This is a genomic window from Bacillus sp. M13(2017), assembly GCF_002218325.1.
Classification (GTDB): domain Bacteria; phylum Bacillota; class Bacilli; order Bacillales; family Bacillaceae_G; genus Bacillus_A; species Bacillus_A thuringiensis_K.
The window spans coordinates 57672-173014 of record NZ_KZ268510.1 but is presented as its reverse complement, the minus strand read 5'-3'; the positions used below and the strand labels follow the sequence as shown (position 1 = coordinate 173014).

Sequence of the window (115343 nt, the reverse complement as noted above, 5' to 3'; positions counted from 1 at the left end):
CTTTCGTAAAAGTATCAGCAACAATTAAGTAATTATCGTCTGCTGAAATAACATAGCCCGTGAAAGGTATTTGTATTCGTACCTGTTCCTCCTTAATTGGAGAAGTGTTATTGGCATTATCCGCAGAAGCAGGTGTTAAGCCAAAAGTAAATCCGCACCCTAATGTTAATGTTGTAACTACTGTTAATAATTTTTGTTTTTTTGAAAACATAATAGAAAGCCTCCTTAAATTTTATTACCACACCAACACCTTTCTATTCATTTAGATATAAAGCCTTTCTGCATTCAAATATTTAACAATTTTGTCATAAATAAAACAAAATTGTATGTGATATGTATTTTTTAGAGTGATTTATGATATAATTCATTAGGTAAAGTATTTTCGTGGTTCATCTCTATATAGTTTTTTACCCTACTTACTCTGTAAAATATTATTGGTGAAGAGAGAATGTTTTCTCTCTTCTTTTTTTATTTGACATTAATAATATCGTTAATAAAGGATGTTTAATATTTTTTAGGCTATTTTGTTGTTGGTAATGAGTTTTGGTACATATAATAAAATATGGTTTGATTAAGAGATTTAGTCTTGACGTACAGAATTTGCAAAATGTTGGTGTTCCGTCTTTATTTACATCAAATGTTAAATGTATTCTAATTTTAAATGAATTCAACATAATATTTTGTATCTATAATCCCAAAGGAAACTTTACATGGAAATGAAATTTTTCCTGCAGAAGCAGCCTGCATACAAGAAATTACCCAAGATTCCAATTCTAAAGGCAAGCGGTATACTTGAATATTACCATCACTGTTTTTTACAGTTACAATCGGTGTATTTACTCTGGTTGTAGCAAAATCGTCCGTTGTTATCATTCTTACTGCATTATTAGTGTGAAAACCAGTGTTTATAACTTCATAAATCTGTCCATCTTTCTTTTTAATAACCATAGATATATTTAAATAGGGATAGTTTTTAATATCATTATGAATAATTGCTCCTACTGCATTCTTTTATGTTCCTTTATAAAGATTTAAACATGTTTACGTAAATTTATTTTATTTTAATGGGAAGATGTTCAACGTTGTATTAAAAAAAAAACTGGAAAATTATGCCTCGATGGGCTAATTGGGCTTGAGAAGGTGCATGTGGTGATTGTCTTGGATGTCTAGCTGGTTACGCAATTGTTTGCGCTGCTAGTCAAATATAAAAAGAAGGGTGTGATTCCTCAAATGGAAATGTCTAAAGGAATACTGTTTTATAGACTAATATTGATTATTGCTTGTTTCGCATTAGTTGCCTTCACATATCCATCTGAATTCTCTAAATTCGCATTAATCGCAGGTATTGTTGGTATTTTTATTACACTAGATAAAATAATAGCAAAAGATAACAAAAAAAGAGTTTATCTCCTCGTATCATTACTCTTTATAATTGGATTTGCTATAACCTTCTACTACACATTCTTATAAAAATACTTCACAATAGGCGATACTTCAAAAAAAAGAATCCTGGTCTTTAAAGGATTCTTTTTTTTGCCCTCCTTCTCTTTTCCCCCCTTAACAAACCAGATTAGCTAGCCAAAACAGGATATGCGAAGGGTAGGGGGCAAAGCTGGGGCGTGGAAAGCCTTTTGAATATGTGTAATTATTTCACTGCCTCTTTTAATTCTTTTCCTGCTTTAAAAGCAGGTGCCTTTGAAGCCGCGATTTGCATTTCTTCACCTGTTTGTGGGTTACGTCCCGTACGTGCAGATCTTTCACGTACTTCAAATGTACCAAAGCCAAGAATCTGTACTTTATCTCCATTTGCTAACGCATTTGTGATTGTATCTAATAACGCTTGTGTTGCTGCAGCAGCATCTTTTTGTGTAAGTTCAGCTTTTTCTGCTACTACTTTTGTTAATTCAGTTTTATTCATTTTCTGCACCTCTTAATATGTAATTAGGTGACTATTATAACGTGTGTGTATTCATGACGCAATTATACTGTACTTAGAAAAGGCCATAGCAAGAGCAAGAGGACGATGTCTGTGTAAAAGGCATAAGGAGGATATTAATTATCGCTTTAAACTCTGTTCATATTTCTTTACATCTTCCATGGTTTTAAATATTAACACATCAAAAATTCCTTTTTCATTCCCACATACGACAACCAAACCATCTGTTGCTTCCAGAACTCTACCAACGCCACCATCTGTAAGTGTAATACTGGTGAGATGTTTTACGTTCAGTTTTTCTTCTTTTTGAATGTAAGTAGTTATGGGTGTTCCTACAGGAAATGCGTCTGTGATTTCTTTTGTTGTATATGTGCCATCATCTAATGATTGAGTTTTAGCGGTAATAGAATCAGTTTGAGTGGCACATCCTGTTGAACATATTAAAAGAATGCCAGTAATCATACTTACACAAGCTGTTTTTACCATTCACAAAATCCTCCTATAACTGTTCGTATTGTCAACTCATTTAGGGTAACAAATTATATATACGAAGTTTGTTGGATTATATGAGTCGTAATTTAACAAAGATACAGGTATTTTGGCAGAATGTGTTTCAAACAAAAGAAAAGACACCCTAAGGTGCCTTTCTGCGACTTGAACCAACGTAATATGGTATTGGATGCCAATCCAATTATTATTTTACCACATTAAGTAATTTTGGTTGTTGAGAAATATAATTCAAATCTATACGTTGTTTACTTTTACTTCATTAGCTTCTTTGTTTTGGATTCTTCAATCTGTTCAGATTTAATTTTAATTTCAGGAGTTATTGCTATCTTGCTACTCGGGTGCATGCAATAACAGTATTTGTTGCACCAGAACCCCAAAAGCAATTAAATGTAAAAAAATAAAAGCCGAAACGTATGTTATTATTATATTGAGAATTATAAATTAAAGGTAGCATCTGGAAGGGAATAGTTATAAATGAAAACAATAAAGGGGAAATTATCTTTTAGTATTGATATTATAGGTTGTATCCTTTGCGTTATAATGCTTATTATAAGTCTAGTTAATTTTAGAACATGGGTGTATCCTTTTTTATTTCTTGTCTGCGGACTAATTTTCTTCATTAATATAGTAAATACCCGTAAGGGCAAAGGGTATAATTCAAATTAAAATAAAATTGTATCCGTATAATCAAAAAAACGCTATTCTTTTTGTAGAAATATACAGAGAGGATGGCATTTTTTATGAATTTTTTTTCAAGATGAACTTCAATAATTTGCTGAAAGATTATATCAATATTTCCCTCCTTCACTTTTAGAACAGCTTGCTAGAGGGGGAGATTTTGCGATGTTACCTGATTATATAAAGAAAGCTCATGAGATAGCCAAAAAAGCCCATGCTGGACAAGTAGATAAAGCGGGTGTGGACTATATCAAACACCCTGAGGCAGTTGCTAGCTTTGTAAATACGGCCGAAGAGAAAGCTACTGCTTATTTGCATGATGTTCTGGAAGATACTGAGATAACTGCTGCTGATTTATTAAGTGCTGGTATACCCCATAACGTAGTTGAGGCAGTGCAGGTACTGACAAAAGAGAAATACACGCCTTATTTTGAGTATCTGAGCAGAGTAAAAGAAAATTCTCTTGCCCGCACAGTTAAACTTGCAGACTTAAAACATAATTCTGATCGCTCAAGACTAGCTAGGATAACAGATAAGGACCTAAAACGATTGGAGAAGTATCGCAAAGCGATTCAGTTTTTAGGGGAATAAAAGAAACAGCAACTTCTTTAGTAACAATTTCCTAGAATACCAGTTGTACAAAGAGACTACTTCTTGCAAATATTCAATGTTCATCATATGGTATTTTTAACGAAATGTAAAAAATAGTACACAATATGTTAAAGATTATATGCAAAATGTTAAAAATAGGATAAAATGTTTATAGGAGGTGGAGGTAGTTGTTAAACAACCGGATAGTTGTTTGTCGTGCCGAAAAAGGTTGGACACAGCAAGATTTAGGAGACAGAGTAGGTGCTAGTCGACAGACTATCGCATCTATGGAAAGGAATAAATATAATCCCTCTTTAATTCTTGCATTTAAAATAGCCCAAGCTTTTGGAAAACCATTAGAGGAAGTTTTCGGATATAAGGAGGAATAAATAAATGGAATTTATAAAGTATATTGTAATTATTATTATAGCTTTATCATGCCTAAGTGAATTATATATGTTTAAATTTCAAAAAAGCAAAGAGGCAAGAGATGAGAGGGGTTTAGAGATTCAGTATAAAACTACTAATTTTTTATATAACATTCTTTATCTGGGAATAGTTATATTGTTTCTCCTTAACATACTTCAATATATTACAGCAGAACAATTTGTGAATATCCTCTTATATTTCTTTATTTCTTTAGGGATAATAAAAGTTGCTTATTCATATTGGAGAAGGAGCTATTAAATATAAAAAGAAATACTTAAAATAAGGTTCATATTTTTAATATACTTGTTCCTGAATTAATAATAGATTAATTTCTGCGGAGGTATTAGTACTTAATATTAAGAGAAATTAGCCGCAGCTTACTAATAGAATTATAGATACGCCTATGTACTTAAAGAATAAATACAGAGTTTTTATAAGCATGGAAAAATTGCAGTTTCAATTGAAACTGCAATTTTTAATTCATCTTTGCCATTATAGGGGAGGGGATTTGAAGTGTGCTAAGATAAATTCATTTTAGTAAATTTGCTTCATTTTAAAATAAGTTTGAATGAAGGAGACAATTTGCTAAATACACTATGTTGTTCATTTCCTTCTTGATTCATACCTGCCTGATAAGATGAAAATCCTTTATACGTTTTTCTTTTCCATTTCCATAAGCCATTACTCTGATCGAAATCACCATAGTAATGATTGTAATCCAATTTGTTTCTTGTGTTTTTATTAAAATTATTGCTGATAAAAATACGGCTATTACTAGCATAAATTTGGTTATTGGTAATTACATTGTTTCGGGTATCGTAATTTAATTCGATTTGGCCACTCTCTTGATCTTTTGTATCATTTTTATAAATCTCATTGTTTGTGATCGTGTTATTTTCAGCATATCCTTGCTGACTATCATATCCACCAATTGCAATGCCACTCATAATATTATTGGATATCGTATTGTCTCTAACGGTAATTTGGCTTGCACTTTTTCCTGCATGTTCGCTAGCTACTTCAATACCGAGATCATTTTCATAGCTTTGATTTTGCTCAATGATAATTTCCTTTCCACCATCCACGTAAATACCATCGGCTGAATATTCATTATAACTAGTATTATTGATGGATGAATTGTGATGGACAATGTTATTACGAACAACTCCATTTCGTGCCTGATCTAAAGCAGCTACTGGAGATACGCCTTCATGTCCAATAAGAACAATTCCAATGTTGTTGTTATTATGCACTTTGTTATTGGTAACTTCAAAAGAATCTACATTTCCATTCACAGCAATTGCTTCACTCAGTCCTAACTTCAAATTTGCTACTTCGTTATTATCGATGACAATATGATTTAAATTATTTTGAGCACTAGATGAAGTACCGTATACAGCAATACCGTGTGCATTTCCATCCTTAACATTTGCTTCAATGTGGTGAATATAATTATTTCTAATATCAATGTAACTTCCTGTTCCAGTGATATAAATACCAATAGGGGTTTCGTTAACTTTCGTTGACTTTAAGTTACGAAATTCTAATCCTTTTACTTGAATATAGTTTTTGTCTTCTATTGTAAATAACCCATCATCTTCTAACTTGACTTTAGAACCATCAAGAATGACTTTTTCATCTTGGTAATTTTGAAAAGTAATGGGTGCTCCTGAGGTACCAGAATGAGCGACACGAACTTTTTGGTTATAAACTCCGCCTCTTATGTAGATTGTACTTCCTTCTTTTGCGACATTAGCAGCTTTTTGAATGGTAGCGAAAGGTTGATCTAATGTGCCGGGATTGAGGTCATTTCCTGTTGGAGATACATAGTAATTTGTAACAGAAATTCCATTGCTATTGAATTGTGCAAAGGTAGAGGTAGGGAGTGTGAAAATTAACATACTGAAAGAAAGTATAAAGATAAAAAGCGATTTTTTTAATGAGGGAAATATTGTTTGATATTTCATCATGATCCTCCTTCTTTAATAAGCATTCCTTCTCAACTATATAATTCAAACAGACGATTTATATCTTGTACTAATAAAAAAAGACCCAGTAATGTATTCTGGATTAAGAAACACCAACTCCTATGGTCTACGTATTCTATCTGAAACTAAATTTTTAATAATTCATGGTTTTTCGTATAAAATCAAATCATATATATGTGTACTTGAAGAAATACAGATATTAAAATCGGTAGACGAGGGAATGAGGGATACTGATACTAATTTTAAGAGAAGTTATTCAAAATATATTTTCTATTCAATTAAATCTTCCCTGTGTATCACGTTAACTGTTGTACTAATTGGATTGGTAAGATTAACAGATAATTATTTAAAATGGGGGTAGTTCAATAAATCTGAAATTAACATTGTTTAATATAAGTATCCGAAAAAGTTTATCAAGTTTTAATATTCGAAAAATAATTTATATAAACAAGTATGTTGTGGTAACATTTAACAAAAGGGGGTAGCGTATATGAATGTTGAAATTATTTCTAAAGAAGAAATCACAAAATTATTAAACGACTGGTATCAAGCTATAATTTCACAACGTGTATTACAGTCTAATAAAATAAAAGAAGAGATTGCAGATAAAATTAATAATATTAAGGAAGACCAAACAATATTAGTCTACTATGCTTTATTGAATGCACGGTATAATCTGCTAATTCGTGATATGGATAGTTCAAAAGATATTTTGGATAAAATTGAGCCATTACAAGAGCCTACAGAAACATTTTTAGAGTACTATCATCATTTATTTAAAGCAATTTATGCTACTAATACAGCAAACCATAGTGAAGCAAGAATGCAATTTGAAGAAGCTGAAAAGTATTTAGAGTACATGTATGATGAAATCGAAAAAGCTGAATTTAATTATTGGCTTGCAGTTCATTACTATCACATATTGAAACCAATCCTAGCAGTTCAATTTGCTACGAAGGCAAATGAAGTATTTTCAATTAGTCCAGGGTATGAATTAAAAACTGCTGCTTGTTTGAATACTTTAGGGATGGCACACACTCGCTTAAGTGATTTCGAAAGTGCAGAAGAATATTTACTTTCAGCATTGGGTACTTTTCAAAAATCTCATGACGAAAGTCTTACTAAACGTGTAAAGCACAATTTAGGACTTTTATATGCAAGTCAAAACATGTCAGAGTTAGCAATTAAGCATTTAGAGGAATCACTAGAAAACAACGCTAAAAAGATGTTTCTTTTAGCAAGAGAACATTTTAAGTTAGGTCATAATCATAATGCTAATGAATATATTGAGAATGGCTATAAGATGAGTGACTTATGTTATCGTCATCATTTTCAAATTTTAAAAACAGTACATAACTATGCACCACAAGAAGAATTAGAAAAGGTGGTCATGGAAGGTATTTCGTATTTTGAAAAAGAAGAATTATATGATTGGGTAAAAGAATATGCTTATCTTTTAGGTAATATATTCTATGGTTCAGAAAATCATGAAAAAGCCAGCAAGTATTTACACATCGCTTTAGATGCAGACAAAAAGAGTATAGAAAGAAGGGCGCTAAAATGAAAAAAGCAATCTTATTAATGATGATGTTATCCGCTGTTTTTACTTTTGGTCTTACTAATGTAAAAGACGTATCACAAAATGAAACTATTGAAGTGTTTATGGATCATGGAGAGCATATTTAATTATCTAAAAAAGAGGGAGCTGCGAGCACCCTCTTTTTAAATTATGACCATGATATACTCATATAAATCTTCTCGTTCAAAGTATTCAATTCTTGCAAGAACGGTAGCTTCTAATTTCTCAGCAGGGACATTATTATTAATGTCTTTTAAAATTTTAAACCGATGCTGATATTCTTCATTGTTTAGTTCTGTACAGAGTTGTAATCCTCTTTCAAATAAAGTGTTAGCAGTTTCTTGGTTTCCTAGTTTAGGGTGTTCTATGCCTTCGATGAAAATGGCTTTTTGAAAAGTAAACGCCCATTATAAATATAATAATGGGCGTTCCTTAGTTTATCAATGAAGAGTATATATTGACAGAACCTAATATTATTAATGGAAATGATTTATATAGGTATTCGATGACTATTCCCTTTAAAGGACGACATAATTCAAAAAAGGCTATAGTAATCATGAAAAATCCAAGTAAAGCTGGTAAATACGATGTTCAAGCACAAAGGAAGGTTTCCGATGAAACTATATATCGTGTTACTGATTATATATATAAACATGAACAAAATTACTCAAAAATAATTATTTTAAACCTCTTTGCTATTTATTCATCATTATTTGATAAGAATGTTAAAGAGGAATTAATATACGGTAATGATAATATGGAAATAAACAACAGGGTTATTTTATCAAATCTAGAAGAAATACAAGAAGGTGATAGAATAATTTTGGCTTGGGGAGGCTATCCAAAGCGAGCTGGGTTTAGAGAGCATTATCGTGAAAGAATTAAAGAAGTTATGACTTTATTAGAGGGTGTAACGTTATGGAGGGTAGGTGAGTTGGTGGAAATTAATAAAAGCTCTTTTCCACAACATGGGCTAAATTGGTTTGATTATGAGAAAATGAAGGAATTTATATAAAGAATGGTTACGTGTTTGATAGGACTGGGGAAAGACGGATAACGTTTTACATACTGGTTACTACCTCGATTTAAACGTTTCTTCATGTAAGGGTTCATACACAACTCGATATTTAAAATATTGCTCGGATAATATACATGATTTAATGATAAAATTATTGGTGGTAGTTTCCATTGTCAGAAGAAAACTTAATTGAGAGAAGGAAGCAACAACTAAACTTGTGAAAAACTTATTAATGTTTGTTTAAAAAAATGTCATTTGAACAACAGGTGATAAATTTTATTAAAAGAATTATATAGTCAATGAAAGAAAAGAAGGTTTGTGTATTTAAGTTATATATTACCCCGATAAATCAAGTTGGTCTGAGAGAATTATTTATGTTTAAGATACTATTATTCCTTCTATATGGATGATTGTTACCCAGAATTAATTAATATTAGTTATAATAGGAATTTTACTATTTTTAGATACTATAATAAAGAGCTAATAGATGTTTTAACTTTGGATATTACAAAGTTTCAAAATGGAGAAATTTATGGGTTAATTGATTATGAATAGTTCAGCATCAAACTAGGTATTTTAATATTGTGGATTTTTTCTATTTTGTTTACTCCATATATTTTTTGAATGAAATAGTCATTCTTGGGACAATGATAAGTGCAGTATACAATGATAATTAACCGACTTACTTACGATAATGGACCGTCTGAATTAACAAATAGGTCAAACTGAATATGTTTAATCAATTAATAAAAAGACAGGGAGCAATATAGAATTTTCTTGTCCCTTTTATTTGTAATTTAATTTATTCAATTAAAGGAAACCTCCTGCAGCTTCAAGAGAATAACTTTGTCGCAAATGCAATCAATGGAATAATGTAATTATAAGATTTTTTATTTATGCAAGAGGGTGCAAACAGATGTTCAACATAGTCTATTTAAAGGATTGGGTTTCTTGTTATTTGTTTTTAATTTATTTGAGAACATATATAGAGAATGCCTAATTTTTTTTATAGATAAAACTCAAATTTCTACTCCATAATACTTAAATTGCTCGCTATAATTAAATTATAATATATAGCACAGTTAAGGACTCCAAGGAGGTTCTTAACGATAAAAAGGATAGCTACTGCTATCCTTTTTTGGATACAATCGTAATAAAATGTTGTTTTTAAAAGGTATTTGTTCTATTAAAAACACATCTCTAGAAAAGTGACACATGATGTAATCACTTGTTCAGTAAATTAATAGACTAAGAGCATTAGAACACTTAACTTTCTTCTTTAATATTTTTGCAAGAGGCTTTCATGATTGCATCAAGACCTCATCAAGACCTCATCAAGACCTCATCAAGACCTCATCAAGACCATCTTCTGTTAACAATTATGCTTCTTGATTATCACCAAGGTTCGAGATAATGTTCTAAACCTTAGTGGTAATCAACTTTGTTTAACATCTTAAAATAAAGGGAGTTAGGTATATTAAAGGAGACAGAATTTGATAGAATATTAATGTAGGAAAAGTTCGCTTAACCACGAAGGGTAATTACAGAATGAACAAAAACATGGATAGGATGGTATGAATAGTGTATTTTAATATACGTTAGACTACCCATTCATATTAAATTTATTAACAATTAACGTAATTGGTGAAAGGAGTGTTGGTTTGAAATTATTAACTTGGAATATAAGACAAGGTGGTTCAGTGAAGCGCATCCCAAGGATTGTAGAGCAACTAAGTAAACATTCACCAGATGTACTCTTGTTAACAGAATACTGGGAAGGAGAAAAGGGGGAAGAGATTAAGCGGTTACTAAGAGAAAATGGGTATGAATATATGATTTCTAGTAATGGCGCTATTAAGCAAAATAGTCTACTATTTGCTTCTCGTTATCCTTTTGATGTTGTTCCATCCTTTTATAAGAAAGACAGGAATGGACAGCGCTGGTTAGAGATTAGAATACCCCAATATGAATTACATATTATTGGAGTCCATATTCCAACTAATAACAATGATGTACAAGAGAAGTTGGAATTTTGGCGAGAATTAAATGCTTTTGCAAAAGAACATTGTAATTCTAGGACTGTTATAATGGGGGACTATAATACAGGACTAGAAGAAGATACACAAGGCGCTCCTTTTGTCGGACCACAGTATATGCAAAAATTAGTTGATTTAGGTTGGATTGATACTTGGAGATATACACATGGCTCTTTTTCTGGTTACTCATGGTACAGCACGAAGGGAAATGGATTCCGAATTGATCATATTTTTGTTGCGAAAGCTTTAAAAGAAAACATACTTGAGTCATATTTTTCACATCAAGAGCGTTTAAATGGTTTGTCAGACCATTCTATTTTGTTAGTAGAACTACAAATATAACTATTTATTGCATATATGAATAGGGAGGTACATAAATAACAAGATGGTGGATGGTTCGAGCAGGTAACAGTAACAAATTATTTCCAAGTTGGAAACAAGAAAGGGTAGATTCAATTGGATGGACAGAGTTAGGAAATCCCAAAGACTAATTAACTAGAGAAACATTAATACAAAAATTATATGTGGTATATGAAGATGAAAAGCCGCCTACTCGTCTGAATTGGGCAAGCCAAGTTTAAGAAAAGCTCTTTTAGCTATTCAACAATAATGCATGTTATGTGGTGTCTCAGATGAATGGTTGTTAATAGCAAGTCATATAAAGTCATGGAGTCATTCTAGTCATAAAGAACGGTTAGATGTTACTTACAGATTTAGTAGAGTTACTAATTAGGAGGTGATGAAAATGTCTAGGCGGAAAGAGGATTTAGAGAATAAATATCGTTTTCTTATAGAGGTTGAATATTATAAAGAACATTACACTTTTGAAAGTTACATATGCTTTGTCTATATTGATAATAATTACTTTCCAAGCCACGAAGCGAGGATTAAACTTCCAGACTGTGACATCACTGAATATAAATATAAAGGTATTTATTTAAATAAAGAAATAGAATATGAATACAAAATGGATTATAGGAAAGTAAAGGAACATATCAATACTCCTAAGTGGTTTCAAGATTTATTAGAAAAAATTAAAAAACTATATTACAACGAAGTTAGATTTAGTAGATTATACAAGTGATTAGCAAATTTATTATAAAAGTTGCATATATTATTTTAATGAAATTTTAATATTATTGTTTATTTATAAGAAAAATGTGTTGTCGTTCTAATTAAAAGGGGGAAGAAGTGTGAGAAATGGATTTAATTTAATGGAATTTAAAGTATTGAATAGGAAAAAAACAATCTTTGACATAAAGTTTCTTGATGAAAAACAAAATGTTGATAATAAGCCATTTTCAACTGTAATTATTGGAGCAAATGGTGCGGGGAAAAGTTACTTACTTTCACTACTTACAGAAGTTATTAGGGCAATAGAAAGTAAAAAGTTTAACAAAGATTTTACTTTAAGATATGAGTACTATTCTATTAAGTATTGTTTAAATCATACAATGTATTCTGTTGAAATTTTCAAAAAGAAATTCAGAATCTTAAAAGAGGATAATCCAATAAGAATTGATGAGATTGATTTGCCATCAAAGGTATTAGCTGTATCTTTTATGATTAATGATAAATTTACTTTTCAATCAGATGATAAAAATCCAAATAGTAATTACAAGTATTTGGGCGTACGTAGGACATCTAATGCAACTTGGACTAATTCAATTGTTAGAAAAATAAGTGATGCTTTAATTGCACATGCTAATACAGAACATTTTTATGATAAAGTAAAGGAAATTTTGGAGTTTTTGGGTTATGAACCTATAATTAAGTTAGTATTTGAACCAGAAACTAAAACATTTTTTAAAAGAGAAACATCACATAAGCAATTAATAACGAAAATTAGTAAAATAATCAAGTCTGAAGAATATCGAGCCTTCTCTATTAATAAGTTTCAGGAAGAAGAAATTGAAAATTTAAGAAAATACATAAATGAGACTTCAAAGGAAAGAGAAAAAACTAACATAAATAATAAAACGGGAATTCAGTATACAATTGATTTTAGAGAAATAGAAAAGGATTTTGCATTACAGCAAGATTATAAAGTAATACAACATTTAGTGGACATGAGACTTTTAAAAGCACCTGTATTATTATTCTGTAAAGATGATGAATTTGAATTTGAGCATGCTAGTTCTGGCGAAAAACAGTTTTTATTTACCATGCTAAGTATTGCCTCGAAACTGGAACAGAACTCTTTGATTTTAATAGATGAACCAGAGTTAAGTTTTCACCCCAATTGGCAAATGTTGTATATTAATTACTTAAAAAAAATTTTTAGCGATTATTCAACTTGTCATTTTATTTTAGCAACACATTCTCATTATATTATTTCAGATTTAGAGGAAGGTTCTTCTTCTATTGTAATTATTAATAATGATGAAAAAGGGAAATCAAGAAAAGCAGAGTTAGTTAAATACAGTACATATGCGTGGTCAGCTGAAAATATACTTTATAATATTTTCCAAGTGAGAACAACTAGAAATTATTATTTTGAAATGGACTTAAGAAGATTAATAACATTGGTCAAGGAAAAATCAAACGACTTAGAAGAGATACAAAGATTAATAATAAAATTAAAAAATTATATTTATGATGATTTGGACCCTATGAATTTAATTTTGGGAGAAGCAGAGGTGTATTTAAAAAGTGTTAGAGCAAATTAAAGGAAGGGTAAGATTTGTTAAGAAGCAAAAAAAATATTTACGAAAATTAAGACCTTGGATAGGGAAAAATTGGGAACTTAAAGATAGCGAAATTGTACAAATGAAAAAGTATATTAGAATTCTTCTTGAGAGACTACAGGATAATAAATGTGCATACTGTGGTTTACCATTTAAAGAGACTAGTAATTCAGAAATAGAGCATATTGCACCAAAAGTGTCTAACCCCCAATTTACTTTTACACCATTAAATTTGGCTTTAGCCTGCCACCTTTGTAATGGTCCTATTAAAAAAGGGAGAAAACAAACTATAACCATTTTACATAGGAATTATCGACTATGTAGTTTTTTAATAGTCCATCCATATCTTGATAATCCTAATGCACATTTTAAATGGATTCCTAATGGACATAAGATATTGATTTCTAGTAGATCAGCAAAAGGTGAGGAATCGATTAAAATGTTTAAACTTGATAATTCTGCACATAGTGAGGCTCGTGCAAGATTAGTATATTATGAATATAATAAAATTGAAGATAAGCAAATGGAAATGATTTTGAAAAAAGCTCTTGAATATAAGGGAACTTCGCCCTGTTGAGTAATCCTTTTTCTATTTGGAAAATAAGAAGGGGATATTACTAACAAGAAGGTAAGTCACTATTGTAGCTTACCTTCTTGTTTTTGTCTGTAGTTTATTGAAAAGATTGTGTTTGATGAAATTGTTAGTTTAATAGGGAGCATATTGAGTTTATTATGATAGGTTTATGCAAGTAAGTATTCAAACGCAAAAATTATCTATTATAATTAATTTAACATATACAGCACAGTTAAGGACCCCAAGGAGGCTCTTAACAATGAAAGGAAGCGTCAAAAAAGATAAGAAAACAGGAAAGTATTTTTATACTGTAGACATTGGTATTGACCCGCTAACTAGTAAAAGAAAGTAAAAAAGAAAAGGGGATTCATTACTAAAAAAGAAGCAGAAAATGTTTTAACAAAGTTGCTCTCAGAAGTTCATATGGGAAAATACGTAGAACCTAGTAAACTCTATTATGGTGAATATCTTGAGAGCTGGTTCAATACCAAGAAGAACAGTGTTGATATCCAGACAGCGAAAGTACTGAAAGGGTATTTAAATAGTTGTATCATCCCTTCTCTAGGCACTAACACATTGCATATGCAGAACTACGTTAATTCACTGCGAGACGAAGGTTTAAAGCGAGGGACAATTGAGAAGATAATCAAAATCATTCGGAACTCTCTTGAACATGCAATAGATTTGGAGTTAATAAGTAAAAATGTTGCAGCTAAAACCAAGCTGCCTAAAGATGATAAGGAAGAGCTAACTGTATGGAACGAACAGGAAGTACAATTGTTCTTAAAAGCTGCGCAGGATAGCAGATATTCCATTGTCTTTCATATGGCTCTTGTAACTGGAATGCGACAAGGTGAATTGCTAGGGTTGTGGTGGAAAGATTTCGATTTGGAAAAGGGGCATTTAACCATTAGCCAAACGTTAAGTCATGACGGGAAGACATTCTTGGTTGGAGGAAAGACTAAATCAAGTTTAAGGAAGATACTATTACCTGCATCAACAGTAGCAAGGCTAAAGAAGCATAGAGCAAGTCGTATTGAAAGAAAAGCTGAGTCAAGGTGAGGAATATCAAGACAATGACTTGGTGATGTGTACTCCTTCTGGAACACCAATTAATCCTGCTAATGTTAGATGAAGTTTAAACGCTCTGATTCAGAAAGCAGCTGTTCCAAAGATTCGATTTCATGATTTACGTCATACGCATGCAACTTTACTACTAGCTAAAGGTGTGAATGTGAAAGTGATTTCTGAGAGGCTAGGGCATAGTAATATCAAAATCACATTAGATACTTACTCGCATGTATTGCCAACAATGCAAGAGGATGCAGTTAACAAAATAGAAGAGATTTTGTAGGTAATGTGACCAATTCTGTGACCATTGGTGTTTTTAAATATAAAAGCAAACAAATAAAAACCGCATCAAACGTTAATTTGACACGGTTTCTATCAGTATGACCCCGGAGAGGCTCGAACTCACGACCTCCACCCTGTCAAGGTGGAGGTCTTTTACCTAATTTAGTCTGCCTTTTGTATTAAAAACTCCCAAAACTTCTTTAATTCCTCCTGCTTTTGAGGAGAGGCACCTTTAATAGCCTTAAACCACTGTTCTAATTCTGTATCAGTTACCTCAATATTATCTCTTGTAATGAATCCTATTTCTTCTAATAAGGATTTTGTGCTTATATTCATGGCATTTGATATCTTTTCTATTACTAAAAGTGTGGGTTCTACAGGTTTTCCAGTTCTTGAATCTACACCTTTTTCAAGTTTGTCTATATAAGTATGACTAACATCACATTTTTGAGCAAACTCGCGTAAGGATAGTTTATTTGTTAAACGATAATTTTTTATAATTTCACCAAGAGTTTTCTTCATATATAATCCTCCTAGTACAATTGTAAACAATAATTTACAAAAAGAAACTAAAATAGAGAAAAAACATGTAAAACATTGTTGACGGTTAAGTAAACTATGGTTTACAATTGTTTTGTAATCATATGAATACATAAGTGGAGAGGAGTAGAGCAATGAATAAGATAGCTGAATTAAGGAAAGAAAAACTAATATCACAACAAAAGTTAGCGGCACAAGTTGGTTTATCGCGCACTTATATTTCTGAGATAGAGAATAATAAAAAACAACCTAACGTTAAGTTAGCTATAAAAATAGCAAAAGTTTTAGGAACAAGCGTGGAATCTATTTTTAGCCCTTCCCGTAAACTATAGTTTACGATGATAGAGGTAGAGAATTTGATTGCCAATATAGCTGTTCCATCATAATTTAGATAGTCCAATTAATAGTAAAAAATACAGAAGAGGAAGTGTTTAATATGAATATGAAAACATTTGAAATGCGTGAAAAGCGATTAGTAGAACTACTAGGTGCAAAAGTACTATGGGAGTTTATTAGTGCAGTAACAGATGAAATTGAAAAACAGGAATTAGAGTCTACACCAGGTTTGTTAGAAGATCTATTCGTACATGTGAAAGAAACCATTCAAATTCAAAATATGAATCAACGTATAACAAAAGCCCCTGTAAAAACAGAGGCTGATGGTATAAATAAAGATACATTATTTATGGAAGCATATGTAGAATTAATCAATCATAAGTTTCTTATTTCTGAATTAGCTGTAGAGCTTTCATCTGTTCTAAAAGAATTAAATTGTTTTGTTCAATCATCTTTGCCACAGCTTCAAAATAAGCTTGACTCTCAAGAACCTCAACATGCTTCTCTTTAAGGAATTTTATTTCTTTATGCTCAAATATGTTATTTCCGGATTGTCGGATTAATTTATTATCTATGCACAACGTATTGTAGAATATGTTTTATTTTAAATTATACATGTGTGATATAATATATAAATCATTTTTGGGGAGGAATTATTTATGAAGTGCAATAAATATAATTGGGTACATTTAAAGAGGGAAAGCGTATCAATGACCCTATAAACTACGTCTACCCTTATTATTGGAGGGTAAAGTGTGAATTCATCTCATTCACATTCAATATTACGCCATAATCAAATTTTATTATGGCTCTGTGTTCTTTCTTTTTTCAGTGTTTTAAACGAAATGGTTTTGAATGTTTCATTACCTGATATCGCTAGTGATTTTAATAAGGAGCCAGCAAGTATAAACTGGATAAACACAGCATTCATATTAACTTTTTCTATAGGAACAGCTGTATATGGAAAACTATCAGATCAGTTAGGCATCAAAAAGCTACTCTTATTTGGAATTATAGTGAATTGCTTTGGATCAGTTATCGGGTTTGTTGGACACTCATTCTTTTCTGTACTTATTTTAGCACGGTTTATTCAGGGAGCTGGCGCAGCTGCATTTCCAGCACTTGTAATGGTTGTTGTTGCGCGCTATATTCCAAAAGAAAATAGCGGTAAAGCATTTGGCCTTATTGGGTCCATTGTAGCAATGGGAGAAGGTGTCGGACCATCTGTTGGTGGAGTGATTGCCGAATATGCTCATTGGTCTTATATACTGCTTTTGCCAGTTGTAACGATTATCACCGTTCCCTTCCTTGCAAAATTATTGAAACAGGAAGATGTAATAAAAGGAAGTATTGATGTTAAAGGAATAATATTTATGTCCGTGGGTATTGTATTTTTTATAATGTTTACGACATCTTATAGAATTTCCTTTCTAGTTGTTAGCATTATATGTTTCTTAATATTTGTTAAACATATTAGGAAAGTGTCTAATCCTTTTGTTAATCCTTCGCTAGGAAAAAATATATCATTTATGATTGGAATCATTTGTGGAGGACTTATATTGGGAACCGTAGCAGGATTTATTTCTATGGTTCCTTATATGATGAGAGATGTCTACCAATTAAGTACTGCCACAATTGGAAGTGGGATTATTTTTCCTGGAGCAATGAGTGTTATTGTTTTCGGTTATATTGGGGGAGTGCTTGTTGATAAGAAAGGTTCTCTATTTGTATTAACAACTGGAGTTGCATTTCTTTCTATAAGCTTTTTAATAGCAGCCCTTTTTATAGAAACAACGCCTTGGGTCATAACAATTATAGTAATTTTTGTTTTTGGTGGGCTTTCTTTTACGAAAACAGTTATCTCTACTATTGTTTCAAGTAGTTTGGAACAAAAGGAAGCTGGTGCTGGGATGAGTTTGCTTAATTTCACAAGCTTTCTATCAGAAGGAACAGGTATTGCAATTGTAGGTGGATTATTATCGATACATTTGCTAAATCGAAAATTACTACCTATAAATGCTGATCCGTCCACTCATTTGTATGGTAATTTGCTATTAATTTTTGCAGGAATCACAATTACTAGCTGTTTAGTTACAATGAAAATGTATAAACGCTCAAGAAGAAATATATAAAAGAGCCAAAGAATTCATTTTTAAAAGAATTTATTGTTATATTTTTTGGTAGTGAATATCTTACATGAAAAATTAAACGATTTTAAGTATAACCTCGTCCTAATTATAGAACGGGGTTATACTTGTTTAAACTTTTAAACGTAAATAACTCCATTGTCGCTTTTTTACGTATATTTACATGGGGAATGAGCGGAAAGGATATTCCACACGGTTTGATTAGTATAATCGTTAATTTTATCGGAAAGTGTGCGCGGGTGTGATAGCTCCTGTGACTTTGTAAGGTATAAGTAAAAAGTTTATGGTTTCTACATGATATAGGTAGGTCATACATCATATAGCGTGTAGAGGTTAAACATCATAAAAAAATTTACGAAACAGCGAGAGATTTAAACTTTCGAAAGAGGTAGATAAACAGCTAAGTGTAGAAATCCAAACAGGATCAAAACGTGAAAAAACGGAACACGATCTAAAGGAAGAGTTTATTAAGCATATATTAAGAGAGCAAGCAATTGATGAGGTTATTCATTCTTTATTACACCAATCGAGTCCTATAAAAGGAAGGTTGCGAAGAAAGGTGGAAATAACGAAATTCCGGAGTGTAGACAGCTAGTAGCCGAATAATTAAAGCGGATGCTTTTAATGATTTACAATTTGTAGTGCGTTACGGTAGTAGGCATCCGCATAATTAAGAGGTGCTGTTAGCATAATTCGCAATAATAACAACAGCTGGCAGCACTTCCTCCATTTCTTCTACATCGGTAGTAACATTCCCAACGCGGATCGGTTTGTTGTCCGTAGGCATAGATCTGATATTGCTGTGAATTATAGGGTGTTACTATAGGTGCCGTATATGATGGGTGCATTGAGTAGGGATAAGTAGGTGCCATGAAAATAGGTTCACACCATGTACGGCAGTAATCGTAATCATGGCCATTATTTAAACAAGCTTGCATACAAGTTGGACGACGAAACATACGTATCACTCCTTGTTATTATATAAGTTTCCATACAGTTTATTGAATTCATTATAGATTAGATGATTGTCTATTCGTAAATAGGTAGTTGTCTAAATAGATGGGACTGATAGTTAAGGAAGATTTTATGCAAGTACTTTGTATCTTTCTAAGAAATGAAAGATGGTATGTAGTGTTTATTTTGCTATACATTTTAAGTTGAAAATTCGATGCCTAGGGCAATTGAATATGCCCAATTATTTTAATTGGAAAGGAAAGAGAAATGCTAAGCGTAAATGGTCAACACATGAATTATCTAATTAAAACAGGAGGAAATTACATATTATTAACATTTGTAATTATGGAATTTAATCAAAATACTTCGAAACAATTGTTATCTTTGTGTTATATCATGAAAGATAATGTATTACAGAATCTATCTACAATTTCATTATAGATAGAAAAGGTATATTACGAAATATTCATATGGGATCAATGATTCTTTACCGGTTTAAGTTTAATTAAGTAAAGGGATAGAGCGCTTTAAAAAATCATCATAGATAAAATAGGGTTACATCTTGTATATGTTTAATTCTCTGATATAGGAGATAGTTTTTTGTTAGGCAATCCCCCAATTTTGTATAGACAATCATCTAACACATAGACAGCAAAATATAATACCGAGAAAAATACATTTAAATTGAGGAGTGATTGTCTGTGTATTATCCGTATTACCCGTATTATCCACCTTATACTTATGACGATGGTATAGCGAATCGTACAACTGGTCCTAATCCAGATTTATACCAGGCTGGTTATCAAGACGGCTATCAAGCTGGTTATCAAGATGCGCAACAACCTGAGCAATATGTGGGGGAGGAAACTTCCATTAGACAAAGCTATCCACTAGTTGTCCGAGGAGGTGGTGCTCTTAGTTTTAGTGTACATCCGGGAAATCAGCAGGGAGATTTCAACATACTTGAGCTGTTTTTTAGGGGAGGACAAAAGCCAGCAACTTCAGGGTTAGCTCCTGGTGAAGGGTCTTGGGTTGATCGCGGACTGAGGGAAAACGAACCGACCATTATTCACCAGTGGGTTCCCGCGGGTGTTACATCTGCCCGTTGGTTCAATGATTTAAGGGACTCAAATAAGTACTGGACATTCTATGTATATAATACAGGTCAGGGAGTAATGAGAGTAACACACTCACATCCAGGGAAACCGTTTTAGTTTCAGATTTTGAGCGTACTACCACCATATTAGGCTTATTAGGAATGGAAAGCATAGTAATTGAAAACAAATACTTGGTTTTGATAAAAGATTAATCCCCTATTAAAAAGGATAGCGCATATGCCTGGATGAGAAGTAAAATCTGAAGTAGATTCAACCTTCTTTGGGACAGTGGTCCGTTTATTACAGAACAATAAATTTAATACATGGATGAGATATTGCACAGGCCTTCTCATGAGTAAACGGAATAGGAGCAGCTCATACCTCATACGAAACAAAGCTAGAAAAGCTAAAAGCTAAACGGCTTACTTCTTATTACAATAAAACAAGGCTATTAACCTGGTGCTACCTAGAGGGTATCAAAAATACTATGGGAATTTATCAGTGCTGTAACATAGAAAATTGAAAGCGAGAATTGGAGTCTACTTCAGGTTTATTAGAAAATCTATTGGTACATGTGAAAGAAACCATTCAAATTTAAAATATGAATCAACGCATAACAAAAGCCCCTGTAAAAACAGAGGCTGGTAGTATAGATAAAGAGACATTATATATGGAAGCATATGTAGAATTAATTAATCATAAGTTTCTTATTTCTGAATTAGCTGTAGAGCTTTCATCTGTTCTAAAAGAATTAAATTGTTTTGTTCAATCATCTTTGCCACAGCTTCAAAGTAAGCTTGATTCTCAAGAACTTCAATCTGCTTCTCTTTAGGGAGTGATTGAAGTATTTCTTCTATTTCTTTACACTCGTATATATTATTCCTTGAGCCTTCATTATATATAATATAAAACTAATAATTATTAAAGTATTAGTTATTAATAGTTATATAGTATGTATTACTATTAGTGGTTTAAGGGTTTTAGGGGGGCTGAGTCAAGAGATTTGGAGATGACTAGAATTGATGGATATGTTTCCAAGGAGAGAATACGACTATGGCTAGAGAATTACAAATCGTTGGCTGTAGGTGGATCGGTTCTCTGATACGCCGCCTAGCTTTATTGGACTGTTACCAAGATTGTTGGCTAGGTCTCGTCATATTTGAATTACGCGTTGCTAATACACCTAAAACGGTTCCTAATCCTAGTAAAGAAGCCCAAATCCATCCTCATTTATTGTGTTCATTCGCTAAAATCTACAAAGATGTCAGAGTGTTGGGAAACCCCTAAAGGGTTTTCCGACACTCTGAGAAAAGGACGCTTGTGAGAACGTCCTTTTTTATTCCTTTAGAAGGTAGGTTACCTTGTTTAAAATAGCTTCAATTTGCTGTGCATTTCTACTATACATTTCACTTGCCGTTTTTGATTTCGTTTCCAAAGAAAATAGCTCAAGATCAGCATGGCATTTTTTTAAAGATGCTAATAATAAAGGTTTGTTTTGAGGAGAAGGCATTTGGAGTTTATCATTATAAATGTCGATAGTAAGTTGTCCGTATGAATCAACTTGACCAAGAAAGACATTTTCAATGACAACACCGAGTTTTTCTAGTTCAGAATGTAACCAAGCGCGGTTATGCCCACTAGCTGAAAGAGGTTCATCTAGTACATTTCCATCCATAATAACAGTTTGTGGTTCCTTTTTATTTGGTATTTTCAAGCCAATATCTTTTGCTGTAAGTGGTTGCGACTCTTTCTTTAATAATACATTTAATTCTCCGCTTGGTTCTAAGACGGCAAATTCTACTTCGGATATACTAAAGGCCCCACTTCCTCTGAGAAGTTCAAGTAATTCATCACTTGTATACTTTTCTTTCTTTAAATTCTCCTCAAGTATTTTGCCATCCTTTATTAAAACTGTGGACTTGCCTTCAAAGAAATCTCTTGCGGCTTTGTTTTTCAAGGAAAGAATTCCTACAAAAAAAGGTATCGAAGCGAAAATAAGTATGGCAAAGACACCATGGAAAAACTTTTGGTCTAGCCCTGTAGATACTTGAGAGGCGATACCACCGATTGTCATTCCAGCTACGTACTCAAAAAAGGAAAGTTGAGAGATTTGCCTTTTTCCTAAACATTTTGTGATAGTAAATAAAATAATTAATATGAATAAAGAGCGTAGAATGACAAGCATCCATTCGGGTTGGTGAGACATAGTAATTTCCTCCAGTCTACTTAAAACCATTTATATTAAGGTTCTTCACGTTCTAATACGGAAACTCTATCCTTTAAATCAGCTGTGACGCTGTCCATTTCTAACATACATGACAAACTCGTTTTACTTCTTCATCTTTTGAATTCAATGAAAGGGAACTTAAACTTGCTTGAGCACCTCTTAAACTAGTGAGGCATGTTTTTGCATTTTTACTGGTGCCGTTGGAGGTATATTGTTATCACTAATTTAAATAAGTCATTTAAGTAGTAATTGCTACCATAATTTTGGTAGTTTTTTTGCTGCTTTATTAAAGAGGATTGTAACCACCAATCAAAAATGTTTTTTATCCTTATTAACCTAATTAGCTAGAAGAAAATAGAAAATAAGATTACTCAAACATACAAGCACCACTTACAATGGTGTTTGTATGTTTGAGTAATTATTTATTGAGGTAGCATGTAACCAATTAATGTTCTATTAAGTTGGATAAAGGAATTTCTTGTTCATTATTTGGTTCATTAAGAGGATAAATTCTAGCTGTTTCATTATTTTCATTCACATTTTGAATATAAATTGAAACTCCATTATACGTTACGTTAGCCATGACTGGTGAAGCGGCAATCTCTTGTGCTCTTTGTTTGTTCATTATAATGACCTCCTTTTGATTTGTAACAGTTATAATATTTACTTCAAACTACTTAAGTATTCTTATTACTCAATAATAAGTAAGCAGGGAACTAGTTTTAATTACCGTTACTTGACTATGGAAGACAATGGTTAGATTTTGATTTCCTAGTTGGTTGCGGGTTTAGTTTATATAGAAAGTAAACTTTTTGTTTTAAAATCAGGATGATTAGCATGAGTATTTTGAAAAGGCAAGTGGCCTGGTTACAGTGACAATTGTTAGGAAATAAGAAGTAACTGTATAAATTTCTGAAATGTATCCATAAACAGAAAACACCTCTTGTACCATATCTAATAAAATAAGGTATAAGAGGTATTTTTTCTTGTTTTATTCTATTGGATTACCTTATATTGTTCTACTTCAATTAGGTTCTCCTAAATGTAAAAATCCGCTCTAAGCCAATGATAATCTTTACATTAACCTGTTATTGATTATTCTTTTCTTGAATTTCTTCAGAAGGTTCTTCAGTTGGATCTGGCTCATTCTCATCAACGCCATTGCAACCGCACAAGAAACCTAAAGATAAAATAGTAGACATGATAGCAAGTAAATATTTTCTTTTCTTCAATTGATTATTGCTCCTTTCAGAGAAATATTTATGCTATTATTTTCTACTTAAAGAAAAAGAATATGCTAACATTTTATTGACATTTTTTCCTTTATATCGAATCAGAATCAAATTCAATTATTAAGGGATTTCCTAGATATTTGTGAGTTTACGGCAAAATGTATTTCAAAGAAGAGTAACTTTAGTAAAAAATATGCAAAATTATGTGCTGTGATTTATCAAAAATATCGTCAGGAATGTTTCAAATCCACAAAAATTAATTTTCTATATACATTTATAATCCAGGTAACAAAAGAATTAAATAAATATGTAGTATTGCCAATAGCTATACTGGTTAAGATTCCTATGAAGGCACTTCCTATGATATCAAATGGATAATGATGCCCTAGCCAGATACGTGAAAAACCTGTCAAAATTGCTAAGAACCACATGATTGAGCCAAATAAACGTTCACGAAGTAAGACGGAGGTCGCTAAGGCAAATGCTAAGACTGTATGTTTACTAGGAAATGAGGAATTATTCTTTGATGGGATAAGTAAACGCACACGATGTATAACAAATGGACGAGGTTTAAAATAAAAGAGCTGGATAAAGCGGTTTATAAATAATGCGAATCCTACTGATACCCCTGCAAATAAAATGATTTTTTTGTAGGAATTGTTTCTAAACCACATTAACGCTAATAAGAAAATGTACAGCAATCGAGTCTTTTGTGAAATAAATATCATAAATGTATCCAATGTTGAGTTACGACCAGCTAGACGATTGATAGCCCTAAACATCTTATAATTCATGCAGATGCTCTCCTTTATTTTTGAATTATTATATACATACCATTCCCTTACGAAAGAGAAATATGTAGTGTGCATGCCCTTTCTTATTATTCTACTCCATTTAAATAGGTAAATAATATATAGTTACCAATTGAACATGTTTAACTTGATAATGCTCCTTTTACTGGTTATGTACATTTTTAGTTTAGTCACAAAAATTTGTAGAAAGCGCACGCCCCTATATTCTCTTGACATTATTAACTTGACATTGATATAGAGCTACACCTTTTAGAGCATTTGACGAAGGCTGTGAATATGTCTATTTTCAATGTGAATATTTACTAGACAAAAACACTTTCCCCATTAAAAGAGCTGTTCTTAAGTGTAAAATAAGGAAAACAGTGCCAAGTACTTTGTATACGAAACTGTATTTTTTCAAATACTTTAAGCAGAAAGCCTTTCAATAGGAGTGAAAAAAGTGATAAGAGACAAAAGTAAAATGATTCATCTGTTTTTATTATTAATTGTTACTGCAGTTTTTATATGGTCTGTTATTAAGCCTGCAAGATACTCGTCATGGGCAGCGGAAGCCATTCCTGCCGTTCTCGGTCTAATCATTATAATTGCAATATACAATAAGTTTCGCTTTACTACTCTCTCTTATATCATTATTGCAATACTAGCCATCATAATGTTCATCGGCGGTCATTACACATACTCAAAGGTTCCTCTTTTTAATTGGATAAAAGATGTCTTTGATTTAAATCGAAATCACTATGATCGATTTGGACATTTGTTGAAAGGCTTGTTTACAATTGTGATAAGAGAAATATTATTAAGGAAAACGCAACTCACCGAAGGTCCTTGGTTAGTTACAATTTGTATAAGTATTTCGCTTGCTATTGCTGCACTATACGAAATCATCGAATGGTTAGCTTTTAAAATAGCAAAGGGAGGAACAACAGCAAAAGACTTTTTAGGTATGCAAGGCGATATATGGGATGCACAATGGGACATGTCACTTGCCTTAGTAGGTTCGATTATTGCGTTACTGACTCTTTCGACATTACATAACCGACAATTGAAAAAGAATTAATAAATTTCCAATCTAATAATACATAACTTTTCAGTTCCTTTTTGATTTTTTTATAAAACTATTTTTGGTATTTCAGTAAAAACCACTTGAGTAATATTAGGAAGTTCAGGTTTAAAAATCAAGAATTATTAGTATAAGTTGGCATCATAAATCTCTATAAAATATCGCATCATAAAATATGTGAAATTGAAACGAGTGTTTCTTTTTACGATTTTTTTCAGGGGGGACAAAAATGAATATCCTTAATTTTTTGATGTCATTATTCGATTCAAAAAAAATAACTCAACAAATGTTTGAGTTATTCGGAAATAAAAAGAAGAACAATAAAGGTTGGATTTGGGTTTCTTTACTAGGATTAGGAGCCGTTTTAGGTGTATTAGCAACACGTAATTCAAGCATGATGAAACCTATAAAACATACGTTTCAAGGTTTTCAAAATAAAACAAGATCATTTATTCCATCCAAAGTAAATTTAGCAAATATGGAATTTGCTGATGAAATTACGCCTAACAACCAAGAGAGACATGGTAACCAAACAAATAATCACCACCATTACAAGACAAAAATCCCATCAAAACAACATTAAATAGATAGCCGGTTCTTTATCTTACAGGGAACCGGTTAATTTATGTCTAAACGTACGCTCTTGTTTTTGAAAATGGTGATCCCAAATAAATCCTTAAAGTAATTACTGATTTATACAAAAAACTGCAAATTATCATTATATATTTTTATAAAGTTTTTTATGGCTATATATCACGCTATCTCGGCCATAAAATTGCTGGGTTAGTTATCCTAAACGTAGCATCTTTACGGCCTAATTCATCATTTGGATTTATGGAAGAGATATAAAGATGAAAATTTGCGTGACGAATGTACCAGTTAGAAAGATTGGGATTGGTACAACGAAATGATACAAATTCCCAACCATATGGATATGCAAGTCCTGGTTCTATAACAAACGTTGAGTCTGCTTGCATTAGTGGGTCTGCTGGATTCTCTGCATGAAGTTTAATACGGAAATCTTGATGTCGTAAGAAAGAATTCGGATAATTATAGGAACGGAATCTTACTAAATTTCTACTTTCATCTACCCATTCCAAATTAAACGTAGCATCCATTCTATCTAAATTGCTATTCTCCTGGATTGGAGTAAGTTCACCAAGAAAGTTTTGGTGACGAATAAATCTATCTTGAAAGTTAAAAGATTGAAAAGAACGCCAAGCCATAGTATCACTTCCTTATAGTTAAAAATAATCTCAATATCGTATGTAGATATATAACTTTAAGAAAATTGTCCATAAAGAATCAAAACATTAACCTTTCACACCTAGATTCTTAACAACGCAAACAAGGAAATGTTATACGTTATGATACTTAATTTTATATAAATTGGCTTAGCTAACCTGTTCAAGTGTTTAGTGTGCTGTTAGATCATTCTCACGTTCGGAAATCTCTGTACACTAGCGTAAAAAAGACAATCAGAAACTAAACTTCTCATATTATATTTTTTAAAAATTATAATGGAGGTGCTGAATGTAGGGAATGACTGTTATTTAGTTTTGAATGTGAAATATAAATGAGAGGAGCCCTATTGAATTTATTGAAGAGGTAATGGAAGAGCAAAATTTACCTAGCAGCAATTAGGAGCCAACAAAAATAACTTCGGCAAGGCAAGATGGAAAACGACGACATCAACTTTATATAGAAGGAATAAAGCACGTGTGACCTATACACGTGCTTTTATTGCGTATATTTACATGGAAAATGAGTGGAAAGGACATCTTGTACGGCTTAGTTAGTATAAACGATAATTTTATTGGAAAGTGTACGCAGGTATGATAGCTCATGCGACTTAGTAAGTATGAGTAAAAAATTCATGATTTCTGCGCAAGCTGAGTGAGTCTTGTTTCATATAGGGTGTAGAGGTTAAAGGTCATAAAAAAATTGTGAAAAAGCGAGAGATTGTCATTTTTGAGAGAGGTAGATAAACAAACCACAGGAAAAATCCAAGTCGAAACAAAATACGAAAAAATGATATGTCATCTAAAGGAAGTGATAGTTAAGTGTACAGTGGGGAGCAAGTAATTGAGGAATCTCTTTATTATTACACCGATCAAGTCCTATAAAAGAATGGTTACGAAGAAAGATGGAAATAACGAGAGATCGGAGTGCAAATCGCTAGTTTCCTTAAAATTATGACGGATGCTTTTCATGATTTGTAATCTGTTTGTGCACTACATTTGTGGGACTCCACATAATTAAGAGTTGTTGTTAGCACAGTTCGCAATAATAACAACAACTTGCAGCACTTCCGCCACTTCTTATACATTGACGGTAACATTCCCAACGCGTGTCGGTTTGTTGTCCAAAGGCATAAGTCTGATATTGCTGTGAACTATAAGGTGTTACTATAGGTGCTGTATACGATGGTTGTACTGAGTAGGAATAAGTAGGAACCATGTAAATAGGTTCACACCATATACGGCAATAACCGTAATCATGCCCACTATCTAAACAAGCTTGCATACAAGTTGGACGACGAAACATACGTTTCACTCCTTGTTTTGATATTCGTTTCCATACAGTTTATTGAATTTAACATAAATTAGATGATTGTCTATTCATAAATAGGTAGTTGTCTTAATCGGTGGTACTGATAGTTAAGAAAGGTTTAAAAACACGTGGTTACTAAAATGCTATCTTTCTGAAATTGTTCATCTTTAATGTATCTGATGCATCAGTCTCTTTATCTCATTTTTCCTACGATTCATCCCAGCTTCAGAAACTGTGTAACGGAAAACAAAGAAACATGAAGCTAATTTATATAGTAAAAGAACAATTTGAAAATATGTTGAGATTAAAAAATGGTGCCAAGAAAGGATTGCTCATTTTATGCTTCTACAGCTCATACAATAAATTGATGAATTTCTAAAAACGGAACCATATTCGGAAATTTAGGCTGATGGTGAGTTAAGTGAAGAAGCTTGGTGTTGTGAAAAATTAGGGAGTTTAAAAGGGGACTTTTTATGAAGAATGAACGAGTAGTAACTTGTAATAAAAAAGGAAGTATTGCAATCGTTACAATTCAAAATCCACCAGTCAACACTTTAAGTTTAGAAGTAGTTCAACAATTAGTAGATGTATTAGAGGAAATAGAAATTGATAATGATATTTCAGTCGTAATTATAACTGGAAGTGGAGAAAAGGCCTTTGTAGCGGGAGGGAATATAAAAGAATTTCCAGATTGGATGGGCAAAGGTGAAAAATATGCCGAGATGAAATCATTAGAATTGCAAAAGCCACTTAATCAACTAGAGAATCTGTCTAAACCGACTATAGCTGCTGTTAATGGGTTAGCACTAGGTGGCGGATGTGAATTAGCACTTGCTTGTGACTTAAGGGTAATAGAAGAACAAGTTTTAATTGGATTACCAGAAATTATGTTAGGTTTATTTCCTGGTGCTGGAGGAACCCAACGCTTACCTAGATTAATTGGAGAAGGGAAAGCAAAAGAGATGATGTTCACAGGGAAATCGATTACAGCAAAAGAAGCAAAAGAAATAGGTTTAGTTAACTACATTACACCTCGAGGAGAGGCGTTAAATAAAGCAAAAGAGGTTGCAAGGGATATAAGTAAATTTTCTCTTCCAGCTCTCGCCTATATGAAGTTGGCAATTCGAGAAGGTGCAACAGTACCTTTACAAGAAGGGCTTGAGATTGAAGCGCGTTACTTTGGAAAAGTATTTCAAACAGAAGATGTGAAGGAGGGGGTAAAGGCATTTATTGAAAAAAGAATGCCGTATTTTACAAATAAATAGAATGGGACGAAAAAAGGTATCAAGGTTTAGTCTACACTATGCCAATATAGATGCTATTTTTAAAGCTATTTATTTGGTTTTCGAAACACCTTTCAGATCTAGTTCGTCTTAATAAGTACATTTGTAGTAGCATGTATATTTCAAAAGTGAAAATAAATAAAAAAGCGGAGGAATAGAATGGAAAATGGTACAAATGAAAAGGAAATAAATCAAACGCCTTTAGTAAGTGTATTAATTCCTACGTATAATCGTCCACACTACTTTGAAAAAGCTTTATGTAGTGTATTAGAACAAACATATCCTAATATAGAAATTATAATAGGGGATGATAGTACAAACGACGAAACAGAGAAAGTGTTACAAAAGTACTTGTATGATCATTCAAATATTATTTATATAAAGAATAGGTCAACTCTTGGACAATTTGAGAACTCACTTATGTTATTTCATAAAGCGAAAGGTGAGTATATAAACTTCTTAATGGATGATGATTTATTTCATGTAAATAAAATTGAAAAAATGATGAAATACTTTTTAAATGACCTAGATAATGAAATTAAGCTTGTAACATCCCATCGCCAAGTAATGGATGCAGAAGGAAACCTATTGCCAGATGTTTATTCAACGATGCGTTTATTTTATACAGATACGATTATAGATGGGCCACAATTAGGAAATATGGTGATTATGAATCAAAAGAATTATATAGGAGAACCGACAACGGTTTTATTTCGTAAAAGTGATTTAACAGAACCGTATGGTGTGTTTGATAAAAGGCGGTATCTTTGCAACGTAGATGTAGCTTCATGGTTATCCTTACTGAGTAAAGGGAAAGCAGTATATATAGCGGAGACCCTCAGTTACTTTCGATTACATTCAAATCAGCAGTTAAATGAATCTAATAAAATGATGGATGGGTTAGAAGATTTTTCGCATAGTATTATTATAGCTGGAGAAAAATATGGTTTCTTATCTTCCGAAGAGGAGTTAGACAAAGCTATTACTAATTTTCTAGACTATGCAAGAAGAATTGTTCCATCATCCATATTATATTCATTGGACTATTATCAACAAATCAAGCTAAAGAAAATAAATATAGAAAAGAAAAAACAGCGTATGAATATCAACTCGCACCTCCCAAAAGTCAGTATACTAATTCCTGCCTACAATAGACCTCGTTACTTAGAATTAGCCCTCAAAAGTGCTTTGAATCAAACCTATGAAAATATTGAAATTATAATTTCTGACGATAGTACAAATGATGAAGTAAAAGCAATGATCCAACCATATTTAAAAGAATATGAGTGTATAACATATGTTAAAAATGAAAATCCATTGGTGGCTGAAAATTTTAATCAATGTATAGAGCTTGCTACTGGTGAATATATAAATTTTTTATTAGATGATGATTTATTTCATCATGAAAAGATTGAGAGAATGATGAAATACTTTTTTGAATTAGAAAACATTGCATTTGTGACGTCGTACCGTGAACTGATTGATGAGAATGGAGAGATATTACCACCCTCAACATTGAATGTGAAAATTGCTACAGAAACTACAATTTTTGAAGGGGAAACACTAGGGAATTATATGTTGAAAAACTTGAAAAACGTAGTTGGAGAACCGACAACGGTTTTGTTTAATCGCAATTTTTTTGGAGGGAAATTTGGTTATTTTAAGGGAAAAGCGTATTCTTCCATTAATGACATTGCAACTTGGTTAGATATGATGAGGAAAGGGAAAGTAGTTTATATACAGGAACCTCTTAGCTACTTTAGACAACATAGTGGACAGAATCAAAAACAAATGCACTTTATATTAATAACAATTGAAGAATGGATTGAATTAATTACAGATGCACATAATAGTGGTTTTTTAAATGCTGAACAAGATTATAAAGAGAGTTTATCTTATTGTTTGGAGAATGCAGGATTTATACTGAAGGATGCAGTAAGAAGTGGAGAACTAAATCAAATTTATAATGAAAAGATAAAAAGCGGGTTAAATAAACTAGTTACTCATATATTTGAGAAAGATATTTGTTATTGCCAATATTGCAATCAACAATTTGAAAAATTTTCCCCTTGGCCAGCACATTATGATTTTTTTAAATATCAATTTGAGATGTGGAATAAAGATACAGGTATCTGTCCAGTTTGCTATTCGATGGATCGTGACAGGTTGTATCGTGCGTACATTGAAACAGAAACGGATTTGTTAAGTAGGAATTATACAATGCTGCATATTGCACCTGAAGTGAAGGTAAGAGGATGGCTTAACCAGTTTAAAAACATTACTTATATATGTGGGGATTTGGAACCAAAGGATTCTTTAATGGAGGAAATTGATATTACGAGAATTGCATACGAAAATAATACCTTTGATGTTATTTTATGTAGTCATGTATTAGAACACGTGCCTGACGATGAAAAAGCAATGCGAGAATTATATAGGGTACTAAAGCCAAATGGATGGGGAATTATTCAGGTGCCAATCGTAATGAATGTAGATTTTATTATAGAGGATAAATCTATTGTAACGCCATTATTGAGAAAAATAGCCTTTGGTCAAGAAGATCATGTAAGGATTTATAATCGATCGGGATTTATTCAACGATTAACAGATGCGGGCTTTAAGGTGGAATTGTATAACATAGCTGAGAAACAAGGAATAGAAGTTGCTAGGAAATTCGGGTTATCAGAAACGGATATGCTCTATATTGTCCGAAAATGATAGAAAGGAATAGATGAATATGGAGAATATTCCTTTTTTACGTGCGTCAATTGTACCTGTAAACGAGTACTTAGATGAATTAGAGCGAATTGATATATCCCACATATATACAAATTATGGACCTATAAATCAACGTTTTGAAGAAACGATTATGTCAGAATTTTTTCAGAACAGGGGAGCTGTTACAACAGTAGCAAACGCAACGCTAGGGTTAATGGCGGCAATTCAACTTAAGAAAAGAAAAAAAGGAAAATATGCTCTTATGCCTAGTTTTACATTCCCTGCTACTCCGTTGGCAGCTATTTGGTGTGGCTTGGAGCCTTATTTTATTGATATTTCATTAAATGATTGGTGTATGGATAAAACGGTACTTTTGGATACGATTGATGAATTAAAAGAAGAGGTTGCAGTTGTTGTTCCATATGCAACATTCGGATCATGGATGGACTTGAAAGACTATGAAGAATTAGAGAAAAAGGGCGTTCCGGTTGTTGTAGATGCGGCACCAGGGTTTGGATTAATGCATGAGGGTATACATTACGGTCAGAATTTTAGTGGTATGATTGTATATAGCTTTCATGCAACAAAGCCTTTCGGAATTGGTGAAGGTGGTATGATATATAGCCATAATGAGGAAGAGATAAATCAAATTAAAAGAATGGGGAATTTTGGATTTGATCATAATCGTGAATGTACGATGATGGGGTTTAACTGTAAAATGACTGAATATGCAGCAGCTATTGGGATTGCAACGATAAATACATGGAATCAAAAAATGCAAGAACGAAATCGTATCTCTGAATGGTATAAACAGTTATTACAAAGTACGGGATTAATGAAAAAAGGTTGGCAAGTTCAAAAGACAGAAGCAGTTATTCATCAATTTATGCCTATTCTCTGTCCAGAAAAAATTAACAATATGCAAGTAATAGAAGTGTTGAAAAAGCAAAAGATAGAAGCTAGATCATATTTTTCACCATCTTGTCACCAACAAGATTTCTTTAAAAACTACAAGTCTACAGATTTAACAAATACAAATAAAATAGCAAAACGAATAATTAGTCTACCTTTATGGGAAGGAATGACGAAAGAAATCGTGGAGCAAATTATAATGTGTTTAATGCAGAAGGTGGTGTCCACAGATGAATAGTTTTTATAGTCAAGAAGAGTTGAGCGAAATTGGCTTTCTATCTGTCGGGGAAAATGTATTAATAAGTAAAAAAACCAGTATATATAATCCAGGTGCTATATCTGTTGGAAATAATGTAAGAATCGATGACTTTTGCATTTTAAGTGGCAAAATTACAATTGGAAGTTATTCGCATATAGCGGCATATACAGCGTTATATGGAGGAGAAATGGGGATTGAAATGCATAATTTTGCAAATATTTCATCAAAAACAATTGTATATGCAGCAATTGATGATTTTAGCGGAAATACATTAATGGGACCGACTGTTCCACATCAATATAAAAATGTGAAAGCTGGAAAAGTTATCTTAAAAAAGCATGCCATTGTTGGTGCGCATTCTATTATCTTTCCAAATGTAGTAATAGGAGAAGGAGCGGCAGTTGGCGCGATGAGTATGGTAAAAGAAAGTTTAGATGATTGGTATGTGTATGTCGGGGTGCCCGTAAGAAAAATAAAAGCTCGTAAAAGAAAGATAGTAGAATTAGAAAATGAATTTTTAAAAAACATTAATTCCTGAGTCTTTAAAAGATTTCGCTGCAAATTATCTCAAAAAAATAAACAAAGACATGTGTGTAAGAGGATATTATAAGATTACTAGTAGGTTGCAAAAAGTTAAAGAATTGTGCGGATAAAATTGTGATTTAAACCATAAATTTGCCGTTTCGGTAAGGTTATGGTTCTTTTTGTTTGTGGAAGAAAACTTATTATTGAGAGCACTACATGTCCATCGCCACTAAGATAGCCTTAAAGTAGACATAATTTCTTAAAAATGATACTACATAATAGTTAAAAAATACCTTTGTATCGCTCCTGCTTTATATAAAAATAGCAACATGCAATTGTTTATAATCTCCATTGCAAAGGAATAAGATAAACTATAGAATTTAAAAGTATTTAAATGCCGGATATTGTTTAAATCATTTTAACTAATACTTAAGAGGAGAATACAATGAATAAAATAAAAAAGTTACTTAAACGTAAAACGATTTGGATAATTTTTATTCTTTTCGTACTTGTTTATGTAAATAACAGTTCTTTTTTTGCGAAGAGGGACGAGGGAAATCCTCTTCTTCTTGCTCATCGAGGACTTTCGCAAACATTTAGCATGGAGGGAATTGAGGGGGATACGTGTACAGCAGAACATATACATGAACCTGAACATTCTTATTTAGAAAATACAATTCCATCTATGGAAGCGGCATTTAAAGCTGGAGCTGACCTACTAGAGTTTGATGTTCAACCAACTAAAGATAATAATTTTGTTATTTTTCATGATTGGACTCTTGATTGCCGTACTAATGGTAAAGGTGTTACTAGAGATTTTACAACAAAAGAATTACAAGCACTTGATATTGGTTATGGGTATACAGCTGACGGGGGAAAAACATTCCCGTTTCGTGGAAAAGGGATTAATCTTATGCCAACACTTGATGAAGTACTTAACCATTTTCCAGATCGTTCTTTTCTTATTCATATTAAAAGTGATGATGAAAATGAAGGAATCCAATTGGCTACTTACCTCAAGAAACTACCAGCGAAACGCCTTCATCAACTAACAGTATATGGTGGTGATAAGCCGATTGCTGTGATAAGAGAGCAAATCCCTAGTTTACGAACGATGTCAAAAGCAACCATGAAAAAGGATCTTCTTACTTATATGGCGTTAGGGTGGACTGGTTACATACCTTCAAGCATGCAGCATGGAGAGTTACATATACCAGATAAAGTAGCTCCTTTGCTTTGGGGATGGCCTAATCGTTTTCTTAATCGAATGGATAAAGCAGATACTCGAATTATCGTTGTAGGAGGAAATGGGCTTGGGTTTTCAAGTGGATTTGACTCATCTGAAGATATAAAACGCCTTCCAGATGATTATACAGGTGGAATTTGGACAAATCAAATTGATAAAATAGCACCTCTATTTAGAAAATAAGGATGACATTAAAAGCGGAGTTTTTTCATGTATTTGGCCATTTATATTTTAAACAAGACCTATTGAAAATATTGAAGTTTGATCTACCGAAAAAAACCTCTGATTTCATATATTATGGAAATCAGAGGTTTTTTTAATGAATGTGACTTATTTAATTTATATTCAAGCAAAAGTCCGACATGGATTAAAAAATAATCTGCTAGATGTACAAAATGAGCTTTATCTACATAAGTAACTAAATGTAGATAAAGTTTGGAGGTACTTTCAAAACATTCAGTCGATAGGCAGTGGCGGTGCTTCTATCTAATTTTAAAGATTTGAGATAGACTATTAGTATTTTTGTACTTGAGGCAAAGTTATGTTTCCTTTTCGTTTAAATAATCAACGAAATCTTCTTAATAACATGTGATTTCCAGCAAGGTTAGGCTTTAATTTCTGGCAAGTTTATATGTAGTCTTAGAGAGCTATAATGTATTTGCTATCCTCTTAAACATTTCCATTATTACAAAGTAAAAAACGTTATTTTTTCTATATAGGCTAAATAGAAAAGGAGGTTGCTTTTTTATAAATTTCTCGATTGTATCATCTTATAACATTTGAGTAACAAAAAATTGTTTGTTACTCGAATTTATTTTGATATGTAAAGAGTTGAAATTTACCTTTGTACAGACGTTCTTTCTAGCGAGATGAAATAAATTTCTGTAATATAAGCTTCTATTTTTTAGTTGCAGATAATATCTTATAACGGTGTCTCAAATAACAACAGCCATAAGAAGTGAATTCAATTTACACATATTTAAGTATCTGGAAAAAGTAAAACATAATTTACGTTAAAAGAAGGGTGGTAACTTAAAAAATGGAACATGAAACAAATTTACTGGAGTTAGAGTTGAAAAAACTTTTAATTGCAAATATAAATGATCCTGAGACATTATTAAAGATAGGTGAGATTTACTACTCCAGTGGGCGACTATATTTAGCAGCAAATTATTTATCCTATGTCATGAAAATGACTAACAATATTGATTTATCCAACAAAGCAAATCAATTATTGTTTTTAGCAGAACGTGCAATCCAGATTAACAATAATGATATTATGCAGTCTACTTCTGGTTTTTTAGATACACTTATAATGGAACTTCTTAATTGCTTAAAGAACCATTATTACTATAATATCGATATAGAGTTATTTGAACTTATGCATGTTCGTCCCACCATTGATTCAATTGTTGTAAATATCCAGAATGAAAAAGAAGAAATTTTGAAGCACTTACAAGGACTTGAAGAACTATACTTCAATTTGAGCGACCCCTTTTCCAAAGAGTTATTAATCAAACTCCTGGCATTTCGATTATTAGGAAATCATAAAGTCAAGTTGCCTTTAAATACTCTTGATTATTGGAATCAGAGAAAATCTATTCAAAACCTCATCCATTCTACAGAAACACTTCAAACTAATTATCATAACTGGACGCTACAATTGTTTGATTTAATGCCTTTAAAGTATAATTTGCAGTTATTTTATGTTTCGATGGGAATTAGTGCGACTTTTTTAGATAAGCAGTATGAATACAATAAAATTTCACCCGTAATAAAAGCAAAAGAAGGAGACATTGTTATAGACGCAGGGGGATGTTTTGGGGATACTGCGCTTTATTTCGCTCATGAAGTAGGAGAAACGGGCCATGTTTATACAATTGAATTTATACCAAGCAATTTAGAAATTATGTCGAAAAACATCAATTTAAATGAAACACTTCAAAAGCATATTACAATTGTTAAACACCCTCTTTGGAATGATTCAAATACTTCGCTATATTATAAAGATCAAGGGGCTGCAAGTTTTGTTTCATTTTCTGAAGAATCAGGTGTTACAGATAAAGTGAGTACTACCACCATAGATAATTTGGTAATAGAACAAAAAATTCATAAATTGGATTTTATTAAAATGGATATTGAAGGTGCTGAAATGAATGCGTTAAAAGGTGCTATCCATTCTATAACTACATTCCGCCCTACGCTTGCTATTGCGATTTATCATCAAATCAGTGATTTTGTTAATGTTATGAAATTTATTAATGAATTAAATTTGGGATATCAATTTTATTTAGGCCACTATACTATCAATGCTCAAGAAACAATTTTATTTGCGGTTGCAAGAGAGAAGATGGAAGTGAGTGGTTAAAAATGAAGAATAAATCTCAAAGACGTCTTGCGGTAATTGATACCAAATTCCCTTGGAAGTTAAGTGGATTTCGTTATTGGGAGAATTACCAAATCTATAAAGAACGACCCGATACTCTTTTCTTTGCTACTGAGGTATATACAGATGATTTCCCGACCAAAGTTTATGATTTTCAATTATTCAATAAGATAGCGAAAGAAGAAGGAATTACCGATATATATTGTGTTTTTTTAAACTTCGTGTTGAGTTTATTAGGTATTTGTTATCTTCCTGACGGAACACAAATGCCAGGAGCAAATCCTAAACTTGATATAGCTACTTTTTTAATGGAAAATCATATTGACCTTCACACTACAGTATATCCAGGAGGGGGATTAGACCCTTATACTTCTGTTGAATTTTTAAATATAGTATCTAAACATTGTAAAACAGTATTCTCTAATGCAAATGAAGTATTAAATACTATCCCAAATAGTATTTATGTTCCAGGATTGATTAATACAGATTTTTATCATTACAATCAAAAGGTTATTTCTAAGCCAATACAGATCATATTTGCGGCTCACAATGCAGAAAGAAAAGGCTTTCCTTTATTAGCGCAAGCGTTTAATAAGCTTGATGATCAATTTCATTTACATATTGTAGGAAACTGGGAAGATAGTTTACATCTATTAACAAACAAGAATTATACTTTTTGGGGCATATTAGATTTCGAAAAACTAAAACACTTATATGAACAATCTCATATATTTATCTGTTGTAGTACAAAAGATAAATTTGCTATTGATGGATTTCCAACTACTGCTGCAGCTGATGCAATGGCGACAGGGTGTATCTTAGTTTCAACGAATCACCGAAACGATGATCGTATACTTAAACATGGTGAAGACTATCTGCAGATAGAAGAAGATAGCAATTCCATATTAAACAACTTATTATGGATTAAGATGAATTTCGAAAAATCATTAGAGATTGGAAAAAGTGGTTCATTTAAAATGGATAAATATTTTAACTATAAAACAAATGTAAATTTCAAGTTATCTCATATATTTTATGTTTAATGACAATAAAGTTGTTGAATTGATAATAAAGTCATTTAAAAAATAATAAAGTTGTTTAAAAATGAAAAACATTACCTATGTCACTAACGAGGCAGGTATGGTTAAGAAGGAATTTTTATAAATTGAGAGAATAAATATTTAAAACCCTATATTCTAGGGTAAGGAAATTATAGCTGATTACATAGATAAAATATAGATAATTGAAAAATACTAATTTTGGTTTGTTCTACAATTATTAAATAATACTCTGGGGATGATAGCTTTATGGAAATAATTCAATTACTAAAGAAGGATGACTTATTTAATAAGGCTATAGATGTTTTTTGGAAAGAATGGGGTGAAGAAGGTGGGCGTGCTTTTTACGAAGATTGTATGAATAATGCTTTAAATAATCCAAATGACATACCAAGTTTTTACGTTGCAAAAGTAGATGATAAGATTATCGGAATTTATGCATTAATTCGTAATGATCTAAATAGTCGTCAGGATTTGAGCCCCTGGCTAGCATGTTTGTTTGTAGATGAAAAATTTAGGGGCAACTCTCTAGGAGAAAAAATGTTGAATCATGGACTTCTAGAAGCGGCAAAAAGAGGATACAAATTTCTTTATCTTACTTCAGATCTCAAAGAATATTATGAAAAATATGGATGGGAAAAGATTGGGGTTGCTTATGGACCTAGTGGAGGTTACATACCTTTGTTTCAAAAGTCAACGGCTCTATAATTAAAGCGCCCCTTGTTTAACAAACAGGTGCTTTAGTTGAATAAGATTAAACAACTATGTTATTGATTTTTGAGTTTAGATGTATTTAAATGAATAGAAATTAAAAAACTTTAAAGAGCCTTACTACAATAAAATGTAGCAAGGCTCTTATATTTTTTATATTAAAATTAAATAACTTTATTATCACTTTGCATTTTAATCTATTATTACTTTTTTTCCTCTTTTGTTTATTTATAGGAAATAGAGAAATAAATGAGATGGGAAAGCAAACTTTACAATGCTCCTTCGTATTTATAACTAAAAAGAGTCGAATACCTGCAAATAAAAGTAGTTTTTACCGATTATACTTTGAAAAAAATCAAATATTATGGAGAAGATAGTTATGCGAAGTGGTGTAAGGCGTTCTTTTCCAGTAGATATTACGCATTAAATGCTCATGTGTATTGATAATCACTAGTTAACACTTCCATGTCTAAAGGCAGACTAAAATCCAGTATCATGAAATCTATGATGTACGTTGAATGTATGAAATAGGAGGCTTCCATTTCATACAGTTTGGCGGCGTAACGCAAATATTTCGGCTAAATTAATGAATAAATTATCGGACAAAAATAAGCGCTCTAACTTTGGGTAGAACGCCATTTTACCGTAATATATGGCCCGGAAAGGGCTCGAACTCAAGACCTCCACACTGTAAAGGTGGGGGTTTATTGTATTACTTTTCTTCCTGCATTATAAATTTCCAAAAACGTTTTAATTCTTCACGCTTTTGGGATGGAGCAAGTTTTATATCATTTAACCATTGATCTAGTTCTGAATCATTTCTTTTCCCTTCAGCATCAAAATCTCTCCCTAGAAGAAAATCAGTAGATACTTTAAAGTAATCTGCTATACGTATCAAGGTATTGTAATCAGGTTGACGTTCATTACGTTCATACATACCAATTGTACTTTCACTTAGTTGAAGGGATTGAGCCAGTTCTTTTTGCGTAATTCCTTTTTGTTTTCTTAAATCACGAATTATATTTCCAAACGTTTTCATTCTATCACCTGATAATATATTAACACAATATGTGTTAATATATTAAAACTTTTACAAATTGATAATTGAAATCTATTGACGACACATTTCGTGCGGTTTATATTTTAATTAACAACACGAAATGTGGTTTTGGGGTGAGAATGTATGAATTATGAAAGAGTAGCTGAAAATCTAATTAATTTAAGAAATGGGAGATCTAGAGAAGAGGTGGCAAAAGCAGTCGGAATCAGTATTAGTACATTGCAGATGTATGAAAATGGACAGAGAATCCCACGAGATAATATAAAAATAAAATTAGCGAATTTTTATGGTGTTACAGTTCAAACAATTTTTTTTGATTCAGAACAACACGAAGTGTGTTGAATAATGTTAGATTTTTAAGATGATGTAGTGATTTTTTAGAAATGTAAGTTTAGAAAGTGTTTTAGGTAATTTTACATAAAAAGGTAATGTTTTTATCATTATATATAAATTATAGAGGTGTATTTGCATGAACATGAAAACATTTGAAGTGCGTGAAAAACGATTAGCAGAACTATTAGGTGCAAAGGTACTATGGGAATTTATCAGTGCTGTAACAGAGGAAATTGAAAAGCAGGAATTAGAGTCTACACCAGGTTTGTTAGAAGATCTATTCATACATGTAAAAGAAACCATTCAAATTCAAAATATGAATCAACGCATAACAAAAGCCCCTGTAAAAACAGAGGCTGATGGTATAGATAAAGATACATTATTTATGGAATCGTATGTAGAATTAATCAATCATAAGTTTCTTATTTCTGAGCTAGCTGTAGAGCTTTCATCTGTTCTAAAAGAATTAAATTGTTTTGTTCAATCATCTTTGCCACAGCTTCAAAGTGAGCTTGATTCTCAAGAACCTCAATCTGCTTCTCTTTAGGGAGTGATTGAAGTATTTCTTTTATTTCTTTACACTCGTATATGTTATTCTCCGAGTCTTCAATTAATTTATTGCGACGATTGGTGTATTCAAGTGCACCTAGAGTCGCTAATGCGCGAGGATCTAATCCTATAATTTCCATGTATTCCTCTCCTTTCCTCTACAATAATTCGATAGGAGAAAGGAGATTCCTTTAATGATTTGCTAGAGTTTTTATATAGTTATATAACATGTTATTTATTAGTGGGAATGTTATTTAGCTGGAATACAATAGAATTAGACTTAAAAGAGCTTCAAAAAAGGATGAGAAGAAAGGGGAATCCAGTAAGTCTGACTCCTTTCCCTTAAATAATCTACTTATGGAACGGTTGTTTACTTGTAAAATGAATTTTAAATTGGATTTCTTGAGGGAGATTTGATCGACGGAGGGAATGGATAGATAAACAAAATTAAAGAGAATTGTAATGGAAAGAACTATAGGAAATATTTAAGGAGTTATTAGATAATATGTTTTTTAGTATTTAAGAAGAGTCCCGTGTATAAATTATTACATATCAAAATAAACGATTAGTCATTAAATAGAGAGAAGGACACTAGTTATTTGTATAAATGGAATACCGGAGAGTAGGAAATTAATATAAGTAGAGGGTGCAATCCTCAGTATTTCTTGAATGTTAATAAGCATTAAACTTTATATTGCAACACTTATAGGTGATGCTCCAACTGTTACTACTGTATTTACGGTATAATCAACGGAGTTAAGAATAGTTACTGTATTTTGTTCTGGCTGAGTAATATAGATGAATTTCCCATCAGGTGTAAAAGCAGCACTTGCTGGACCATTGATGGAAATCGTTCCTGTGGATAGTTGTTGTGCTGTATCAATAATATTGATTTCATCTATAGTTTCTTCTCCTAGCAAAGCTACAGGCTGATTAGGTGAAAGAACAAGGAATGAGTAGTAATACGTCCCGGTAAGAATTCTGCTAATCTCTTGAAAAGTGGACAAGTCAATAACTGCAAGAAGGGTCCCAGTCGCTGGAAGTTCTTCTGTAACATAAGCTAAGCCATCAAACAAACTAATTTCTATGATGCTTGGATAATCCATTGAAGTAGGAAGATCTACTACAATTTCTCCTGTATTTAGATCAACTTTTACAATACTCCAAGTCGTATAATTTACGATGTAGGCGTATTGTCCATTCGGATCAATGGCTATACTTGAAAATCCAGATCCTCCTAGTGAGATAGTATTAGAGATGGTTTGAGTTAAGAGGTTAATAACAGTAATGCCCATTGAACCAGTTAAAAAATTTAGTATATACGCAAACTGATTATCCGGAGAAAACCCAATATCAATTGGGTCGTTTATCGAGAAAGTAGAGATAATGGTAAGTGTTTCATTATTAATTGTAGAAACACTATTATCATTTGAGTGCAAAACTAAAGTGTATGTTTTGTTTGGACTAACAGCAACTTTAATTGGCTGAAATGGAAGATTGATTACATGCTGGACAGTCTTTGTTGCTGTATTAATTACTGAAAGAGTATTATCATCTCTATTTGCTGTAAAAGCATAAATAGGAGGATTTGGTGGCACTGGTAAAACAGAGAGGATGCCATTTAAGATAAATATATTTTTATCTTGTGGCGTAACTGTTAAACTCTTAAGTTTAAAGCTACTAAAATCAAAGCAGCAATTCGAATCAATTGTATAATAAACAATCTGATTGATAGAGAATTTATGCCATTTAGAAAAAGCTGCATCTCCTTGTCCATATTGATTTTGAACAGGGGAAATACTAACAAGCATTGTAAGTACTCCATATATGCGAACACTGTGTACTGGATAGGAACCATCTGGTAGATCAGTTTGAAGAAGGCAAGGGTTCGGTGTTTGCATCGTACATGGTTCAAATGCACATTTTAATCGGTTTGTATTCCAAGTGACAGCACCGGTATAATTCGTATCATTAATTATATATCCTTCAGGAGCTGTAATTAAAACCTCAAAATCTACATGTTGATTGCACGTACCTTGGCAAGGGAACATGTACTTCACTTCCTTTATCAAAAATTATGTGTTATTTCATGTGGTATATAAAGTTGATTACATACCGTATTAAGAAAAATAATTTTAGAACTTATGCCTTTTTATGAAATAATCATGTTTGAAAGGCATTTACTTGTTGATATGACATGCCAATAGGTGGCAATGCTCTATATTATGCTTCCTATTTTCTAATGCTTGTACATATCGTGGTTATTTTAATCGGGATAATATTTGATCCAATAATAGTAAAACACGTTGAGGTAAATATAAAATTGATCTCGATAGGTTAATGCTGATAAAGCGCTATTGAATTCAAAGAAGTCAAAGCATGAAAGGTGACACAGCGCTATGGCAGAAACGGAAATTGCATATGTACCACTAATAAGGGGTGTGACGCTTAAGAGTGAGGGGGAGTAAGTCTAGAAAGTGATTAGAGTTTCCTGGTTTATTTTTTACATCAGAAGATTTTCTAGTTAGCAAGTCATATTGTGATTGAAGTTACTTATGGAATAGATTTTTACGGAAAATAATAAAAATTCATGGACAAACAAGATATCGCCTTTATCTTTTAGTGTATACAAAAAGAAAATCATAATTACCGGAACAGTTCGTTCTTTTTGTTTATATAATAATATAACTGAACTTTATTTATTGATAAGGAGTGGGATAATAGCTGCCTAAAATTATAGTTATTATGACTAGTTATTACAAGCCATTGTTTGTAGAGAAATCGATACAGAGCGTATTAAATTAGAATTGTCAATGTTTCGCAGTTTTAATTAACGAAGCATCTCAGCCAATTAAAGCTGTAAAAAGACTTGCACAAAAGATTACAAACAATGATCCATATATAATGGATCATTGTTCGACATGTATTGGGCTTCTATTTTGCCAATCGTTCAAAAAATAGGGTTCTTACTGGGATAAGAAACCGAATTTTATTGCATGAGGTATGCTATTTTTTTGAGATTGAATCATTTTTTGGGTTTTTATCCGATAGATAAGATTTTAGATAAAAAATATATTAATTTAAATTCAATATATTTTTAGTTATTCGCGGAAGAAAAAAATGAATTTATACAATTATTAAACCATAAAGAACATGTAAGGAATTAAGAGAAGACTTAAGAAGAAAAAGAGGGTGAGACCTTGAGTGAAGTCTATTTGAAAAATTATTGGTTATTAAATTTAGAGTATATAAAGGTGTTTTCTGAATTAGTACATCATAAAATTTCTTTACCTTTATTAAGTAATTTTTATCAATATTTAGAAGAAGATGTTAAAAGTAAGATGAAAAGTAAGGATTTTTATAAATATTTGTCTGTTGCACCAATAGAAGAAAAACAATTGCAGTCAGAATTTGAAAAATGGTTGCCTCTGCTTGAGCAAACGACAAAGAAAAGAGGACCAGATGGAGTCGTATTGCTTAATACTGATTATCTTCGTTTTTCAGCAGGTAATTTTTCGCATTTTAACCCTAAGTATACAAAAATATTAACAAGAGCAAAAAAAAGCGAGCTTTATGGTCTCCCTACGATTTGCACACTGGATTATACAAATAAAGTTCCTGATAGTTCTCATATTTTCATTGAAAAAGCTCAAAAAATTTTTTCAACATGTAAAGAACATCCGTTATTTTCTAATAAATTTTTTCAAACAAAACTACTCAATGATCTTCCTATTATGATTGAAAAAATTAATATGGCATATTTTATTTTTGAAGAACATGATATCTCGAGTGTGATTGTTGGTACAACAGAAGATATAACGAACCGAGTACTTACTCTTATCTCTAAAAGTAAGGGGATTCCAAGTTATTGTCTTCAGCATGGGGCCATAATGGGAGAAGAAGCGTTTTTTCCAATTTTCGCTACGAAACAGATTGTATATGGAGAGTATGAAAGAGAGTGGTATTTTCGAAGAGGTGGAGCGGATTCTCAAATCGAGATATTGGGACACCCAAGATATGATGATATCTTTGAAAAGAAGCATTTAGAAAAAAAAGTACTTTGTAAGAAACTAAATATAGATACCTCTAAGAAAATAATCTTTATAGCAACGCAACCATTTAAAACCCAAGTTTATGTTGAACTAACAAAACAATTGATGAAAGACAAAAATATTACAGTTATTATAAAGCCTCACCCTTGGGAAAAAGGTCGTAATTTAGTGAGCGAATATATTCATTTAAGTAAGGTATACCCTAATGTCAAGTATATTACAACTGAAGTAAGTATTTATGATGTCATTTCTAATTCAGATCTTGTAGTTATTTCTAATTCAACAGTAGGATTAGAGGCTATGTTATTGGATACACCGGTAGTTGTTTATAAATCTAAGTCAGAGGAGAGAGATTATAAATATTACGATGAATTAAGCTGGCTTGTGACTCATTCTATTGAAAACATGATACAGACAATCGAAAAAGTTTTATATGATTCTTCATATTCTGTAACTGCTAAGCAATTAAGGGATTACTTCATACAGAAAAATTACCCTCAAACAACAGTTACTCAAAAATTACAGGATTTATCTCGAAGCATGTAAAAGTGAAAAATCTTTATAAAACACCATGGATTATACAGCTAGACATCTAAAAATCGTATCGAACAAGGCCATAGACACGTAAAACGTCGTTGTGCTAGATCCTCAAGATTTTAAAACTATCTTCAAGCCTCAAGTACAATAAAAGGAATTGAAGCCATTCATTCCTTATATAAAAAAACGGAGTCTTCAACCAAACTCCGTTTTTTCGATATACAATGAATTATAGAAATTATTGCTGCCTGTATAAAATTTATTTTCTTCAACTGCAGATCTTTTACATTTTAGTTAATTTTGCAACAGAACTGATATTTCCAATCTAGAACTTCGTCTGGATTGAAATTTCACTACAATATGAAATTTCTTGTGGGCCAAGATGTTTGGGAGAAGTTTGTTATTATGAAATCAGTGCGTTTCCTAATTTTTTTCTGATGGGAATGGCAATACAGTTCGCTCTTCTTTTGGTCTTGAAGTTAAAAGTGCATTAATATGTGTTAAGTAAGTAGTTTTTTGACTTTGATACAATTAGATAATTATATCAAAATGGTTAAATGATTAAGTATTCTTATGAAAAAACAGCAATTTTTTATCGTTATTTTTCTTTTTAGATGGGTTTAACACCTGATCGAATGGTTCCAGTTGAATTTTATAAAAAACTTGATTTACCAATAGAAGAGATCACAATATAAAAAAACCTCGATCTCAGCATTTAGTACTTTGGGATAATAGTAAAATATCTACTTATTTAGAATATCCCATGAGAAATTCCACCATCAATTGGAATAAAAGTACCTGTAATAGCACTTGCAGCATCACTAGCTAAAAAAGCTACAATATTACCAAATTCTATTGGGTCATTATATCTCTTCATTGGTAAATTTTTTGTGATTTCTAATTCGATATCTTCAACATTTCGCTTTTGTGTTTTAGACATTTCATTTAATAATTCTAATGCGCGAGCAGTTTTGAAAGAACCAGGTCCAACAGTATTAACTGTAACTCCATAACTAGCGTATTGATGAGAAAGAGTTTTAGAAAGAGAAGCTAGTCCAGCCCTATATATATTTGATAAGGTAAGCATTTTTGAAGGCTCTTTTGCAGTAAGAGAAGAATTTATAATAATTCTTCCCCACTTACGAGAAGACATATCAGGAATTAATTGTTTAGTTAAATAAATGACGGGCAATAACAGATCATTGTGTGCTTTACAGAAATCTTCAATAGTTAAATCCTCTATCGTTCCAGCTTTAGGACCAGCCACATTTGTAAATAAAATATCAATATTCCCCAGTTGCTTTTTTCCTTGCATAATAAGTTTATTTAAATCCTCGATGCTAGTTACGTCGGATGGGATTGCTAGAACTTCTCCTTTACTACCAATATCACAAATTTCTTTTTTAGCTTTTTCTAATTTTTCACTTCTACTTGTAATAATTACATTATGTCCATCAAAGTATAATCTTTTAGCAACTGCTAAGCCAAGTCCATCAGAACTAGCTAACACTAATGCGGTACGTCTTTCAATTTTATTCATTAAATCTCCTCCAACATATCTTCATATAATTGATCATCTTTACTTACATCATATTTTAAAGTTCTACCTATAAAATTCTTAGCTTCTGAAGGTTGGGTACCTGTTCCAGGGCGCTTATATGTTAAATCACTCCATTGAATTTTTGTACCTTTAGTCATATCACTACAAGCTACCAAGGACCTACGAGTTAATATAAAATTTGCATCATCCGTATGCCGGCGCTTTATCGGCACACCCATTGCTTTTTTAATATTACGTATATCAGTTACAAATTGATTTAGTTCATGAGGATTAATAGAAACTTCATAGTCAGGTCTTTTTATTGTAGCGTCTAAACTGAAGTGCTTTTCTATAACGTGAGCACCTAACGTCACTGCTGCTAAGGAGATAGCTGTTCCTGCAGTGTGATCACAGAAGCCTACTGGATAATTAAATTTTTTTAGTGTCTCCATTACTCTAAGATCAACTTCATTAGGTGGAGTCGGATATTTAGTATTAGTTTGATATACAACGACATTTTTTCCACCTGATTTTTCAATCACTTCTAAAGCAGCTTCTATTTCAGATAACAATGCACTTCCAGTAGAAAGAAATATAGGTAAACCAGTTTTTGCACATTCAGCCAAAAAGGGATGGCATGTAATATCCCCGCTAACTATTTTAAGAAAGTCAGCACCTGACTTGACAATAAACTCAAGAGACTTAAAATCTACTACACAAGCCGTCGTAGATAATCCCAATCTATGTGCAGTATCAAACAATTCGATAATCTGTTCGTCTGATAATCTCCATTTATCCCAATCTAATTTGGTCTTAGAAGATTTTCTACAATCAATGTCATTATAGGCTATATGCTGAAAAGTAACTGCATCAGCCATACTTGAGTTGGCAACATCGACCATTTTTTTCGCCTCAATAAATGAACCTGCATGATTAATTCCGGCCTCGGCAATTACAAAAACTGATGAATCATCACCAATTAGCTTCCTATTAATATTAAATTTCTGCATCAGCAATCTGTCCTTTCTCAAGGTAACTACAAAATTGCAGCAGTTGTATAGAATGTAATTTCTTAAGTGTATTTGTAAGGAATTGTTAGCAAGATTTTTTATTTAGAAATGTTTAAACAGAAGTGAAGTGTAAATAATCACATGCTATAGCAGCTGCAGTGTTTATTTAGGAGAAGATATACCTACCTCTCTTAAACATCATCTGGAACATTTGGATCATATTTTAAATCTTTCGCTTTTTTATTTTTCAACAACTTTAATAACGTATGAACCAAGAAACGAATTTAGAACGTGAAATAATTATTTTTTAAAATTATTATTGGGAAAATGGGAAATATTTGTTTTGATTTCCATCAGAGAAATATCAAGTAGTAGTTTTCCATTAATGTATTAGAGTGTGCAATCGCATCACCGTAGCATTCTTTAAGTGAGCTTTTAATTATTCGAGATCCAAAATCATTTGTACCAAATAGCAGTCACTTTCATATACTGGGCAGGATACTATTTACCTGCTTTATCCCGCTATTTGCGGTCAGTAAGGTCTGCCGTGTTGTACGAAGGAGCCTATAGGAACGAATTTGATTTTCGATTTCATAAGGATATAAAAGATAAATCCATTTTTTCTTTGTCGTATCGTACGTATAGAAAATGCCACAGATTCTATATACATTCGGCCCAAAAATTTCAGGCTTTATTCTCTTTACATCAACATTTTTATACGCAATCTTGATAACTAAAAATAAATAAGAAATCTTTATCATGTGAAGGAGAAGAGCTCCTCCTTTAAACGGAGTGAAGGTAGGGGCAGTTCAATGTAAATATATATTGTCATTCTGTTTAAAATATCTAACTAGCCTAAGTGGTTATTATGGAGGTGCTCTATGAAATTAGCATTAGGTACTGTTCAGCTGGGTCTTCATTATGGAATAGGAAATATAATGGGTAAACCTGATAGGGAAGAGGCTTTAAATATCATCAAATATGCTATAAATAATGGTATAGATGTGTTAGATACAGCGTCTTCTTATGGAAATAGTGAAGTTATTATAGGTGAATATGTCTCAAGCAAAACAACAGAAAAAAATTTTCAGGTTGTAACTAAAATACCTATGATTGATTCTGAAAATATTGGTATTGAGCATTTAGATAGCTTAATTGATAAATATATTAAACAATCTATGATGAATTTGAAAACAAATATTATAGACTGTTGCCTGTTACATGATTCTAAAAATATGGTTTCACATAATGGATATATCATTCAAAAATTAAATACATTGAAATTAGGGGGAGTAATCAAAAAGATTGGTGTATCCGTTTATACACCTGATGAAGTTAAGCGGTTTTTGGAATTTGATTGTTTTGATATGATTCAAGTTCCTTTAAATATATTTGATCAACGTCTAATTTGTTCAGGCCTACTACAAAAGCTGAAAACAAAAGGAATAGAAATACATGCTAGAAGCCCATATCTTCAAGGGTTGCTATTAATGGATACGGAAAAATTTCCCGATTATTTACAAATCGCTAAAAAACCAATAAAAGAATTTGAGTTTTTAGCTCGGGAATTCAATTTAAGTAGAGCGCAATTGGCTTTATTATTTGTTCGAGAATTGAAAGAAGTTGATAAGATTATTATTGGATGTGAAACAGTAGATCAATTAAAAGAAAATATTCAAATCTGTAATTCACCTTTATTAGAAGAGAAAGTTCTTAATACTGCAAAGAAATTATTTAAGGATATACCTGAGATAATTATTAATCCGAACTTATGGAGGGTGAATAATGAATCAACATGAATTATTTAGTTTAAAAGGCCAGAATGCAATTGTTACTGGTGGATCTGGTTATCTTGGTTCTGCAATTTCTGAAGGGCTGGCTAAGTATGGTGCAAACGTTATGATAGTTAGTAGAAGCAAAGAAAAATGTATGAATTTAGCTGATCAGTTAAATCAAAAATATAATGTGAAATGTCAGGGATATGCTCTAGATGTTTCAGATAGTAAATCAATAAACCATACATTTGAGGAGATTTATAATTCAGATAATAAGATAGACATTCTTATTAATAATGCTTACTTTGGAGCAGGAAAGACTATTGAAGAAATGACAGAATCGGAGTGGGAAACAGGAATTGATGGTTCTATAAATAATGTGTTTCGGGTTACTAAAAAGGCATTACAATATATGCTACCGAAGAATAAAGGAAATATTATTAATATCTCTTCAATGTATGGTGTTGTTTCCCCAGACCCTTCTATTTATGGCGATTCAGGCTTTAATAATCCTCCGAATTATGGAGCAGGAAAAGCTGCTATCATACAGTTTACTCGGTATCTTGCGTGTCACTATGGTTTAAAAGGAATTAGAGCTAATTCTATCTCTCCAGGTCCATTTCCTAATACAGAAGTTCAGAAAAATAAAGAATTTATTCGAAATTTAAAGAAAAAAACAGCGCTAGGTCGTATTGGAAATCCCCAGGAATTACAAGGGTTGATTGTTTTTCTTGCATCTAATGCTTCAAGCTATGTAACGGGGCAAAATATTTGCATTGATGGTGGCTGGACATCGTGGTAAAACATCGCTAGAAAGTCAAGGATGTAACAAGAAACCTTTCCACTGAAAAAATCTTCTCATTTTATATAAGATGAGAAGATTTTTTAGTTATAGTGAGAATTTGACAATCTAGAAGTGAAAAGAGCCTTCGTTAATAATGTTATATTATATTGATAAATTTATCGTTACAAATACTTTGTTATTCTGTAAAATTCCCTAATTTTAAGGAAGTATTTGATATAGATAGAAGTCATTTCTCTTTATTGAGACTGACTTTTATTTTTGAGTTAGTGCAACTCATTGAAAACCTTTGTTAATATGATTTAGGTATTTTAAGAAGGTTATTTCCAAAATACTACCAAAATTTTAATGGAAAATGAAAAAATACAATTTGTATCATGTTTATTTTTTGAAGCAATATCTCTTATTGGTACTATCCTCTTATATCATTCTTCTTGGTATTCTTTAGCTAAGTGAGAGGGGTATGATGAAATAGGAGGACCAATCTTAAAGAAGGATAAACTAGTTTTTGAAATCGGTATACAGTTCTTTAATAAATATAGTTTTTGCAATATGCCTTTATCTATTGGATGAAGCATGTAATCTGTCATTATGAAATAATTGTGATGATAGATAAATACTTTTCCTTCGGGTAGAATCGTGTAATGAGATAAATTCGGATAAATAGGTGGTCCATCTGAAAATTTATCTAAACTACTTTGTGAAACTTTAATAATTTCTTGATTTGAAAATTTTAATTTGCGAAATGCTATGGTGTTAATGAATGGACGTTTTTGATTATTTTCTATATAAAATAATTCTTCTTTTTCGTTTTGCACAACCCGTAGATTTGGGATTGATTCAGTAAGGGTTATGGGAGGACCTTCAGTATATTTGTAGATAAAGGGATCAGGGATTGAGACAATTTCATTTTGATTATATTTGAAGTAGGAAAGCATTTCTTTCGATATAAGCCTACGTTTATAATTATCAATTAAAAATACTTCACCTTGTGAATTGCTAAACAAAATACCATTTAAATCTTTGGAAGGGAGGTTAGCATATAAATTTTGGAAGGAAAATGGTGTTTTAAAAGTAATATCGAGCACTTTGTTAATGGGATAAAAAGGCTGGAATGTATTTAGGCGTTTCCAAAACATCGCATCTCCAACAAACCAATATAAAGGATTTGTATCCCAATATTCACAGTATTTTTCATAAACCTTTAATAATATTCTTCTAGTATGCATAACTGAACAGTGATCCACAACATTTGCAGCTGTATATAAAATTTTTGAAGCTTCTCTTACATATTCATGAATAGGTTGTAGATTATAATCAACATATTTTACGTGTTGAGAAGAGTACACTATATCTATTTCAGGTTGTTTTTCTAAGAAAGATAACATTTCAGCTAATCTGTTTGGAACGTACATAGTATCGTCCGTTAAATAGCAAATATACTCCCCACGTGTTAATGGAAGTGCCTTATTGATGAGAGTTGCATATCTTGTGGTTTTATATCTCTCATTATCTTGTATAAAACTATTTTCATAATAAATTCGAGGGTCATCTAAATAATTTTTTATAATATTTATAGTTTCTGGACAAGAGTTATCATCCATAATAAAAAGTTCCCATTCTTTATAAGTTTGCATTAGGACACTTTCAATAACTTGATTAATTAATGATGGCTTATTATAGCTAGTAAGGATAATTGAAATTAGGGGTTGCAAAATCGTCACCTCTTCTGAGAATATTGAATGTTTTTTCTAGCGAAGTCTAATAGATAATAATAAACTTTTATTGATACATTCTTTTTTGTACTTGGATAGTTTATTACCTTTTCATAGATATGGTATGGACTATAGTGGAGTAAAAAGAGATATATAGATAAATATAAACGCTGCTATAGACTTTAATATATATATAAATTTTTTTAAAAATTATCGGAACGGATTGTCCTTTCTGTTTATATAATAACGTAACTGTTTTTATATTTGGTTATAAGGAGGAGAGGAATATTTGCCTAAAATTTCAGTTATAATGACAAGTTACAATAAGCCTACGTTTGTTGAAAAATCGATATTAAGTGTATTAAACCAAACTTTTCAAGATTTTGAGCTTTTTATCATGGATGATAATTCTAATGAAATGACCCAGAAGGTAATTCAACCATTTATAAATAAGGAAAATATACATTTTTATAAAAGTAATGTGGCCCATATTTCTGAACGGACAAAAAAAGTCAGGTATGCGGCTCTAATTAATGAGGCTCTTAAGCATGCGAAGGGGGAGTATATTACTTATATTACTGATGATAATCAATATGAAAAAGAACGACTCAAAAAGATGTCTAGTTATCTTGATGAGAATAAAGATGTTCAAATTATTTATTCTGCATCAAAAACGATTCATCTAGATGAATCAGATTTGCCTATTAAAACTGTTGAAAGAGCTGCCAAAAAAATTACTAATAATGCTCCATGTACAATTGATCATTGTTCTATTATGCATAGAGCCTCTGTTTTACCGATTCTTGAGAAAAGGTGGAATTCATACTGGGATGAAGATCCTCAATTTTATCGTATAGGAGATGCACGTTTTTTTTGGAGATTAAATCATTATTGGGATTTTCATCCTTTAGATGAAATTTTAGATATCAATTATATTACTTCACATTCAATACATTCGCAGTTATTTGCAGAAGAAAAAAATGAATTTGTACAATTATTACCGCCACAAAGAACATGTAAAGAATTAAGAGAAGACTTAAGAAGAAAAAGAGGGTGAAATGTTGAGTGATATCTATTTGGGAATTACTAGGCGCAAAATCTAGAATATATAAATGTTTTTTCTGAGCTAAACCATTATAATATCCGTTTGCCATTACTGAGTAATTTTTATCAATCTTTAGAAGATGATGTAAAAAATAATATGAAAGTAAATAATTTTTATAAACAACTGTCCATTGAGCCAATAGAAGAAACGCAGTTGTAGTTAGAGTTTGAAAAAAATGTCTTCATTTCAACCAAAGATAACTCCTTAAACAACCTCATATTTTCAGTTTTCAATGAGCAACCTGTACAAAAAATATAAAACAGCATCGTATGTTTTGCTATTCAAAAAGCTAATTTATCTCCCACCTATTTGTTGGTGCAATAGCACTACATACAAATTGAGAAAAGAGTTTTCTTGACTAAAAATTATTTCAATAAGAGGAGGTATGCATTTATATGTTTTTTAAAGATAAAAACATTTTAATTATTGGTGGAACAGGAACAATTGGAAAGAGCATTCTTTCTAATATTCTAGAAGAAAAGCCCAAAGTTGTAAGGATTTTTAGTAGAAGTGAATATAATCAATTTTTATTACAAGAAGAACTCAGGGGGAGAAATCAAAATATTCGCTATTTAATTGGGGATATTCGAAATTACGATCGATTATATAGTGCAATGGAAAATATTGATTATGTGTTCCATGTGGCAGCGATGAAGCATGTTTCGTTTTGTGAATATAATCCGTTTGAAGCAGTTTTGACCAATATTTTTGGAACACAAAATGTAATAAAAGCGGCAATTGCTCAGAAAGTAAAAAAGGTAGTTTTTACAAGTTCTGATAAAGCGATTTCACCAACAAATAATTACGGTGCAACAAAATTGACTGCTGAAAGATTGATTACGTCAGCGGAATATTCAAAAGGTTCAAGTGAAACGATATTTGCAAGTGTTCGCTTCGGAAATGTTATGGGGTCAAGAGGCTCTGTCATTCCTTTATTTGAAAATCAAATTAAAGAAAACCAAAAAATAACTGTAACGGATCTTAGTATGAGTAGATTTATGATGACACTGACCCAAGCAACTATGTTAACAATTGAAGCAATGAAAATAGCAAAGGGTGGTGAAACTTTTATATTAAAAATGCCAGTTATTTCATTAAACGATTTAAGTGAAGTGATGATAGAAGAAGTTACAAAGTTATATGGATTGCCCAAGGAGAATATTAAAATTGAAGAAATTGGGTTAAAACCTGGTGAAAAAATGTATGAAGAACTTATGACACATGATGAATCTTTACAGGCTTTTGAATTACCAGATATGTTTATCATTCCTAGCCCATTAAAAAAGGGTGCTCAATATGAAAATGCAAAAAGGGCGAAGGCAGGGTTTTACCGTTCTGATAATCAAAATGCTATTTCAAAAGAAGAGCTTAGAAATTTAATATTAAACCAGCAGCTATTAACAGGAGGGGAGAAACTATGAAAATATTAGTAACTGGTGGTGCAGGTTTTATTGGTAGGTGGGTTGTAAAGAGATTATTGCAGGATAAGCATGAAGTATGGATATTAGACAACTTAGCAAATTCAACTACTGCAAATATTACCGAGTTTGCACACGATCTAAATTTAAAACAATGCATTCAGGGAGATATTAAAGATAAAAAATTAGTTGCTCAATTATTTGAAAATAATTCATTTGACCTTTGTTATCATTTAGCAGCGAGTATTAATGTTCAAGATAGTATAGACGATGCTAGAACAACTTTTGAAAATGATACAGTAGGTACTTTTAATTTGTTAGAACAATGTCATAAGCATAATGTCAAAATGGTCTTTATGAGTACGTGTATGGTATACGATAAAGCTACTAATATACAAGGAATATCAGAATTAGACCCGATTAAACCAGCTTCTCCATATGCTGGATCAAAAATTGCTGCTGAAAACATGGTTTTATCTTACTATTATGCTTACAAGCTGCCAGTTGTGGTTATTCGTCCATTTAATACGTATGGCCCATTCCAGAAAACTGGTGGTGAAGGTGGGGTTGTTGCTATTTTTATAAATAATAAATTAGATAATGTACCACTAAATATTTATGGAGATGGGAAACAAACGAGAGATCTTTTATATGTTGAAGATTGTGCGGATTTTGTTGTGGCAGCAGGATACTCTTCAAAAGCAAATGGTCATATTATTAACGCAGGAACAGGACAAGATATATCCATTAATAAATTAGCAGAATTGATTTCAGGAAATAAAGTAAGTATTCAACATGTAACTCATATCCATCCACAAAGTGAAATTCAAAAATTATTATGTAACTATGAAAAAGCAAAAACAATATTGAGTTGGGAACCAAAAGTTTCTTTAGAAGATGGAGTTATTAAAACAGAAGAGTGGATTAAATCTTTAAAAAGTAACCCTAAGGAGAAAGAATAATGGTAAGGGAAATCCTCGGTATACATGGAGGAAAGCCTGTTAGAGAAACTTATTTACCATATGGTCAACAACAAATTGATGAACATGACATTCAGGCGGTTGTAGATGTATTAAAAGGGGATTTTTTAACAACAGGGCCAACGATTCAACAGTTTGAAGAGGCTATAGCGAAATATGTGGGAGCAAAATACGCTGTTTCTTTTTCAAATGGTACAGCTGCTCTGCATGCTGCTTGCTATGCAGCTGGCATAACTGAGGGAGATGAGGTAATTACAACTCCAATGACATTTGTAGCAAGTGCAAATTGTATTTTATACCAGGGAGGAAAGCCAGTATTCGCAGATATTGACAATGAAACATATAACATTAGTCCTAAATCTATTGAGGAAAAGATTACAAACAAAACAAAAGCCATCATTCCCGTACATTTTACTGGGCAGCCTGTAGAGTTAGAGGCAATAAAGAAAATCGCAAAAGAAAATAATTTGATTATCATCGAAGATGCAGCCCACGCATTAGGAGCCACATATAAAAATAAAAAGATTGGTTCTATTGGTGATATGACAATGTTTAGTTTCCATCCGGTGAAACATATTACTACCGGAGAGGGCGGAGTAATTACTACAAATAATCCACTGTTTTATGAAAAACTTGTTCAATTCCGTACGCATGGAATTGAAAGGAATCCTCAAAAACTTCTTGAAAATCATGGGCCTTGGTATTATGAAATGCAATTCTTAGGTTACAACTACAGATTAACGGATATACAAGCTGCTCTTGGCTTATCACAGTTAAATAAATTAGACTCTTTTATTAAGATTAGAAAGAAATATGTAGACATTTATAATAAAGAATTTAGTTGTCTATCTGAAATCATCATACCAAAGCAATTGCCCCAAACCGACTCAAGTTGGCATCTTTACATTATTCGTTTAAATACTAAATTATTAAAGGGCAATCGAAAAGAAATTTACGAGGCATTACAAAGAGAAAATATCGGTGTGAATGTGCACTATATACCCGTACATTTACAACCGTTTTATCAAAAATTAGGTTATGAAAAAGGTATTTGTCCACAAGCAGAAAATGTATATGAGGAAATTATTACACTGCCTCTATTTCCGAAAATGACAGAAGCTGATGTATGGGATGTAATAAAAGCGGTGAGAAAAGTTCTTTCGTTTTATAGAGTTGCTAAACATTAAATGAAAGGGGTGTTATTAAGATTGCAAAATCAAAAATTGTTAAGAGCTGTTACAAAAATCGATATTAAAAAAGGAGAGATTATTACAGCTAATAAAATAGCTATGGAACTAGATGTTGTTGAAAATGCACTGAACCAGCTTGAAGCAGAGGAATTATTACCTCAGATAGCTTTATATAATTTGTCTGCAGGTACCCCATTATCAAAAGAGGTTATTGAACCTCCAAAAGTAGTAATAATTGTACTTTGCCGGTTAAAATCTACTAGGTTACCTTTAAAGGCATTATTACCAATACACGGAATTCCTTCCATTGAAAGATGTCTTATAAATACATTAGCTATTCCAGGAAAACACCAGGTCATACTTGCTACTTCAGATATAGCACAAGATGATCCTTTGGAAAAATTTGATTTAGACGGGAAGGTTAAAATTTTCAGAGGTGATCCAGAAAATACTGCTGATCGCATATTTCAAGCTGCCAAACAAGAAAATGCAAATATTGTAATGCGGATTACAGGAGATTGCCCAGTTGTGTCACCAGAAATCAATGCTTTTTTACTAGATGAACATTTGAAAAGCGGTGCAGATTATACACAGGCAGAGTTAAGTACGTTACCTGTTGGAACAGCAGGCGATATTTTTACATTAGAGGCAATCGAACGATTGCTACAAACCCAAAAAACTTTAACCTATGCAGAATACCTTCCGTTGTATTTTGTGAATAATCCCCATTTATTCCAAGTCAATATAGTAAAACTCCCTCCTCCATTTCGTTACCATACTTGGAGGCTAACATTGGATGAACAACCAGATTTAGATATGTTCAATGAACTTTATAAAAGTCTGAATGTAAAATCTAAACCTTTATTTTTTCATCAAATAAAAGATTACATCCTAGGAAATCCTGAACTTGTTCAAATCAATAGTCATGTGAAACTGAAATATATAAATCAAAAATCGTTAGTAGATGAGTTAAATAGAGAAACAAAATTATAAATTAATAAATTGTAGCGCTTTTAGTGAGGAGGGAGTAACTTGCTTGAGAAAAAAATTGCCTTTCGCGCCGACGCATCTATTGAAATAGGGACCGGCCATATTATGCGTTGTTTAACACTTGCCCATGAGTTACGGAATAAAGGTGCTCAGATTTATTTCATTTGCCGTAAGCTGCAAGGTGATCTGCAGCAATATATTTTAAATAAGGGATTTCATGTGTTTTTATTAGATGCAGATGGTGAAAATACGAATTTTTCAAGTACAGTACACGGGAGTTATTTGAATTGGTTAAAATATCATTGGTTTGTTGATGCACAACAGACCAATGATATTTTGTCGCAACTTCCCAAGTTTGATTGGTTAATTGTTGATCATTATGGATTAGATAATAAGTGGGAGACTGCTTTAAGAAAAACTGTAAGAAAGATTATGGTAATTGATGATCTTGCAAATCGAATGCATGACTGTGATTTATTACTAGACCAAAATTTATATGATAACCTTAATGGTCGCTATAAAGATTTATTACCAGAGCAATCATTAGTGAAATTAGGACCTAAATATGCCATATTACGACCAGAGTTTCATGCTGCTAAAAAATTTTCAAGAAAAAGAACAGGTGAGATTGAACGCATCTTTATATTTTTTGGGGGGCATGATGCAACGAATGAAACATTAAAAACATTAAGAGCTATACAAAATATAAGTAGCGATACTTTAAAAGTAGATGTAGTAGTAGGAAGTCAAAATCCCCATAAAGAAGAGATTGAATCTTATTGCAGGAGTATTTCTAATGCCTCGTTCTATTGTCAAATAGAGAATATGGAAGAGTTTATCGTACGAGCGGATTTAGGGATAGGAGCTGGTGGCACAACCACATGGGAACGCTGCTTTCTTGGATTACCTTCTATAACAATTACAACTGCTCCAAATCAAATTGAAGTAACCCAGGCTGTGTCGAAAGCTGGAGCTACATGGAATATTGGTACAGCTGAAAGTGTTTCGGATGAAACGATTACGAAATGTCTAAGGAAGCTTTTATCAAATTCTAAAATAGTGAAAGAAATGTCTAATAAGGCTCTTTCTATACAGTGTGCCAGTAATTCAGATGAAATAGCAAAAATTATTTTAGGAGGATAGCATGTTAGATATAGGGGATTTTCAATTGAAAAGTTTAGAAAAGAAAGATTTAGAAATTATTTTAAAGTGGAGGAATACAAAAGAAATACGTACAGCTATGTATGAAGATCATGAAATTACAATAGACGAACATTTAAAATGGTATAAAAAACTAGAAATGGATGATACAAAGATTGCAAGATTATTAATATATAAAGAAAAACCAATTGGATTTGTTAATTTTACAAAAATAGACGAAATGAATCGGACTTGTTATTGGGGATTTTATATAGGTGACAAACAAAGCGTAAGACGTGCTGGAACTGTATTAGGTTTATTAGCATTAGATTTTATTTTTGAAGCAAAAGGCATACAAAAAGTGTATGCAGAAATATTAGAATTAAATCGTATTAGTTTAAACTTTCATCAGAAACTTGGGTTTGTAGAAAATGGAAGATATGTGAACCATATTTGCAAGGGTAATGAATATATCGATGTTATTAAAATGACACTGTTTTATGAGCAATGGATGGAAAGAAAAAAAGCTATAAAAAAAGAACTTGAAGGTGAAAAACATGAGTAATGTATATATCGGCGGTAGAGAGATTGGCAATAACTCGCCACCATTTATTATTGCAGAAATGTCAGGGAATCATAATCAATCATTAGGTAGAGCATTGCAAATTGTAGAAGTAGCTGCAGAGGCTGGAGCACAGGGATTTAAAATTCAAACATATACACCTGATACAATGACTTTAAATATAGAAAATGGTGATTTTTTAATTCAGGATACGAACAGCTTATGGAAAGGTAAATCACTTTATCATTTATATAAAGAAGCATATACACCATGGGAGTGGCATAAACCAATTTTTGATCGCTGTACAGAATTAGGAATGATACCATTTAGTACGCCATTTGATGAAACTGCTGTAGATTTTCTAGAGTCATTAAATGTTTCTTGTTATAAAATCGCATCTTTTGAAAATACTGATATTCCCCTCATACGTAAAGTAGCCGCAACAGGAAAACCAATAATCATTTCGACAGGTATGGCTTCAGTTGCTGAATTAGATGAAACAGTAAGGGCTGCGAGAGAAGAGGGATGTAAAGAATTAATTCTATTAAAATGTACAAGTACGTATCCTGCATCACCAAAATCTACAAACATAGCTACCATACCTCATATGAAGGAGTTATTTAAATGTGAAATAGGTTTATCTGATCATACACTTGGAGTAGGGGTATCTGTAGCAAGTGTTGCTTTGGGGGCCACAGTAATTGAGAAACATTTAACACTCTCGAGGTCTGACGGAGGTGTAGACGCTGAATTTTCAATGGAACCTGCTGAATTTAAATTATTAGTAAGTGAAACTGAAAAAGCATGGGAATCTTTAGGTAATGTATATTATGGACCAACTAATTTAGAAAAAGACTCTTTAAAGTTTAGAAGGTCATTATATGTTGTAGAAGACATAAAAGCGGGAGAAGTATTCACGAATGAAAATATTAAAGCTATCAGACCAGGTAATGGTTTATTGCCAAAACACTTATCCAAAATTCTCGGAAAGAAAGCGAGTAAGGATATCAAAAAAGGAACACCTATTTCATGGGATTTAATTTGATAGAGTATACTGAAATACTAATAAAATTTCATTTCAAGTATATAGTAGCAAACAAGTTAGCTTACGCTAACCGACATGCATCTCCTACCTATTTGTTAGTGCTAGCACACCTTCAGGAAAAGTAAGGAGGGAGTCTTCTGACGGGAAAAGATAAATTAAAATGCCTTTTCATAAAATTGAAAAGGCATTTTAATTTATTCAGAATGATTATAAAAGAAAAGAAATTTTTAATTTAATAAATCAATTAAGTTGTGATTGTAATATAGTCGTTATAAAATTGATTCTCTCATGAAAAGTATGTTGTGTAATAACTTTTGTGTGAATTTTTTCGATCATTAATCCTTTTGAAATCGTATCATTCAAATGAAGAGATATTTTATTTAAACAATCATTAAAGCTGTTATAGGATATAATTTCATCTTTATTGAAGAAAGATGAAAGATCAGATTTTTCTTCTATAATTTGAAAGCCTTGGCAAGCGGCGATATCAAATGTACGATTATTAATGGTATTACTTTTTACTCTATTTTTATTTTTATTCTGTGGAAACATATAACTACGATGAGGATTTAATATGAGACTAGCGTTATTATAATAGAACGCAACTTCTTGAGGTTGAATCCATTCTTCTATAATCTTAATTCTCCGGTGATTTTTCCATTTTTTAATTAACTTATTTCTCCAGTTTTGACCAATAATAGTATAGTGATAAGGAGTTTTTTCCAAAAGAAACTGTATCAATTTTACTCGGGTTGGATAAGGGTATCCAATGAACAATACTTCACTTTTATATTTTGAATTTTTTAGACCAGGTCTAAATACATCTATATTAGTTGCTAATGGTAAGTGATATACATTGGTATATCCTAAACTTGTGTAATATTTAAGTGCTTCACTATCGATAGTAAATATAAAATCAAAGTTATTTAATAGAAGAAGAGAAGTGTCTATATAAAATGGGTCCTCAGTTAACCAGACAGCTAATTTAATGTTCCTTTTTTTAAAATATTGAATGGCTATTTGCGGTAGATGATTACCTAATAAGGTGAAAACAATATCAGGATGAAACGTTGTTGTAATGAAATCTAATTGCTCTATTAATTCACTCGGCTGTACTGCTAACCATTCGAAATTTTGATTGATAAGTGTTCTCTGTATGCTTTGATCTAGATATTGATAGATTTTTGAGTAACCAGAAGTAATGTATAAGAGTTTCATATTTCAATCCCTGCTTTAGGTATAAAATATATTATGAGCTAAACGTAACACTTTCTATTTCTTTACAACTGATCTTAGTAATACTTATAGTAGGAGGAGTAAGTGAATTTTCCTCTTCTAATGTGACGATACAAGTATTAGGGTTAAAATTTGTAAAAATAGCAGGTCCAATAATATTTCCAGATTTACCAGTCACAGTAACGACTTCGCCTGGTTGTAAATTTTTAAAAATACTACATACTCCACCTGAACAACGAAATAAATTACATAAGAACAAATTTGTCCCTCCTTTAAACAATATATTGTATCATATGAAAGTATGTAGAAGGATGTGTAGACAAGTAACCCTTAGAAGGGGAAAAAATTAAATTAAAGAAAATTATTGAAGTGATAGATAAAATAGAATAATACATTTGTGATTATTCTGATTAGATTTTTTCATAAAAAAGACATTCATTAGAATGTCTTTTTTATAGATTGAACTAGAACCATTTAAATCATCTTAAGGTGTGGTTAAAGTAACGCTTTCTATATCTTCACAACTTATGAATATGGTATTGGTTGAAGAGGGGGTCAGCACATCTTCTTCTACCAATACCACCGCACAAAGATTTGGAAAGAACAGTGAAAAAGTAGCAGGTCCAATAATTTGACCTGATCTAGTAGTAACTGTAACAACTGTACCTGTTGGCCACGAAGAGAATAAAAAACAAGCTAAACCTGTACAATTTGCCATATTAAATCCTCCTAACTCTAATTTCAAATAATGTAGTAAATTACAAACATCTTATAGTGTATGTGGTAGCAGTATAAAGTGCTTGGATATTCGTTCATGATCAACAGGATCACTGTGAAATGCTACTATACACACGTTTAAAAGATAAAAATGGTAAGGAGGTTTATGAAGGAGATATTGTATGATTTAGTAATCAGTTATTCAAAGTTCCAAATGATATGGATCGGAATTATGGGGTGGGAGATAACGAGTATATCGAGCTATGCTATATGGTATTTGATTAGGATGAGATAGAAGGCTTAAGTTTTTGGTAGCATTTATGGGAATCCAGAGTAACTAGAAAACTAAATAAAATTCTTATTTGCACGACACGTTTCCTTATAAGTGTGCAAATACGAAATAGGAGGGTTATTAATTTGATGACAACAACTGTTTGACTGAAGGTAGGAATGGAAACCGCCAGGTTGAGCTTAAACTACTTATCTAATACTCCTACATGCAAGGCATGATAATAGTCACAAATTGTATGAAGCTAGGTGAAGTTAGCTGAACAAAACCTAAGTGAGAAATCATATGGTAATGGATAGGTCGGGATGCTACAAAATATCTATGGTGAGAATGTACGGCTCTAAAGGATTAATACATTAGAAATGTGTATGTCGTTAATGACGATGTTATCTACCGAAAAGTAAGAGTAAATGATATGAAATTCGGAACATCTAACGATGAGGATGTAAAGATAACAGGCTTACAGCAAGCACCTAAGGATATATGTATAGCTAAGTCAATCGGAACGTGGTAAGCAAGAAAATGTCACCAAAGCCTACTAGAAGACAGGTGCATATACGGTTCTAACGAACCGAAATTGATTTGTTCTTGTGAAGGTGGGGACACGTATCAACGAAGCATGTAACAAATGTGGAGGGATAGTCCCTAGTCTTATTCGTTGAAAACTAAATCAACTATATGTAACTCACAGGATCGAGTAAGATGATGGGACCTTTCGTAAGAAAAGGGAATGAATACATCGGTGAGTACAATATTGTTCGTAATCTAGTTGCTCTAGTATAAAAGGATAAGATGGGACGCTGTATGCAATGAAAGTCGCGCGGACAGTGTTAAGCCGGGGAAAAGATGGAGATAACTTCAAATTTATATATCGCAACGATATCTAAATTGTATATGTAGAAAGGAGCACCTAATTAAAGCGCTCCTTAGGAGATTGATTATAAATGTCTGTTCATTAACTATTATTATGTTTATTTTATCAAATGGTGAAAAACTTGGACAAAAACTTCATTTTGCACACCAAAGCAGCTAGTTAATAAAACTAACTGCTCGTTGTACAAAAGAAACGCTATGCTTACAGGAATAGTTTGTAACTTTAAGTTGCAGAAATAGTATCAACAGGGTTAAAAATATTATTCGGAAATGAAAGGTAGCTAAACAAAAACTTTATTTTAAAGCTGCACTTCGGTGATGACTTTTGTATTATTTATATAGCTATACAAATTGTTAATGATTAGTAGACATGTTACCTAGCAGGAATGTAATAGAATTAGACTTTAAAGAGCTTCTAAAAAGGATGAAAAGAAAGGGGAATCCAGTAATTCTCACTCTTTTTTCTTAAATGCTAAATATGAAACGGTTGTTTCCTTTTATCATGAATTTTACATTGGATTCGTTGGGGAAGATTAGGTAGATAAAGGATATGGGGGATGAATGGATAGATAAACAAAATGAAAGAGAATTGTAAGAATTACAGGGATTGTTAAGGGGTTATTAGGTAATAAATTTTAAAGTACTTAAGAGTGGGAAGATGTGTATCAATCGTTACTTAAAAAGTAAAAGATTAGTTATTAAATAGGGAGAAGTGTCTAAGTTACTTGTATAGATGAAATAATGGAGCATATGAAATTAAAGCATAATGAAACATGTTGAAATAAATAGAAGGGGATCTTTAGGTAGGCTAAGTAAAGAAATAAGGCATACTGAGAAAGTGGCTATTGAATGCCAAGAAGTTAAAGTGTGAAAGGTAGCACTTATGTAAGAATATCTATTACTAATTTACTCTATAAAAAAAAGCAGCTGCACAAAAGTACAGCTAGTTTTCTTTACAAATTTATATGGCTTTAATGACGAATTGAGATTGAGGTATATATAGTAATTGAGCTGTTAAGGAAGTTGTTGTATTAGCAAAGGGGTATGCTTCCTTATAAAGAAAATTACTATACACTATTTCATTCATTTCATAGGTCGTACACAGTTTTTTTAGGATTTTTTGAGAAATTTTATTTGTACAAGCAGCAATAAAATCAAAATCTCTTTTACTTATTTCTTGAATGGCATGTGAAAGCAGGGTAGTGACTATACCACTTCCCATCCAATCTGGATGACAAGCGCCCATATCTAGATAGACCAATTTTTCTTTATCTAAATGAGAAAACTCAATAGATTCTGTCTCTAATGTATCTAAAAGTTGAAAAATAGGTTCCATTTGCGGGCATAGTTCAATCGCTTTCTCTGTATCTATTAGTGGCTGGGTTACTTTTTTGGTTAAAAGAACTCCAACAATTTGAAAATTTTCTATTGCTACAAATGACATAGCTTGAGATACAGCTTGTTTCATCATTTCTTCGCACATTTTGTGAAAAGAAGCAAAAGGAATTTGTAAACTGCTTACAAGAGGTTCATTATTCACAAAGGAATGTGCAAGTAAATGTGCTGCATCCTTCACGTGGTGTGTATCAAGTAGCTCTATATTCATATGTTTTTCCTCTTTCCTGATATAGTGAATAGTAATTAAAAGGATTAAAAATTTTATTTCATTTAGTTAAGTTTAACTATTAAAGCGCTAACAAATATGGTTATGAAACATATGAATGAATCTGTTTAGTAGCAATCGAAATATGTTCATAAAGAAATTCTACGATCTCATCTATACATTCAACAGTTGTATATGGAGAGATAGAAAAGAATTTTAATGTAGAAATCGGATTTCTATCATAACTGTTTATTACATCTACTACACAAGAACGAGTTGTATCACCAAAAAATACTTGATCGCGATTTTTTCCTAGGTAATTAAATAGTTCTATATTTAATCGGTTTGTATCCTCAATTTCTTCCTTTGTTGCAAGGCCTATTCGTTCTTTTCCCCAATTTTCTTGGCCATCTCCATTCAGATAGAAACGGAAAGTTGTAATTGGTCCATATGTAAAATCATTTGTGATTGCGACTTGGGGTAGGGCCTTGCGCAACTTCTCTCTAAATAATAGATTTACACGAATATAATTTGCTAATAATTTTTGATATCCTTCAATTCCAAAGGCTAATAGATTGATATACATGGGAATAGCGCTACCAGCTCGTGAACATTCTAAGGTATAGCCTGTATGATAACTCCCATATGATCTATTACCAAGATAAGGTGTATCATCTTGTTCAATGTCCATCAGTTGTAAAGCAGTATGATTTTTTACGATTAAAATACTTGAAGCGTAAGGTGTTTGTCCTAATTTATGAAAATCAAAACATACACTATCTGCAAGGGACATATATTGCATTTTATCTTGTACGTATTGTAAGGCATTTTTCACATTAGGTTCAAATGAGAGTGAATTTTCTTCAAAACTATAATTATTAAAGAAACTATAGAATCCGCCCATTGCAGAATCTGCATGGATATAAATAGGTTTTAATTTATATTTTTTTTGTATTGCTTCAGCGCTCTCTTTAATTTTTTTTATATCATCAATGGTAAAAGTATCTGTTGACCCCATAGTAGCTAGAATATAAAGGGGGATACCACCATTATTAATAACTTGTATTATCTTTGCCTCTAAATCATCTATATCCATAGAATTTGAATAAGGATCAGTTTTCACTTTAATTAAGTGATTTGATCCAATGCCAGTTGCTTCAGCTGACTTTAATAAACTATAATGTGCATTCTCAGAAGCAAAGCAATATACATTTTGTGGAGCACCATATTCTTTTGCTGATAGGAATTGTTTAGAAATTGCTAAGCGCAAGCTCGAAAATACACAACCTTGTCCACCCCATGTTGTATAACCGCCGCTATTATGCGGATTATAACCAATCAGTTTTGAAAGCATGGATACAACTTTTACTTCTGCTTCTGCTGCCCCTGGGCCATAGACATCCCAAACACCATTACCATTTAAAAGAGCCATGGTTAGTTGACCCAATAATGACGGAATACTTGGTAGTGGTACGGCGTTCGATAAGTAGTATTTATTTGGATAAGGATGGCCATTCATAAATTGGTTTAGCTCTTCTATAACCTCAGACATAGTGATTCCAGCTAGTGGAATATGACTTTGGTGAATTAAGCCATTGTAGTATCCTTCTGATTTTTCCTCACATTTACCTAAAGTAGCTCGCTCTTCATTTTTTAATTGGTCAAGATTTTTAATTATTTTCTGCATAGATTCTAATAAAAGTTGTTGTTTTTCTTCATTTCCGTCAACGCTCGGAAATAGTTTTAAAATATCTTGCATGCAGTCACTTCTCCTTGTGAAAAACTGGATTTTTATTTTACTTGGTTAAACATAAGGGTATAATAATTTGTAATTGCCCTTTTGAATACTTAGAAATGAGGAGCTATTTAGAAAAAAATGTAATTCCATAGAAGATTATATGAATTATGGAATTTAAAGTAAAGAAAAATTTTTTGATTTATTTTAAAAAAAGTAATTGTGAGATAATGAAGTTTCTAAAAATATTTCTGAATTAATTGTTTATTCGGTTTGCATGTTGCCTTAGCATGTATTCAACTAGTGTAGTAGATATTTTAATATAATGTAGAACGTACTATAAGGTAGTTGAATAAAAGGGTTCAACTACCTTATAAACTGTAGATATTGTTGGGAAAAGATAAAAAATAGGGTGGAAGTGCTAAAGATATGTTCTAGTGGAGAAGAAGAAGTAGTATGGATTTGGTAGAAAAATCAGCATAATTTTTTATGGAAGAATAATTATTTGATCAAAGTTGTTTAATGAATTCAATTTCATTATCTAATAATAATGGACGAGTTAAGTGGGAAGAGTTCTCTTCAACCTGGGTAGAATTTTTTGCACCAGGAATAGCAACTGAAACTGCTGGGTGACTTAAAACATAACGTAAAGCAACTTGCGCTAAACTTCGATTTGAACGTACAAGTGAACATAATTTCTCTACTGTGTTTAAGCTATCTTTAAACCACTTTTCTTTTGGCCAATCTTTTCTTAAATCATCGTCTGGAAATTGAGTTTCATGATTAAATTTCCCAGTTAAAATTCCCATCTTAAGTGGACCTCTTATCACAGCACCTAAATTATGTTTTTCAATATAAGGAAGGATGTCTTTTTCAGGTTCTTTATTCAAAATACTATAATCAAATTGTACGACATCTAAATCATTATCTTGATTAAAATGTTTTATATAATCTAAATCATTAGTAGAAACACCAACTGCTCTCACTTTGCCAGATTTTTTTAAGGTTTGGAAAGCTTGTAGAAAGGCTTCTGTTTCTTCATGTTTATCCCACCAAATATGACAAAAGTACACATCTATATAATCCGTTTTAAGCCGCAGTAAACTAGCCTCAAACGCATCAATGATCTTTTGAGGATCTCCATAAACAGCTGGTTGATTTGGGTCATAATGATGACCAATTAATCCACCTTTTGTAGAAAGAATGATATCCTGCCTGCGATTATTTATGGCTTTTGCGACTAGCGTTTCACTATGACCTAGTCCATAAACATCAGCAGTGTCAATAAAATTGACCCCTAGGTCAATTGCTTTCTCAATTGCATCAAGTGATTCATTATCTTTTACTGCTCCCCATTCATCTCCACCAATTGCCCAAGAACCGAATCCTATCTCTGAAACTATTAATCCCGTGTTACCTAATAATCTATATTCCATTATGTACGGACTCCTCCTTTACAGTTTATGTTATTAGAAGTATATATAGTGACCAGTTGGAATATTCTTGAATTTGTTTTCGGAGAATAAATTAGGTATTTTACTTTAATAAATATATGCAAGAATACTGTATAAAAAGAAATTAGAATTATTAGTGAAATGGTTTTTTATGCTTAAATTGAATAAAAGTATGAATTGATACAGTATAAATATGAGTTTTATTCATAATTTTAATAACTATGCAATAAGTGAAATAAATGTTGAATTTAGTCGGAAAATATAGATTTACAAATTGCAGAATATGTACATATAGTTGTAACTGTAAATATTATCCGTTTTTAAATATTTATAAAAGGAGAAATTCATATGAAAGAAATACAAAAGAAATATGAAATTGTAGAAGAATTGGATGTAACAGTAGGCCAAGAAGCATTATGGATAGCTCATCAAATGGAAATAGAAAAAGGAATGAACAATGAACCGATTATAATAAAGTTAAAAGGAAATCTTCAAATAGAGGTTTTAAAGAAAACGCTTACTACGATAGTGCAATCACATCCTGCGCTACGTACAATATTTAAGAAGAGGGATGAAAAAATAAAACAATTAATTCAAAAGAATGTAGAATTTGATATACCAATTAAGGATTTAACTGCTTTTAAAAACACAGAACAAAAATCTATTTTTAAAAATTTCTTAGAATCTATAGTGAATGAGAAATTTAGTTTAGAAGAGGGGCCTTTGTTTAAATTCCACATCATTAAATTCAGTGAAGATACATTTATTTTACATTTAATGTTTCATCACATTATTTACGATGGATGGAGTTTAGGAGTTTTCATCCGACAATTATCCAATACTTATGGTGAATTACTTCAAGGGAAGTCGAATGTAGAATTTGAATCTCCTTATAAGAACCTCGTAAAGCATGAGGAGAGTTTTATTGATAGTGCAATATATAAAGAGGGATCATCGTATTGGAAAGATTATTTACAAGGTGAATTAACTCCTACAGAGTTTCCTATTAATTTTAATAAAATAAATGAAAAGAGATATACAGATAAAAATATAAGCAAGAATATTAATTCGGATCTATTTTATCAAATACAATGTTTTGCTAAAAAAAATAATATAAGTATTTATCGAGTAATGTTAAGTACTTATTGTACATTACTTCATCAAATGACAAATGCTGAAGAGATAATTGTTGGTATTCCAATTAATACTAGACCACATACAGAAGAACGAGATACTTTTGGCTACTTTGTTAATACAGTACCTATACGTATAACAATAGAAAAGGGAGAAACATTTAAGGGGATACTTAATAAAGTTAATAAATCTATTCATCTAGCTATTACGTATAAACATAATCCTTATTCACATATAGTAAAAGATTTAAATCTAAATACAAATACAAATCATAATATGGTATATTCCACAGCATTTAATACGATGAAGATACCGGAATTAAAAATTCCTGATATTGAGTCAAGAGTTTTAACAGATTGTAAAAGAGTAAATCCTTTTAATATGACCTGGAGAATAATGAGATATGAAGGGGAAACAGAGAATAAAATTGAGGTTGACTATAACTCAGCATTATATAAACCAGAGAGTATTAGTAATTTAGTCGAAAGATATATATATTTGTTACAAAAACTAATGAAGAATGTGAACGAACCTATCCATTCATTGGATTTACTTTTAGAGAAAGATCATCGTCTATACAAAGAAATGAACTCAAATGCCCTTACATATCCTAATTCAAAAACACTAGATCAATTAGTTGATTTACAAGCATTAAAATCGCCAAATCAAATAGCGATTTCAATGGGGGATAAATCCATTACCTATTATCAATTGCAGCAAAGGTCCAATCAAATTGCGAATTATTTACGTGAAAATGATATAAAAAAGGGACAACGTGTAAGTATTATTATGGTCAGAGAGATTGATACCATTGTATGGATTGTAGGGGTCCTAAAATCAGGTGGAGTTTATGTACCAATTGATCCAAAGTTTCCTGAAAAAAGAATAGAATACATCTTAAAAGATAGCGAAAGTCAAATGATTATTACGAAGAAAGAATACAGGGGATTGGTTGAAAGTTTTGCGATTCATACAATTTATCTAGAAGATTTTTATTACGCTAATTCTAAAGAAAATATTGCGCCTACACATACCATAGAAGATGCAGCTTATATTATCTACACGTCAGGTTCAACAGGTTTGCCAAAAGGAGTCGTTGTACCACATAAAGGAGTTATTAATTTATCATATTCAGTAATTAATACATTTCATTTAGGAAAAGAAGATGTGTTTTTACAATTTGCAACAATCATTTTTGACGCCTCCATTATGGAAATATTTCCGATTTTGCTATGTGGAGGGAGAATGCATTTAATTTCTGAAATCGAAAAACGTTCAACAGAGGAATTTATAAATGTAATTCAAAAGAATGGTATTACAAATGTGGTTTTACCAACTGCGTTTTTTAAATTAATAGCTGATATGCCAAAAGAAATGTTACTTAAATTAAATTCTGTAAAACGTGTATTTGTAGGAGGGGAAACTTTACCTGCTGAATCAGTTCGTAAATGGCAAAGTAAATTAGGGTTAAAGATTCCAGTTCTTAATGCATATGGTCCTACTGAAACTACTGTATGTGCAACCATGTATGAAGTAAATGGTGAGATACAAAAAGAAATCTCTAATATCCCAATAGGTAAACCAATTGCTAATAGTGAAGTTTTCGTGGTTAGTCCGTTCAATACATTATGTCCGTCAGGTGTAGTAGGTGAGTTATTTATTGGCGGTGATGGAGTTGCCAGCGGATATTTAAATCAAAAGGAAAAAACAAAAGAGGCGTTTATTTCTTTCGATAAATCCTATAATCATGATAAAAAGATGTACTGTACTGGAGATTTAGTACGTCTCTTACCGAATGGAAATTTAGAATTTATCGGAAGGAAAGATAATCAAGTAAAAATACGTGGGTATCGAATTGAGCTTGATGAAATCGAAGGAACATTATTTAAACATTTAGAAGTGAGAGATGCTGTAGTATTCACTTACCAAAACGATAAAATCGTTAGTTTTTATTTATCAAAAGACAATCGAGAACTAAAACAAGAGGAATTAAAAACATTCTTAAGTGAAAGTTTACCAGATTTTATGATGCCCAATTATATATTTCATCTTAAAAGTTTTCCTTTATCACCAAGTGGGAAACTTGATAGAAAAAAATTAGAATTACAAATCCCATCTTTACTTGAAAACATGCAAAAGCAATATGTACCACCGATAAGTGAAACGGAAAAAAGGTTGGCAAAAACATGGGCAGAGATTTTAAATTTGGGGAAATATAGAATCAGCAGAGAGGATGACTTTTTTAAACTTGGGGGACATTCATTAATTGCTGTGCAAGTGTTAAATCAAGTTCAAAAAGAGTTTCATCTGAAAATTGAAATTAGAGATATTTTTGAGCATACAACGATTGCTAGTCTATCTGCTTACATCGATAAATTAATGGCAGTAAATCATGATAGGGAAGAACAGGAGACGCAAGTATTAAAGGTTGCAGATAAGGAAAGTTATCAGTTATCAAGTGCTCAAAAAAGAATCTGGTTTTTAAATAAGTATAACGCCATTAATAGAGTATATGATACACCACTACACATATATATTGAGCCGAGTTTAAAAAAGGATATTTTACAAGACACCATAAGATATTTAGTTGAACGACACGAGATGCTACGAACAGTGTTTATTGAAAGAAATGGAGAGCCTAGACAAGTCATTTTAAACTCAATAGCGATTGACCTGATTCATGATGAGATTGAACATATGTCTAAAAAAGAACAACAAGAATATATACGTACAACAATAAATCAAACGGATCATACACCATTTGATTTAGAAAAGGGCCCTCTTTTTAGGATTAGAATTTTTAATCTGAATAAGAAAAAGTCTTATTTATATATTAATTTACATCACATTATTACAGATGAGTGGAGTGTAAGGAATTTATTAGATGAATTAATGAAGGTATATAGTGCCTTTGCTAAACGTAGAAATCCTGAGTTGCCAACTATTTCTAATCGATATGTAGATTATGCAGAGTGGGAACAAGCACAATTAAATTTAGGTCGATGGGATACAGAAAAATCTTATTGGATGGCCGAACTTGCAGCACCTCTTCCTATATTAAATCTTCCTTTAGATTTTAGTAGGAATCGTCAAAGTACAAATAAAGGTACAGTATTTGAAATGAAGTTAGATAATGAAATGAAAGAGTCTTTGAAACAAGTATGTGAACAAGAGAATGTTTCTATGTATATGCTATTTTTGGCAGCGTATATTCAATTGTTACATTATCTAACGGATCAAAAAGATATTATTGTAGGTACACCGGTTGTTGGAAGGAATCATCAAGAATTTGAAAAAATACAAGGGTTTTTTGTAAATACCTTAGCGATCAGAACACAATTGAATGATGTGAAAAATTTAACACAGCTATTAAAAGTAGTGAGAGAGAAATGTTTGAATTCATTCCAAAACCAATCGTACCCATTTGATAAAGTAATTGAGCAAATAAATCCTGATAGAAGCTTTGGGAATAACCCGATCTTTTCTACTATGTTTAGTTATCAGAAAAATATTCTGCAGCAACATGATGGGTACAAGCTTCAATTGTTACCTAATAAACAAGATATTAGCAAGTTTGACATTTCTTTAGCTGTTGAAGAAGGATTAGATTATGTAGGGATTTCATTTGAGTATGATATTAATCTTTTCAAGGAAGAGTCAATTAACAAGTTTACTCAAAATTTACTAAATATACTGGACGCATTTATTCATCAACGAACAGTAACATATGAGGATCTTTCATTTCTATCACGGGAAGAAGAATCTCTTTATAAAAAGGTAAATCATACAGAAAGACCCTATCCTTATTTTCAAAATATACAAGAGCAATTCTATATGCAAGTAGATAGACAACCCGATCGGATTGCTATAGCGACTGCAACGGAATCTTTCACATATAGACAATTAAATATGAGCTCTAATCAAGTAGCTCAACATTTACTCGAAAAGGGTATAAAAAGAGGTGATAAGATAGCCATATTTTTAGATAGAAGTATGAATAGTATCGTTTCTATGCTTGGAATATTAAAAGCCGGTGCTGCTTATATACCAATCGATGTAAAATACCCTGAGGATAGAATAAATTATATAATTCGTGACAGTGAGGCATGTAGAATTATAACGAATAACAAATATAATAGTCATTTGAATGTAAGTGATTATAAGGTTTCAATAGTAGAGGATATATATCGTACGACTATAAATGATGATGTGAAAATTTTAAATAAACCAGATGACTTGGCATATGTAATTTATACTTCAGGATCAACAGGAAAACCAAAAGGTACATTATTAACGCATAAAGGAGTATTAAATTTAGTTGAATGGAGAAATGAAGTATTTCAGATTTCTCCAAATGATAAAGTAACACAATTTTATTCCCATAGTTTTGATTCTTCTGTATCGGAAATTTTTTCTACCTTGTTAAATGGGGCGGAACTATATTTATTAAGTGATGAACAGCGCTATTCAACTATCGCATATGCTCAGGCCATTCAAGAAACACAAGCAACTATTTCTGACTTACCAACAGTATTTTTCAATGAATTATCGACTTCATTAACTAAACTGGATAGTGAAAAGATACGTTCTTTAAGATTTATAATAATGGGAGGGGAAGCTGCATCAACAAATGCCATTAGAAGTTGGCAAAATACTTTTAAAAACCAAGTACAGCTGGTAAATGAGTATGGCCCTACTGAAGCAACCGTTTCAGCAATGTATTATTTCATACCAGTTTTAGAAGGCGACAATAATCTTTTAGGAAGCATACCAATTGGTATTCCTATTTCTAATACAAAGGTTCATATATTGAATTCATATATGCAACATTGTCCGGTAGGGGCTATGGGTGAATTATATATTGAAAGTTTAGGATTGGCTCAAGGGTATTGGAAGCAGGAAGAAAAAACAAAACAGGCATTTATTTCAAACCCATTTTCAGAAGACAATAGTAAAAGATTATATCGAACAGGTGATTTAGCAAGGTGGTTACCAAATGGAAATATAGAATTTATGGGAAGAAAAGATAAGCAGGTTAAAATTAGAGGGCACAGAATTGAATTAGGAGAAATAGAAGATGCAATGTTACAACTTGAGGGGATAAGTCAGGCTGTGGTAACACAAACGAAAGATGGAATGTTACTGCAAGTTTATTATAAAACAGTGGACGGTATAGGGATAGAGAAAAGTAAGTTAGCTTTACATTTATCAAATGTATTGCCAGAATATATGGTCCCTAAATATTACTCTCATGTGTTAGAAATACCAATAACGGCGAACGGTAAAATTGATTTTGAAAAACTGCCAAAAATAGAGTTTGATCATAAGCAAAAAGATGAGTGTAAACTTAAACCTCAAACTAAAGTGCAAAAAAATATTGCAAAGGTATGGTCTGAAGTTCTAAACATAAAATCTATAGGTTTAAAAGATGATTTCTTTAATTTGGGTGGACATTCTTTAAAAGTTATGCCGGCGTTAGTCAAATTAAAACCGTTATACCCTAACTTGAAAATTCAAGATTTCTTTAAGTATAGAACAATAGAAAAATTAGCCTCTCATATTGAAGAGATGGAAGGCATGTCGTCCAAGAAAGAGAAAAATATGAATGTAGCATGTATGGAAAATGAAACGAAAACGACTCCTGTTTATGAAACAACTAAATTAGAAGAATGTGAGTTAGATATGGTGAATTATCCAAAAGCAGTTTTTCTTACAGGGGCAACAGGATATTTAGGAGCACATATTTTAGAACGATTATTACAGTTACCATCTACGACTATTTACTGTTTAGTAAGAAAAAATGAGGATCAAGTAATTGGTGCAAAGTTAAAAGAAAGAATGGAGTTTTATTTCGGTAAAGAAATTCTCCAAAAGTTGAAGGAGAGTGTAGAATTAATTGAAGGAGATTTATCTCTGATGAATCTAGGTCTAGATTCAAAGCAATTGGACCATTTAAAGAATAAGGTAGAGTCAATCATACATTGTGGTGGAGAAGTTAGACACTATGGAGAACGTGAGCATTTTCAAAAGGTAAATGTTCAGTCTACAAAATACTTATTGGAATTAGCTAAGAACACAAATGCACGTTTTCATTATATATCGACTTTAAGTGTAGTAGGTCAGGCTGAAAGCGATCCAAAAGAATTTGAATTCTTTGAGTCTAATTTTGATAGAGGACAAAATTTAGATAATCTGTATCTAGAAAGTAAGTTTCAAGGCGAGAAAATGGTCAGAGAAGCAATGGGAAAAGGAGTTCGTACCACGATATACCGTGTGGGGAATTTAGTGGGTAACTCTAAAACTGGTAAATTTCAATACAATATTAATGAAAACGCATTTTATAGATTATTAAAAGGGATATGCCTATCTAGCATAGCTCCTGATGTCAATACGTATGTAGATTTAACGCCTGTAGACTATGGAAGTTTAGCTATTACTGAATTATCTTATAAGGCCAATACAGTAAATAAAACCATGCATATTTGTAATCCAAATCAGCTTAAATGGGATCAATTTATTAATTGTTTACAAGCTTTTGGGTACGATATCCTGTTAATGAAACAAGAGAAGTATATAGAGAAGTTTTTTAATACGAATCTAACTACTGATGAACAGAAAGCTTTAGAGCTCATAATGCCTTTATTAGAATCTGTAGAAGAGCTATCAGTAGCTATACCATCTTGTTTATACACGCAAGGATATTTGAAGAACATACATTGTTTAGAGCCAAATCAAGAGTATATTAATTTGTTATTAAATTATGCTATGAGTATAGAGTATTTACCATTAATTAAAGAACCAATATTGTTGTAGTATACTCTATCAATTTTGAACAAAAAAGAACCTGTTTTCCATTGAAAACAGGTTCTTTTTCTGAAAGAGATCTACTTAGTGGTACGGAACAGATTCCTTTTCAATAGGGTTGGGAACGCACTATTGAAAATATGAATATACAATTATGCGTTTTTAAAGTAATAAAATTTGATATATAATTGAAAAGTTTTTGATAGATAGTTTTAAATTATTTTTAGAAATTTATTTATTAATATTAAAAATCGAAGGTGATACCTTGAAGTTAAATGACATTTAAAACATTGCTTAATTTATGCATTCTAGAGGGGGAGTTAAGTTGATGGAAAATGAAAACATATCAACGAAAGAAAAGATTATGAATACAATATTGGAGTTAATTAAAGATGAACGTTAGTAAAAGGTATTCATTGAAAAAACGTTTATAAAATAAACTTAATCACCTTTATAAACTGGATATTCCAATGTTTCGTATATAAACCCTTTTTGTTTGTAAAGATATACCTTTGCAAACAGATGGAGAAAAATCTCTAACCATAATAATTGTAAATATTTAACTTAATTTTATCAATAAGTATATTATGTATAAAATTATAATAATAGTTAATATTTCCTAGTTTATAGTGTACAGTAGATATGCAGGTATTATTTTAGAATTTAGAGGAGGTAACTTTAGATGAAAAAGAAAATTATGTTTACTGCACTGACTTCAACATTACTAGCTATTCCATTATTTTTAGGAGTAAATCATGAAACGAAGGTTGAAGCAAAATCTACTCTTGCGAGTGGTTTTTGTAAAAGTTCTCAAGCTACATCTTACATAAGTACATTTGTAGGTGATAAAGAAGAGTTTGAGGGCGTGAAATTTGAGGCAATAAAAGGACATCCAGATATATATTATTTACGTTCATATGAAAAAGATGGATATGCACTTCTTGAAGGTAAAAAACCAGGAAAGGGCTGTCTAAAGGTTGTTGAATCTGATGGTGAAGTGTATTACTGGGATGTACTAGTTAAAGAAAGATAAAAATTAAATTTCTATTGGGGTAGCACCACATCGCTATCAAGCTAAGCTCATACAACGTCAATTATAGCAGAGGTTGCTTCTCTTTTTCTAAAGGCTACGTGTAGGGAATTTAAAGATTTGCATACGAAATAAACCCTAATGGGTTTCATTTTTTTAATTTAAGCCGCTTGATTATCAGACATGGTACAATTGTAAACGACACCTAATATATCAAAGACTGTTTTCTTCTCATATCGATGAGATTTTGTCCCGTTTTGCTGTAGAAGGTTGAACAGGCGAATGAGAATCTTTGATAGCTCTTGGGTGTCTTTCTGTATAGCTTGGAAAAGAAGAAGAAAGTAATCTTTAATCACATATATGGCCTTATATTCACTCAGGTCTCGTTTCTTTTTCATAAGAAGTAATTGACGCATTTGAAACATGGTAGAAGAACAGAGTAGAATGGCAATCAATTGCCCATACAAATGGCATTCCAAGCGTTCTCGTTTTATCTTTTTACAATGATGAATATGAAAGAATGATTTCCACGTTTTAAATAAAATCTCGATTTGCCAACGTAAAGAATACCAATCATGTACTTGTCCCATTGGGACAATATCTGTAGGAGTATTTGTCATATATACATTGATACCGCTAAGTCGTTTACTACGAGCGGAATACTTCATTCCTTTCTTTTTTTCTCTTACGGTTTGATCTTGTAATCGTTTTTTTTGTTGTTCTTTTGTTAGTCGATGAACAATCACACGAGTTGGGACACACAGGGAACCGTAGGTTCGATCATGTTGTTTACCTGGACCTGTATGAATATGAAGGAACTGTCCACTTAATAAATCATACTCAAGTTGAATCTTTACTCCCGCTGTATGGCTGCATCCTCCTGCACCTGGATAAACGAACGAAAAGGGATCTGGAAGTTGAAATGCAGTTGAATCTAAAATACGAATACGCTTGAAAATAGAAGTATATGGAGAAGAAATTGGCATAGATGAGGTCAATTTTTGGTTTAGTAGTTCAGCTAATAGGTGTTGTAAAAATTGGACGGCTGCTTTATTAAATCGTTGATTCAGTCCCTCTGGACTGATGAGTACTTCTGTTGATGCTTCTAAACAGCTAGATAATTGAGTTAAAGAAGTAGTAGCGACATTTTGGCTCATCCATACACATAAAGCGACTAAATCTTTTGCTTGGTATTTACTGGTTCGTTGTACGAAACTGACATCCCTAGCAAAATCTCGTAAGATATTTGGAGATAAAAATTTTTGAATCTCTTGAGCAAATAGTTGTAATTCATCAGATACAGAAATAGACATACAAAAAACGCCATCCTTTCCTATGATTCTACAGAAAGATTAACATGTTTTTTCATTTTAGGAGGGAACTTTGTTTTGTTAGGTTGATATGGATGGGGCGGGACCTCCTTCTAGTTTTGGATACTCATTTGCTTTATCTATTGTAAATAATTTTGAGTCCGATAGATCTCTTACTCTTGGCGTAAAATTAAATCCTAATAAATGGGTAAATCCGAAAATCTATTCTGTGTAACCGACTGTGTTTGTATACAACAATAGTACTTTACTTGGAGTGATAGGTATGATAGGCTCGTTATTCAGAAAAGATTCCAATTGAAAAAGCACATCCATAAAGGAGGATTGGTAACTATGAGTGATAAAGTACTTGTTGTGGAAGATGAACGCGAAATTGCCGATTTGGTTGAGCTATATTTGAAAAACGAGAATTATACGGTTTTCAAATACTATACCGCCAAAGAAGCGTTGGAATGTATAGACAAGAATGCGCTTGACCTTGCTATATTGGACATCATGCTTCCTGACGCAAGTGGTCTCACTATCTGTCAAAAAATAAGGGACAAGCACACCTATCCAATTATCATGTTAACGGCGAAAGATACGGAAGTAGATAAAATTACAGGGCTAACAATTGGCGCAGACGATTATATTACAAAGCCCTTTCGCCCACTAGAGTTAATTGCGCGAGTCAAGGCGCAGTTACGCCGATACAAAAAATACAATGGAGTAACGGCACTGAACAAGAATGTTATCGTCCACTCTGGTCTTGTCATTAATATAAGCACGCATGAGTGTTCTCTGAACGAGAAGCCGTTATCTCTCACTCCCACCGAGTTTTCAATCCTGCGCATCCTCTGTGAAAACAAGGGAAATGTGGTTAGCTCTGAGCAGCTGTTTCATGAGATATGGGGTGATGAATATTTCAGCAAAAGCAATAACACTATCACCGTGCATATCCGACATCTGCGTGAAAAGATGAACGACACCGTTGATAATCCGAAGTATATAAAAACGGTATGGGGGATCGGCTATAAAATTGAAAAATAAAAATAAGAATAAAAAAATCGATTATTCAAAATTAAAACGAAAACTCTACCAGTATATCCTTACGATTGTCATGGCAGCAGTTGTATTTGTGCTGTTTTTGCGTCTATTTATCCAGGGGACACTTGGAGAGTGGATCGTACGTTTTTTGGAAAACAGTTATCACTTACAGCGTCGGGACGCAATGATAATATATCAGTATACTATACGGAACAATATAGAAATTTTTATTTATGTGGCGGTTGCCATTAGTATTCTTATTCTATGCCGCGTTATGCTTTTAAAATTTGTAAAATACTTTGACGAGATAAATACCGGTATTGATATACTTATTCAGAACGAAGATAAACAAATTGAGCTTTCTGCGGAAATGGAGTTCATGGAACAGAAGCTCAACACATTAAAGCGAACCCTTGAAAAGCGAGAGCATGATGCAAAGCTGGCCGAACAAAGAAAAAATGAAGTTGTTATGTACTTGGCGCACGACATTAAAACGCCTCTTACATCAGTTATCGGTTATCTGATCCTGCTTGACGAGGCACCAGACATGCCGAGAGAGCAAAAGGCAAAGTATGTGCATATCACGTTAGACAAAGCGTATCGCCTGGAACAGCTAATCGACGAGTTTTTTGAGATTACGCGATATAACCTCCAAACGATTACGCTCACGAAAAAGCACATAGACCTATACTATATGCTGGTGCAAATGACTGATGAATTTTATCCCCAGCTTGCCGCGAAGGGCAAACAGGTGTTTATCCATGCTTCCGAAGATTTGACCGTATTTGGTGACCCTGATAAGCTAGCGAGGGTCTTTAACAATATTTTAAAAAACGCCGCTGCATACAGTGAGGACGACAGCGTTATTGACATTACGGCGTGCCTCTCCGAGGATGTGGTATCCATCGTTTTCAAGAACGCCGGAAACATCCCGAAAGATAAACTCGCTACTATATTTGAAAAGTTTTACAGATTGGATGATGCCCGTTCTTCTGATACGGGCGGAGCGGGACTTGGATTGGCGATTGCAAAAGAAATCATTGTCCAGCATGGCGGACAGATTTACGCGGAAAGTAATGATAACTCTACGACGTTCACGGTAGAGATTCCAGTCTTCCAAGACTTAGTTAATAAAGGGGATTCTTAGAAAATATCATTGTTTCTTAAGAAAATCTTAAGGTCATCTCTACTTTTTCTTAGGAAATTAACAATTTAATATTAAAAAATGGCTCGTTCTTATGCGGTAGACTTAAACCATAAGAACGAGTTTTTTTGTTTCGTCAAAGAAAGATATGATAAGTTATGCGTGGATTAAAATAGCTCACATGTTTAGAAAAAGAGTGACACAAATATTCCTTTTCCTTTTAGCGAATTGTGTCAAATGAGCAATCTGCTGTTTTGGATGTTCTTGCACACACCACTGAGCAGAGCATCTAGATATAGCATCGCTTTGCAGAAAATAATTGTTAAGAGCTACTTATCCGAAATCTTCCACGCTGAGTCAGCATTGCATTATCATCAAGTCGTTTACTTAAGGAGGAAACTAAAAATGAAGAAGTGGTGTTTTTTATTGTTATTTTTATTGTGCTTAGGTTTTGTTTTCATGAATAAAGCACTGTTTTTTCAGAATAAAGTAGAGGTTCAAAAATATGATCAAAATCACAAAGATAACATAGATAATACAGGGACCACCTCAAATATCCAAAAGAAAGAGATTGCAAAAGAACAAATCTATCAAGGGAATCTGCTCTTAATCAACAGTAAATACCCTATTCGCCAGGAGAGTGTGAAATCAGATATCGTAAATTTATCTAAACATAATGAATTGATAAATGGATACAGGTTGCTTAATAAGAATATTTATCTATCAAAAGGAATTGCAAACAAATTTTCAGAGATGATTAATAATGCTGCAAAGGAAGGAGTTAATCAATTTTTGATTAATAGTGGCTATCGTGATTTTGATGAGCAAAGTGAACTTTACCAAGAAATGGGGGCTGATTATGCCTTGCCCGCAGGTTATAGTGAACATAATTCAGGTTTATCACTTGATGTAGGATCAGGCTTAACGAAAATGGACCGAGCACCTGAAGGAAAGTGGATAGAAAAAAATGCTTGGAAATACGGCTTTATCTTACGATATCCCTCGGATAAAACAGATGTTACAGGAATTCAATATGAACCTTGGCATATTCGCTATGTCGGTTTGCCTCACAGTGCGATTATGCAAGAAATGAATTTAGCCTTAGAAGAATATCTAGATTATTTAAAAGAAGAAGGGAGCATTTCAGCAAGTATTGATGGGGAAAAATATACGATTTCATATTATCCCTTTTTTCAAAACAAGACAATTGACGTTGAAATACCAGTAAATGAATTTTATGAAATATCTGGAAATAATATGGATGGGGTGATTGTGACCACCCGTTCTTGAATTATATTCTAAAATGACAAAGTTATAGATTAAAATGTAAAGTTAGGAGATTCTATATGCATTCAGGAGTTTTGATTAATTATTTATATACTTATTTTTTTACTATTATTTTTTGTATAGTGTTTCAAATTGGATTTTATTTTAAAACGAAAAAAAATATATCTATTCAGCATTTTCTATGGGTGTATGTTTTTCTATTCTACCTTTCACTAGTGTATAAAGTGACGCAGATAGGGACTATATGGGACATAGGGAGATACGAAACAGTAATTCGCGCAAATCAAATTAACTTGATTCCATTTGCTTCTGAAGGTATGACTACTTATGTCTTAAACATTTTACTGTTTATACCATTAGGTTTTTTATTGCCGACTATTTGGCCGCAGTTTAGAACAATAAAAAATACTGCCTATGCTGGATTCGGTTTTTCATTGGCTATTGAGTTAGGTCAATTGCTAAATAATAGAATTACAGATATTGATGATTTATCTATGAACACCCTGGGAGCAATTATTGGGTATTTATTATATAGAGTATTATTTAAAATGATATATAAAAGAGATGAAAAAAAGATTGATAATAATTTTTCTCTAGTAATAAAATACGAGGCTATTTTTTATTTAGTTTGCTCATTTGTAGGTATAATGTTAATTTATTATCCAGTTTTATTTAGACGTCCTCTAATCCTTCAATAAGGTGATTAAGATACTATCAGATAATATAAATATAGCAAATTGATTCTTAAATAATAGGGTATCACATATACCCATTTATATTAAATTCTCACAGAAGTCTTTCAACACTATTCTTACTGAAGGTTGAGTGATTATTGAATCGATTTCTATTGCTCCCGTTTTATATCAAAGTACGAGCCTTTAATTAACAATTATATCCATTGTGAAAAAATAAGATAGGCTGTAATATTTACCAGTATTTAAATGCCAAAAATTGTTTAAAGCATTTCAACTAATATTTAAGAGGAGAATACAATGAACAAACTAAAAAAGTTACTGAAACGTAAAACGATTTGGATAATTCTTATCCTATTCGTATTTGTTTATGTAAATAACAGTTCTTTTTTTGCTAAGAGGGACGATGGAACGCCTCTTCTTCTTGCTCACCGAGGACTTTCGCAAACATTTAGCATGGAAGGGATTGAGGATGATACATGTACAGCAGAACGTATAAATAAACCTGAACACTCTTATTTAGAAAATACAATTCCATCTATGGAAGCTGCATTTAAAGCTGGAGCTGATTTAGTAGAGTTTGATATTCAACCAACTAAAGATAATAATTTTGTTATTTTTCATGATTGGACTCTTGATTGCCGTACTAATGGTAAAGGCGTTACAAGAGATTTTACAACAAAAGAATTACAAGCACTTGATATTGGTTACGGTTATACAGCTGATGGAGGTAAAACATTCCCGTTTCGTCGTAAAGGGATTAATCTTATGCCAACACTTGATGAAGTACTTAACCATTTTCCAGATCGTTCTTTTCTTATTCATATTAAAAGTGATGATGAAAATGAAGGAATCCAATTGGCTGCTCACCTTAAGAAATTACCAGCGAAACGCCTGGATCAACTAACTGTATATGGTGGCGATAAACCAATTGCTGCGATAAAAGAGCGCATCCCTAGTTTACGCACAATGTCAAAAGCGACCATGAAAAAAGATCTTATTACTTATATGGCATTAGGGTGGACCGGATACATACCTTCAAGCCTGAAGCATGGAGAATTACATATACCAGACAAAGTAGCTCCTTGGCTTTGGGGATGGCCAAATCGTTTTCTTAATCGAATGGATAAAGCAGATACTCGAGTTATCGTTGTAGGAGGAAATGGGTTTGGATTTTCAAGTGGATTTGACTCATCTGAAGATATAAAACGCCTTCCTGAAGATTATACAGGTGGAATTTGGACAAATCAAATTGATAAAATAGCACCTTTATTTAAGAAATAAGAGACAATATAACAATCGAAGTTTTTCATCTATTTAACCATCTATATTTTAAAAGAAGATTTATTAATAATGTTGAAGTTTTATATACTGAAAAATGCCCCTAATTTCCTATACATAATGGAAATCAGGGGTGTTTTTGGATAAATGGGACTTACTTTATTTATATTCAAACAGAATTATAACAACTATCAAAGAATAAACCGCTAGATGTATAAAATGAGCTGATGTAGATAAGTAAATTTTTCGTTTGGGGGAATTAAAAATCTTAGCTTGATGGGCATGTTGCGAGACTCCTAAAACACCTATAAAATCTTAAATCAAAAAATGAAAATATGCATATTTTCAAATCAAATAACAAAATTGTAAATATATAGGTTACAATAGATGTGTAGACACTCTCCGAGTCTCCTAAGAATCTATTTTTCGATACAAAGTCTCTTTATAGACTTCGTTTTTTTATAAAAAATGAAAGTAAACTTTTAGCCATTAGTTCACTTTCGATTTTTCTAAAATATTGAATTTATCTAAAATCCCCTGACACCCTCAGAATCAAAAACAAAAGTATACATTCAAAACACTGTAAATAAAGAAATTAGAACATCTTTTAACAAAAAATAGATCTAAACTAATTTTTTATATAAATACGATTATGATAGCTGTATACACAAAATTAAGGAAACTGCTTATTAACGTGAAAATATTTGCATAAAATGAACATGTTTTCATACTAGAGAATGAGCATTAGTCCCCAATAGTATGAATATGTTAAATTAATGCATTATTTTCTATTTAAGAGAGGATAGCTACAATATAAATTTTCATAAAATTTTCAACATATATAATGGAGTTGATACAGTGAATCTATTAAAAAAGGATATTAACAAAGTTGAAGAAATATGCTTGGGATTTGGTGTAAGTTTGGAGCTGATAGAAGCTGTTATTAGTAAATTGGGGTTTCAACAATGGCCTAAAAATAGTGAAGATAACCTGAGAATGCTTTATCAGTCATGGTGCAAAAATGTTCCGCAAGATAATATACATAAAAGGATTTATTTTGGAAATAAAATGTCAGGTCCATTACCAATTGGAAATCCTTCAGAATTCTTTTCGAATTTTTTAGAACATTCAACGGGAGGGACATGTTGGGGACATTCAATCGGTTTATACAGTCTGATAAAAATTTTAGGATATGATGTGCGCGCTGCGGCAGGATCGATGGTAGGGCTTACTCCACCAGAAAATGGTCCAAGTCATGGCACGGTCATTGTTATAATTGAAGATCAACAATATTTGGTAGATGGTATTTTAATGATTGAAGATATTGTCCCTTTATCCCAAGAACGTCCTTCAATCGGAGGATCTCTACCTTTTACAATCAAGGTATATCCGAATTTTAATGATTTGTGGGATATTGTATTTCGAACGGGTCACAGTGAGAAAGAACTTACCTGTAGGTTAGAGATTGATAATGTCGAATTTTCATATTTACAGGAGCGTTGGGAAAATACTCGAAACTATAGCCCGTTTAATAGTAGTTTATTTATTCGTAAAAACATTGGGAAAAAGGCTGTTACACTTGGTCGAAATAAACTTTTTCATTTAAATGAAGCTGGTAATATTACAGTTGAGGAAATAGTAACGAATCTAGAAAAGAAACGAATTTTAATTAACATATTTGATTTGAGTGAGGAAATTGTTAATGCAATACCGTTGGATGACCCTTAAAAAATTCGACTTGTCAACATTTACTGAACACGAAGGGTTCTGTTGCAAATATTTAGCTTACTCTTTAAAATTTTGCAACAGAGCCATAAATATTGGTTTGGGGACTTATATTTAAAGGTAAAGTATCCAAAACAGCTGTTTTTTTTGTTGTATAGAAATTACACAATAAACGTATTTAGAGGTTAATTTAGGCATAATGAAGGCCCATCATATAATTATACAGAAAGGCTTTTCTGACATACAACTAGTACCCCTACACTTTATGTGGCACCTGAATAAGGTGCCTATTTTATTGAACCTTTTGATAAGGACAAGCATATATTGAAATCTAGGACAATCAACGTATTCTATTTAATCATCAGTTAACGCTTCTTTTCCTATTAAGGGCATCTCCTGCTATGAATGCTCTCTTTTTATTGAAAAAATTGGACACTTGAATGTAGTTATAAACATGTAATAGCGATTATCGTAGGCCTACTGTGATTGGTTTAACGTCTTATTTGTTGTTAAGGAAAGATAAGCGATATTAAAGTTACGGTTCATCTATATACCACTTGTATTATTCGAATTCATCTTTGCGGGATTCTAAGTATTGTACAGAAAATAAAAATACGGTTATGAATCGAAAAAGCAATTAACTAGATTAATTGCTTTATTGAACTCGTTTTGCGACTTCGCTAAACAAACGAACACAACGAACAAAAATAGACCTAGTAAATAAGTCGCTGTTTTTAGGTGTAATAGTTGAAGAGAACTACAATTTAATTTTGTATGTATATATTATTCATAAATATAGATATGTCTCTTTATATAAGAATCCTACACTTCTTCTTTATTTACCTGTACTTATATTTTTTATAATTAATTATGTGATAGATATTGATTTAAAGTGTTTTATACGAAATAAACAATTGGTGTTTTTAGGGATTGATATCATCATCGCAACTCCAAACCTCTTAAATTAACAAAATCTTCGAAAATTATAACTTGGATAATTGCAATTTGTTATATAATGGAATCAAACCATAGTCAAAGATGGTTTCCCCGATATGTATAATGAGATAGTTTGTGTATCCTGTATATTGGCTGTAAATTCAAAAAGAACTTGTAGGAATCCTACAAGTTCTTTTTGCTTTTCTTATTGTATTAGAAAAGAGCCCTTTAAATATAGCAGAAATAATAATGCAGTGTTTATTTCTCGTTTGCCAACTAAAATGTTGTATTTTTGAATTTTAATAAGTTTGATTAATAAAAACATTTAGACTGTAGAATGAATCATTAGACTGTTAGAAGAATAAGCAAAAAGGGAAGAACCACCAATATTCTTCGCCTTTTGCCTGTAATTAGGGTTTCTATATTATTGAATATAGAAGATTATAAAATGTTGGATGCAACAGTTTACTCTTGAAATTATAGCAAGAGTAACAGGTGTTTTTTTATGCAATATTGCATGAAAAGATCATTGTTTATCAAAGATACTGTTTAACGATAGACAGTAGTATATATTTTGTGTGTTTAGTTTTAAGTAAGGTTTGATTTTAAATCAAATTCCCCCTGTAATATGAACGGAAAAACTCTATATAGGATGTATTTTTCTTTATTCTAAAAAACTATATAACAACTTGAAACTAGAATATTATTAATTTTTGAGTGTAAATAAATTAAACTTTAATTTTTAAAACAAACGTTTGGTTAATTCTATGTAAACAATTTATAAGGATAAATTGAATTTAAAAAAGTTTCTTTATAGTGGAATAAAAGCTGCAAAATCAAAAAGGTGAATTTTATCAATACGAGTTTTTGCTTTTATATATTAAAATAGAAGTACCCTTTCAATGTATGCTGAACCCCTTCACAAATCGTGGAGGGATTTTTCGTTTAATAAGTGAATTTTACAAAATATACAAAAAAATTTAACTCATGAAATCCACTGATATCATTGGATATTTAACGACTTGTTTTGCAATTTATAAAATGATGTAAATTTAGTTTTACTTTTTACAGATGAATCTTCCTAAAAAGTGATTAGCGTTTATAAAGGCACACCCTTTGGTTTGCTTTTTATTATTACGTGTTCAAAGATATAGAGAGCATTTGATATACCTATAAAAGTGTACCTTTATAAACAGTTATGAGTTGTAGGTTAGTAACTAGAAACGAAATCAATTTTCTATTGACTTACAATTTGAATTTTATTAAGGAATAAAAAGGGCCTATACTTCACTGAAGTATAGGGGGAGAGACTACAAGTAATCAGTTATTAATTTTGAATAGATACTTAAATCGATGAATTTTCCATTTGATTTTTCACTTTTTCTTAGATTTCCTTCTAATGTGAATTTTAATTTTTTTAACACGCTTATGGAATTTAGATTTTCAGATTCAACTTTTGCTTCAATGCGGTTTAGTTTTAAATCAATAAATGCACAATCTATTAAAGCGGAGATTGCTTCAGGTGCATATCCTTTGCCCCAAAATGCTTTTGAAATATCATAGCCGATCTTAGTTTTAGAGTTTTCAAAATCTAAGAAATTATAACCACATGAGCCAATGATTTGATTAGATTTTGCTTCGATAACAGTAAATCGTATTGCTTTATTGTTTTGAGCCAGCTCATTTAGAAATTTAATCATATCTTTTGCCTGATCCTCATTAGTGAAATTAATAATATTCATGAATTTCGTAACATCTGGATCAGACCATACTTTAAATAAGCTTAATGAATCAGATTCTTTTGTTTTTCTTAAATATAATCTTTGTGTGTATAGTTCTGTAATCAATACTTTTACCTCCATTATATTGGTAATGGGTAGATGAAAAATATTGATATCTGTGCATAATTCAGCCCTTTCTACTCTTAGTTATTTTTTATTATACATGAGATAAATAGAGGGGGAATTATGTGGTTTTTTATATCAACTTTGTTTCTTAATTGTTTCTTCCATTTAATAGCACGCGTGATTTTATTAAAATGAGAGGAGAAAAACTCTTGAATAGAAAGGATATTTAGTAAAAATTTATTCAAAGAGAGTATCTTTACTTCAAATATCGGTACATGATTGATATTAGTAATAATGGAATAGCTATTTAAACTTTAGGGGAGGAACAATAATATGGCAAAAGTTCTAATGTTTAATTTTCCAGGAGAAGGACATATTAATCCGACAATTGCAGTTGTTGAAGAACTAATAAAAAGAGGCGAGGAAGTTATTTATTATTGCGTAGAAGAGTATAGAAGTAAAATAGAGAATACAGGAGCATTGTTTCGACCATATGAAAATTTTATATCACAAATAGACATGGTAAAAAGAATGAATGGGCAAATAAATCCTCAAGAACTATTATTATACATGGTGAAATCCATGGATAAAATAATAGGGATAATTTTAGAAGAAGTAAAACAAGAAAAATACGATTATGTTATATATGATAATAATTTCGCTGTTGGATGGATTATAGCTGAAGTACTAAAAATACCTAAAATTTCTTCATGTACAACATTTGCCATTACTAAAAAAATAGCATCTGCTCTTATGAAGGATCATGAAGAAGAGAATAAAAAATCTCCATTATATCAGAAAGTTATGCGTATTTTTAAAAAATGGGAAGATATTTATGGAATTACTCTTAATGAAAAACAAAATTTGATGACATGCCCAGGGGATATTACAATTGTATATACATCAAAATTATATCAACCAAATGTCGAAGAATTTGATGATTCTTATATATTTGTTGGGCCCTCTATTGCACAGCGTAAAGATGTAGATTCTTTTTCCTTAGAACAGGAAAAGGGAAACAAGCTGATTTTTATTTCTATGGGAACAGTATTTAACCAACAATCCGATTTTTATCACACATGTTTTGAAGCATTTCGAAATAGCTCGGTTACTGTCATATTAGCTGTAGGGAAGCAAAATGATATTAGTCAATTAAATAATATTCCTTCTAATTTTAAGCTATATAATTACGTTCCTCAATTAGACATTCTACAACATACTGATCTATTTATTACACATGGGGGAATGAATAGTTCCAGTGAAAGCTTATATTTTGGTGTTCCTATGCTAGTTATTCCTGTTATGGGAGATCAGCCTATAATTGCTCAAAGAATAGAAGAATTAGAAGCCGGAGTTCAGTTAAATCGTAAATTCCTTACTCCGGAGATATTACGTAATACAGCGATGCATGTGTTATCAAATGATATTTATAAAAAAAATAGCCATAGAATTGGAGAATCTTTAAAAAATGCTGGAGGATATAACAAGGCAGTCGATAAAATTGAAACCTTTAAATTTAAAATAGGTATTAAATAAAGCAAAACTATTGTGGCTGAAGAATTTGTGGAGCATGTGGTGATTGGTATGAAAATTCTATCGAATAACCTATCAGTTTTATATTGCTTATTGTTATTCAGTTAGTCGTTTATATCGTTTGTTTTACTGTAATCATGTTAATTTTTAGGATACTAGAAGTTAAATAATTAACAATAAATACGCTTGGTTTATATGTTATTTTTTGATTATTAAGGTATTAAGTTATATTATGATACAATATTTTCTTATGTACGGAACCCAAGCTAGTTTAGTTCAAATGAAACTGATGTTTATTACCAAATTAAGTGTATTTTGGTATGTTATTTAGGGTACCGCCACAAGCTTATCAATCTAGTGAAATGAAACATCCCCAAAACATCTTTGTTGTTTTTGGGGACATTATGAAAAAGTAGCTTATTGGCTATGGGCATTTACATCGAGAGAGGCAATCTATTTCAAGTATCTATATTGCTTTATATAAATGAATTTTCCAAGCGGATGTGTTTGATTTAAATATTTTTTCAAGAGATAAATTGTTCTCTGCTGCATTTTCAATTGGAACAGCAGAAAAAATGTAACGACCATCCATTTTTTTGAAGTGTTCTATATTTAATTCTACATTTCTTAAGCGTTTGTTTGATTTTTTTGTAAACATATAGTGTTTTCCAAGTTCATCGGTGAAAAGATAACAACGGCCACCCCATTCGTCAAAATACGTACGAATCGTTTTATTCTTCGCTAGTTCCTTCTCGATTATTTTTCGAAATTCATATTTATATGATAGAGGATAAAAATTATTATATGTATCAAGTGTGTAGAATCCATTGTACTGAGCGATAGCAGGATGTAAACCAATACTAGCGACACGGTACTGTTCCAAAGGTAAATCGATATACTCTTTTATCTCCTGGAATTGTTCTTCTGCAAAAAATTCCTTTACTGAAGGTTTATTTTGAAAAATAAGTTCTTCATTAAAAAAGCTTAACAAAATAATTTGAGCTATCACAAAGCCTGTTACAGCGTGTCTCCATATTTTCCCTTGTAACCATAAAACTTTTAATCCAAGAGCGAATAAAACATAGATAACTAACGGGCGTAAAAAATGATAACGTGCAAAATTAAATGTATCTAAAATGTGAAAACGTTTTGTTAATGGAAGCCAACCTTTATAAAACCAAAAAGCATACCAAATTGACAACGCTATGTTAAACCAAAACAAAAAAACAAAGACTTTTTCTTGCTTCCATTGTTTCTTAGTAATGATAAAATACAACGCAATAAGTATGACAGGTAAAATAACAAATGTATGGACTGTCATGACATGGGTATGTCCGAAAAGGAAATTTTTCAATGTGAGGCGGAGAGACCGCCATAACGATAATCTTGCATGAAAATATTCATCTCTACTGTTAGGTGCAGTAGATAAAAAGAAGGAAGATACTAAGCGATATTCTACAATCATGTAAATGAGCGTCATATAAATAATTGAAAAAAGAAAACGAAAGTTCCATTCTTTTTTTATTACTAAGTCCACTAACCAAAGGACTCCCATTCCGCTTAAAAAAAAGAAAAAACCTAAAACAATACTCGAATATAGAGGAATAAGAGTGAGTACGAAATAGTTCTTCCACGACCTTTCTCCTTTTCGAATATTTAAAAATGCCCAAAGTGCAAGAGGCATTCCGAGAGTACTAAGCATCCCTGAAGGCCAGAAAGGAGTAAGAGCAAAAGCTAATGAAACTCCTACTGCAATGACCCTCCATTCCTCTCTAGGTAAAAAATGTTGTTTTAAAAGAACATACATCCCTATAAACGCAACCACTCTTGTAATCGTTTGACTTAATGCATACGCAACCATATTTGGAAAAAAAGCATACAACCAAACGATACCACTAAATTCCGTACTAAATGCGTTTCTTGACAATTGATTGTTTATCACCTGTGGAATGGTAGCATCAATTGGACCTATTATCTCTCCGCTCCTTGCCAAAACCTTATACCAGGACAAATTGGAATCAAGATTATCATGAACGCGAATATGCGCATTTTCTCCAAGAATAAATAAAGGAGACAAATAAAGAATGAGTATGATTGCTGCAAAAACAAGTAACTTTATTTCTTTGTTATTCTGGTTTAAAAACATTGAATGCACCTCAAGAAATTTTAAAAAAGCTTATTTATAAAATCTCCCAAACGACAGAAATTATCCATGGGTTAATAAGGGGTTGTGATTTTTTGTAACTAAGAAACTTCTTGTTTGAACTACCCCCACTTTCACTTCGTTTAGAAGTGAGGGATTCCTAAGTAAAGAGTTCTATCGAACTCTAGTTGATTAGGCTAACCCCGCAGTCCTTGCGGTTAGAAGCCTTATCGCTTCATTTTTTATATTGATACTTGCGTTAATATCCCTATCATGGTGTGTACGACAAGAAGGACAGTCCCATTTACGTAGGTTTAGATTTTTAACGTCTTTGTTCTGATATCCACAACAAGAGCATAATTGGCTGGAAGCAAATGTTTTCGATACGACAATGACTTGTTTGCCGTACCATTTTGCTTTGTATTCTAACATGTATCGAAATTGCGACCAAGACACTTCACTAATTGCTTTTGCTAACTTATGATTCTTTAACATATTCGATACTTGCAAATCCTCAATACCGATAACATCGTGGTTTTTGATGATTTCAGTTGAGATTTTGTCTAAGTAATCTTTTCTAGCATTTGAAATGTATTCATGAATTCTAGCTACCTTTACTCGTTGCTTATTCCAACGAGAAGACCCTTTCATTCTTCTAGAAAGAACACGCTGTGCTTTCGCCAACTTAGCTTCTAATGATCGGAAAAACTTCGGATTTTTATAGGGTCTTCCATCTGACAAAATAGCGAAATCTTTTAGTCCTACATCTATTCCAATGTAAGAATTTGTTTTCGGAAGTTCTTGTACTTCTGTTTCAACTAACAATGACACAAAATATCTACCAGAAGGGTTCCGTCTAACTGTAGCATTTACAATACGTCCCTTTACTTCACTACTTTTGGCAAATCGAACAAGCCCTAGTTTTGGCAATTTAATTTTGTTTTCTATAACAGCAATGTTTTCATTTGTTTGTTTTGTGGTATAAGATTGTACGTTGTTTTTCTTAGATTTAAAGCGCGGGGCGCTGTTTTGTTTTTTGAAAAAGCGTGTATAGGCATCCGCAAGGTTGCGAACAGACGACTGAATCGCAATACTATCCACTTCTTTTAGCCAAACAAACTCTTTCTTCATGGCAGGTAGTTTGGCAGAGCATGTACCATAGGTCAAGCCTTTTCCTGTCTCTTTGTATGCGTGATCCCATAAGGATAGGAAATGATTGAATACAAAGCGAGAACAACCAATCGTTTTGTTGATTAGAATTGCTTGTGCTTGATTTGGATAGATACGAAACTTATAGGCTTTATTAATCATCATTTCATTCACCTCCATTTCGGTATATGACTATTATATACCAAACGTACATTCGATATATAGTGGAGTAACACTTTATGTATGTCGAACAATTAAGATGGCTTACTGCCATCCCTTGTTCGAAGCCAATTCATCTCCCACCTACTCACTGGGCTGTGACCCTTCACGCTCCTTGAGGAAGGAGTCTTCTTGGCTAAAATGATAAACTTAAGTGTGAAAGAGGGGGGAATATCGAATGAAAATGTTTTTATTTTTTAATTTTGATTAGTTTTATAAAAAAGAAAAGCCTTACCAGTTAAGTGGCTCAAAGACTAGATTACAGTCGTTATTTAGTCTATATAAAGAAAAGAATTATGGCGGTGAAATACACGTGCTACAATTCTTTTTAGTACATTTAAGATTTATTCAATTTGTCTTTATCGTCTACAGCTATATCCTCTTCTATATTGACAGTCTCTTTTACAACATAGATTGGTCGATTCTTACTTTCGTCATAAATACGAGCGATATATTGACTGACAATACCAAGACCAAGAAGTTGCACGCCACTGAAGAAGGTGATAGCAACCATAAGAGAAGCCCATCCAGTTTGAATGTCTTGTCCAATAAGTTTAACAATAACTGAGTATATTAAAACTGCAATAGAAATTAGTACAGAAATTAAACCTAAAGTCATAACCATTCTTAATGGCTTTGTAGAAAATGCAATAATACCATCTGAGGCAAATCTCAGCATTTTCTTTAAGGGATATTTTGTTTCACCCGCAAAACGTTCATTTCTTACGTATTCGATATATGTTTGGCGGAATCCAATCCAAGACATCATTCCACGTACGAAACGATTTCGTTCTGTCATTTGTTTGAATACATCTGCTACTTTACAATCAATAAGGCGGAAGTCACCTGCGTCTTTAGGAATATTAATATCAGACATGACATTTAAGAAGCGGTAGAAATATTTAGCTGTTACAAGTTTAAACCAAGTTTCACCCTCACGCCGTTTTCTTTTTGCGTAAACAACCTCATAACCTTCTTCCCATTTCGCGATAAGTTCTGGGATGACTTCAGGTGGATCCTGTAAATCAGCATCAATGATGACCATAGCATCACCTTTAGCAACATCAATTCCTGCTGTTACAGCTATTTGATGTCCAAAATTACGAGCAAAGTTTATGATTTTAGCACGAGAATCTTCGGCTGAAATACCTTTTAAAATTTCCATCGTCCGATCGGTACTACCATCATTTACAAAGATAAATTCATAATTAATATTATTTTGTAGCATAACAGATTTTAAACAATTATAGCATTCTTGTGCTACTTCTTCTTCAAAATACATAGGAACGATAATTGAAATAAGTTTCTCCATGCTTTTATCCTCCTTGTAGTAGGGATTGGTTGAATTATTGCAAATGATTTTGTTTGTTGAATGTCCAAAGTTTATGAAGGAAAAAATTCATTATCATGCCAACATTGATAGAAAAAAGTTGTGAGATAAACTTATTGATAAAAAGTTTATCAACTAATATGAATAAGGTAATTGTGTTAAAAATTAATACAATTAAATTTACAGTTAGGAATTTCAAAAATAATGATATCTCTTTATTTTTGAATTCAAAAACCCAATTTTTATTCCAATAATAACTGTTAATAACACCAATTAAATAAGCAAAACAGTTAGCGGTAAGGTAATTAATACCAACTTTAACCAAAGTTATGTAGCTAATCATTGTGATAAGTGTATTTAATATTCCTATCAAGCTAAACTTTAAAAATTTCTTCATAATGTAGTATCCTCATTTTTATAAAAGATATAAAAATATATAATGATAATTTGCAGTTTTTATATAAATCAATGATTACTTTAAAGATTTATTAGGTATCACCACTTCAAAAAGAAGCTTGTACATTTAGACATAAATGAACCGGTTCCCTGTAAGATAAAGAACCGGCTATCTATTTAATGTTGTTTTGATGGGATTTTTGTCTTGTAATGGTGGTGATTATTAGTTTGGTTACCATGTCTCTCTTGGTTGTTAGGCGTAATTTCATCAGCAAATTCCATATTTGCTAAATTTACTTTGGATGGAATAAATGATCTTGTTTTATTTTGAAAACCTTGGAACGTATGTTTTATAGGTTTCATCATACTTGAATTACGTGTTGCCAATAACCCTAAAACTGTTCCTAATCCTAGTAAAGAAGCCCAAATCCATCCTTTATTGTTCTTCTTTTTATTTCCTAATAACTCAAGTATTCGTTGGATTATTTCCCCATAATTCAATGATGACATCAAAAAGTTAAGTATATTCACTTTTGTCCCCCCTATAAAAAATCGTAAAAAGAAACACCAGGTTCATTTCCACATTATTTATAATGCGATATTTTATAGAAATTTATGATACCAACTTATACTAATAATTCTTGATTTTTAAATTGGAACCCTTAATGTTACCTGATTATTTTGTTAAAATATGTAAAACGATTTTATGTAAAATTCAAAAGTGAGATGAAAAGCTATATATTATTGGATTGGAATTTTATAAATTCTTTTTTAATAGCCGGTTATGTAAAAGCCTCTTTAGGACAAATCGCTAAACGTGCAAAAATAAGTAAGGGGGTTATTTCTTATTACTTTACAAACAAAGAGGAACTTCTAGAGCAAGTTATAATCGATTATTATATAGCTTGCCAGTCCTTTAGTTGTCTGCAAATTGAAGCTCAAACGATCCCAGAAGGAATGCTCCAAACGTATATTGAATCGAATCTGAAATTTATAGATAAACATCGAAAGCATGTATTCGCTGTTATAGAAATTGTTTCAAATGAAAGAACAGATGAAGGAAAACTTCGGTTTGCAGCAGACCATGATGAAACTATTTTTCTTCCCATTAAAAATATTCTACGTTTAGGGATGCAAGAGGGGGTGTTTCGAGAATTTTCCGAAACGGCCTTAAGGGTGATGGCGTTAACAATCAGGCATGTCATAGCCGGATTTAGCCTCGAGCTAATGAGGAACCCCGATCTAAACGTTAAAGATTACACTAAAGAACTTATTACAATCTTTGAGCGAACAACTCAAAAGTAACATATCACCCTGATGAGGGGGAAGGTCATGATATTTTATGAGGTTATTTGTTTTTGCTGTAAAAGTGTATTTCTAGTAAATGAAGGAACTGAAAAATATAAGCAGTTCAAGGAAAATCCAAAAGGGAAATATTACTGTGACGAATGCAGTCATAAAATAAGACTTGAAGCAATTAAACATTTTTTTAGATAGGGGCACTATCTACTTCTTATTTTTGCTAGTTTATAATGTCTAACATAATTCATCTTAAAATGATTAAATTTTTTTATAAATATTGTTTATATATTCATAAAGGAAAACTCCATTTTAATCAATCTTTATTTTAAAGCTATACCGAATCCTTAAGTTGATGAATGTGTGTCGTGCCCCCTATAAAGAAATTAAGTTCATCTTTTTTCTCAATATGGGTATATAATGTAAAGCTTTATAATTATTTACACAGCGGTGTTTTGAATAATATCAAACAAAAAATCGATGGGGTTCTTAATGCCTAAGGAACTTCAAATACCTGTTGTAATAGGTTGTTATCCAACTTGAATACAGAAAAGAGGAGTCCTATATGAAAATTGAGTTGTTAGAGAAAAAACATATACAAGAGGTAACGGATTTGATTGCAACAGCCTTTGTACAGAATGAACCATTAGTAAGTTATATACAAGTTCCCTTATTTTCCTATAAGAAAATATGTGAAGAAATGGTGGACCGAGCTATTCAGCAAAAGATGTCATGGGTAGCTATGAAGGACGATGAAATGGTGGCAGTCATTTTATGCCGAAAAGCGGAGAGACCGTTAATCGATAAACAAACAGCAATTCAAATATGTCCACCAGTCGCACCCATTTTACAACTATTAGCAGATTTAGAAGAAAAATCCGCAGAATTTTTACAATTACCTAAGGGAAATTTAATTTATTTTGATATGGGAGCCTGTCATCCAAAATGGATGGGAAAAGGAATCATGAGTGCCATCAATATGCTCATTTCGCATGCTTTAACATTAATGGTGGAGAATCAATCAAATATTATCACAGCATGTACCAATAAAATCTCTAATAAACTATGGACAAGACAATATCAAGCGATTCAACTGAATGAGATTGTATATGATTCATTTTGTTATCAAGATAATTATCCGTTTGCTGGCATTACTTCTTCCACAGCAGCCCAATTATTATATATGCCGACTGCTCACATTATTGAGGGACTGGCAAAACAAAAAAGACGTTCTCATACTCGTATATAAACATTTATAGCCAACGCATTTATAACAAAGATTCTAAAAAGAATAACTAACAAAATCATTTGAAGAAGGGTGTTTTTGCACATCCCTCACGAAGAAAGACTGCTCTTGCGTTAAATGCATGGTCAGAATGTCAGTACTTGGGTACCGCCGCATCGCCAGCAACTTAAGAAATTGATTGTTCCCCAAAACGATTACCATAAACCTTTACCAAAAGTATGTTGCACAGACACAGGGCTTAATTGTTACAAGAATGTTACTAAACGTACAATTTTCTCGAAATGATATGGTGCCTCCAAATGGAAAATAGCAGGATTTTCGTTAGCATGCAATAATACATGTTCATTCAGCGAAAAAATCTGGTAAAATCTAAGCACCTGTTCTATTTTTTCAGTTATCTTGGAAACCTTACTTCTTAATTACCCAAATGGGAGGCGCTTTATCGCGCCTTTTCTTTATTTTCAAAAGGATCGGCTCAATTTCTTCTTAGATCCGTATTTTAATTTAAATGTGATACGATAGTTGTATATAGACAACAATGAGGGGCAGCAAGTATTAGAAGATAAGTAGATAAAATTAGGGGGCGCATTTCATGTATAACTTACAAGAAGATATGTATGAACAATTGAAAGAGAAAAAAGGGGAAGTTACTGTGTTTTTAAAGAATGGCATTCCAGTACGTGGGCAGATCCTTGCAATGGACAAATTCACCGTTCTTATGATTGCTCATGGTAAGCAACAACTAGTCTACAAGCAAGCAATTTCCACAATTCTTAAGTAATTCTTTTTCCTTTTTTCGAGGGAAGAGGAAAAAACAAAAAAAATAGAAGATTGAGATCAATCTTCTTCAAAAAAAGGAACAGATGACAGATTACTACTCCAACTCTTAATCAATTATATAAGCGTATAGGAATATTCAATCCGTTCTGAATTTTCTCGACATATTTGTCTTATTTTTAAATTATAATATAAGTAATTCTTTTTATTATTATATATTTGTTCTTTTCTGTTGCAGAATCCTTATTATAAGGATTCCTTTTTTTGTATCAAAAATCTACAAAGAAAAAAGATAAGATCGGGAACACAATCTTATCTTTAGCACAAGGAGAAAACAAAAGGAATAACCATCATATTTTTATAATACTTCAATTTTTATTAATTTTGAATATTAAATCCATAATTACTAAGTATATCTATGTTGAGAAATTTATTACAAAATTAGTTATAAATGATTCAAAACTCGAAAGTAAACTTTTAGCCATTAGTTTACTTTCGATTAAAAATCATTTTAATGAAATTAAGAACCTACTATCTATAGAAAGTGTAGAGCACCTAGAACGCATAAAGCATCTATCATTAAAAATTCGTGCGACATCCCAAATTCCCGCTTTAGCGAACATGCTACCAAATGAAATTGCAGTTTATTAAATTGGATTGAGGGTTTTTTTACTTCATAAAAATAAGTTATAGGAAGTGTTTTAACAAATCCATTATTGCGTTCAACAATTTAATAAACTGAATTGTTGCCTCCGAATGTTCCCGTATCTTTTTGATTATTTCTTTAATTTTTTTCATGACTAAAACCTCTATTTCCTAAATGTAACGGTTATCTCTTAATATCCGTCCATCATGTAATAATCAATATCAGGTTCAAGTCCACTATCTAATGCAGATTTAATTACAATTTAATAATAACTAATATTTAAAGATTGCAAAGAAAAAATCAGTTTTACAAAACATACAAAATGTTAAACTCAAAGAACCTAGTAATGTTAAGCAAACATACTAATATCACTAGATTTTTATTTGGTTATTTAATGATGGGTTTTACATATTGAAAAAATGTGAAATTAGTTTTACTGTTGTAGTTGAATTTTCTCAAAAAGTGATATTTCAAATTGGATACTTATTTCATAGTAAAGCAAAAAGCACCCAGCATGGATGCTTTTAAAATTATATATGTTTGTACTAGAACCATTTCTTAAATTCTTAGCAATAAAAAAGAATTTAAAAAACGAAAATTATAAAATAAATCCAATCATTATATTAATGAATTGGCCAATCTTAGCTACAACTTGGGAGCCATGAGCAACCATTGAGTTAATATCAGTTAAAGCCGCTTGTGCTTATCTAAGAAGAGAGGGTCTTACAGCTGCACTTTGTTCTACATTTTGTGCTATTTCTTCAACAAAATCCAAAGCATTCTCTTTAACATCTGAGTTCTCTATAGATATCTCTTTTAGTAATTCTATTTAGTAGAATATTCCCCTGTATAGCATCATTATTGAGTCCTGATTCCATACGTTTGAAGTTAAGATATATTGAAAAGATCTTATTGAGATTTATTGTCATTTTCTCATGAGTTTTCAGTTTATTCGGAAATTTGTCGGTTTTAATTTTACAGTTTAGTGAAATAGTGGGTTTGAAGATAATAAAAAGCGTCTGTAGGACAATAGTTATGGGTATAAGGTGAAAATATCGTATGTGTATAGCAAAAAATAACGGAAAATCAACAACATGAACGGAAGGATAAACAGTACTGTAGCATATGAACTTATTTGGTCTGTCCTAGGAGTCGTACAATGCAAAATTGTAAGTCAGTAATCCTAGAAATAAGTTTGCCTTCGGTAGTAAGCGCTCCAATAACGATGTTCACCCTCAATATTCTCTTAAAACGTTTGAAGGAATTTAGTTTATGTATATAACTTTATGAAGAATATTAAACCTGTAGCATATGTAATTCCTTTTGAATGAATTCACTTATAGATCCTCATCTAAACTAAAAAATTTCGCATATAACTTCATTTATGTTTAAAGTTTAAAAGCTCACCATAGATAATTTATAGAGAATACAATTATAAATACAAGAGAATCTAATTTAAAATTGAAAATTCGTTCTATTTTGGTTAGATATGGAATAAATGAATTTTATTTCTCAATATTCCCTGTATGTCACTTTTTTGTTTTTTTCTATATGATATTGGAAAAAGTATGCTTAATTTCATAACATAAAACCCCTACAAAATTATTACTCTACAAATTAATTTCTTAAAGAAAACTTCTTGTGAATATTTTACTAACTACATAAAGTGTAATATTAACAGAATTATTACCAAAGTATTAGGTTTTTAGAATAAAAATGAGTGCTCAAAATATCATTGAAATCCAGGAATAGAAATTGTAATTAAATTTTTTTGTTTTCTGTCAGGTATGTAAATCACTTTAGCTACTTTATGGGGAATTTCATGTGTTTTTTCTTTTGCTTAAGTTTATGAAATAGGAGTATTAGCGCTAAATATTGTAGCTAAGAGTATGTAAAGCATAGAAAATCCGAATTAAACAAAATAGGAGGAAAGTGAAAATGAAGCATCAAGATGATAGTAAAACTGGTTTGGAAATAGCGATTATTGGAATGGCAGGTAAATTTCCAGGTGCAAATGAAATAAACCAATTCTGGGATAACCTAAAAAATGGTGTTGATTCAATTTCTACATTTACTGAATCCGAGTTAATTAAAGAAGGTGTTAATTTAGATGTTTTACAGCATCCTAATTTTGTGAAAGCAAAAGGGTATTTGGAGGAAGTAGAATATTTTGATGAATCCTTTTTTGCTTATACACCTAGAGAAGCTAAAATAATGGATCCTCAGATCCGTATGTTACAGGAAACAACATGGGAAGCATTAGAGATGGCAGGCTATAATCCATTTGATTATGAAGGATTAATAGGATTATACGTAGGAGCATCTACTAATTTTAATTGGATGAAGCACACGCCATTATTAAACAGTGATAGTGTGGTTGAGTTTTCAGAGGCGGGTACTCTTTCCTATAAAGATGCAATTTCAACGCTTACATCCTATAAGTTGGGACTTAAGGGACCGAGTTTTACATTGTATACAGCTTGCTCTACATCACTTTTGAGCATTCATCTTGCATGTAGATCATTGTTAACTGGAGAATGCTCTATTGCAGCCGCAGGTGGGGTATCTATAACGTATCCTAAAAAGAATGGTTATAAATACCATGAAGGAATGACAAGTTCACCGGATGGCAAAGTTCGTACTTTTGATGCAGAAGCCCAGGGTGCAGTTTTTAGTGATGGTGTAGGTATGGTAATACTAAAGAGATTAGAAGATGCTATTGCTGATGGAGATACGATATATGGTGTAATTAAGGGATCAGCAGCAAATAATGATGGAGGTCGAAAAGTAGGCTATACCGCTCCGAGTGTTGAGGGACAGGCTGAAGTAATTCAAGCAGCTCATAGTTTTGCTGAAGTTGATCCTTCTACAATTAGTTATATAGAAACGCATGGGACGGCAACGCCATTAGGGGACTCTATCGAAGTAGAGGCTTTAAAGAGAGCGTTTCAAGATGTGGACAAGAAATCTTTTTGTGCAATTGGTTCTGTTAAGAGTAATGTAGGTCATTTAGATACAGCTGCAGGGGTGACCGGACTTATAAAGACAGTTTTATCTATGAGACATAAACAACTCCCGCCAACTTTAAATGTGAAGCGCCCTAACTCGAAAATTGATTTTATAGATAGCCCATTTTATATCAATACTGATTTGATAAATTGGCAAAGTGATGATAATGATCTTCTTCGAGCTGGTGTAAGTGCTTTCGGATATGGTGGAACTAACGTTCATATTGTATTAGAAGAAGCCCCTAAAGTTAAAAGTTCTGCTTCTACTAGAGAGAAAAAACTAATGGTTCTTTCTGCTAGATCAAAAGAAGCTTTAAATAATGCTACAGTGAATATGGTTGAATATCTGGAATCTAATAAAGATGTTGAATTAGCAGATGTAGCATACACATTGCAAACTGGCCGTCGATCATTTCCGTATAGAAGAGCGGTCTTATGTAAGGATATAGATAGCGCCATAGACAATTTAAAAACAGTTAAAGATTTTCACGTAAAAACGCAAGAAAATCCAGATTTGGTATTTGTGTTACCTAGCGAATACTCATCAATTATTGAGAATGTAAAAGAACTATACCAAAAGGAACCATTATTCTTAAAAGTATTTGAGCGTAATATGACTGATGCCCAAATGTATACTGGAAAAGCATTGAAAGAAGCATTCTTTAAAGGAACAGATGATAGCTTGGTTGAAGATTTAACCTTCTTCGTCTGCTTGCAATCGATTATTGATGTATTAATTGAATGTGATGTACGTCCTTCTAACATTATTGGTACAGGCTTAGCTGGAATGGTTTCAGATATTTATAATAAATCTCTTAAGCCAGAAGATGTCCTGAATCCATTAGTTGAGAACTATATAGAGTTACAGACAGAATGGACGCATGGAGAAAAAGTAGAACTTCTAACACAAGTTAAGGATGTAGATCCTAATTTTGTGATTGTACATATTGGAGAGTTATTAAATTCTGAAATTAATAATAATCAGATTATTTTACAGAACGACTTGTTAGAGGTATTGGGACAAGCGTGGGAGTTAGGGGTAGAAATTAATTGGAGTAAACTGTATGAAGAGGAATATAGATTACGTATTGCCTTACCAACTTATCCTTTTGAGAAAAAACGATATTGGATAGATCCAGCTGAACAGCAAAATATAACTAATAGTGAAGAAACATCGATAAAGAAACGTTCTAATATAGCTGAGTGGTTCTATACTCCTGGTTGGATGGAAAAAGAAATTGTAGATGTAACTAAAGAATCTACTAAAAGTTGGTTGTTATTTTTAGACAATGAGCATATAGGCTTAGCTCTTAAAGAAAAGCTTGAAAGAGATGGACATCGTGTTATAACAGTCGGTGTGGGTCCTTCATATAAAAAGATTAGTTTAAATGAATTTACAATATGCCCTACTGAACAAGAAGATTATTATCAGTTATTTAACGAGCTACAAAAACAAGAGTGTTTACCAGAAGAGATTGTTCACCTATGGAATGTGGATAATAAGGATTTAGGTATCAAGACCTTAGATACTGGATTCTATTCATTAATATCACTTGCAAAGACAATTAGTAAATTTAATTTACTTTATCCTATCAATATAAATGTTATGACGAATAATATGCAAAAGGTAGTAGGAGACGAGTCTATTATTGCAGAAAAATCTACTCTTTTAGCTCCTATAAAAGTATTTCCGCAAGAGTATCCAAATATTAGATGCCGTAGTGTAGATTTTATGTTGTCTGATAATGAAGAAGCATTAATATCAAACTTATATTCTGAGATTCAAATGGACATTATTGACACTGTAATAGCAATTCGAAATAATACTCGTTATATTCGAATTTATGAGCCTATACCTGATGAAAAAGTAAGTGGAATGCTAGTAATAAATGAAAATGAATCAGCTTCAAAAATTCTGAACATTCGATCGGAAGGGGTTTATTTAATTACTGGTGGAATGGGAGGAGTAGGCCTTAAATTAGCAGAATATTTGGCGCGTACAGTAAAGGCTAAACTAATATTAGTTAGTAGAACAGCTCTTCCTGATCGTGAAGAATGGGATCAAATTCTTCAATCACAGATTGAAAATGAACAATTATGTCAACGTATTAACCATATACAGAAGTTGGAGTCATTGGGAGCAAAAGTAATGACAGCTGTTGCAGATGTTGCTGATGAAGAGCAGATGAGAAACGTGATTCATCAGGCCGAGGCTAATTTTGGTCACATAAATGGAGTAATTCATGCAGCAGGTGTCTTACGTGTTAAATCAGCTCAGTGTCCAATGGAAAAGATAAGTAGGATTGAATGTGAAGAGCAATTTCTTCCTAAAGTACATGGTGTGCTAGTTCTTGATAAGTTATTGAGTAATTATGATCTTGATTTTTGTTATCTTGTTTCATCACTTTCACCTATTTTGGGTGGATTAGGTTTTGTAGCCTATTCAGCAGCAAACCTTTACTTAGATAGTTTTTCAGACAAAGTGAGTAATACATCTAATAATCGATGGACCAGTATTAACTGGGGAGATTGGCAGTACACGGGAGCTCAACAGGTTAATAAAATATTCAATGCTCAAAGTATAGAAGCGCTTGAAATGACATCTGAGGAAGGACAAAAAACATTCCAATGTGTGCTTGGTTTAAGTGGTTTAAATCAGGTAATTATTTCTTCAGGAGATTTAAATAAACGTTTTGATCAATGGATTAATCTGAATTCTCGTAAACGAATTTCTGGATTGGAAACTCAGACGAAAACGGGAGATAAGTTCAGAAATCAAGATGAAGTAGAGGAAATAATTACAGGAATTTGGAAAGAGTTTTACAGTGTTGATACTGTAAATGTAAATGAAAATTTCTTTGATCTTGGTGCAACTTCACTTCATATAATTCAAATTCATGAGAGATTAATTAATAGATTAGAAAAACAGATTTCAATTGGAGTTATGTTTGAGTATCCAAGTATTCGTTCTTTAGCGAGTTACTTAAGTGGAGATAAGCAAAAGAATCAAGTTAAACATACAAAACGTTTTAATCGAAAAACGAAAGAAGATAACGATATTGCAATTATAGGAATAGATGGACGTTTTCCTGGAGCACAGAATGTAAATGAATTCTGGAATAATATAAAGTCTGGAACAGAGTCTATTCAATTTTTTACAGATGAAGAGTTAATTGAATCTGGTGTGAATCCTATGGAAGTAAAAAGCCCTAATTATGTTAAAGCGAAAGGGTATTTAGAAGGAACTGATAATTTTGATGCTCCATTCTTTGATTATACACCTCAAGATGCATCGTTAATGGATCCGCAACTACGAGTATTTCATGAATGTGCGTGGTCTGCCCTTGAACATGCTGGATATAATATTGAGACATACCCAGGCCTAATTGGTGTATATAGTGGGGCATCTCCTAACTTATATTGGCAAGTGTTATCTACTCTTTCAGAGGCAAATGAACCAGCTGGACAATTCTTAATTTCATTACTTAACGACAAAGACTCGCTAAGCACTCAAATTTCTTACAAATTTAACCTAAAAGGACCAAGTATGAATATCTTTACGGGATGTTCAACATCATTGGTGGCTATTCATAATGCATGCCAAGCATTATTACAGGGGCATTGTGATATTGCCATAGCTGGGGGTATTACATTAACTCAACCTGAAAAAGCAGGTTATACCTACCAAGAAGGAATGCTGTTTTCTTCAGATGGTCATTGTCGTCCTTTTGATGAAAATGCAAATGGAATGCTTTTTGGAGACGGTGTTGGAATTGTTGTTCTGAAGCCTTTACAGGAAGCTATAAATGATGGGGATACTATACATGCAGTAATAAAAGGAACGGCAATTAATAATGATGGGAATCGGAAAATTGGTTACACTGCACCTAGTGTAGAGGGCCAAGTAGAAGTTATTAAAATGGCGCAACATGAAGCAAATGTAGAACCTGAGTCCATTTCCTATATTGAAACACACGGAACTGCTACTAAACTAGGAGACACGATTGAGATCAAGGCGCTTAGTGAAGTGTTTAACTCTAATGAAAAACAATCGGTACCAATTGGGTCTGTTAAAGCAAATGTGGGCCATCTAAATGCAGCGTCCGGTGTTGCTGGACTAATCAAAACGGTCTTTGCGATGAAAGATCAGGTTCTTCCGCCAAGTGTGAATTTTACAAAACCAAACACGCAAATTGGATTTGAAAACACACCTTTTTATGTAAATCAACAATTAAATGAGTGGAAAGAGGATAATAAACCATTACGTGCAGGTGTTAGTTCATTTGGTATTGGTGGTACAAATGCACATATTATTTTGGAGGAGGCACCAAAACTTGAAGCAACCTCAAATAGTAGACCATACCAGATGTTAATGATTTCGGCAAAATCGAAAGATGCTTTGGATCGTATGACTTTGAATTTAGGAAATCACCTTGAACAGAATCCTCATGTGAATTTGGCAGACGCTAGTTATACACTGCAAATTGGACGTAAGGAATTCAAGCATAGGAGAGCTTTAGTTTGTTCCAGTACTCAAGAAGGAATTGAACTGTTAAACCAGCCAGAAGGAAGAAGAGTACAATATGTAAATGTAAAAGAGGAACATCCTAAAATTAACTTCTTGTTTTCTGGGAACGGATCGCAATATGTAAACATGGGGTTAGAATTATACGAACAAGAGGCAATTTTCCGTGAAGCTATGGATGAATGCTTTGCAATCCTTCAATCTGTTACGAATGTAAACATGAAAGAAGTGTTATACCCAACTACTTTCAGTATTGATGAGGCGACGGAAAAATTAAAAAGAATGGAATTTAGTCAACCAATTCTTTTCGCGTTTGAATACTCAGTTGCGAAACTATTAATGGGTTGGGGAATTAAACCTGAAGCAATGATTGGATATTCATTTGGTGAATATGTGGCTGCTTGTTTAGCAGAAGTATTTACTTTGGAAGATGCACTTAAATTGGTTGTAAAAAGAGGTCAGCTAATGAGTAGTCTTCCTGCAGGAGTAATGCTTAGCGTTCCACTTCCAGAAGAGGAATTAATTCATTTGATTAATTCTTTTGAAAAAGAATATCAACATACCATTTCTTTAGCAGTAGTTAATGGTCCAGCTTGTATAGTTTCTGGGACAGAAGAAGCAATTGTAGATTTTGAAAATAAATTAAAGAAAAAGCGTTTAATGTGTATGCGAGTAACAATAGAAGGAGCAGCACATTCACACGAACTGGATTCAATTCTGGACGAGTATGCTTCCTATGTTAGTACATTGACACTTAGAGAACCTAAAATACCTTATTTGTCAAACTTGACCGGTACTTGGATACGACCTGAAGAAGCAACAAACCCAGTTTATTGGGTAAAACATATGCGTGGAACTGTTCGATTCTCTGATGGAATTCAAGAGTTGAATAGGGACAATACAAGTCTATTCATAGAGATTGGTCCTGGAAATGACCTTAGTAGGCTTACTAGTCGCCTTTTAGACTATGAAAATGGTAATGAAAGAATATTTAATACGGTTCGATCTGTTCAACAAGATGTATCAGATATGTATTTCTTATTTAGTCACATCACTCGAATGTGGGTAACAGGTATTTCTATAGATTGGGAACAATTTTATAAAGATGAGAAGAGAAGACGTATCCCATTACCAATGTATTCTTTCAATAAAATATCTTATAAATTACAAGGTAATCCGTATGATTTAGGTCAAAAGCTTAATAGTAAGCAATCTAAAATTAGTAAGAATAACAACATTTCTGAATGGTTCTATACGCCGCAATGGAAAAGTTCTACATTGTTTGAACCAAATCATGATGTGAATGAGACATGGATTGTTTTTGTAGATCAAGAAGGATTAGGTAATGAACTAGTTAAGGACTTATTAAATAAAGGGCAGAGAGTAGTTACAGTAGAATCTGGATTTGGTTTTAATAAGGAGAATAACGATCGCTTCATTATAAATCCTGAAGAACGTACAGATTACGTTAAGTTATTGGATGAAGTACAAGAAATATGTGGTTTACCTACAAGAATAGTTCATATGTGGGGAATTACGGATGAGGAAAGACAAGCCTCAATTGAATATGTAAATTGTAAACAAAACTTAGGATTCTATTCAATTTTTTACTTAACTCAGGCACTAGGAGACAAGAATATCTCTGATTCAATCTCAATTCGAATCATTACAAATGGTGTTCAACAAGTGATTGGTGATGAAGAATTAATTCCAGAAAAATCAACTGTACTTGGAACGTCATTAGTTGTTCCGCAAGAGTATTCTTATCTTTCTTGTTCAAGTATTGATGTTGTTTTACCTGTAAACAAAGAATGGAAGAATAGGCTAATAAATCAATTAGTAGAAGAATGTCTTTCAAATACGAATGATAAGATGATTGCTTATCGAGGAAATAAAAGATTTGTTCAAACTTACGAGCCTTTACAACTAGAACAGCCAGCTAAAGAGAAACTGCCTTTACGAAAGAATGGAGTTTACCTTATTACAGGGGGACTCGGAGGTATTGGTACAATTCTTGCGAAACACTTGGCTCAAACTGTACAAGCCAACTTAGTTCTTCTTACACGTACAGGTCTGCCAAATCGTGATGAGTGGGATATGCATTTGAAGGAAAATACGATGTATTCGGAAAGAATTCGTAAAGTTTTAGAGATAGAAGAAACGGGATCTAAAGTTTATGTACTTGCTGCTGATGTTACAGATCAATCACAACTATACGAAGCAATTCATAAGGCAGAACAAAAATTTGGAAAGATTAATGGTGTAATTCATGGTGCAGGTATTCTTGGTGGAAAGACTTTTAATTTGATTCAGGAACTTGAAAAAGAGGACTGTGAGGAACAATTTTCTGCAAAAATTTATGGTCTTCTCAATTTAGAAGAGTGCTTACGAAATAAAGATTTAGATTTTTGTGTTCTAATGTCTTCCATTTCAGCGGTTTTAGGTGGATTAGGTTATGTATCATATGCTGCTTCAAATATATACATGGATGTTTTTGCACAATATATAAATCGTTATTCCAACCTGCCTTGGATAAGTGTCAATTGGAGTGATTGGAAATACTGGGAAGATGAAGAAAAAGATATGCAGATAGGTGCAAGTGTACATGAATTATCTATGACACCTGAAGAAGGAGCTCAGGCCTTTAATATAGCACTGTCATGGAAACAAGGGGAAGTACTGATTCATTCTCCAGGGGAACTGCAAGCGCGTATTGATCAATGGGTGTTATTAAATTCTTTCAATGATGAGAAGGAAGAAGAATTAGATTCTACGTTATACCATTCTAGACCACAACTCTTGACTGAATATGTAGCACCTCGTAATGAGGTAGAAGAAAAGCTTTCAAAAATTTGGAGAAATATATTTAAAGTTTCAGAAGTTGGTGTTCATGATGATCTTCTGGAACTAGGTGGAGATTCACTTAAGGCTATTACTATTGTTTCAAAAATTCATAAAGAGTTTAATGTTGAAGTTCCTATTAAAGAACTCTTTACTCTATCAAATATTGAGAAACTAGCAAATTATATTTCAAGGGCAGATAAGAGTGAATTTGATGTTATTGTTCCAGCTGAACCTAAATCTCATTATCAGCTTTCTTCAGCTCAGAAGAGATTTTATGTATTACACCGATTGTATCCAGAAAGTACAGCTTATAATGATACTTCCGTTATTCTTTTAAATGGAAAATTAAACATTGAACGTTTAGAAAAGGCGTTCACTCAATTAATTAAGCGTCATGAGATATTTAGAACTACTATTGAAATGAAAAATGATAAACCGGTACAAATTATTCATGATCATGCTGATTTCCATATTACTCAAATTGAGGGCTTTGAATCTGAAGTGGAACAAATAATTAATGAATTTATTCGCCCATTTAATTTTAATAATGCTCCATATTTCCGTGTAGGGTTAATTAGATTGGAAGAACAAAAACATATTTTAATTATTGATTTACATCATATAGTAACCGATGGAGTTTCCTATGATATTTTCGTTAGAGATCTATTTGCGCTTTACTCAGGAGAGAAATTACCAAACTTAAAAATACAGTATAAGGATTACTCAGAATGGCAGCAGAGTGAAAAAGAAAAAGAAATTGCTCTCAAACATGAACAGTATTGGCTAGAGCAATTTAAAGATGGTGTACCTGTCTTGAATATGCCTACTGATTATACAAGACCTGAAATATTAGATCTAAAAGGTAGTAAAATATCCTTTACTATTGATTCAAATGTTACCAAGAAAATTAAGCGTTTATTAGCAAAAGAAGAAACTACATTATATACGCTAATGCTCTCTGTATATAATATTTTGCTAGGTAAATATACTGGCCAAGAGGATGTTGTTATTGGTTCACCAATTACTGGTCGCCCGCATGCGGATTTACAAGATATTATAGGAGTATTTGTAAACATGTTAGGAATAAGGAACTATCCAAGAGCTGAACAAAGGTTTACTCAATTCCTATTTGAAGTAAAAGAGCAGGTCTTACAAGCATTTGAACATCAAAAATGTCAATATGAGGACCTGGTTAATCAATTAGGACTTCAGGGCACGTATAATAGGAACCCACTTTTCGATGTTTCATTTGTTATGCAAAATATGGATGCAGATCATATGTTTATCGATGGTTTAGAACTAAGGACATATGATCACGACTTTAAGCGCGCACAAATGGATTTATTGCTAAGAGTGGTTGAATTGGAAGATACAATTGAACTGACTATGGAATATGCAACGTCTTTATATACTAGGGACACGGTTCAAAAGTTATGTGAGCGTTATGTTGAGATTTTTGAACAAATTGTAGATCATCCTGAAATTTTATTAAAAGATATTTCATTTAAACAAGAAATTCAAGAACTGCAACCAGTTAAGGTATCAGTAGATTTTGGGGATTTTAACTTTTAATTGATTATTGTCAGGAGTGAGTAACTATGGTTGAACGAATAGCGAATAAAGATAAAGTAATTGCCGCAAATGAACGAATAAAGGAAAGAGAATTTTGGTTAGAAAACTTATCAGGGGAACTGGCTGACTGCCATTTCCCTTATGATTACCGGACATCAAACAAACAGGTGAATTTATCAAATGTTAGCATAAAACTAAAAGAGGAATTGTCCGAGAAGATTTTAAAGTTAGCAAATGGATCAGATCTTCAATTGCACATGATTCTTACTGCTGGACTTACTTTGCTGTTAAATAAATATACTAGATTGCAAGATATATGCATTGGTACACCTGTTTTAAAACAAGACAGTGATACTAACCTTATTAATACTTTGTTAGTTTTAAGACATGGTCTTGAGGAACATATGACATTTAGACAAATTCTCCAGCAAGTTAGTACAGTAATGGTTAATGCTTTAGAACATCAAAATTTCCCATTGGAAAGTTTACAACCGGTTTTGAGTAACTACCTTCCAGAGGGGCGTAATTATCCATTCCGTACTGCAATTTTGCTAGAGGAAATTCAAGATTTAAATTATTTAAGTGAGAGCAATGCTGAGATTATATTCTCTTTCCGTCAAGTAAATGGGTGTATAGAAGGTGATATGTATTTTAATGAACATCTATACAAAACATCTACTGTTACGCGATTTGGTCATCATTTTATAGACTTGTTAGAGCAAGCTTTACTACAACCGAATACGCCCCATATAGATTTAGATTGGGTTAGTGATAATGATATAAGAGAGTTAATTGCATTTAATCAAACTGAGTTAGATTACCCGCATCATTTAACGGTGATACAGTTATTTGAAGAACAAGTCATGCATAATCCAAATAAACTTGCTGTTTCTGATGACAAAAGAGAAATAACATACGCTCAATTAAAAGAAAAGGTAGATCTGGTTGCCAGTTCTCTACATAAAAAAGGAATTGGAAAAGGACACATTGTTGGTCTTATGATGGATCGATCAATTGATGCAGTCATTGCAATGCTAGGTATTTTAAAAAGTGGGGCTGCTTATTTACCTATTAACATATATTTGCCGTATAAACGGATAGAGGCGATGCTAAAAGAATGTAAATCTCCACTTTGTATAGTAAAACCAGAGGTTATTAGTGAAGATTTTACAAGAGAAATCCAGGATTGTAGTATGGTGAGTTTTAATGAACTACTTGAAACAGAGTTGGTTAGTTTCCCTTCAGTAAGTACACCTTACGATTTGGCATATGTTATTTTTACCTCTGGAACTACAGGTAATCCTAAAGGAATTATGGTTGAAAATCGTAGTGTTGTAAATTTAATATTTGGGTTAAAAAATGAAATATATGATAAATATAGTTCTTCTATGCGAATCGGGTTAGTTTCCCCTTTTGAGTTTGACGCTTCAGTACAAAACATGTTTGGTGCGCTTCTATTAGGAAATAGTTTATTTATAGTACCTGAGGAAGCAAGAACTGATGGGCAGAAGCTAATTAATTTTTATCAAGAAAAGCAAATAAATATCGCGGATGGAACGCCGATGCATCTTCGATTATTAACTAATTTTATAGATGAAGAAATAGAATATTCATTTAAACATTTTATTATTGCTGGAGAGGAATTACCACCGAAATTAGCACGGAAATTCCTTGGTTTATTTAATGAAAACTGCCGACCAAATTTAACAAATGCTTATGGACCTACAGAGACAACTGTAGATTCTACATGTTATCATGTTCAGCACGCTGAGTTAGAATTTATGAATCAATTACCAATAGGAAGGCCTCTAGCTAATCAAAAAGTTTATATTATGGGTGATAATCAACAATTACAACCCGTTGGAATTCCTGGGGAATTGTGTATTTCAGGAGAAGGATTAGCAAGAGGTTATTTAAATCAACCTAAGTTAACTATGGAGAAATTTGTTCCTATACAAATCAACAAAGAGGATTCTTCTATTATAGATGACAAGGTATATCGTACTGGAGATTTGGCTCGCTGGTTACCAGATGGAAATCTTGAATATTTAGGCCGTATGGATGATCAAGTCAAAATTCGTGGATTACGAATTGAATTGGGAGAAATAGAAAAGCAACTATTACGATATCCTGAAATTGGTGAAGCTATTGTAATTACACGTAAAAAAGAGGGAGAAGATGCTCCGGTTTTATGTGCATATGTTGTTATGAATTCTTCAGCTAAAGTAGAAGAGGTACGCCAATTCCTTAGAGAGTATTTACCTTTTTATATGATTCCTGCATACATCATCCCGATTGAGCAGTTTCCAATCTCATCAAACGGTAAAATAGATCGGAAAGCTCTTCCAGATCCAATTTGGGAGCAATCCACAGCTTTATTTATTGAACCACGTAATGAAATTGAACAAATGCTCTCTGAGATATGGAAAGTAGTACTTGGAATAGAGAAAATAGGTGTGAATGATAACTTTTTCGAATTAGGAGGTAATTCTTTACAAATTACTTCTGTTGTTTCTCACATATATAAACGTTTAGGTGTAGATGTACCTATACGTGAAACGTTTCAAAGGCCTACAATTATGCTATTAGCGGAGTATATAGAGAAATATGAAGGGAAGAAAAATTATTCTCAAATTGAGATTGTACCTGATAGAGAATTTTATCAAGCTTCTTCTTCACAAAAAAGATTATATATATTAAACCGCTTTGCTGGAATAGGAACTGCCTACAATATACCAGGTGCAATTTTAATTGAAGGTGAGTTTGATTTTATAAAGGCAGAACAATGTGTCAAAGAATTAGTGGAACGTCATGAATCATTAAGAACTTCATTCCAATTTATTAAAGGTGAACCAGTTCAATTTATTCATGATAGTTTAGATATTAGAATTGAACATTTATATAAATCTGATAGATCCACAATTGAAGAGTTAATACAGGAATTTGTTCGTCCTTTTCAGCTAGATAGGGCTCCACTTATGCGCGTCGGTTTAATGAAATTAGAATTCAATCAATATCTGCTACTATTTGATCTTCATCACATAATAGCAGATGGAGTATCTTTAGCGAAGTTAGAAAAAGAGTTTATAGATTTATATTCAGGCAAAGCCTTAGAGCCTATTAAAATACAATACAAAGATTATGCCAATTGGCAAACCAATCGTTTACACGATGAAGGGCTGAAAGAAATTGAAGAGTATTGGGTAGATAAGTTTAAAGGTGAGTTACCAATTCTTATGTTCCCAACCGATAAGCCACGTGGGCTAAATCAAACTTT

86 protein-coding genes, 1 tRNA gene and 8 pseudogenes (2 of these 95 cut by a window edge) are annotated in these 115343 nt (G+C 32.1%); 62 read left to right on the top strand and 33 right to left on the bottom strand.

What is annotated here, in order from left to right:
- Together CGQ22_RS22175 and CGQ22_RS22170 are read right to left on the bottom strand one after the other, a co-directional pair.
- A protein-coding gene (locus CGQ22_RS22175) for a DUF3221 domain-containing protein (protein WP_089149369.1) crosses the window boundary here: on the bottom strand, positions 1-211 show its 5' portion. The gene continues 185 nt to the left of window position 1, outside the view; the window shows 211 of its 396 coding nt (coding positions 1-211); its start codon is at positions 209-211; the stop codon falls past the left edge of the window.
- Between the two features lie 446 nt (positions 212-657).
- Positions 658-993, bottom strand: coding sequence for a hypothetical protein (locus CGQ22_RS22170; RefSeq protein WP_089149368.1), 336 nt, complete (start codon positions 991-993; stop codon positions 658-660).
- A gap of 237 nt (positions 994-1230) precedes the next feature.
- Here CGQ22_RS22170 and CGQ22_RS22165 point away from each other — a divergent pair, with 237 nt between their 5' ends.
- On the top strand, positions 1231-1470 hold the full coding sequence (locus CGQ22_RS22165) for a hypothetical protein (protein WP_046946533.1): 240 nt from the start codon (positions 1231-1233) through the stop codon (positions 1468-1470).
- Between the two features lie 175 nt (positions 1471-1645).
- Here the strand turns inward: CGQ22_RS22165 and CGQ22_RS22160 are convergent, their stop codons facing one another.
- Entirely contained in the window at positions 1646-1918 is a 273-nt protein-coding gene (locus CGQ22_RS22160) for an HU family DNA-binding protein (RefSeq protein WP_001043940.1), read from the bottom strand.
- 138 nt (positions 1919-2056) lie between these two features.
- Positions 2057-2422, bottom strand: a complete 366-nt coding sequence (locus tag CGQ22_RS22155) for a hypothetical protein (protein WP_089149367.1) — start codon at positions 2420-2422, stop codon at positions 2057-2059.
- Positions 2423-3289: 867 nt separating this feature from the next.
- On the opposite strand from CGQ22_RS22155, the gene CGQ22_RS22145 reads away from it, so the two are divergent.
- On the top strand, positions 3290-3715 hold the full coding sequence (locus CGQ22_RS22145) for an HD domain-containing protein (protein WP_089149365.1): 426 nt from the start codon (positions 3290-3292) through the stop codon (positions 3713-3715).
- A gap of 188 nt (positions 3716-3903) precedes the next feature.
- Positions 3904-4104 (top strand): helix-turn-helix transcriptional regulator, encoded by a 201-nt coding sequence (locus tag CGQ22_RS22140; RefSeq protein ID WP_043938507.1) that lies wholly within the window; start codon positions 3904-3906, stop codon positions 4102-4104.
- Between the two features lie 588 nt (positions 4105-4692).
- On the opposite strand, the gene CGQ22_RS22130 is transcribed toward CGQ22_RS22140, so the two are convergent.
- A complete protein-coding gene (locus CGQ22_RS22130) occupies positions 4693-6111 on the bottom strand; it encodes a right-handed parallel beta-helix repeat-containing protein (protein WP_089149363.1) in 1419 nt (472 codons plus the stop codon).
- 511 nt (positions 6112-6622) lie between these two features.
- Between CGQ22_RS22130 and CGQ22_RS22120 the strand changes: the two genes are divergently transcribed.
- The 9 genes and pseudogenes from CGQ22_RS22120 to CGQ22_RS22080 all read left to right on the top strand — a co-directional run bounded on the left by CGQ22_RS22120 (position 6623) and on the right by CGQ22_RS22080 (position 15380).
- Positions 6623-7696, top strand: coding sequence for a Rap family tetratricopeptide repeat protein (locus CGQ22_RS22120; RefSeq protein WP_089149361.1), 1074 nt, complete (start codon positions 6623-6625; stop codon positions 7694-7696).
- Complete coding sequence (locus tag CGQ22_RS22115; protein ID WP_000709205.1) at positions 7693-7818, top strand: hypothetical protein; 126 nt, start codon at positions 7693-7695, stop codon at positions 7816-7818. Before CGQ22_RS22120 ends, CGQ22_RS22115 begins: the two co-directional genes overlap by 4 nt.
- 350 nt (positions 7819-8168) lie before the next feature.
- Complete coding sequence (locus CGQ22_RS22105) at positions 8169-8726, top strand: DUF1643 domain-containing protein (protein ID WP_089149360.1); 558 nt, start codon at positions 8169-8171, stop codon at positions 8724-8726.
- Positions 8727-10390: 1664 nt separating this feature from the next.
- Positions 10391-11107: an endonuclease/exonuclease/phosphatase family protein gene (locus CGQ22_RS22100; protein WP_089149359.1), complete on the top strand. Its 717-nt coding sequence runs from the start codon at positions 10391-10393 to the stop codon at positions 11105-11107.
- 271 nt (positions 11108-11378) lie between these two features.
- Positions 11379-11498: a hypothetical protein gene (locus CGQ22_RS33010; RefSeq protein WP_431521030.1), complete on the top strand. Its 120-nt coding sequence runs from the start codon at positions 11379-11381 to the stop codon at positions 11496-11498.
- Positions 11499-11510: 12 nt separating this feature from the next.
- The gene (locus CGQ22_RS22095; RefSeq protein ID WP_089149358.1) at positions 11511-11849 is read left to right on the top strand and encodes a hypothetical protein; all 339 of its coding nucleotides are present in this window, start codon (positions 11511-11513) and stop codon (positions 11847-11849) included.
- Between the two features lie 109 nt (positions 11850-11958).
- A complete protein-coding gene (locus CGQ22_RS22090; protein ID WP_089149357.1) occupies positions 11959-13434 on the top strand; it encodes an AAA family ATPase in 1476 nt (491 codons plus the stop codon).
- The gene (locus CGQ22_RS22085; protein ID WP_089149356.1) at positions 13418-14029 is read left to right on the top strand and encodes an HNH endonuclease; all 612 of its coding nucleotides are present in this window, start codon (positions 13418-13420) and stop codon (positions 14027-14029) included. The genes CGQ22_RS22090 and CGQ22_RS22085 overlap by 17 nt, the downstream gene beginning before the upstream one ends.
- Before the next feature lie 256 nt (positions 14030-14285).
- A pseudogene (locus CGQ22_RS22080) lies at positions 14286-15380 on the top strand (tyrosine-type recombinase/integrase).
- 98 nt (positions 15381-15478) lie between these two features.
- Here the strand turns inward: CGQ22_RS22080 and CGQ22_RS32110 are convergent.
- Positions 15479-15551 (bottom strand) — tRNA-Val (locus tag CGQ22_RS32110).
- Positions 15542-15901, bottom strand: a complete 360-nt coding sequence (locus CGQ22_RS22075; protein WP_089149355.1) for a helix-turn-helix domain-containing protein — start codon at positions 15899-15901, stop codon at positions 15542-15544. Before CGQ22_RS22075 ends, CGQ22_RS32110 begins: the two co-directional genes overlap by 10 nt.
- Positions 15902-16053: 152 nt before the next feature.
- Here CGQ22_RS22075 and CGQ22_RS22070 point away from each other — a divergent pair, with 152 nt between their 5' ends.
- The 6 genes and pseudogenes from CGQ22_RS22070 to CGQ22_RS22050 all read left to right on the top strand — a co-directional run bounded on the left by CGQ22_RS22070 (position 16054) and on the right by CGQ22_RS22050 (position 21285).
- Positions 16054-16251 (top strand): helix-turn-helix transcriptional regulator, encoded by a 198-nt coding sequence (locus CGQ22_RS22070; protein WP_089149354.1) that lies wholly within the window; start codon positions 16054-16056, stop codon positions 16249-16251.
- A 104-nt stretch (positions 16252-16355) separates the two neighbouring features.
- Positions 16356-16766 (top strand): hypothetical protein, encoded by a 411-nt coding sequence (locus tag CGQ22_RS22065; RefSeq protein ID WP_089149353.1) that lies wholly within the window; start codon positions 16356-16358, stop codon positions 16764-16766.
- A gap of 148 nt (positions 16767-16914) precedes the next feature.
- Positions 16915-16977: a tetracycline resistance efflux system leader peptide gene (locus CGQ22_RS33005; protein WP_106081929.1), complete on the top strand. Its 63-nt coding sequence runs from the start codon at positions 16915-16917 to the stop codon at positions 16975-16977.
- 33 nt (positions 16978-17010) lie between these two features.
- Complete coding sequence (tet, locus tag CGQ22_RS22060; protein WP_089149352.1) at positions 17011-18387, top strand: Tet(L)/Tet(K)/Tet(45) family tetracycline efflux MFS transporter; 1377 nt, start codon at positions 17011-17013, stop codon at positions 18385-18387.
- A gap of 1670 nt (positions 18388-20057) precedes the next feature.
- The gene (locus CGQ22_RS22055) at positions 20058-20570 is read left to right on the top strand and encodes a hypothetical protein (RefSeq protein ID WP_000291769.1); all 513 of its coding nucleotides are present in this window, start codon (positions 20058-20060) and stop codon (positions 20568-20570) included.
- A gap of 365 nt (positions 20571-20935) precedes the next feature.
- Positions 20936-21285 (top strand): annotated as a pseudogene (locus CGQ22_RS22050) (hypothetical protein).
- 504 nt (positions 21286-21789) lie between these two features.
- On the opposite strand, the gene CGQ22_RS22035 reads toward CGQ22_RS22050, so the two are convergent.
- From CGQ22_RS22035 to CGQ22_RS32105, 4 genes and pseudogenes are all read right to left on the bottom strand, one after another.
- On the bottom strand, positions 21790-22659 hold the full coding sequence (locus tag CGQ22_RS22035) for a DUF421 domain-containing protein (protein WP_089149350.1): 870 nt from the start codon (positions 22657-22659) through the stop codon (positions 21790-21792).
- A gap of 35 nt (positions 22660-22694) precedes the next feature.
- A pseudogene (locus CGQ22_RS22030) lies at positions 22695-22867 on the bottom strand (DUF1657 domain-containing protein); the annotation flags it as partial.
- 258 nt (positions 22868-23125) lie between these two features.
- Positions 23126-23305, bottom strand: a complete 180-nt coding sequence (locus tag CGQ22_RS22025; protein WP_001041683.1) for a small acid-soluble spore protein H — start codon at positions 23303-23305, stop codon at positions 23126-23128.
- A 463-nt stretch (positions 23306-23768) separates the two neighbouring features.
- Positions 23769-23912, bottom strand: coding sequence for a hypothetical protein (locus tag CGQ22_RS32105; RefSeq protein WP_000746490.1), 144 nt, complete (start codon positions 23910-23912; stop codon positions 23769-23771).
- Between the two features lie 75 nt (positions 23913-23987).
- Here CGQ22_RS32105 and CGQ22_RS33000 point away from each other — a divergent pair.
- Positions 23988-24098, top strand: a pseudogene (locus CGQ22_RS33000) (hypothetical protein); the annotation flags it as partial.
- Positions 24099-24142: 44 nt separating this feature from the next.
- Here CGQ22_RS33000 and CGQ22_RS22020 read toward each other — a convergent pair.
- Complete coding sequence (locus CGQ22_RS22020; protein ID WP_001107048.1) at positions 24143-24706, bottom strand: undecaprenyl-diphosphatase; 564 nt, start codon at positions 24704-24706, stop codon at positions 24143-24145.
- A 457-nt stretch (positions 24707-25163) separates the two neighbouring features.
- Here CGQ22_RS22020 and CGQ22_RS22015 point away from each other — a divergent pair, with 457 nt between their 5' ends.
- Complete coding sequence (locus CGQ22_RS22015; protein WP_139032839.1) at positions 25164-25781, top strand: DUF2238 domain-containing protein; 618 nt, start codon at positions 25164-25166, stop codon at positions 25779-25781.
- Positions 25782-26013: 232 nt separating this feature from the next.
- Positions 26014-26367, top strand: coding sequence for a hypothetical protein (locus CGQ22_RS22010; RefSeq protein ID WP_089149348.1), 354 nt, complete (start codon positions 26014-26016; stop codon positions 26365-26367).
- Between the two features lie 175 nt (positions 26368-26542).
- On the opposite strand, the gene CGQ22_RS22005 is transcribed toward CGQ22_RS22010, so the two are convergent.
- Positions 26543-27010, bottom strand: coding sequence for an AbfB domain-containing protein (locus CGQ22_RS22005; protein ID WP_000312558.1), 468 nt, complete (start codon positions 27008-27010; stop codon positions 26543-26545).
- Between the two features lie 1045 nt (positions 27011-28055).
- Complete coding sequence (locus CGQ22_RS31610; RefSeq protein ID WP_139032838.1) at positions 28056-28331, bottom strand: hypothetical protein; 276 nt, start codon at positions 28329-28331, stop codon at positions 28056-28058.
- Positions 28332-28810: 479 nt separating this feature from the next.
- On the opposite strand from CGQ22_RS31610, the gene CGQ22_RS22000 reads away from it, so the two are divergent.
- From CGQ22_RS22000 to CGQ22_RS21960, 8 genes are all read left to right on the top strand, one after another.
- Positions 28811-29602, top strand: coding sequence for an enoyl-CoA hydratase (locus CGQ22_RS22000; RefSeq protein ID WP_089149347.1), 792 nt, complete (start codon positions 28811-28813; stop codon positions 29600-29602).
- Positions 29603-29779: 177 nt separating this feature from the next.
- Positions 29780-32338, top strand: a complete 2559-nt coding sequence (locus tag CGQ22_RS21995) for a glycosyltransferase (protein ID WP_089149346.1) — start codon at positions 29780-29782, stop codon at positions 32336-32338.
- Between the two features lie 19 nt (positions 32339-32357).
- Positions 32358-33488 (top strand): aminotransferase class I/II-fold pyridoxal phosphate-dependent enzyme, encoded by a 1131-nt coding sequence (locus tag CGQ22_RS21990; protein ID WP_089149345.1) that lies wholly within the window; start codon positions 32358-32360, stop codon positions 33486-33488.
- Complete coding sequence (locus CGQ22_RS21985; protein ID WP_089149344.1) at positions 33481-34047, top strand: acyltransferase; 567 nt, start codon at positions 33481-33483, stop codon at positions 34045-34047. Before CGQ22_RS21990 ends, CGQ22_RS21985 begins: the two co-directional genes overlap by 8 nt.
- Before the next feature lie 432 nt (positions 34048-34479).
- On the top strand, positions 34480-35463 hold the full coding sequence (locus tag CGQ22_RS21980) for a glycerophosphodiester phosphodiesterase family protein (RefSeq protein ID WP_089149343.1): 984 nt from the start codon (positions 34480-34482) through the stop codon (positions 35461-35463).
- A gap of 856 nt (positions 35464-36319) precedes the next feature.
- Positions 36320-37648: an FkbM family methyltransferase gene (locus CGQ22_RS21975; protein ID WP_089149342.1), complete on the top strand. Its 1329-nt coding sequence runs from the start codon at positions 36320-36322 to the stop codon at positions 37646-37648.
- 242 nt (positions 37649-37890) lie between these two features.
- Complete coding sequence (locus CGQ22_RS21965; RefSeq protein WP_089149377.1) at positions 37891-38709, top strand: glycosyltransferase; 819 nt, start codon at positions 37891-37893, stop codon at positions 38707-38709.
- A gap of 264 nt (positions 38710-38973) precedes the next feature.
- Positions 38974-39432 carry a GNAT family N-acetyltransferase gene (locus CGQ22_RS21960; protein WP_089149341.1) on the top strand — a complete coding sequence of 153 codons (459 nt, stop codon included), beginning with the start codon at positions 38974-38976 and terminating at the stop codon, positions 39430-39432.
- A gap of 715 nt (positions 39433-40147) precedes the next feature.
- On the opposite strand, the gene CGQ22_RS21955 is transcribed toward CGQ22_RS21960, so the two are convergent.
- Positions 40148-40474, bottom strand: a complete 327-nt coding sequence (locus CGQ22_RS21955) for a helix-turn-helix domain-containing protein (protein WP_000846661.1) — start codon at positions 40472-40474, stop codon at positions 40148-40150.
- 144 nt (positions 40475-40618) lie between these two features.
- Between CGQ22_RS21955 and CGQ22_RS21950 the strand changes: the two genes are divergently transcribed.
- Positions 40619-40837: a helix-turn-helix transcriptional regulator gene (locus tag CGQ22_RS21950; RefSeq protein WP_001105580.1), complete on the top strand. Its 219-nt coding sequence runs from the start codon at positions 40619-40621 to the stop codon at positions 40835-40837.
- A gap of 127 nt (positions 40838-40964) precedes the next feature.
- The gene (locus tag CGQ22_RS21945) at positions 40965-41375 is read left to right on the top strand and encodes a hypothetical protein (RefSeq protein WP_088021200.1); all 411 of its coding nucleotides are present in this window, start codon (positions 40965-40967) and stop codon (positions 41373-41375) included.
- A gap of 691 nt (positions 41376-42066) precedes the next feature.
- On the opposite strand, the gene CGQ22_RS21935 is transcribed toward CGQ22_RS21945, so the two are convergent.
- Positions 42067-43428, bottom strand: coding sequence for a YncE family protein (locus CGQ22_RS21935; RefSeq protein WP_089149340.1), 1362 nt, complete (start codon positions 43426-43428; stop codon positions 42067-42069).
- A 778-nt stretch (positions 43429-44206) separates the two neighbouring features.
- On the opposite strand from CGQ22_RS21935, the pseudogene CGQ22_RS32995 reads away from it, so the two are divergent.
- A pseudogene (locus tag CGQ22_RS32995) lies at positions 44207-44573 on the top strand (glycosyltransferase family 2 protein); the annotation flags it as partial.
- A gap of 4 nt (positions 44574-44577) precedes the next feature.
- Positions 44578-45975, top strand: a complete 1398-nt coding sequence (locus CGQ22_RS21930) for a CDP-glycerol glycerophosphotransferase family protein (protein ID WP_089149339.1) — start codon at positions 44578-44580, stop codon at positions 45973-45975.
- A 742-nt stretch (positions 45976-46717) separates the two neighbouring features.
- Here the strand turns inward: CGQ22_RS21930 and CGQ22_RS21925 are convergent.
- A complete protein-coding gene (locus tag CGQ22_RS21925) occupies positions 46718-47506 on the bottom strand; it encodes an SDR family oxidoreductase (protein ID WP_089149338.1) in 789 nt (262 codons plus the stop codon).
- Positions 47506-48516 carry an N-acetylneuraminate synthase family protein gene (locus tag CGQ22_RS21920; protein WP_001168998.1) on the bottom strand — a complete coding sequence of 337 codons (1011 nt, stop codon included), beginning with the start codon at positions 48514-48516 and terminating at the stop codon, positions 47506-47508. Before CGQ22_RS21920 ends, CGQ22_RS21925 begins: the two co-directional genes overlap by 1 nt.
- 881 nt (positions 48517-49397) lie before the next feature.
- Between CGQ22_RS21920 and CGQ22_RS21910 the strand changes: the two genes are divergently transcribed.
- Together CGQ22_RS21910 and CGQ22_RS21905 are read left to right on the top strand one after the other, a co-directional pair.
- The gene (locus CGQ22_RS21910) at positions 49398-50315 is read left to right on the top strand and encodes an aldo/keto reductase (RefSeq protein WP_089149337.1); all 918 of its coding nucleotides are present in this window, start codon (positions 49398-49400) and stop codon (positions 50313-50315) included.
- The gene (locus CGQ22_RS21905) at positions 50302-51093 is read left to right on the top strand and encodes an SDR family oxidoreductase (RefSeq protein WP_001071530.1); all 792 of its coding nucleotides are present in this window, start codon (positions 50302-50304) and stop codon (positions 51091-51093) included. Before CGQ22_RS21910 ends, CGQ22_RS21905 begins: the two co-directional genes overlap by 14 nt.
- Positions 51094-51518: 425 nt before the next feature.
- Here the strand turns inward: CGQ22_RS21905 and CGQ22_RS21900 are convergent, their stop codons facing one another.
- Complete coding sequence (locus tag CGQ22_RS21900) at positions 51519-52808, bottom strand: glycosyltransferase family 2 protein (protein WP_089149336.1); 1290 nt, start codon at positions 52806-52808, stop codon at positions 51519-51521.
- Positions 52809-53097: 289 nt separating this feature from the next.
- On the opposite strand from CGQ22_RS21900, the gene CGQ22_RS21895 reads away from it, so the two are divergent.
- The 9 genes and pseudogenes from CGQ22_RS21895 (at position 53098) to pseI (ending at position 61238) form a co-directional block, all read left to right on the top strand.
- Complete coding sequence (locus CGQ22_RS21895) at positions 53098-53865, top strand: glycosyltransferase family 2 protein (RefSeq protein ID WP_001124412.1); 768 nt, start codon at positions 53098-53100, stop codon at positions 53863-53865.
- Positions 53866-53916: 51 nt separating this feature from the next.
- A pseudogene (locus tag CGQ22_RS32560) lies at positions 53917-54069 on the top strand (CDP-glycerol glycerophosphotransferase family protein); the annotation flags it as partial.
- Between the two features lie 239 nt (positions 54070-54308).
- On the top strand, positions 54309-55334 hold the full coding sequence (locus CGQ22_RS21885; RefSeq protein WP_000465151.1) for an SDR family NAD(P)-dependent oxidoreductase: 1026 nt from the start codon (positions 54309-54311) through the stop codon (positions 55332-55334).
- The gene (locus CGQ22_RS21880) at positions 55331-56293 is read left to right on the top strand and encodes a dTDP-glucose 4,6-dehydratase (RefSeq protein ID WP_000699379.1); all 963 of its coding nucleotides are present in this window, start codon (positions 55331-55333) and stop codon (positions 56291-56293) included. Before CGQ22_RS21885 ends, CGQ22_RS21880 begins: the two co-directional genes overlap by 4 nt.
- The gene (gene pseC, locus CGQ22_RS21875) at positions 56293-57498 is read left to right on the top strand and encodes a UDP-4-amino-4,6-dideoxy-N-acetyl-beta-L-altrosamine transaminase (protein ID WP_089149335.1); all 1206 of its coding nucleotides are present in this window, start codon (positions 56293-56295) and stop codon (positions 57496-57498) included. Before CGQ22_RS21880 ends, pseC begins: the two co-directional genes overlap by 1 nt.
- Positions 57499-58494, top strand: a complete 996-nt coding sequence (locus CGQ22_RS21870) for a cytidylyltransferase domain-containing protein (protein WP_089149334.1) — start codon at positions 57499-57501, stop codon at positions 58492-58494.
- A gap of 39 nt (positions 58495-58533) precedes the next feature.
- The gene (pseG, locus tag CGQ22_RS21865; RefSeq protein WP_089149333.1) at positions 58534-59634 is read left to right on the top strand and encodes a UDP-2,4-diacetamido-2,4,6-trideoxy-beta-L-altropyranose hydrolase; all 1101 of its coding nucleotides are present in this window, start codon (positions 58534-58536) and stop codon (positions 59632-59634) included.
- A gap of 1 nt (position 59635) precedes the next feature.
- Positions 59636-60196: a UDP-4-amino-4,6-dideoxy-N-acetyl-beta-L-altrosamine N-acetyltransferase gene (gene pseH / locus CGQ22_RS21860; RefSeq protein WP_089149332.1), complete on the top strand. Its 561-nt coding sequence runs from the start codon at positions 59636-59638 to the stop codon at positions 60194-60196.
- Positions 60189-61238 (top strand): pseudaminic acid synthase, encoded by a 1050-nt coding sequence (pseI, locus tag CGQ22_RS21855; RefSeq protein ID WP_089149331.1) that lies wholly within the window; start codon positions 60189-60191, stop codon positions 61236-61238. Before pseH ends, pseI begins: the two co-directional genes overlap by 8 nt.
- Positions 61239-61478: 240 nt before the next feature.
- On the opposite strand, the gene CGQ22_RS21850 is transcribed toward pseI, so the two are convergent.
- The 3 genes from CGQ22_RS21850 to CGQ22_RS21840 all read right to left on the bottom strand — a co-directional run bounded on the left by CGQ22_RS21850 (position 61479) and on the right by CGQ22_RS21840 (position 63192).
- Positions 61479-62456 (bottom strand): CgeB family protein, encoded by a 978-nt coding sequence (locus tag CGQ22_RS21850; RefSeq protein WP_089149330.1) that lies wholly within the window; start codon positions 62454-62456, stop codon positions 61479-61481.
- Positions 62457-62487: 31 nt separating this feature from the next.
- A complete protein-coding gene (locus tag CGQ22_RS21845) occupies positions 62488-62733 on the bottom strand; it encodes a hypothetical protein (protein ID WP_000477974.1) in 246 nt (81 codons plus the stop codon).
- A 225-nt stretch (positions 62734-62958) separates the two neighbouring features.
- Positions 62959-63192, bottom strand: coding sequence for a hypothetical protein (locus CGQ22_RS21840; protein WP_001262468.1), 234 nt, complete (start codon positions 63190-63192; stop codon positions 62959-62961).
- 119 nt (positions 63193-63311) lie between these two features.
- Between CGQ22_RS21840 and CGQ22_RS32990 the strand changes: the two genes are divergently transcribed.
- Positions 63312-63377, top strand: a complete 66-nt coding sequence (locus CGQ22_RS32990) for a YopX family protein (RefSeq protein ID WP_098298235.1) — start codon at positions 63312-63314, stop codon at positions 63375-63377.
- A gap of 1937 nt (positions 63378-65314) precedes the next feature.
- On the opposite strand, the gene CGQ22_RS21835 is transcribed toward CGQ22_RS32990, so the two are convergent.
- From CGQ22_RS21835 to CGQ22_RS21825, 3 genes are all read right to left on the bottom strand, one after another.
- Complete coding sequence (locus CGQ22_RS21835; protein ID WP_089149329.1) at positions 65315-65959, bottom strand: GNAT family N-acetyltransferase; 645 nt, start codon at positions 65957-65959, stop codon at positions 65315-65317.
- A 100-nt stretch (positions 65960-66059) separates the two neighbouring features.
- On the bottom strand, positions 66060-67715 hold the full coding sequence (locus CGQ22_RS21830; RefSeq protein WP_089149328.1) for a pyridoxal phosphate-dependent decarboxylase family protein: 1656 nt from the start codon (positions 67713-67715) through the stop codon (positions 66060-66062).
- A 485-nt stretch (positions 67716-68200) separates the two neighbouring features.
- Positions 68201-69127, bottom strand: a complete 927-nt coding sequence (locus tag CGQ22_RS21825; RefSeq protein ID WP_089149327.1) for an aldo/keto reductase — start codon at positions 69125-69127, stop codon at positions 68201-68203.
- A gap of 366 nt (positions 69128-69493) precedes the next feature.
- On the opposite strand from CGQ22_RS21825, the gene CGQ22_RS21820 reads away from it, so the two are divergent.
- The 3 genes and pseudogenes from CGQ22_RS21820 (at position 69494) to CGQ22_RS21815 (ending at position 78116) form a co-directional block, all read left to right on the top strand.
- The gene (locus CGQ22_RS21820; RefSeq protein ID WP_089149326.1) at positions 69494-77092 is read left to right on the top strand and encodes a non-ribosomal peptide synthetase; all 7599 of its coding nucleotides are present in this window, start codon (positions 69494-69496) and stop codon (positions 77090-77092) included.
- Between the two features lie 316 nt (positions 77093-77408).
- Positions 77409-77480: pseudogene (locus CGQ22_RS32790) on the top strand (TetR/AcrR family transcriptional regulator); the annotation flags it as partial.
- A gap of 285 nt (positions 77481-77765) precedes the next feature.
- Positions 77766-78116, top strand: coding sequence for a hypothetical protein (locus tag CGQ22_RS21815; RefSeq protein WP_089149325.1), 351 nt, complete (start codon positions 77766-77768; stop codon positions 78114-78116).
- A gap of 158 nt (positions 78117-78274) precedes the next feature.
- Here CGQ22_RS21815 and CGQ22_RS21810 read toward each other — a convergent pair whose 3' ends face one another.
- A complete protein-coding gene (locus tag CGQ22_RS21810; RefSeq protein ID WP_089149324.1) occupies positions 78275-79426 on the bottom strand; it encodes an IS4 family transposase in 1152 nt (383 codons plus the stop codon).
- A gap of 108 nt (positions 79427-79534) precedes the next feature.
- A pseudogene (locus CGQ22_RS31585) lies at positions 79535-79675 on the bottom strand (Tn3 family transposase); the annotation flags it as partial.
- Positions 79676-79774: 99 nt separating this feature from the next.
- Between CGQ22_RS31585 and vanR-A the strand changes: the two are divergent.
- The 6 genes from vanR-A to CGQ22_RS21775 all read left to right on the top strand — a co-directional run bounded on the left by vanR-A (position 79775) and on the right by CGQ22_RS21775 (position 86599).
- On the top strand, positions 79775-80470 hold the full coding sequence (gene vanR-A / locus CGQ22_RS21800) for a vancomycin resistance response regulator transcription factor VanR-A (RefSeq protein WP_089149323.1): 696 nt from the start codon (positions 79775-79777) through the stop codon (positions 80468-80470).
- Positions 80460-81614 carry a vancomycin resistance histidine kinase VanS gene (vanS, locus tag CGQ22_RS21795; protein ID WP_089149322.1) on the top strand — a complete coding sequence of 385 codons (1155 nt, stop codon included), beginning with the start codon at positions 80460-80462 and terminating at the stop codon, positions 81612-81614. Before vanR-A ends, vanS begins: the two co-directional genes overlap by 11 nt.
- A gap of 402 nt (positions 81615-82016) precedes the next feature.
- Entirely contained in the window at positions 82017-82901 is an 885-nt protein-coding gene (gene vanY, locus CGQ22_RS21790) for a VanY-A/VanY-F/VanY-M family D-Ala-D-Ala carboxypeptidase (RefSeq protein WP_089149321.1), read from the top strand.
- Between the two features lie 56 nt (positions 82902-82957).
- The gene (locus tag CGQ22_RS21785) at positions 82958-83596 is read left to right on the top strand and encodes a VanZ family protein (RefSeq protein WP_089149320.1); all 639 of its coding nucleotides are present in this window, start codon (positions 82958-82960) and stop codon (positions 83594-83596) included.
- A gap of 294 nt (positions 83597-83890) precedes the next feature.
- Positions 83891-84874, top strand: coding sequence for a glycerophosphodiester phosphodiesterase family protein (locus CGQ22_RS21780; RefSeq protein ID WP_089149319.1), 984 nt, complete (start codon positions 83891-83893; stop codon positions 84872-84874).
- 855 nt (positions 84875-85729) lie between these two features.
- Positions 85730-86599, top strand: a complete 870-nt coding sequence (locus CGQ22_RS21775) for an arylamine N-acetyltransferase (RefSeq protein WP_089149318.1) — start codon at positions 85730-85732, stop codon at positions 86597-86599.
- A 2243-nt stretch (positions 86600-88842) separates the two neighbouring features.
- Here CGQ22_RS21775 and CGQ22_RS21765 read toward each other — a convergent pair.
- The gene (locus CGQ22_RS21765; RefSeq protein WP_089149316.1) at positions 88843-89379 is read right to left on the bottom strand and encodes a GNAT family N-acetyltransferase; all 537 of its coding nucleotides are present in this window, start codon (positions 89377-89379) and stop codon (positions 88843-88845) included.
- 333 nt (positions 89380-89712) lie between these two features.
- On the opposite strand from CGQ22_RS21765, the gene CGQ22_RS21760 reads away from it, so the two are divergent.
- The gene (locus tag CGQ22_RS21760) at positions 89713-90915 is read left to right on the top strand and encodes a macrolide family glycosyltransferase (RefSeq protein WP_089149315.1); all 1203 of its coding nucleotides are present in this window, start codon (positions 89713-89715) and stop codon (positions 90913-90915) included.
- Positions 90916-91378: 463 nt separating this feature from the next.
- Here the strand turns inward: CGQ22_RS21760 and CGQ22_RS21755 are convergent, their stop codons facing one another.
- From CGQ22_RS21755 to CGQ22_RS21735, 5 genes are all read right to left on the bottom strand, one after another.
- Complete coding sequence (locus tag CGQ22_RS21755; protein WP_089149314.1) at positions 91379-93058, bottom strand: DUF6044 family protein; 1680 nt, start codon at positions 93056-93058, stop codon at positions 91379-91381.
- Between the two features lie 189 nt (positions 93059-93247).
- The gene (gene tnpB / locus CGQ22_RS21750; protein WP_089149313.1) at positions 93248-94369 is read right to left on the bottom strand and encodes an IS200/IS605 family element RNA-guided endonuclease TnpB; all 1122 of its coding nucleotides are present in this window, start codon (positions 94367-94369) and stop codon (positions 93248-93250) included.
- A gap of 391 nt (positions 94370-94760) precedes the next feature.
- Entirely contained in the window at positions 94761-95735 is a 975-nt protein-coding gene (locus CGQ22_RS21745; protein ID WP_074594437.1) for a glycosyltransferase family 2 protein, read from the bottom strand.
- Between the two features lie 34 nt (positions 95736-95769).
- A complete protein-coding gene (locus tag CGQ22_RS21740; RefSeq protein WP_000714040.1) occupies positions 95770-96150 on the bottom strand; it encodes a GtrA family protein in 381 nt (126 codons plus the stop codon).
- A gap of 176 nt (positions 96151-96326) precedes the next feature.
- Positions 96327-96680, bottom strand: coding sequence for a hypothetical protein (locus CGQ22_RS21735; protein WP_089149312.1), 354 nt, complete (start codon positions 96678-96680; stop codon positions 96327-96329).
- A 195-nt stretch (positions 96681-96875) separates the two neighbouring features.
- Here CGQ22_RS21735 and CGQ22_RS21730 point away from each other — a divergent pair, with 195 nt between their 5' ends.
- The 7 genes from CGQ22_RS21730 to CGQ22_RS21700 form a co-directional block, all read left to right on the top strand.
- A complete protein-coding gene (locus tag CGQ22_RS21730; protein WP_089149311.1) occupies positions 96876-97454 on the top strand; it encodes a TetR/AcrR family transcriptional regulator in 579 nt (192 codons plus the stop codon).
- Between the two features lie 27 nt (positions 97455-97481).
- Complete coding sequence (locus CGQ22_RS21725) at positions 97482-97646, top strand: DUF2197 domain-containing protein (protein WP_089149310.1); 165 nt, start codon at positions 97482-97484, stop codon at positions 97644-97646.
- Positions 97647-98013: 367 nt separating this feature from the next.
- Positions 98014-98697: a hypothetical protein gene (locus tag CGQ22_RS21720; protein WP_089149309.1), complete on the top strand. Its 684-nt coding sequence runs from the start codon at positions 98014-98016 to the stop codon at positions 98695-98697.
- A gap of 589 nt (positions 98698-99286) precedes the next feature.
- On the top strand, positions 99287-99475 hold the full coding sequence (hfq, locus tag CGQ22_RS21715) for an RNA chaperone Hfq (protein WP_046946697.1): 189 nt from the start codon (positions 99287-99289) through the stop codon (positions 99473-99475).
- A 260-nt stretch (positions 99476-99735) separates the two neighbouring features.
- Positions 99736-100122 carry a hypothetical protein gene (locus tag CGQ22_RS32555; RefSeq protein ID WP_254704118.1) on the top strand — a complete coding sequence of 129 codons (387 nt, stop codon included), beginning with the start codon at positions 99736-99738 and terminating at the stop codon, positions 100120-100122.
- A 1933-nt stretch (positions 100123-102055) separates the two neighbouring features.
- Positions 102056-112066: a type I polyketide synthase gene (locus tag CGQ22_RS21705; RefSeq protein ID WP_089149308.1), complete on the top strand. Its 10011-nt coding sequence runs from the start codon at positions 102056-102058 to the stop codon at positions 112064-112066.
- A gap of 26 nt (positions 112067-112092) precedes the next feature.
- On the top strand, positions 112093-115343 hold the 5' portion of the coding sequence (locus tag CGQ22_RS21700; protein WP_089149307.1) for a non-ribosomal peptide synthetase. It continues 2473 nt past the right edge of the window; 3251 of the gene's 5724 nt are visible here — the first part of the coding sequence; the start codon lies at positions 112093-112095; its stop codon lies beyond the right edge, outside the window.

Bases quoted from the DNA above. Each gene is read 5' to 3' on its own strand.
- CGQ22_RS21730 (WP_089149311.1), top strand. From the start codon at position 96,876: ATGAAAAGCTATATATTATTGGATTGGAATTTTATAAATTCTTTTTTA.
- CGQ22_RS21975 (WP_089149342.1), top strand. From the start codon at position 36,320: ATGGAACATGAAACAAATTTACTGGAGTTAGAGTTGAAAAAACTTTTA.
- CGQ22_RS22035 (WP_089149350.1), bottom strand. From the start codon at position 22,659: ATGTCTCACCAACCCGAATGGATGCTTGTCATTCTACGCTCTTTATTC.
- CGQ22_RS22010 (WP_089149348.1), top strand. From the start codon at position 26,014: ATGAATATCCTTAATTTTTTGATGTCATTATTCGATTCAAAAAAAATA.
- CGQ22_RS21820 (WP_089149326.1), top strand. From the start codon at position 69,494: ATGAAAGAAATACAAAAGAAATATGAAATTGTAGAAGAATTGGATGTA.
- CGQ22_RS21840 (WP_001262468.1), bottom strand. From the start codon at position 63,192: ATGGCAAATTGTACAGGTTTAGCTTGTTTTTTATTCTCTTCGTGGCCA.
- CGQ22_RS21870 (WP_089149334.1), top strand. From the start codon at position 57,499: ATGAAAGGGGTGTTATTAAGATTGCAAAATCAAAAATTGTTAAGAGCT.
- CGQ22_RS21945 (WP_088021200.1), top strand. From the start codon at position 40,965: ATGAACATGAAAACATTTGAAGTGCGTGAAAAACGATTAGCAGAACTA.
- CGQ22_RS21925 (WP_089149338.1), bottom strand. From the start codon at position 47,506: ATGAATAAAATTGAAAGACGTACCGCATTAGTGTTAGCTAGTTCTGAT.
- CGQ22_RS22000 (WP_089149347.1), top strand. From the start codon at position 28,811: ATGAAGAATGAACGAGTAGTAACTTGTAATAAAAAAGGAAGTATTGCA.
- CGQ22_RS21835 (WP_089149329.1), bottom strand. From the start codon at position 65,959: ATGAATATAGAGCTACTTGATACACACCACGTGAAGGATGCAGCACAT.
- CGQ22_RS21720 (WP_089149309.1), top strand. From the start codon at position 98,014: ATGAAAATTGAGTTGTTAGAGAAAAAACATATACAAGAGGTAACGGAT.
- hfq (WP_046946697.1), top strand. From the start codon at position 99,287: ATGTATAACTTACAAGAAGATATGTATGAACAATTGAAAGAGAAAAAA.
- CGQ22_RS21885 (WP_000465151.1), top strand. From the start codon at position 54,309: ATGTTTTTTAAAGATAAAAACATTTTAATTATTGGTGGAACAGGAACA.
- CGQ22_RS22155 (WP_089149367.1), bottom strand. From the start codon at position 2,422: ATGGTAAAAACAGCTTGTGTAAGTATGATTACTGGCATTCTTTTAATA.
- CGQ22_RS22130 (WP_089149363.1), bottom strand. From the start codon at position 6,111: ATGAAATATCAAACAATATTTCCCTCATTAAAAAAATCGCTTTTTATC.
- CGQ22_RS31610 (WP_139032838.1), bottom strand. From the start codon at position 28,331: ATGTTTCGTCGTCCAACTTGTATGCAAGCTTGTTTAGATAGTGGGCAT.
- CGQ22_RS22120 (WP_089149361.1), top strand. From the start codon at position 6,623: ATGAATGTTGAAATTATTTCTAAAGAAGAAATCACAAAATTATTAAAC.
- CGQ22_RS21960 (WP_089149341.1), top strand. From the start codon at position 38,974: ATGGAAATAATTCAATTACTAAAGAAGGATGACTTATTTAATAAGGCT.
- CGQ22_RS22025 (WP_001041683.1), bottom strand. From the start codon at position 23,305: ATGAACAAACAAAGAGCACAAGAGATTGCCGCTTCACCAGTCATGGCT.
- CGQ22_RS22160 (WP_001043940.1), bottom strand. From the start codon at position 1,918: ATGAATAAAACTGAATTAACAAAAGTAGTAGCAGAAAAAGCTGAACTT.
- CGQ22_RS22070 (WP_089149354.1), top strand. From the start codon at position 16,054: ATGAATAAGATAGCTGAATTAAGGAAAGAAAAACTAATATCACAACAA.
- CGQ22_RS21825 (WP_089149327.1), bottom strand. From the start codon at position 69,127: ATGGAATATAGATTATTAGGTAACACGGGATTAATAGTTTCAGAGATA.
- CGQ22_RS21905 (WP_001071530.1), top strand. From the start codon at position 50,302: ATGAATCAACATGAATTATTTAGTTTAAAAGGCCAGAATGCAATTGTT.
- CGQ22_RS22115 (WP_000709205.1), top strand. From the start codon at position 7,693: ATGAAAAAAGCAATCTTATTAATGATGATGTTATCCGCTGTTTTTACT.
- pseI (WP_089149331.1), top strand. From the start codon at position 60,189: ATGAGTAATGTATATATCGGCGGTAGAGAGATTGGCAATAACTCGCCA.
- CGQ22_RS21745 (WP_074594437.1), bottom strand. From the start codon at position 95,735: ATGGAGAAACTTATTTCAATTATCGTTCCTATGTATTTTGAAGAAGAA.
- CGQ22_RS21780 (WP_089149319.1), top strand. From the start codon at position 83,891: ATGAACAAACTAAAAAAGTTACTGAAACGTAAAACGATTTGGATAATT.
- CGQ22_RS21810 (WP_089149324.1), bottom strand. From the start codon at position 79,426: ATGTCTATTTCTGTATCTGATGAATTACAACTATTTGCTCAAGAGATT.
- CGQ22_RS22005 (WP_000312558.1), bottom strand. From the start codon at position 27,010: ATGGCTTGGCGTTCTTTTCAATCTTTTAACTTTCAAGATAGATTTATT.
- CGQ22_RS21955 (WP_000846661.1), bottom strand. From the start codon at position 40,474: ATGAAAACGTTTGGAAATATAATTCGTGATTTAAGAAAACAAAAAGGA.
- vanY (WP_089149321.1), top strand. From the start codon at position 82,017: ATGAAGAAGTGGTGTTTTTTATTGTTATTTTTATTGTGCTTAGGTTTT.
- CGQ22_RS21910 (WP_089149337.1), top strand. From the start codon at position 49,398: ATGAAATTAGCATTAGGTACTGTTCAGCTGGGTCTTCATTATGGAATA.
- CGQ22_RS22145 (WP_089149365.1), top strand. From the start codon at position 3,290: ATGTTACCTGATTATATAAAGAAAGCTCATGAGATAGCCAAAAAAGCC.
- pseH (WP_089149332.1), top strand. From the start codon at position 59,636: ATGTTAGATATAGGGGATTTTCAATTGAAAAGTTTAGAAAAGAAAGAT.
- CGQ22_RS21990 (WP_089149345.1), top strand. From the start codon at position 32,358: ATGGAGAATATTCCTTTTTTACGTGCGTCAATTGTACCTGTAAACGAG.
- CGQ22_RS22165 (WP_046946533.1), top strand. From the start codon at position 1,231: ATGGAAATGTCTAAAGGAATACTGTTTTATAGACTAATATTGATTATT.
- pseC (WP_089149335.1), top strand. From the start codon at position 56,293: ATGGTAAGGGAAATCCTCGGTATACATGGAGGAAAGCCTGTTAGAGAA.
- CGQ22_RS21985 (WP_089149344.1), top strand. From the start codon at position 33,481: ATGAATAGTTTTTATAGTCAAGAAGAGTTGAGCGAAATTGGCTTTCTA.
- CGQ22_RS21995 (WP_089149346.1), top strand. From the start codon at position 29,780: ATGGAAAATGGTACAAATGAAAAGGAAATAAATCAAACGCCTTTAGTA.
- CGQ22_RS21950 (WP_001105580.1), top strand. From the start codon at position 40,619: ATGAATTATGAAAGAGTAGCTGAAAATCTAATTAATTTAAGAAATGGG.
- CGQ22_RS21785 (WP_089149320.1), top strand. From the start codon at position 82,958: ATGCATTCAGGAGTTTTGATTAATTATTTATATACTTATTTTTTTACT.
- CGQ22_RS21850 (WP_089149330.1), bottom strand. From the start codon at position 62,456: ATGAAACTCTTATACATTACTTCTGGTTACTCAAAAATCTATCAATAT.
- CGQ22_RS22075 (WP_089149355.1), bottom strand. From the start codon at position 15,901: ATGAAGAAAACTCTTGGTGAAATTATAAAAAATTATCGTTTAACAAAT.
- CGQ22_RS21705 (WP_089149308.1), top strand. From the start codon at position 102,056: ATGAAGCATCAAGATGATAGTAAAACTGGTTTGGAAATAGCGATTATT.
- CGQ22_RS21755 (WP_089149314.1), bottom strand. From the start codon at position 93,058: ATGTTTTTAAACCAGAATAACAAAGAAATAAAGTTACTTGTTTTTGCA.
- CGQ22_RS21880 (WP_000699379.1), top strand. From the start codon at position 55,331: ATGAAAATATTAGTAACTGGTGGTGCAGGTTTTATTGGTAGGTGGGTT.
- CGQ22_RS22065 (WP_089149353.1), top strand. From the start codon at position 16,356: ATGAATATGAAAACATTTGAAATGCGTGAAAAGCGATTAGTAGAACTA.
- CGQ22_RS21935 (WP_089149340.1), bottom strand. From the start codon at position 43,428: ATGTTCCCTTGCCAAGGTACGTGCAATCAACATGTAGATTTTGAGGTT.
- vanR-A (WP_089149323.1), top strand. From the start codon at position 79,775: ATGAGTGATAAAGTACTTGTTGTGGAAGATGAACGCGAAATTGCCGAT.
- CGQ22_RS21815 (WP_089149325.1), top strand. From the start codon at position 77,766: ATGAAAAAGAAAATTATGTTTACTGCACTGACTTCAACATTACTAGCT.
- CGQ22_RS21980 (WP_089149343.1), top strand. From the start codon at position 34,480: ATGAATAAAATAAAAAAGTTACTTAAACGTAAAACGATTTGGATAATT.
- CGQ22_RS22020 (WP_001107048.1), bottom strand. From the start codon at position 24,706: ATGAATTATAAGATGTTTAGGGCTATCAATCGTCTAGCTGGTCGTAAC.
- tnpB (WP_089149313.1), bottom strand. From the start codon at position 94,369: ATGATGATTAATAAAGCCTATAAGTTTCGTATCTATCCAAATCAAGCA.
- CGQ22_RS21725 (WP_089149310.1), top strand. From the start codon at position 97,482: ATGATATTTTATGAGGTTATTTGTTTTTGCTGTAAAAGTGTATTTCTA.
- CGQ22_RS33010 (WP_431521030.1), top strand. From the start codon at position 11,379: ATGTTATGTGGTGTCTCAGATGAATGGTTGTTAATAGCAAGTCATATA.
- CGQ22_RS21920 (WP_001168998.1), bottom strand. From the start codon at position 48,516: ATGCAGAAATTTAATATTAATAGGAAGCTAATTGGTGATGATTCATCA.
- CGQ22_RS21830 (WP_089149328.1), bottom strand. From the start codon at position 67,715: ATGCAAGATATTTTAAAACTATTTCCGAGCGTTGACGGAAATGAAGAA.
- CGQ22_RS21740 (WP_000714040.1), bottom strand. From the start codon at position 96,150: ATGAAGAAATTTTTAAAGTTTAGCTTGATAGGAATATTAAATACACTT.
- CGQ22_RS21760 (WP_089149315.1), top strand. From the start codon at position 89,713: ATGGCAAAAGTTCTAATGTTTAATTTTCCAGGAGAAGGACATATTAAT.
- CGQ22_RS22095 (WP_089149358.1), top strand. From the start codon at position 11,511: ATGTCTAGGCGGAAAGAGGATTTAGAGAATAAATATCGTTTTCTTATA.